The organism is Bifidobacterium psychraerophilum, from assembly GCF_000741705.1.
GTDB lineage: Bacteria > Actinomycetota > Actinomycetes > Actinomycetales > Bifidobacteriaceae > Bombiscardovia > Bombiscardovia psychraerophila.
Map to the genome: position 1 here is coordinate 1 of NZ_JGZI01000001.1, position 87,497 is coordinate 87,497.

Below are 87,497 nucleotides of genomic sequence, written 5' to 3' on the forward strand. Positions count from 1 at the left end.
TTTGTCCCACCGAGCCGAAACCACCGCGAACATCCTCAGTTGAACAAGAAGGGAAGGGCCAGCTCCTCCATACACTGTTGACCGGTGTGATCTGAGCAGTGTGATTTGGCCAGTGTGATTTGAGCAGTGTGATTTGAGCAGTGTGATTTGACCGGTGTGATTGGCTGGTGCTGGCTGCCCGGGTCTGTGTCGAGTTGGGTGGCGACAATGGATGGCATGAGTATTTCCTTGGACACTACGGTTTCGTCGTTGATGACCAACCGCCGTCGTGTGGGGGCACTCAAATCACTGGGTGTGCTGACCGTGTTGGATGCCATCACCTACTACCCTTTCCGAGTGACGGATCCGGTTCCGATGCTTCCGCTCAGGAGCATTTCAGTGGGCAGTGCCGCAGCCTTCGCCGGTGTTGTACGGGAACTCAGAGTCAGACCTCTGGCCGCCCGACGAGGCTACAGGCTTGAGGCCCTTATCGACGATACCGAATTCGCACTTGAGCATTCGGCCCGACCGTCGTCGGCGAATCTGGTCTTTTTCAGTTACAAGAAACATTATGTGGATTGGCTCAGTTCTCGGCTGGCGCAGGGGAGTCGTTTGGTCGTGCAGGGGGAGTCGAGCTTTTTCAATGACCGTTTGCAGTTCACGCATCCGGAGACCCTGGTCATCGGCAAGGATGTGGCTTCGCAGGAGGAAGGTCTCGCCAGAGTATCCAGGCCCAGACCTGTGTATCACGCGAATTCGCGTATCTCCTCCGAGCATATCCATGAGTCGATTGTGATGATGCTGCAGGCTCTGGCGGGCTCTGGTGAAGCGGAAACGGCTTCGTCATCACCTGTACCTGGTGCCTCTGCCTCAGGGGAGGAGGAGCGTGCGGACGTGAGCCGGGTCTCGGCGAATGATCTCAGCCGGGCGATACCCGATATAGTCCCCGAAGATATCAGAGTGTCGAATGGGGCCATGCACCGTGCGGAGGCGATTGTCGCGATGCATGAGCCTGCTGACACGAAGGAATTTGCGCATGCGATAACAAGTCTGAGATATGAAGAGGCATTCATCTCGCAGACCGCGCTGCTTCGTTCGCGGGAAGGGGTCCGTGCCACGCCGGGGTATCCGTGTCCCGTGGATGAGACGCATCGGCTTCCCGCTGATTTCATCGCCTCGCTGCCATTCGATCTGACCGGCGGGCAACGTGATGTGGTGGATGCCATACAGGAGGATATGGCGAAGCCCTATCCGATGCAGCGTTTGCTCCAGGGCGAGGTCGGTTCAGGGAAAACGGTCGTATGCGTCGCGGCGATGCTGCAGGCTGTGGATGCAGGCAATCAGGCCGTGCTGGTCGCGCCGACCCAGGTGCTTGCCGAGCAGCATTACCAGACGATATCCGAGATGGTCCGGAAATTGTCCGCGGCCAAGTCTGCCGAGTCCGGAGATGAGGCGAAGCACGATATTCCTGTGGTGCTGCTCACCGGTGGCATGCGACTCGCGCAGCGGCGGAAAGTTCTGGCCTTGGCGGCCAGTGGTGAACCATGCATGGTGATCGCCACGCATGCCGCATTCTCGACGACCTTCCAAGCCCCGAATCTCGCTTTGGTGGTCATAGACGAACAGCATCGCTTCGGTGTGGAACAACGTGAGGCTCTGCGACGGAAGAACGAGGTAGCGCCGCATCTCTTGATTATGACCGCGACGCCGATACCCCGCACCGCGGCACTGACATGGTTCGGCGATCTGGATATTTCGGAACTCCGCGAACTCCCAGGCGGGCGCAAACCGATTCGTACCATAGTCGTGCAGGAGGCCGACGGGGGCACGATGAGCCGGATGTTCATCCACATCCGTCAGCGCGTGGATGCCGGGGAGCGGGCCTATATCGTATGTCCGCGTATCGATGAGAGCAGTGATGCCGAGGAGGATCCGGAAGGCGGGAACCTGATGTCCCCCGATGAATCGGAAGAGGGGAGTGCCGTTCTTCCCCTCCATTCCGTTGAGGAGATCGAACGTCGTCTGCAGGCTCTGCCACAGTTGGAAGGCATACGGATCGCCACACTTAGTGGTCGGGACGATGATGAGACGAAACAGCGGGTGATGCACGATTTCGCCACAGGGGAGAGTCCCGTTCTGGTGGCGACCACGGTTATCGAAGTCGGTGTGGATGTGCCTCAGGCCAGCTGCATCGTGGTATTCGACGCAGATCGTTTCGGGCTTTCTCAGCTGCATCAGCTGCGAGGACGTGTGGGGCGTGGAGGCACCAGGAGCTGGGCGTTCTTCATATCCCGTGCGGAGGCGGACTCGATTGCGGCGCAACGCTTGGCGATCATCGAACATTCGAGTGACGGCACCGAAATCGCCCAGGCCGATCTGGAGTTGCGCGGTGCAGGCGATGTGCTTGGTGATGCGCAATCGGGAGGCCGCTCATCGTTGAAGCTGCTGCGTGTGGTGAAGGATGCGGATGTTGTGGTCCACGCCCGGGAACAGGCTTCCGAGCTGCTTTCCAAAGATCCTGAGCTCTCTGGTGAAACCGTTCTTGCCGGGGCGGTGTTGGATTTCATCCGAGGCAACGAATCCTTCCTGGCCACCACCTGAGTGTTCGGCCCGGCCGTTCGTCCGCCTGCGCAGGCATGCTGACGACGCAGCGGGTGCGCTTCGGCCCGATGCGTCGGATAATGGGAATATGCGTATTGTTTCGGGAAGATTCAAAGGATTTCAACTGACGACCCCAAGGACGGGAACCCGTCCGACAACGGATCGGGCCAAGGAGGGTATTTTCTCCCATCTCGAATCATATGGTGAGATCGAGGATGCGAGGGTCCTTGACCTGTACGCGGGGACCGGTGCCTTGGGCATCGAGGCCCTGTCCCGTGGTGCGCATGAATTGGTGGCGGTCGAATCATCCGCACGTGCCGCGGCGCTGATCGCCTCATCGTTGAAAACGCTGAAACGCCATCCTGCCTGGATGCTGAGCGATTCGGCGCGGGTGGTGCGCAACCCGGTCGAACGCTTTCTTCGCTCCGAAGCTCAGTCATCCGATGCCCAGACCGTGGAGGATGCTCGTCGACCGGGCTTTGACGTGGTCTTCATGGATCCGCCGTACGCCTTGGGTGACGACGATGTGCGGGAGGTGATCTCCTCACTCATTCAGGGTGGGCTCATCCGGGATGATGGTGTGCTTGTGGTCGAACGCTCCACCCGGTCGCCAGAACCGCTGGTTCCTGAGGGTTGGGGATTGCGTCAGGTCAAACAGTACGGCGAGACCGCCGTGTATTACGTCGAAGGTGACCTCGATGAGCAATCAGGCGCGCTTGGGGCATGAGTCGGAAGGCCGGAGGGATGCAGTACATGATAACGCTGAGACTGACAAAATGTTAGTGAAAACGGTAATCCGGACACTCCCTTCTTTGTCAGCTGAAAGGTCAGAAACAACCCTAATCTTAGACATGTAAATACGTATAAGACGTGGTGAACGTCTATCACAAGGAGATTCACATGGCAGTTGAAAGCAGCGTTGTCGAGGCACTGAGCACCAGACATTCCGAGTATGCCCTGACCGAGACATCGGATCTGAGCAATCAAGAGGTCGTTGACCTGATCAAGGACGTTACACTGCAGGTCCCCAGCTCGTTCAACGGGCAGTCGCAGCGCGTCGTGGTGCTGTTCGGCGATGCCAGCAAGAAGCTGTGGGACATCACGCTCAAGGCCCTCCGCGGTGTCGTTCCCGAGGATCAGCCCTTTGAGTCCACCGAGCAGAAGATGGCTGCCTTCGCGGCTGGCCAGGGAACCGTGCTCTTCTTCGACAACTCCGAAGTGACGAATGGTTTCGCGGAGAAGTTCGCCGCCTATGCAGAGAACTTCCCGACCTGGGCGCAGCAGGCCAACGGCATGTTGCAGCTTTCGGTGTGGACGGCGCTCAGCGAGGCCGGCCTCGGTGGCAGCCTGCAGCATTACAACCCTCTGATCGACCTCGCGGTTGCCGACGAGTTCGACATTCCGGATACCTGGAGACTGCTCGCCCAGATGCCATTCGGCGGTGTCTCCACGCGCGCGCAGGCCAAGGAGAAGCAGCCCATCGACGAGCGAGTCAAGGTTATCGGTCTCTGATCACCCGTATATGAACAGTGTGTGTGGTTGCTTCGATGTCGTTCGAACGCTACGCACACTGTTCCGTATTCTTCTGTGCCATCCGTCTCGGGTGACTGCCGCTGACTTCCCAGCCAAGGGATATGAGGGTTTTGCGGTCGGCTTTGTCCAGATCGGCACAGTCCAGCGCTTCGATGAGATCGGGTCGGATTTCGCTGGTGCGTGCCAGGGCGTCATCCCTGCGGAATCGGTCCACTTTGGCGTGATCGCCGCTTAAGAGGACGGGCGGGGCCTCGTGCCCACGCCACACCGCGGGTTTGGTGTATTGGCGGTGCTCCAGGAGTGACTGGGCACCGGTGTAGGATTCTTCGACGATGGAGTCGGGGTTGCCCATGAAACCGGGCAGGAGCCGGGTGATCGCCTCAAGCATGACGCATACGGCGACCTCGCCGCCATTGAGCACATAATCACCTATCGAATACTCACGGACATCGACCTGCCTGCCACGGTAATACTCGGGCAGTCGTGCATCGTAGCCCTCGTATCGCCCGCACCCGAAAATCAGATGTTCCTCATGTGAGAGCTCGGTCGCATCGCGCTGAGTGAAGAGCGGCGCAGAAGGATTCGGCAAGATCAGCACGGCGGGGGATGATTGCCCGTCCTCCACCGTGTCCGGCACCTCATCCATGCCCAGGAGCTCGTCGAGGCACTCAGCCCATACCTCAGGCTTCATCACCATGCCGGCGCCGCCCCCCACAGGAGTGTCATCGACGGAATGATGGATGTCATGCGTCCAATCCCGCAGATCGTGCGCCGTGACCTGCAGCAGGCCATGCTCCTGCGCTTTGCCGAGCAGGCTGAGATCAAGGGTACGAAAATATTCGGGGAATACGGAGACGATGTCGATACGCATAGGATTCACCATATCCGGTGCCGCACCGTTTCTCTGTCGAAACCGTGCGATGTCGCACACGAGGTAGTACTTCCACGGCGTGTCGTGTGCCGTGTGGGGCGATCAACAGCCAGGACGCACGGGAAGCTCGATTATTGGGTCAGCTGTGTGATGGGGGATCCGGAAGGAGCCCACCCGGAGGGTCCAAGGTGAGATAGCCCTCATCCAGGTAGATCTCCGGTACGATCTCGTCGACGAAGGGGACCAGGCTTTTCACCGCTTCACCCTCGTCGGATCGCGATGTGATCTCAAGGATCGATTGCGCAGCGCCTTCGAGCACGTCGCTGACGTTCCCCACGCTGCTTCCCTCGGGCAGGCCAAGGGCATTGTCTGCGACGAGTCGTGCCTCCAGTCCGATGAGATCGGCTGGATACCATGCGTCGTCCTCGGCCATCGTTTCCGCGCTATCGGCCTCGCAGAAGAGTTCGGTGCCGTTCAATGATTCGGCCGCAGTGCGGTCGGAGATACCGTCGAAGAGTACGATCCAGCGAAGCTTGAAGCTGCGCGAACGCAGCACGGTGAAGATTCGCCCATCCTTGGTGACCAGAGTGGAATCAGGTGCAAAGCGGCGTTCGGGTTCGTCGGTGAAGGACATCACGTTGACCTCGCCCTTGAGCCCCTGCGCCCTGCCGATACGACAGACCCTCAGCAGCTCGCGCTGCTGAGGGTCGTCACTACGATATTGCTCGCTCACGTCAGCCATTCACCTACGGACGTCCATGATGTCAACGCGCACCTTATGGTCGGCAAGAGCCTGAACCACGGTGCGAATCGCATTGGCGGTGCGTCCGCTTCGACCGATCACGCGACCGATGTCCTCCGGGTTCACGCGCACGCGAAGCAATTCGCCACGCGCGTTCTCATTGGACTTCACGGATACGTCATCGGGAAAATCAACGATGTTCTTGATGAGGTGTGCGACTGCCTGCGCCAGCATGTTACTCGGCCTTTTCTTCCGCAGGCGCTGCCTCGGTGGCTTCCTCTGCAGGAGCCTCGGCGGCGGCCTTGGCGGCTTCAGCTTCGGCCTTGGCCTTGGCCTTGGCATCGGCTTCGGACTTTGCGGCCTTCAGCTTCTGGGCCTCCTTCTCGGCAAGCTCGATGCGGGTTTCCGCATTCGCACCTGTCTCAGGGGTCTTCAGTGTGCCTTCTGCACCGGGAAGGCCCTTGAACTTCTGCCAGTCACCGGTGATCTTGAGCATGTTGAACACGGCATCGCTTGGCTGTGCGCCAACGCCGAGCCAGTACTGTGCCCGCTCGGAATCAATCTGGATAAGCGAGGGCTGCTTGTTGGGATCGTATGTGCCGATTTCCTCGATGACCTTGCCGTCACGCTTCTTGCGTGAATCAACGATCACGATGCGGTAATAGGCATAGAACTTCTTGCCCAGGCGCTTCAGACGAATCTTGGTTGCCAAAATGGCTCTCCTTGTTAACTTGGGTGCTTCGCGTGACGCATGTGTGGGGCACAGGCATCCGTTCGGCGTGTCCTCATGCGTGCGGGGTTAGAGGGCGCCGTCCGCATGAATAACAATGGTCAATTATAGGCACATGTCTCTACACGCGGCGACCTCTGTGTTATGGAATTTTCGGCGGCATCCCGTGAAGGGTGGCCGGAGGGCTTTTCGCGGTCAGCTTGGCCAGTCCTGTTACTGTGTGAAGCACGCCAGCGCAACATGCCAAAACACCCCGAAAGCCTCTGCGGTCTCGGCGTGTCACGGGTATGGACTCAGACGATGGATGGCCGTCAAGGATCTAGAGGAGTCGTATGGAGGCGATGACCGCACGGTGATCGCTGCCGGGAATCGCCGAAGTGCTGAGGGAGACAGGTCTCAGCCCCGGGGTGATGAGCACATGGTCTATTTCGATCAGCGGCGGTACATATCTCCATGAAGAGGGGAATGTGCGGTGGTAGCCGCTATGCAGTTGGTACGAAGCGTCCACGAAGGCCGAGGTACGCAGCAGTGTTCTGAACACCGGGTGGTAGAGACTTGAATTCAGATCGCCGAGTATCACCGTTTCCATCTTCGGGAGGCCGGCCGCCGAATCCAGCGCGCCCAAGGATTCGATGCCCCGGTGCCAGAACAGGCCGCCTCTACCCGGTGATTTGGGATGTGTGGAGGCGAAACGCAGTTGTCTGCCACCGATGGTCAGCGTCGCCGTGGGTGTCGCCGCGGCGGGGATGTCGATTGCGGATCCGCTGCTTGCGCTTGGTTTGGAACGGAGCATCAGCGCATTGCTGCCCCCGTTGTCGTCAGCCTGCGCCTCGCCGGTGACAGTGAAGGGCAGTTCGGCCCTGATCCCACATGATTCCAAGGAGTGCAGAAGATGGGGAGTCACCTCCTGCAAGGCGAGCACGTCGATGCCTTCATTTCGTACCAGCTGCACAATCGACTGCGCATCTGCCCGTCCGAAACGGCAGTTAAGCGTCATCAGCTTGAGCGTCGGGCGTTGTTCCTCGATTCCGGCCCCGTCATCGGGGACGGCAGCGGAAGACGACTGCGGCGGGACGGTGGCGATCCCAGGGCTTTCGAGATGGTCGGGCAGGCCATAGATCCTGAGCAGCGCTTTCGGCAGCTTGACATACATGGCGCTGTGCCACAGCAGTTGTGCACACAACAGCGCTGCGGCAACGATGCTTTGCGGCCATGCCGCAGTCGATACCGCTACGATCAGCACCACTGTCGTGGGAATCCACAGCAGGGGAATCAGGGCGATCAACTCAGGTAATGGACGCCGGGCATCGTAACGTCCGGGTATGTCGCGCAAAGTCATCCACAAGCCGATCAGGGCACAGCACATCCATAGCAGCATAAGCGGCAGCCTCAGTGACCGAGCAGCCCGCCCAGACCTCCACCGAGATTTGGCGGCAGATCGGGCATGCCCTCGGGTGCCTGCGGCTTCTTGCTGAACGCGGATCCCGACGAGGACTTCGTTCCCGTGCCGCTCAGACGCTCGCGCAATGCCCTCTCCTCGGCCTCACGTTTCATCGGATTGCCGGATTTGGAATTACGCTTCTTCGACTTCTTGCCGCCTTTGCCTTTGCCGCCAGGGGCGCCGCCCATGCCAGGCATCCCCGGCATTCCGGGCATGCTGCGGGAGCCGTTGCTCATACGGCGCATCATCTTGGAAGCCTGCTCGAAGCGCTGCAGCAGTCCGTTGACCGCGGAAACGGTCGTTCCGGCGCCATAGGCGATGCGCGCGCGGCGGGAACCGTTGATGATCTTGGGCTCATGACGTTCCTGAGGCGTCATCGAGTTGATGATGGCCTCGGTGCGGTCGATCTCCTTCTCATCGAATTGCTCCAGCTCCTTGCGGTGCTGTGCCATGCCGGGGATCATTCCCAGCAGACTCTTCATCGAGCCGAGCTTGCGCACCTGCTGGAGTTGCGCCATGAAGTCATCAAGACCGAAACTGCCTTCGGACAGCTTCTCGGCTGCCTGACGGGCCTCATCCTCATCGAACTGCTTCTGCGCCTGCTCGATCAGGGTGAGGATGTCACCCATATCAAGGATGCGGGAAGCCATGCGGTCGGGGTGGAAAACCTCGAAGTCCTTCAGACCTTCGCCGGTCGAGGCGAAGAGAATGGGTTTGCCCGTTACGCTGGCCACCGAAAGCGCTGCGCCGCCGCGTGCATCGCCATCGAGTTTGGAAAGCACCACGCCGGTGAAATCGACGCCCTCATCGAAGGCTTTGGCCGTCTGCACGGCATCCTGCCCGATCATCGCGTCGATTACGAACAGTATCTCGTTGGGCTGCACGGCATCACGGATGTTGCGTGCCTGGGTCATCAGCTCCTGGTCGACGCCCAGGCGTCCGGCGGTGTCGATGATGACCGTGTCATACAGCTTCTCCTGTGCCACGCGAAGCGACTCGCGGGCGACCTTCACAGGGTCGCCTGTGGATTGCCCGGGGGAGACCACATCGGAGGACCCTGACTGCACGCCGGGTTCAGGGGCGTATACCGGCACGCCCGCGCGTTCGCCAACCACCTGAAGCTGTGTGACCGCGTTCGGTCGTTGCAGGTCGGCTGCGACCAGCAGCGGCGTGTGGCCGGTGTCCTTGAGCCAATACCCGAGTTTGCCGGCAAGAGTGGTCTTGCCTGCGCCTTGAAGTCCGGCGAGCATGATGATCGTCGGTGGTTTCTTTGCAAAGTTCAGAGGACGATCGACCCCGGCGCCAAGGACCTTGGTCAACTCCTCGTTGACGATGCTGACAATCTGCTGCGCCGGGTTCAGCGCCTTGGAGACCTCCTCGCCAAGGGCGCGTTCACGAACCTCGCCCGTGAAGGATCGCACCACATCAAGCGCCACATCGGCATCCAGCAGCGCACGACGAATCTCGCGAATCGTGGCATCGATATCCGCTGGTGTGAGTTTGCCCTTCGAGCGCAGATGCTTGAAAGCTCCGGATAGTCTATCGGTCAAAGAAGTGAAAGCAGCCATAGTGGTACAAGTCTAACGTCTCAGGTGGGCAATTGCGCCGCACAAGCGTGAAGGTCTGGGAAGTGCCGCTCTTCCCGCCATCTCTGGTGACGCTTCCGCCACCTGGCGGTCGACGATGTGATGAAGCTCATATGCAAGCTCGGATTGTTGCCATCCTTGGGATGTTAGTGTGTCACTAACGGTGCGGTGATGCATTCGGAACGCGGTGGCAGACAGTGTGGTGATGCCAGAGGGATGTGGCATTGGAGGCTTTGCGGTCGAGCCGACGCGTGGTGGTGTCGAGGAATTGCTTCGGTGGAATTGCTCGCAGAGAATGAGCCGCATGACAACGGGGGTCCGCATACCAGGTGGGCGCAATCGACGCAAAGGAGCGATCATGGCCAAGAACGTCATTCAGTTTGGATTCGACAGCAAGACGGCGAATCAGCACAAGGAAGGAACCATCAAGGCGGGCGTGGCGACCGTCAAGGTTCTGGAATCATGGGGGGTCAAGCACCTCTATGGCATTCCCGGTGGGTCGATCAACTCGCTGATGGACGCCTTGTACGTTGAACGCGAGCATATCGACTACATCCAGGTAAGGCATGAAGAGGTCGGTGCGATGGCTGCCTCGATGCACGCGAAATACACCGGGCACATCGGCGTGTGCTTCGGATCGGCAGGTCCCGGAGGCACCCATACGCTCAATGGCCTGTATGACGCCCGCGAGGAGCACGTCCCCGTTCTGGCTTTGATCGGCCAGTTCGGAACCGCAGGGCTCAACATGGACACCTTCCAGGAGATGAACCAGAACCCCATCTACGCGGATGTCGCCGTATACAACCGACAGGTCTCCACCGCGGCTCAGATGCCGCACGTCATCGACGAGGCCATCCGTCAGGCATACTCGAAGAACGGCGTGGCCGTGGTGCAGATCCCGGTGAACCTCGGCTGGGAGGATATTCCCGCCGATGCGTGGTATTCCGCGGCGCACTCCTTCAGACGGTATCCGAAGCCGGTGCTCAACACCGTTGACATCGCAGCGGCCGTCGAAGTGCTCAACGCGGCGGAACGCCCACTCGTGTTCGCAGGCGTGGGCACGCGCGGCGAACACCAGATCGTGATGGATCTCTGCCGCAAGATCAAGGCCCCCCTGGCGAACACGGGCATCAGCTTCGACAACTTCCCGTCGGACTTCGAAGCATTGCTCGGCAGCCCGAACCGCGTATCGACGAAGCCATCGGTCGAGGTGTTCCCCGAGGCGGATACGGTGCTCTTCGTCGGCAGCAACTATCCTTTCGCGGAGGTCTCCAATCTCTTCAAGAATGTACGCAAATTCATTCAGATCGATATCGACCCGGCGAAACTCGGCAAGCGGCACAATGCCGACGTCGCGATTCTGGGAGATGCCGGGGATGCTCTTCGGGCCATCTACGAGGATGTGGATGAACGGGAGGAGTCCGGCTGGTGGAGGGCGAATCTCGCCAACGTGGCCAACTGGAACGCATACGTCCACAAGCTGGAGAAGAAGCGTGACGGTGAGCTGCAGCTGTACCAGATCTATGATGCGATCAACGAGCATGCCGAAGAGGATGCCATATTCTCCGTCGACGTCGGTGATGTGACGCAGACCTCGATCAGGCATCTGCATATGAACCCGAAGCAGATGTGGCGGACCTCATCGCTCTTCGCGACCATGGGCATCGGTATCCCCGGCGCCTTGACCGCCAAAGTCGATTTCCCGGATCGTCAGGTATGGAATCTGGCGGGCGATGGCGGTTTCAATATGGTGATGCAGGATCTTGCGACCGAAGTGCAATATCATCTGCCGATCATCAATGTCGTTTTCGCCAACAAGCAGTATGGCTTCATCAAGGATGAGCAGGAGGACACCAATCTCGGCTTCATCGGCGTGCAGTTCATGGACATCGACTATGCGAAGCTCGCCGAGTCGATGGGTGCCGTGGGGTACACGATTAGGACGATTGCGGAAGTGAAGGATGTCTTCGACCAGGCGATGAAGGATGTGGCACAGGGGAGGACCGTGCTGATCGATGCGAAGATCAGCGGAGACCGTCCCTTGCCGGCAGAGATGCTGGAACTCGACCCGCGCGTCAGCACTCCGGAACAGATCGCCGATTTCCGCAGGCGCTACGAGGCGGAGGATCTGGAGCCGCTGAGCCACTACCTGTGCGAGGAGGGTCTTGAATCCACCGTTGCACGCATCGAGCAGGGCGGCTTCTGAGCCGAGCGACACCGCTTCCGGCAGGATGGCGGGCACTGCGGTGATGTGAAGGCATGCGAAGAGCAACACCCTTTCAAATCACCGCAGGCACGGTGAGCTTGGTTTACGGCCGGACGGTCGCCCTTACTGTTTCAGGCTCCATGACGAGCCCTTCGGGGTGTCCTCGATAAGCACACCAGCCGAACTCAGGGCGTCGCGGATGGCATCCGCCTTGGCGAAATCGTGGTCAGCACGTGCCTTCGCCCGCGCGTCGAGCTGCTCGCGGATCAACGCATCCAAAACGTTCTGCTGGGAATCATTCTGCCCGGTGGAGGAGCCGTTGGCCCACTGCTCGGAGAGCGGATCAAGCCCGAATACGTCAAGCATGGCACGGATCTGCAGCAGCGACCGGCGAAGTGTCTCAAGCTGGGATTCATCATCGAGCTTGTCGTCAAGCTGTGACAACAGGGTGTTGCCGCTACGGATTGACGCGAAAATCGTCGCCAATGCTCCGGCGACATTGATGTCCTCGTTCATCGCGCTGACGAAATCCTCGGGCAGCGCCTCCGCGCTCATCGCCTCGACCTCGGCACGCTCCGGTTGGCTGCCGAGCGCGGCTCCGGCCCTCTCCACAAAATTACCGATACGTTCATAGGCGCTGGACGCCTCCTGAAGCGTCTGGTCCCCCCACTCAAGCATCGAACGGTATTGCACCGAGGCAAGCGCGTAGCGCACGACCCAGGCGGGCTGCTCGCTGAGCACCGTCGTGACCGCAAGGCCGTTGCCGAGCGATTTGCTCATCTTCTCGCCCTTCTGGGTGACCCAGGCTGAGTGCATCCAGTGCTTGGCAAAGCCCCATCCGGCCGCGTGAGATTGCGCCATCTCGTTCTCGTGATGAGGGAAACGCAGGTCGAGACCGCCGCCATGAATATCGAAGCTGTCGCCAAGATAGCGATGGCTCATGGCGGAGCATTCGATATGCCATCCGGGCCTGCCCACACCGAAAGGCGTCTGCCAACGTGCGGTTTCCGGGTCGTTGTTCTTCGGCGCCTTCCACAAGGCGAAATCACGGGGATCGTGTTTCTGGTCGGAACGGTCGGCGGCGTCGGTCGGATTGTATTTGTCATCACCGGCCTCATCGATGCTCGGCCCCATGCGGTCGGCGACTGCTGCGCTGTCGTCGGCGGCGATCGTGCCGGACTCCTGATGCGTCAAGGCTCCGTACTCGGGCCAGGAGGCCACATCAAAATAGACATTGCCCGAGGGATTGCCCTCTTTGTCAGGCAGCACATAGGCGTGGCCGTTATCGATGATGCGTTGGATCAGGTCGATCATGTCGAGGATATGACCTGTGGCACGGGGCTCATAGGTGGGTGGCAATACGCCGAGCGCATCATAGGCGCGGGTGAATTCGCGCTCGTACTTATACGCACGCTCCCACCATTGCTGCCCGGCGGCCGCGGCCTTGGCAATGATCTTGTCGTCGATGTCGGTCACATTCCTCACGAAGGTGACCTTGTATCCAAGTCTTGTCAGCCAGCGGCGCACCACATCAAAAGCCACGGCGGCACGGATATGGCCCACATGCGGCGAGCTCTGCACCGTCGCGCCGCACACATAGATGCTCACCTCGCCGTCCCTGATCGGGGCGAAAGGCCCGACCTTATGGCTGGCTGTGTCGTACAGGCGGAGTGTTGAAGCCGCTGAGGTGCTGGAATCATGCGATTTCTGGCTTGTGGTCATATGTTGAGAATATGCACGATGAGCGACAAGGGCAATGCCCAAAGTCGCCCGAAGGTCATCTCTATGCGTGATTTACAGTCGCCGCATCACAATGATGCAACAATAGAAGCATGGCAAAACCTCAGGTGCTTATCCTCCAGCATGCTGACTGGGAGAAACCCGGCCGGATTCTGGAGTGCTTGGATGACGTTGGTCTGCAGACGATGACTATGAATATCACCGGGCAGGCGAAGCCAGACCTTCCCGAATTCTCCGAGATCGCCGGGCTGGTCATCATGGGCGGGCCGATGGGGGCCACGGATTACGAGAACTATCCCGGTCTGAAGAAGGAAGCCAAGCTGGCACGTGCCGCGATCAGTGTGGGCAAGCCGGTGATCGGGGTGTGCCTGGGGCAGCAGATCATCGCGACCGCACTGGGGGCGAAGCTGACCAGCGGTGCGGTTGACGAAGTCGGGTTCGCGCCCATCAAGCGTCTGAGCCAGCATGACTACTTCTCCATGTGGAGCAAGCAGCTCAACGTCCTCCACTGGCACCATGATGTCGTCGGATTGCCGGAAGGCGCGGAACCCCTCGCCCGATCCGAGCAGACCAAGGTCCAGGCTTTCCGCATAGGCTCCGCGCTCGCCATGCAGTTCCATCTTGAGGTCAGCGCCCCGTTGCTGGAGGAATGGCTCGCGGAACCCACAATGGTCAAAGGCATGAAGAAATCACAGATCCAGAAGATCCGTGATGATTTCAATGAGTACAACACCCAATTGCAGCCTTTGGCGGATTCGGTGTTCAGTGGATTCGCCGCCCGCTGCGCCACCTATGCCGCATATCTTGAGGATGGCCGGCACTGAGCGTTCGTATGCTGTGGAGCGCGGCGAAGCAGCACCGATACTGACGGTGGATGCCCGTCCTCGGGGCAAAGCGTGCGGTCTGTGCAAGCATACGGCTACATTGGAGAATCATGCCGATATATGATTTGGGTCTTGAACATGTGGGCCTGGCCTTCGCCACCACGACCGTATTCACCGATGTGACACAGGGGGTCTTCGAAGGAGACCGCATTGGCATCGTCGGACGCAACGGCGGTGGCAAATCGACGCTGCTGCAATTGCTCGCGGATAACCAGCAGCCTGACACCGGAAGGGTGACCCGCCGCCACGGTCTGACCTTCGGGATGCTCGATCAACGTGATCCCCTCGATGACGCGATGACCGTGCGCGAGGCTGCCCTGGAGAACCGTGAGGATTATGAATGGGCGGCCGATGCGTCTTCGCGTGACATCGTCCAAGCTCTGCTCGGGGGCATCAGCCTGGATGCCAGAGTCTCGTCCCTTTCGGGCGGACAGCGCAGAAGGGCCGATCTCGCGCGTCTGCTGCTGCACGATTGGGACATCCTTGCGCTCGATGAGCCCACCAATCATCTGGATATCGTCACGATCCACTGGCTGGCCGAGCATCTGAAATCACGATGGTCAAAAGGCAGTGGCGCGCTTCTGCTGGTGACCCACGACCGCTGGTTCCTGGACGAGGTATGCCAAAGCATGTGGGAGGTCCACGATGGCGTGATAGACCCCTTCGAGGGCGGCTATAGCGCGTACATGCTGCAACGCGTCGAACGTGACCGGCAGAGCGACGTGCAGGAGACGAAACGCCGTAACCTGGTGCGCAAGGAGCTGGCATGGCTGACGCGTGGCGCCCGCGCCCGTTCGACCAAGCAGAAGTTCCACGTCAAGGCGGCCAATGAGCTCATCGCTGATGTGCCTCCTATGCGTAACGCACTGGAACTCAAACAGATGGCGACATCCCGCCTTGGGAAGCAGGTCGTGGATCTGATCGATGTGACGCAGATCTTCGCATTCAACGATATTCGTGCGAAGGAGGCCGAGAACCTGGTGCAGTCCCCGTATGCGCAGGCACCTTTGATGGGTTCGGTCGAGGTGCTCAGGGATGCCGATTCGAAGGGCGCGTCGGACAGTGGCGTTGGTGAGGGCGGGAATGGACTGCCCGACGACGCCGTTGGCGACACCGCCGGCATGGGAAACGGCGATGCTGCGGAGCCATCCGAGCATGACGCGACATCGGCGGCCCGGCGTGTGACGATCAGTGGCCGCAAGGTGCTTGACGATGTGACCTGGCTTATCGGCCCGGGAGACAGATTCGGCATCGTCGGCGCCAATGGCGCAGGTAAGTCGACATTGCTGAGCATCATCGACGGCACGCTCACGCCCACGGTCGGTAGGGTGAATATCGGCAAAACGGTGAAGTTCGCCGTGCTCTCCCAGCGTCTGGATGAGCTTGAGGAGCTTGGTCCCTACCGTATCCAGGAGGTGCTCGCCCGGTATAAAAGCAGTTACATGGTCGAAGGCAAGGAAGTGACCCCTGGTCAGCTGATGGAGAGGCTCGGCTTCGCATCGGCCCAGTTGATGACGCGTATCCAGGATCTTTCCGGTGGGCAGAAGCGGCGGATGCAGCTGCTCCTGATCCTGCTCAATGAGCCGAATGTGCTCATCATGGATGAGCCGGGCAATGATCTCGATACCGATATGCTCGCCGTGATGGAGGATCTGCTGGATACCTGGCCCGGCACACTGATCGTGGTGTCCCACGATCGTTATCTGCTTGAGCGCGTGACGGACCAGCAGTATGCCTTGCTTGACGGCAAGGTGCGGCATCTGCCCGGGGGAGTGGATGAGTATCTGCAACTCGTCGGTGTGGAGCAGGCCGATGAGGGTTCCCAGGGCGATACCGGGAATCAGGCCGCCACAGGCGCGGATGCTGCACCCAAGGGGCAGCAGGAGGCGAAGGCCGAGAGAAATGCCAAGCGCGAGGCCGGCAAGCGGGCGAGTGCCATCGAGCGCAAACTGGCCAAGCTCACACAGGCACGAGAGGATATCGAAGGGCGGATGGCCCAGCACGACCCCGCCGACTTCGAAGGGCTTAACGCGCTGAACGAGGAGCTTCAATCAGCGGCGCAGGAGTCCGATCGGCTTGAGGAGGAGTGGCTGGAGCTCTCCGAGTTGGCCGAGTCCTGACCGTATACATGCGATATGCGGAGGGGCACGTCAAAGGAGTCGGAAGACTCCCTTGACGTGCCCCTCCGCATATCGCCCTTGCGGGCCTGTCCGGGTTCAACGCCCTGTGACGGTTGAGCCGATCACCTTCTCACTCAGGGCCTTGGGCCCTCTGGTGACGGCGACGGCCCCGGACCTGACCAGTTCGATCACGCCGTATTGTTCCAGCAGTCCCAGCAGGGCGTCCAACTTGCCTTCGGCGCCGGTCGCCTCGATCGTCAGCGACTCGGTATGGACGTCGACCACACGGACGCGGAAGAGCTGGACGATCTCCAGCACATCGGAGCGTGTATGCTCGTTCGCCGCGACCTTGATCAGCACCAGTTCTCGTTCAACCGTGCTGTCCGGATCGAGCTCGACGATTTTGAGCACGTGCAGCAGTTTGTTGAGCTGCTTGATGATCTGTTCCAAGGGAACGGATTCCACATCGGCCGTTACCGTGACTCGGGAGATGTCGGGACGTTCGGTAGGAGAGACCGAAAGAGAATTGATGTTGAAGGCCCGTCGTGCGAACAGGCCTGAGATTCTGGCCAGTACGCCGGGGCGGTTCTCCACCAGCACCGAGAGGGTGTGACGTTCGGATCCTGGACGTGAAGCGGGATAGTTCACCATATGCTTTGCACCTCTCCTAGTTCTTCTCGTCGGCGCTGTTGCGTTCAGCGGCATCGGTCTGCGCGTCATCGGGCTTGTCCGCCTCGGCTTTGCCCGCGTCGCGCAGAGGCTCCACGCCGGGCTTGTACATCACCGAATCGTTCGAAGTCCCGGCAGGTACCATCGGCCAGACCATCGCGTCTTTCCATACCCGGAAGTCGATCAGCACTGGCCTGTCGTTGGTCGCGTTCGCGACATCGATCGCGGCCAGAGCCTCCTCCTTGGTGAAGGCCCGGATGCCGAGGCAGCCATATGCTTCTGCGAGCTTGACGAAATCCGGGATATCCACGATGTCATCCGAAGGCTGCGCACCCTGTTCGCCGTCTTTGAGGTTCGTCGCGGAATAATGCTTTCCATAGAACAGCGTCTGCCACTGGCGTACCATGCCGTACACGGAATTGTTCAGAATGGCGATTTTGATCGGGGTGTGGTCGAGGAAAGCGGTCGCCAGTTCCTCGGAGGTCATCTGGAAGCTGCCGTCGCCGTCAATCAGCCAGACGGGCTTGCGGTTGTCGAACTCGCGCGCCGATCCGACGCTTGCACCGATGGCCGCAGGAAGTCCGTAGCCCATCGTGCCCAGGCCTCCTGAGGAAATCCAGGACTGGGGGTTCTCGAACTGGACGAGCTGGCTTGCCCACATCTGGTGCTGGCCCACCCCTGCAACCCATATGGTGCTGGGATCCGCTTTTTCGGAAAGGCGCTGAACCACCCATTGGGGTGCCAAGGAACCATCCTTGGGCTCCTCGTATTCAACGGGGTAGTCCTTGCGCCAGTCGTTGATGACCTGCCACCAGGCCTTCAGCCGTGGTTTGCCCTGAATGGCCTGGACGCGCTCGATCTCCGGAATCAGATCGTCGAGCACTTCGGCCACATCGCCGACGATCGGCACATCGGCATGTCGGTTCTTCCCGATTTCGGCCGGGTCGATGTCAATGTGGATCACACGTGCCGAAGGCGCGAAGTCGTCCAGTTTGCCGGTCACACGGTCATCGAAGCGTGCGCCGATGGCGACCAGCAGGTCGGAACGCTGCACGGCTGCGGTTGCGGCGATGGTGCCATGCATACCCAGCATGCCCAGTGTCGCGGGATCGGAGTCGGGAACGATGCCCCGTGATTGGAGTGTGGTCACGATGGGAGCACCGGTGACATCCGCCAGCTGCTTCACCTGTTCTGATGCATGCGAACGCATCGCGCCTCCGCCGACGTACAGCACGGGGCGGTATGACTGCGCGAACATATGGGCCGCATCGGAGAGCACATGGCCGTGTGCCTTCGTCGTGGGGTTATAGCCGGGAAGAATCATGCGCTGGGGCCATGAGTAGAACATGTCCTCCACCTGCGCGGTTTTGGTCAGATCGACCACGACGGGTCCGGGTCGACCGGACTGCGCGATGTAATAGGCCTCGGAGAGCACACGAGGCACGTCCTGCGCGCGCGTGACCAGGAAGGAGTGCTTGGCCACGGGGTAGGTGATGCCGACTATGTCCGCCTCCTGGAAGGCATCGGTGCCGATCGCTCCCACGCCGACCTGCCCGGTGATGACCACCATCGGTACCGAATCCATCATCGCATCGGCGATCGGCGTGACCATATTCGTCGCACCCGGTCCGGATGTGACGATGCACACCCCCACACGGCCTGTGGAGATGGCATAGCCCTCGGCGGCGTGACCTGCGGCCTGCTCGTGACGGGTGAGGATGAAACGGAATCTCACGTCGTCATGGATGGCGTCATAGGTGGGGAGAATCTGGCCGCCCGGTATGCCGAAGACATCCTGAACGCCCAGGTCTTCCAGCGAGCGGACCAGCGCCTGCGCGCCCGTCATTTTTTCGCCGTCGGTTATCGGGCTCTCTGATGTGTCGCGGGTTCTTGGAACTCCGCTGAATGCCTGCAGTGGTGTGGGCAGTACCATGATTTCCTCTCACTTCGCAAAGTTGCGAGTATAGGTGTCATGCACGTGCTGTCCCGTTCCGACCACGATCGGCAGGTCACCAGGTGGTCGTTCGAGATGCGATGCCAATCCGCTTGTGACGGGAGGCATGCTGATGTGCGTACCTACATAGTCTAAGCATAAGAACGTCAGCCGAGAGCTGCGTTTCAAATGACGGGACGCGATTTAGCGTTACTGCGCGTCCTGATCGGCTTCCTATCTGGCCTCGCCATGCTCCTGGCCATGTTCGCTCAGAGAGTGCCAGGCCTGTTGGGCGGCCGCCAATTGGGCTTTGCGCTTGCTGGATCCCTGGGCCTCGGCGAGGCTGTTCTCCTCCTCGCCGAGGAACACGGTCGCGGTGAAGATCTGTTGGTATTCTGGACCGGAGACCTGCATGCGGTACCGTGGCTCTCCTCTGCCGAGCTCATGGGCCTTGACGGTGAGCGAGGTCTTCCAATCCAGGGCCGGACCTTCCGTGGCGACCTCCGCAAGGGTGGCGTCCACAAGACGGTGGACGGTTATGCGGGCCCCTTCGATGCCGTGTTCCAGGAACACGGCTCCTATCAAGGATTCGACGGTATCGCAGAGGATGGAGTCCTTGTCCGCGCCGCCGCTGTCCTTTTCGCCATTGCCAAGCAGGATGAAGGGACCCAATTGCAGGATGTCGCGTGCAATCGCGGACAGGGCCTCCTCGGAAACCGCCTTGGCCCGCATCTTCGCCAGCTCGCCTTCGGGAAGATCGGGGTGGACCGTGAACAGCGTTTCCGTCGAGACAAGTTCCAGCACCGCGTCGCCCAGGAATTCCAGGCGCTCGTTATTCGGCATCCCGGGATGCTCATGGGCGAAGGAACGGTGGGTGAGGGCGTGGATCAGCAGTTCGGGGCTTATCGTATTGCCGAGTTTGTCCAGCAGCTCCTGTGCGGCTTCGTTCTGCAAGGACTGCTGTTGTCCGTGATGTTCATGGGTTGCCATTGCCGTGTCTCCTTGCGCCTGATGTGGGTGCGATCCTAAGGTCTCTCAAACAAGCTGACGCGTCTGCGTCGATAGTGGTGGGAGAGCGTAATGAAAAACCCCGCCACCCGTCGATGGCAGGGTTTTCGGTTGCCGTTCAGGCAAGTCGATTCACTTGGTGAATACCGACTTGATGGCGTCCTTGTAGACGCGACCGCGGAATGATCCGCAGCTCGGGCATGCCACATGTGGCAGCGCGGGCGCTCCACAATTCGGGCACGTCACGGTCTTCGTGGCGGACGTTTTCCAGTTCGCGCGACGCGAATGCGTATTGGCGCGCGAGGTCTTGTACTTTGGCAGTGCCATAATATCCTCTGTTCGATCGAATGATTGAGCTTAAGCGTTCAGTATCCTAGCGCATGATCCGTACATTGTCATCTTTCGGCTGCGCATCGGCTGCTCAGGACGCCGACCCGTCACCTTGTCTGGCGTCGAGTTGCTCTTTGAAATCGGCGAGTGCCGCCCACCTGATGTCGGTGACCTCATGCCCATGTTCCGGATTGTCGTTGAGATTGATGCCGCATTGCGGGCATAATCCGAGGCAATCCTCTTTGCACAGGGGCTGCAGGGGGAGGGATTCCACCAGGTTGTCCCTGAGCATCGCCTCCACGTCTATGATCGATCCACCGGCGGCCACGGGGTAGACGTCCTCGGACTCATCCTCCCCGGCGATGATCTCCTCATCGCCTTTGGCGGACTTCCCATTGCCGTCATCCATATCGAATGAGAAGAACGCCAAGGCATCGACATGCCAATCATTGTTCAACGGTTTGAGGCAGCGGGTGCACTCGGCATGAACCGGGGCGGTGATGCGCGCATTGAGAATCAGCCCATCGACGATCGAGTCGATGTTGCCGCTCATATGGGTCGCGTCCCCCTCGGTCACCCCCACGATCTGGTCCCCGATGCCACTGGGCGCCGGAAAATCAGCATCAAGTTCAAGGCTCTGCCCCGGTCTGCCCGATATGCGCAGCACGTCGACCGCCCACTTGGAATCTTCTGCTCTACTCATAACACCTCCGAGTCAACGATTCTATACGTCGTCATGGTTGCGTTGTTCCGAGGACTGCTTCTGACGTTCCTGCAGGACGGTCATGCCCGCATGGACGTCATGCTGCAGCTTCTCCAACTGCTGGTCCAGACCCTCCATCATCGACATCGAGTAACGGTCGGCACCCTGGGAGAGCCGATCGGCCCTGTTCTGCGCATCCTCGAGAATGTCATGGGCCTTGCCCTGTGCGATGGCGACGACGTTTTCCTGTCCCGCAAGGAACTGGGCCTGCTCGTTGGCTTCCTTGACCATGTCGGCCGCCCTGCTCTGGGCCGCCGAGACGATGGCGTTGGCCTGCGTTCTCGCGGCATCAAGCCTGCGTTCGGCCTCCCTCATCAACGCCGAGGCGCGTTCGAGTTGCACCGGAAGCATCTTCTTGAGCTCTGTCATCTGCGAGAGGAGGGCTTCGCGGTTGACCTTCACCACGCCCGGTGTGAACAGTACGGTTTTGCCTTCGTCGAGGGTGGCGTCCATCGCGTCGATGATGTCGTAGACGGTGGTGAATTCCTCTTGGGACTGGCCGTCCTCATCCGCCTGCGCATCATCGGAGGAGGAACGCTCGCTCAGATCCGGCATGGAGGCCATCTGGAAGAGGGGAGGCGTCGTCTGCGTAGGGCTGTCGGCAGCTTCGGCCTGGTCGCGTTCGTATCGTGGAGCCTCGGCCGCGATGTGAACCTTGCCCGTATCGTCCGAAACCGGGCCATTCGATACCGCTTCACCTGAAGGAGTGTCGTTGAGATTGTCATCCGCCATCATCGTTGACTCTTTTCGTGGTTGAGTGCCTGCGCCAGCATCGGTACAACGCAGTTCGGGACCATCCCTGTGACATCCCCTCCGTGCCTGGCCACATCTTTGACTATAGAACTGGAGATGTGCTCCCGCACCGGGTCAGCCGGGAGAAAAACGGTTTCGATTTCGGCAAGCTGTCGGTTGACGAGCGCCATGCCGAGTTCGGCCTCGTAATCGCCGTTCTGCCGCAGTCCTTTGACGATGACCGTTGCGCCGATGCGTTTGCAATAGTCGGTGATCAGGCCATCGGTCGAAGAGACATGCACCTGCGGATACCCTGATTCATCGAGCGCCCGTCTGATCATCTGAACCCGTTCCAACTCAGTGAACAGCGGTGTTTTGGCTGAGTTGACGGCGACAAGGACATGGACCTCCCCGAAGAAGCGTGCGCAACGCTCGATCACATCGATATGTCCCGATGTGACCGGGTCGTAGGATCCCGGGCATACTGCGATAGTCATGTATTCAAGAGTAACGCGTTGACTGGAGCGTGCCCGCGGATGCCAGGAGCCGAGGATGAAAGTCGAATAGGCTCTCGGAGAACGGTTGCGGGTTTGTTTTGGGGTGTGCGATTCATATGATGGTAGCTATAGGTATTGAATGGGAGCAGTGAGGAGTTCATGATGATGAAGGTATTCGACGAGTCCGAGTCCCCGCTCTCAAATCCGGATGAGAGCACGGGCACAGCCGTTTTGGAGCGCCCGGAGGTCAAGGAGCAGACCGAGAAGAGCGACGAGGGCGATGCCGACCGCTTTGCCCACTACGTTTCCAAGGAGCGCATCGCACAGTCGCGTCTGACCGGTCGCCCGGTTGTCGCCTTGTGCGGCAAGGTCTGGGTGCCCAAACACGACCCTTCGCAGTACCCGGTCTGCCCGGACTGCAAGCGAATCTTCCAGGAAATGCAGAACGACAAGTAGGCTGTGGCGGTCGTTTCGCCGAATACCGAAGCCACTGAATGATCAGAGCTGCTGATTCAGGCTCAGATCATCGATGCGCTGCAGCTCCTCGCTCGAGAATTCGGTGTTGGCGAGCGCGCCAATGTTGTCAAGGATCTGCTGTGGTTTCGACGCCCCGGCCAGGACGCTGGTCACCGTCGAGTCCCGCAGAATCCAGGCAAGCGACATCTCAGCGAGCGTCTGCCCGCGCTCGGCGGCGATTGCGTTGAGGCCCTTGATCTGCTCAAGGCGTTCGTCGGTGATCGCCGACTGGGAGAGGAACCGTCCGTCCGTCTTGATCCGGCTGTCTTCGGGGATGCCGTTGAGATAGCGTCCTGTGAGCAGGCCCTGTGCCAGAGGGCTGAAGGTGATGATGCCTTTGCCCAGTTTTTCGGCGCTCGCTTTGAGTCCGTTGCGTTCTATGCTGCGGTCCAGTATCGAGTAACGGTTCTGGTTGATGATGAAGGGGCAATGAAGCTCATCCAGGATCGCGCTGGCCTTCTCCAAGGTCGGACCGTCATAATTCGACAGACCGACGTACAGGGCTTTGCCGCTGTTCACCGCCTGCGCCAAGGCGCCCATCGTCTCCTCCAGCGGTGTTTCGGGATCTGGGCGGTGATGGTAGAAGATGTCGACGTATTCCAGATCGAGGCGTTCAAGACTCTGGTCGAGACTTGAGAGCAGATATTTGCGGCTTCCCCAATCGCCGTACGGTCCGGGCCACATATCGTATCCCGCCTTGGTGCTGATGATCAGTTCGTCACGGTATCCCGCGAAGGACTCGCGGATGATCCGACCCGCATTCAGTTCGGCAGCCCCCGCTGAAGGTCCGTAGTTGTTCGCCAGGTCAAAATGGGTGATGCCGTTGTCGAATGCAGTGAAGCACAGTTGCTTCATGTGTTCGAAGACGGTATGGTCGCCGAAATTATGCCAGAATCCCAGACTGACGGCGGGAAGTTTGAGCCCGCTCCTCCCACTGCGTCGGTATTGCATGTTCTGGTAGCGTGCGGTCGATGGTGCGTATGGTGCGGTGATGTCTGTCATGGACGTATCCCCTTTGCTCGTCGTGTGCGGTGCAGGTGCGCATATGTGCATGACCGCGTAGGGCTATAGTGACACTTCAAGTACACTTGAACGCAAATATGCGTGGTGGGAGTCGTGATGTGATCGCTGTCAACGGGCACGATGTTGGCAGGCGAATGAGAGGGGATCGGGATGGACGTGATGACGAGGGCTCTGGTGGCGCGGGATGCACCTGGCGATGCGCCGCAGGCTGATGCGCAGCCGAATGATGCCGCCACGACCGATGCCGGGGCGGACAAAGGAGGGATGCGGGAATATTCGATTCAGGAGATGAAGAGGAAATTCCATATGAGGGCGTCGGCGCTGCGATACTACGAAGAGGCGGGACTGCTTGGTGATATCGGGCGTACGCCGAATGGTCAACGCCTCTACACGAAGGCGAATATCGACCGTATGGAGGCGATAGCCTGCTTCAAGGATGCAGGGATGACCATTGACGAGATCAAGCGCTTCTTCGACTATGAAGCGGATGAAGGCGAGCACATCATGGATATGCTCGCCTTGCTGAAACATCGCCAGCACGCCATCGAGAGGCAACGCGTCGCCCTGGAAAAGGCCTATCACCACGTGCTGCGCAAGGTCCGTTACTATTCCGCAGTCAACGAGAGCATAGTAGGCGGAGCGCCGCATCCCGATTGGAATGATTTCGAGGACGAGGCAAGGCCGTAGCTCGGAGCGTGGCAGACAGTGGCCGGGCTACAGGACGAGGATGTCCGTAGGAATGACCGGATCCCCTCGCATCAGGCTCTGGGCCGTGATGGGGAGTTCGGCCAAAGCCTTCGCATGGTGCTCATGGGCCGCTGCAATCGCATCATGGCCCTGGAGCGCGGCATCGCCTTCGCCATTGACCATATAATCGACGAGCAGATCCTTCCACCCCTCTTGCGGTGCGAATGCCGACAACTGCTCTTCCGACCCCGAGATGACATGCTCGCATTCGGCCAATCCGTATTCGTATGAACGAAATGCGAGCTTGCGACCTGGAACCGTTGCCTTGTCCGGGGATTTCTTGGCCACGGGCACCATGACGCCGTCGGAGCCTTCGCGCTCAGACAGTTTGTATACCATCGCGCAGGTCGGGGCACCCGAACCGGTGACCAGCATCGTACCGACCCCGTAGGAGTCGACCGGTGCGTTCTGCAGGCTGGCGAGGGCGTACTCGTCCAGATCGTTGGTGACGGTGATCTTCGTCTTCGTGGCACCAAGCGCGTCCAACTGCATGCGCACCCGTTGCGCCAAGGAAGCCAGGTCGCCGGAATCGATGCGCACCCCGCCCAGGTCGGGCCCTGCGACCTCAACCGCGGTTTTCACGGCCTGCTCGATGTCATAGGTATCTGTCAGCAGGGTGGTGTCCAAGCCGAGCGCATCCACCTGCGAGGCGAAGGCATCACGTTCGGAATCGTGCAGGAGGGTGAAGCAATGCGCCGCCGTGCCGATGGCCTTGAGTCCATACAGTTTGGCCGCAAGCAGATTCGCAGTCCCTTGGAAGCCGCCGACCACAGCCGCGCGTGAAGCGGCCACCGCAGCCCACTCATTCGTTCGCCGTCCGCCCATATCCATGCAGGGACGCCCGTTCGCGGCCGAGGACATACGAGACGCGGCGGAGGCGACGGCTGAATCGTAGTTGAGGATTGAGAGCACCAGGGTCTCCAACAGGGTGCACTCGCCGAACGTGCCCTCGACCTGCAGGATAGGCGAATTCGGGAAGAACATCTCACCTTCCCGGTAGCCCTTGATGCTTCCCGAGAAGTGAAAATCCTCAAGCCAGGAGATGGTTTCGGGGCTGACGATGCCACGATCCGAAAGGAAGCGCAGGTCGTCATCCCCAAGGTGGAAGGATTCGATGGCATCAAGGATGCGTCCCTGACCCGCCGCGACACCATATCGACGACCGGTGGGGAGATGACGGGTGAAGACCTCGAAAACGCAGCGGCGTTGGGCGGTGCCATCCTTCAATGCCGCATCGAGCATCGTGTACTCATACATATCGGTCATCAGAGCGGTGGGATACGCATAACTCCCGTTGCTGCGCCCCCGTGCCGATTGCCCGGTCAGCCCCTGTACCGCATCATCCTGGTGTGTGCCGCCCATCATGCCCCCTTCTCGTGAAGCCATTCTCATGTACCGGCCTTCTGCACGCTTGTCCTGCGTGCAGCCGTAAATCCCGTGCAGCTGGATCAACAGGATGGCTGTGTGCTGCACCCAAGAGTACTCAACGGTCGGTATCCGCGAAGGCCCTGCCGCAAGCGCCTGGTCATCGCCGAGGCCGCAAAGGCACCGGTCGGCGCATCTGTGGGCCGACTGGCATTAAGCTGTGCGTATGAGATTTATTGCCGCGCTGTATCGTTTCGTAATCGCATTCTTCTGTTTTGCAGGCACCTATGAAGCCTGGCTTTCCGGAATCGGCAACCGCTGGGTCTATTTCACCGTGCAGACGAACATCCTGCTCGGGGTGGTGATGCTGTGGGCCGGTGCCGCCAGTCTGCTCAAAGGCATCCAGCCGCCGGCATGGATCAAAGGTTGCCTGACCCTCTACATCGTGGTGACCGGTCTGGTCGCATGGCTGGTGCTGCCGCCGGCGAATCCTGCGACAACCGCCTTCGCATTCGGCATGATGACCACCACCATGGTCCATATCATCGTGCCGATCATGGCCTCCGTCGATTTCCTACTCTTCGACCCGCATCGACGCTTCCCTTGGCATTACACGCTCAGCTGGTTGATCTATTTCCCCTTCTACCTCGCCTTCGTGTTGATCCGCGCCCAGATCTGGCCGCACTCGGGGCCCGAGGCCGGCGGCAACCCATACCCTTACGGATTCATCGATCTTCAGGAACTCGGCTGGGCCAAAATCGGACTGAACGCCGTCGAATATCTGGGCATCTTCTTCGTGCTGGCGCTGATCATATTCCTCATCGACCGCATTCTGCCGAAGCGCACGCCGCTGACGGTGCAATGAGCATGAGAACAATGATGTGTCGCCCACGTGATGCGTACAGGCTGAGAGCCCTGCATGCAGTGTGAGAGGCTGCGATTCCGGGGCAGGAAGAGGTGGCGCTTGTCTTCTTTTACGGTTAGCGTCATGAGTGCTGATGAAAGGCTGTGATGGAATGGTTCAGATAAAAGACATGCTGGTAGACGGAACTGTGATGCGCCCGGACGGGAGGGCTGCGGACGAGTTGCGTCCGGTAAGGATCACCCGCCATTGGACCGATGCACCGGAGGGCTCGGTGCTGATCGAGTGCGGCAACACCAGGGTGATGTGCACCGCATCGTTCACCCCGACGCTCCCACGTTGGCGCAGGGATTCAGGCCAGGGTTGGGTCACGGCCGAATACGCGATGCTGCCTCGGGCCACATCGCAACGCACCGATCGCGAGTCCGTCAAAGGGAAGATCGGCGGGCGCACTCACGAGATCAGCCGTCTGATAGGACGCTGCCTGCGAGGTGTGGTGGATATGAAAGCGCTGGGGGAGAACCAGATCCAGATCGATTGCGATGTGTTGCAGGCCGACGGTGGCACGCGCACGGCTTCGATCACCGGAGCCTATGTGGCATTGTCCGATGCCTTGGATTGGGCACAGCAGCACCGTCACATCAAGGACAAAAGCAAAGTCCTCAAGGAGCCGGTCTCGGCCGTGTCCGTCGGCGTCATCGACGGCACCCCGATGCTTGACCTTCCATACGTGGAAGACAGCAAGGCCATGACGGATATGAATGTGGCCATGACGGGTTCCGGTGCTTTCATCGAAATCCAAGGCACCGCGGAGCACAGGCCATTCGACCGCGACGAGCTCAACATCCTCCTGGATCTGGCGAGCAAAGGCAACAAGGAGCTGCAGCAGGCGCAGCGTGCAGCATTGGAACAGGCATGAGTGGCGTGCAAGCACAGTCCGGTGAAGCCGTCACACTGATCGTCGCCACCCATAACGAGGGCAAGCTCGTGGAGATCAACCGCATCCTGTCCGAGGATCTGAAAGGGCAGGCGCAACGAATCACGCTGCGCTCCGCTGCCTCGCTCGGATTGCCTGATCCTGTGGAGACCGGGGTGAGCTTCGAGGAGAACGCCCTGCTGAAGGCGCGCGATGTCGCCAGACGCACCAATCTTCCAGCGCTCGCCGATGACTCAGGTCTGATCGTCGATGTGCTCGGGGCGGCACCCGGAATACTCTCTGCCCGGTGGGCTGGCGCACACGGACATGACAAGGCCAATAACGCACTGCTGCTGGCACAGATAGAGGATATTCCCGATGGCAAACGAGGCGCCCGATTCGTCTGCGCCACGGCATTGGTGATTCCCGGTGAGGAGGAGCGGTCCTTCGTGCGATTCGGCGAGATGAAAGGATCGATCATCCGTAAGGCGCGAGGTGAACAGGGTTTCGGATACGATCCCATCTTCGTGCCTGACGATCAGCCAGATCACACGGATGAGGACGGGCTCAGGCTCACCTCGGCACAGATGAGCGCTGATGAGAAGAACGCGATCTCGCATCGCGGCAAGGCGTTGAAGGCCATCACCTCGGTGATCGCCCAGCAACTGCTGTGAAGCGCACGGAAGCCGGCGAAGCCGTCTGACCGAAGGAGCGGTAGGGCAGGCGGTGTGCTCAGACCGGAATCAGCAGATTCACGGCGGTCATCAGAGCCAATGAGAGCAGGCCTGTGCTCGCCAGCGTAAAACCGGCAAGTTTGGCATTACCGAGCACACGGTCCGTGAACAGCGTGCTGAATACCGCGGTCGGTGCCAGGCACACCATGATGATGGCCTTGCTGACCTCGGCGCTGAAGGGCAGCAGATACCAGGCGGCCAGGCTGAAGAGCACCGCGAAGCCGAGCTTCCACGCGATAACCGTAAGCACCGACCTGATGTCCTTTCGCGATGAAGGCAGATCCATCAGCATGCCCACCATCAGCATCGAGCAGAAACCATTGGCGTTGGATATCGGCTCCATGAAGCGGGCGACCCAATCCGGCAGATTGAGCCCCAGAAACATCAAAGTGACCATGATCAGATAGGTGTCGAAGGGGACCGAGGTGACGAAGCTGCGGAGGATGCTGCGCAGATGCGACCTTCGACTCAGCCATCGGGCATGCCTATCGGTGATGCGTGTATACGGCATCACGGTCGCGGCGCCGACGATCTTGGGCTCGAGCGTCTGGCCTTGGGGGATGTGCAGCAGCGCCGTGGTGAGCACATACATGCCCGCACAGGCCATGACGGAATTGCCGATGTCGAACATGATCACCGGCATGCTCGCCGAGGCGCCCATCAGCGCCGTGACGACCGGAAGGCAGAAGTTTCCCACATTCATCCCGCAGCCATTGAGCATCGTGAAGACACGGCTGCGCACGGGGGTGTGGCGGGTGGAGAGAAAGATGACCAGCAGTGGGATGAGACTGGTGCTCATCCCGAACAACGAAAGCCACAGCATGCTGAGCTGGTGGTCGTTGGTGGCAAAGGAGTGGATGATGGCCGCTGGAAGCGTGAAATTGAAGACGACACCCTGCATGACCCGATAATCGCGTTGTTTGAAGATGCCGATCCGCTTCAATCCGTATCCCGCGATGATCACCGCCAGCAAGGTAAGCGGTTGGATGACTCCCTGCAATGCAGCCTCTTCTCTCGGTCTCCTCTGTGATGTCAATTGTGCCTCAAAGCAGGGAGAGCTTCAGCTTTGTCTTGTCTGTCGAATGTCCGCATGCCCCGGATACGGAAGGACCCCGCCGTCACAGAGCAATGAGATGTCTGTGACGGCGGGGTCCTGTATGAGCTGTCGACGCTTCAGAAGCGTGGAGTCAGATCATGAACGCTCCGTGTGGTGTCTGGAGCCGGTGTCTGGAGTTCAGGCGATCGGCTTTCCTGCACCTGCGCCGGGAGCCAGGTTATCGATGCCTGTGATTTCCATCACAGGTACGGAAACGGGATGCTTGATGTCGTGCTCATCGGCGTACGCGATGGCTGCCTTATGGACGTCGTCTCCCTCGTGCAGGGTCACGGTTCCGTGGAAACGATAGCCCTTCTTCTCCTTCGGGTTGACGACCATCACGATCAGGCGGCCGTTGTCCTGAAGGTTGCGGTAATGCTGTCCGGCGGTTCGTTCGTAATACCCGATATGGGAGTCGTCGATGACGTGCATGGACATCTTCGGGCCGATATCCGGGTTTCCATCATGATCCACGGTTGCGATATACGAAACCGAGTTGTCAATCATGTCTTTCATTTCATCGGTGAGCGTTACCATGCATATCCTCCTATTGAGTTGTTGACAATCAGGCGACATTCTAGTTGGCGACGGGTCGGATGGGGGCTCTTCATCTAGGAGACAAACAGCTTGTGGCGCCTTCCATGTGGTATCTCGGACCGGTATGTGCTCTAGAGTGGTTTGGTTGCATACGCGTATGTTCGGGTACGCGGCAGGCTGTATGGATGGTGCAAGGGGGAAGTTTTGGGACGATGGAAGAAACTGCGCAGGATCGCACTCGTGCTGTTGGCGGCTGTGTTGGCGCTTGCCATACTGATCGCGGTCGCGTTCAATGTGAGTCCCTGGCCGAGCGCATTGCTGTTCAGGAGGGCCTTCACGGCTTCGAATGTGACCGAGCCGAGGGGCCTGGCCGCCATGAAGAGCAAAGTGACCGTGCATCGGAATCTGAGTTATCCCTCATCCTATAAGCGCAACGATTTTGATTTGTACACGCCCAAACAGCTCTCAGGATCGGTGCCCATCATCGTGTGGGTGCACGGCGGGGGCTTCATCGCAGGGGACAAAAGCGGTGTGACGAGCTATGCGACCATGCTGGCTTCCGAAGGCTATGCGGTTGCCGCGATGAACTATGACTACGCGCCGGACGCCCAATACCCGACTCCTGTCATCCAGGTCGGGGAGATGATCACCCGGATATACCAGATAGCCCAAAGCTACGGTCTTGATGCCGATCGCATCATCATCGCAGGTGATTCGGCAGGGGCGCAGATCGCCGCCCAGTTCGCGGCGTTGCAGACCACGCCTGGCTATGCGCAGGAGGCCGGCATACCTAAGATCGCGCTGCGCAAACCGCTTGAGGCCGCGGTGCTGTTCTGCGGACCGTATGACGTATCCAAGCTGAGCAGCATCGGAAGCTCATGGATGGCGAAGGCATTCGTGCAAAGCGTCGGATGGTCGTATCTTGGCAGCAAGCATTGGGAAGGCACCAAAGCCGCCAGGATGGCGTCGGTGGTCGATCACCTTTCGGAGGAGTTCCCCCGCTCCTACGTCGTCGACGGCAATTACTTCTCATTCCCGGCCCATGCCCGCGCCCTGATCTCGGGATTGAAGGCGGATGGGGTGAGTGTGAGCTCTACGCTCTATCCGGATAAGCCCGAACTGCCCCACGAATTCCAGTTTGACTTCTCACACCCGGAATCCTATGAGGTATGGAAACAGACCCTGGAATTCCTGAAATCCTGATTCCAAGGCCTGTTGGTGTGCCGCTGCGGTCCTTCAGTCCTGAAGTTCGAAGCCCTGACCATCCTGGTGCCAGGGTGATCCGGGATGCGATGCGAGGATCATGATGCCTTCGATAAGCGCCCAGATACCTGAAACGACGGCCAGGAAGCCGAAGCTGAGCAGGGTGATGAGCAGCTGGGCGATCGCCTTGCCCGTTCTGCCGAGATAGAAGTTGTGCACGCCGAATGTGCCGAGGAAGATGCCGAGGAGTCCAGCCACGATCTTTGACTTCGATGAGACCATCTGCGGCGCGTACCCGTAGGCCGGCTGCTGCGCGTAGTTCCCGGGCTGAGCATACTGCTGCTCGTAGCCCTGGTTATACGGTTGCCCCTGTGCTTGCCCGTTGTAGGGAGCCTGACCGTACTGCGGTGCGGCCGAGGGCTGCGGCGTGTACTGGCCCGCGTTCTGCTGCTGCGCGTATTGGGGCTGGCCGTATGACTGCTGCCCATTCGATTGCGGCGCCTGGTTCGACTGCTCGGACGGCTGCTGGTTGGCAGGGTCCTGTGGGTTGTATGGCTGCTGTCCATATTGGTTATTGGCGTCTGACATGATGCCTCCTGAATTCTTGAGTGAATTGCCGAGTGTATTGCTGAGATCACCCTTTGGTTTCAAGATACCATGAGGCAGGTGCGCTGATGCCCGGAAAACGGGACGACATAAGGGATTGTTCATGCTGCGCTGAAGTGATGGGAAGAGTGCCGCCATGTCGCTTGCCGACTGCTACCGTGGTGGGGTTGCTGATAGAGGGTTGGGGGAGTGCATGCATATACGGGCGATCGAGGCGAAGGACGATGCCGTCATCCGGGACATCATCCGTGCGGGGTTGAAGGAACACGGATTGGATGTGCCGGGCACCGCCTACTTCGACCCGCAGCTGGACAGCCTGTCCTCCTTCTATGCCGAGGATGGACGAGCATATGTTGTCGTATGCGACGACGGCGGCCGGGTCATTGGGGGCGCCGGCTACGCGGAGGTCCCGGGAAGCGACGGAAGGATCGCCGAACTGCAGAAGTTGTATGTCAGTTCTGATGGGAGGGGCTCCGGTGCCTCATATCAACTCATCGCACAGGTCGAGACCGGGGCACGGGCCGACGGCTACAGCGTCCTGTATCTGGAGACCCACCATCGTTTGCAGGCTGCCATGCACGTCTATGAGCGTACCGGTTTCAGTCTGATTGACGGTCCTTTGGGCGATGCCCAGCATACGACGATGGATCGTTTCTATCGCAAGTCACTGGTCGCGGAAGCATGAGCCTTCCCGTCTCGGGGTGATCAGGGCTGGTGCACAGGCGGCTTCATAGCCGCATCCATGCCGTGACCCGTGGTGTGTGTGACCAGTGCCCTGCGGTTGTGCCGCATCGACGCCGCAGAGGCCTCATCTTGGGACGCATTGCCGATTTTGCTAGGTGCTTCCCACCTGATTTTCAGATTCTTTTCCGTGTTCTTTTCGTATCGCTTTCTACCTTGCAGATATAACGCCATACGAATGCCGCGTGCCCGATGCGATTGTGCCTTGGATGCCCGGTGAACAGCATACGGATACAGGAGATGCCGCGATATGCCAAAGAAGACAGACGAGAGCAAACAGGATCACGAGAAGGGTGCGTCTGCTCAGCAGAGCGGGACCCCAGGAGGGGATGGTCAGGCCGCTGCTCTCAGCCGCTTCGGACGTTTCGTGCGCAGTCGTATGGGCAAGGCCTCCCTGGCTGTTCTGGTCGTACTGATCATCACCGGCATCACCGTGGCCACCCAGGACCAGATCGCCTCGGCCATAGAATCCGCGCGCCTCGCGAAGCTGACGGAGAAGGTCGAGAACATATACACCGCCTCCTACCAGAGCAATGCGGATGCCACCTTGAAGGCGGACAGGTCCAAAAGCTCGCACGACGAGAACAACATCTACGTCAAAGACAATCCATATGGAACCAACACCACCGGACTGTACGTGTATTTCACCACCAGCGATGCCGTGAAGGTGAGCTACACCGTCTCCACCCCCGACACCGATTACGCGGATTTCAGCGCCACCCCAGACAAAGGTGACGAATACGTCACCACGCACGAATTCCAGGTCATCGGTCTGATACCAGGCAAGAACAACACCATCACCTTCACGTTGACGGCGAAGAACGGCAAGCAGACCACGCACACGATCGAGCACAAGGGAGCGAAGCTGCTCAGCGAGGTCGAAGTCCAGCTGAAGAGCACGAAGACGAACACGAGCACGGATCTCGGCAACGGTCTGTACGCGATTCTGGGCAATGACAGCGACGGCCAGGACTTCATGTACTACTACGATGTGCACGGCGTGATCCGTGGAGAGGTTCCGATCCTCTTCTACCGTAGTCACAGGCTGCTGTTCCGGGACAACATCATGTACTTCAGCGCATCCACACATGAGATCGTGGGCATGAACAGTCTGGGCAAGATCGTCAAACGGTACAACACCGGTACCAACTACATCCTTCATCACGATTACGGTATGGACTCCGATGGGAATCTGATCGTGCTGGCCACCGATCTGAGGAAATCGACGATCCAGGACGCGATCATCAAAATCGACGCCAAAAGCGGCAAGGTCAGCCGGCTGGTCGATATGAGCGCCCTCTACTCCTCATACGAAAAAACGACCGAGGATGCGACACTGGGAACGAAATCCTCAAGCACGACCGACAGCAACAATAAGAATTTTGATGCGGATGTTTCGGATATCAAGAAGGATTGGCTGCATCTGAACACCATCCAGGTCCTTGACGATGGCAGCGTGATACTCAGCTCCCGCGAAACCTCGACCATCATCAAGCTCAACGACATCGAATCGGATCCCACGATCGACTACATGATCGGTGAGGAAAGCTTCTGGAAAGGCACCGATTTCGCGAAGTACCTGCTGAAGCAGGACGGAAGCTTCTCCAATACCGGTGGGCAGCACACGGTGACCTATCAAAGCGACTCAAGCCTGCCATCCGGTCAGTATTACCTGTATATGTTCGACAACAACTACGGTGTGAGCAATACCAGACCCGACTACGATTGGGCGGCGAACACCCCGGGAATCAACACCTCATATACGGGTACCGGCAACTCGCGCTACTACAAGTACCTCGTCGATGAGAACGCGGGCACATACAAGCTCGTCTCCTCCTTCGACGTGCCGTACTCGCCGATCGTGAGCAGCGCGCAGGATCTCTTCAATGGCACGATCCTCGTTGATTCAGGCGTGCCTGGCGTGTTCGGCGTGTATGAATCCGATGGCACCTTGATCAGCCAGTGGAAGATGAATCTACGCAAGAACATCGTCTACCGCGTCTACGAGTACGACTTCCACAACTTCTACTTCGCGTAGGCGGACGACGCAGCGGCATCGCATCGCGGGTTGAAAGCGCACGATGTATGGATAGTGATGGGGCCTCCCGGGATTAATCCCGGGAGGCCCCATCACTATTGCCGAATCATGCATGCCGAATGGGATGCATCAGTCGAGCGTTCCTTCTCAACTGCGACGACGCTTGATGGCGACGCCGACCAGCAGGCTCACCGCCAGGGCAGCGGCTATTGCAGTCCCGATGACGACGGATGATATGTCGCTACCGGTTTTGGCCAGCTTCCCACCTGAGGCCACGACGGGCTTGGCTGTCTCGCCCGGCTTGGACGGAACGGGCGGAACGGTCTTCTTATTGGTGATGGACGGAAGCTGGATCACTGTGTGTGCGGAATCCACGGTGAATGATGTCTCATCTCCCGAGATCTGATACCCCTCAGGAGCCTTGGTCTCCTTGAGTGTGTACGTACCCCAGGCCAGATTGCCCACGCTGATCTTTCCAGCCGCAGGATCGGTGTCATGCGCGCCGTTGTCGATGACCTGAAGGACCTTGCCGTCCTTGCCGGTGAGGCTCCACTCGGATCCGGCCAGCAAAGTCGTAGGACTTGCCGCATCGACCTTGCTCCAGGACACCTGGCCTTCCACGCGGGCGTCATCAAGCGAGAGGGTGACGGAGGCGCCTTGCTCGAAGGTCGCATCGTCGATGGTGAAGTTCAAAGGTCCGGCCAGCTTGTAACCTTGCGGGGCGGTGGTCTCGACGAATGAGTAATTGCCTTTGAACAGGCCTTTGACTTCAATCGCGCCCGATGCATCGGTGGTGAGGCCTGATTCGATGACCGCGCCCTTGCCGTCCTTGCCCGCAACGAGGTTGAAGACCGCGCCTTTCAGCGTCTGTCCCGACTCCGCATCTTTCTTGACGAGTTTGGTGTTCGCTCCGATGCCCTCGCCATTGCCGCCAGCGGCATCCCACTTGTAGTTGGCGTCGGCGCTTGAACCGCCGGTGGCTTCGACGTGGTTGGTGTAGGTCTCGCCCTTCTTGGGCTGGTACGGACGGGTGTTGTAGAACAGCTCGGAAACGAAGTCTCCCGAATTGGCCATGCTCACGGCCTTCTTGACCAGGGCGGAATCCTCGTTGAACGTGATGCTGAAGGAGTGCGCGGCACTGTCGGTCGTCATGGTGAAATCCGTGCCCAGGGTCATGGTATCCCACGTGTCGTTGCTCCATCCCTTGTTATCGGTGAAGCGGATGTTCGGAATGAAGTGCTCGTAATCCGGGTACAGGGTCATCTTCTCGTCGATCACATCGGTGATCACGACGGGTTTGCCGTCAAACAGGAATTTCTGCGAGCCGATCATGATGGCCCAGGTGATGACGTCATCGCCATCCTGGCTGGCTCCCCAGCCGTCCTTGGTGAAATCGTCCGGTCCTGGCATCGGGCCCGGATCATATGGATCCACATCCGGTACGGGCTTGGTGTCATCGGTTTTTCCGTTGATCTCCCAGTGGCCTTTGTCGCCGTCGTTGGATTGGTCGGCTCTGATGATGAGCTTCATGTCGCCATGAACGTCGCCGTGGGTCGATACATAATCCGTGAAGGTGCAGGTGACGGTCTGGACCTCGACCTTGCACTGTGCGACGACTTCGCCATCAGGGCTGGTCAGGTTGAATCCGGTGGTGCTCAGATTCGAGAACTCCGCGGGAAGCCCGACCGTGAAGTAATCACCGGCCACCGTCCCGGCTGGCGCCACCCAAGACACGTGCGCGTCCACGGTGGTGTACTGTTCCATCTCCGTTTTATCCACGGTGATGTCGGTCACGGCATCCACCAGCTTGCCCTCGGCGGCCGACGCCATTGAGGTGCCCAGGGTTACTGCAAGCAATGATGCAAGGGTCGCTATGATGGCGACCAGTTTTTTCCATGTTGTATGTGTAGTTCGTTGTATACGATTTTCAGCCATAAGTTTCCTTCCCCTTCAGAAAGCCAAACAATACTAACAATTCAATTTCTGAAAGGAAAACCGCTTTTGTGGCTTTTCGCTGAGCCGCCTACTGCTAGGTGAACAACAGCTTAATAAAAAATAAACTCCATTAGCTTTTATTCGGGCGTGTCGGTTGTTTATATAGTGGAAACATACGGTCTCTGTCGGTGTATTTTGTCCTGATGTAGTGGCCTGTCAGCTGCGTCTCCGACGACGGATGCCGATCGCTCGCGGTACTGCCTGAAGGCCCCCACACCGGATCGGAGCGGAGCGTGATGAAGAAGCACCTCGGCAATCATCGGGTGCGCGGTCGGAATCCCACCCGTCAAATCCCGCATTCCTCCGTCCGATCGGCTGAAGGGAGGTCACGGCCTAGCGATGCGACATCAGATAGCTCCTGATCGAATGCATCAATGCGCCGTGCCTCTCCTCGGAGAAGCCCGTCATGGGATCCGACCAGCAGTGGCTGTCGTACAGCCACACGGGCAGTTTCAACCGCTCCTCCTGCTCCCATGCATACCTCGGGTAGACATGGGCGTGCAGATACTGGTCACTGTTGCCGAGGATGTCGTAATTGACCCGGACCGGCTTGCAGACACTGAGTATGGCATCGCCGAGAACGCTCATGTCGTACAAAAAGGACTTGCGTTCCTGTGTATCCAGTGCATTCAGCGAATCGACATTCCTCTTGGGCAATAAGATGCACCAGCCCGGCAAAAACTGCATATCAGCCATAACCGCATAATTGGAATCCATTTCGGCTATCAGTGTCGGATTCAGCCCATCACGTGCCGAAGCTATTCTGTCATCCTGCCAATCCACCGCATGCCTCCCCGTAAATCTGCTCCGTACCATACTAGGATGCCCTCGCAACGCCATCCTTATCCGGGCTGGCATCCCCCTCCCGGCATGGTGGTCGTGGAAGGTTTCGGATGGTGATGGATCGACAAAGCTGAAAAGTGTCCAAAAGATGTGTGCGCTTAGTCTTGACGACTCGACTCAACGCAGTATGCTGTATCGGTACCAGCGGAATAGGAAAAGATTGTCTGACAAATAATTAGTATTTTATCTTCGCTGGGTATAGTAAGCGCGAGTCATGGCTTGAAATGTGTAGACTGGTGTCACCAAAGGCCATGCGGGAGTATGTGTTTCGGGGAATGTGGATGCCCTATCATCCGATTAGGACATTTATCAGAATGCTTACCTAGTGCTACTTATGTTCCTATGATTTTTTAGACGGCAAAAACTATATACTGCCTTCCTACAATCGTTTTACCTGTGGGAGGCAAACCTTAACATGTCAATCGGAGACCGGGGTTCATACTCCAAGGGCATAGCCAGACGAAAGCAGATACTTCAGGCGGCGCTTACCATCGTCGCGGTTGATGGCTTCGACCAGACCACCCTCTCCAAGATCTCCAAGGCGGTGGGCATCACCGATGTGGGTGTGCTGCACTATTTCGATTCCATGGACGATCTGATGATCGAGGTGCTCAGACAGCGTGACATTGATGCGGTCATGGAATCATCGGCCTCCGTTTTGGATCTGGACTCACAGATGTCGCGCTTCGGCAAAGACCCTGCATGGTCACTGCGTTATCTGATTGAGGTCATGGATCGCAACTCACACACACCGGGCCTCATCGAGCTGTTCGCGCATATGGCGGTGAAGGCCTCGGATCCCAAGAGTCCCGCGTACAGGTATTTCAAACACCGTGGCACGGTGGAGAGGAAGTTGTTCGGGCACGTGCTGCGCAATCTCATCAAGGATGAGCATCTGCAGACGAAGATGTCTCCCGATGAATTGTCCCGCGTTATGCAGGCTCTGCTCGGTGGGTTGCAGGTCCAATGGCTTATCGACAGAAACCTGGATATGCCAGCCGTCGCGGAGAAATCGATCAATGCGCTGCTGGGGAGGAGCCCATCCAAGAAGATGACCCGTACTCATAGGAATGCGAATACGGTGTAAATCAGATACTGAACGTGTGGTATTGATCGTTTTAAACCCAGGATGCCACCCACTCCCTTAATTCTGGCGTTACCACTACTGATGAACATCAGTGTGATGATTTTTTGGTGATGGGTATACAGAAGAACTGGCCGATGCCTTTTCGAGTGTTTGGATAGGATGCGGTGTTTGTCTTCTCAGATAGAGGAAGCCTAGCAATAGCGGTGCTAACGGGGAAAGATATCTGGTTTGAAATCCGCTGATCAGTGTGAAATAGGTCATTTCTGTTAGATCGCTTGTCGTCATCATGATGGGGGCGAAAGTCGCGGCAAGGCAAAGCATCAATACCAAGAGAACTAATTGAGGGACTGATATCTGGACTCTTCTCGTGATCGTGATCATCAATGGCGTGGTTTTCACATCAGTCGGGCCAATGCGAATGAGATAGGCGATCACAGTCAGAGCTGCAATACACCAAACCAGCAGTAAGGGGAATCCCGCAATTAGACGTACGGGGTCAATCACCGTGTTCGATGCCAGTATCGTGAGGAATTTGATTGGATTGTGAATCGCTTCATATTTGTCAACTTGCATGTAGGTTCCTGGTGTCTTGGCCAGGAAACGAGTCCAGAGCAGTGATGCGACCAATGAGCAAAGCAGAGTGATTATCGTGGTGATGTTTCTCGGCTTTGGACGTATTGCGTGAGGGCTGGCAAGGAGGATAAGCAGAATCAGCGGGAAGTAGGATACTTTGACCGAACCTACCAGAAATCCAAGTATTCCTAGACCTAGAAGACTATATATGTTTAGTGGTGTTGCCCGATGAAGAAGTGCAAAGCATGAGCAGACGAAGAGTGCACATGTGCATATGACCATACCATCCGCCATGATACTGCTCGCACAGAACATTGACACTGGAAATAAAGATATTAGAACGATGAGCGGCTTGCCTCGTGGTGCAACGCAGATCGCCATACAGATGACAGCAAGATAGAACACCAGATTGGATAGCCTCGAGAGTTGCAGTGTCCTCCAGGCATTTGAATCTGTTGACAATCCTAACCGCATACCGATGGCTTGTGGGATGTATGGCAAGAAGCTGTATTGGTTTGCTCTATTGTCGGTGCTCGTTATCCGTGTATAAACGTGGGATGAGAATTCCTTTTGCTGGTCTTTTTGGTATTTCGTCATTTGTTGTGGCGATGTAAGGATATTCTCTATGGTGACATTATTGGCAGTCGTCGGGGTTAGGTATATCGAGTCACCCGTGATGCTGAGGATTGATGCGCCTTTTTCCCCTTCACTTCCTGTCTGTTGAGCGAAGTTGAATTGTTGCCCTGTGGCTGTTGCATATGTGGCAGGTAAATGCATCCCAGGATCAGGCATAGTGAGAGGCCCAATATTGAAAATAAACGTCAGCCCTTCGATTGCCCCGAAGATTAAGAAAAAGATTATGTATTTCTTGTTTTGGGATGCCCTCTGGCCTTGAGAGACACGGATATGATGACCCATCAAGACAGGACCTTTCGAAACTATGCTGGATATTTGCATCATAGCCTAGAACAGCGATTGCATGAACCGGCGAAATGGAATGCAGAAGGTGCTCCCGTGCCACCTTCTATGCGTTGATATCTGTACGGACCCCATATTCTTCATATCGTTTTCGAAGCTATATCATAATCCTGTAGGGGACTACAATTTCAAAAGTTCACGTTAATTTAGGGGAAGAGAGCAACAAAGATGTTCACACTTTCAAAGAAGGTGGGGAAACGATGCGCAATTGTGCTGGTGACGCTTGTCATGATGGTAGTAAGTGCAGGCATGCTCACCTCGCTTCCTGCACATGCCGCCAGCCCTGCAACTGTGCCAGTGTACCGTGTTTACAATCCGCATAGCGGGTTACATCATTACACTAAGGTTGCGCCAGAACGCGACCAGCTCGCTAAGCTCGGTTGGAAGTTGGAAGGGATCTCGTTTAACGCGGTCAGTGGAGGGCGTCCAGTGTACCGCGAGTACAACCCGAACAATGGGAATCATAATTGGACAATGAACGCCAACGAACATCGTGCGTTGATAAAACTTGGCTGGCGTAGTGAGGGGGTTGCATGGTATGCGCCCTCTTCAGGGTCGGCTGTATATCGTTTGTATAACCCGAATTCTGGTGAACATGTGTACACCACTTCATACAGTGAATATCTGTCTGTTGGCCGATCGGGTTGGCATAAAGAGGGGATTGCATGGTACAGCTACGGCTCCATACGGTATGCCAATTGCAAGGCGGTTTGGGCTGCTAATGGTCATGGAATACGCCGTGGACAACCGGGGTACTCCTTGGATCTGGACGCGGATAAGGACGGGTATGCGTGTGAAACTCGTCCGTGATTATCGGCGAAGCTGATTATCCATACAAATTTAGGTGTGCTTGTATATATGATTGGGGCCAGTGCTTTGCACTGGCCCCATTTTGTTGAACAGGAGCTTGTGCGAATGAGGATACTGGTATGTTGTTGTGTGGCGTTAACGTGTTGTGAGCAATGCTAAGTTTGCAGACAACTACTCATATTTCATTCAGTGTTTTTAACCTCGTGAAGACTGTCAATTCTAACGGTCTTCTTCGTATGGGAATGTCAAATATCTGATGAAGTAGGGCATCTGCACACGCCTCTTGTGCCCCAGGCCATGCGCACATCAATGTAGTGAAAACGTTCGCGCAGTGGAACGATGACGAGCTCCCAGCTGTGTGTGCATGCATTTGTGGAACGTGTATTCAATGGGGAAAGCATCCTGATCGAGAGATGACTAGGTGGTCGACGATATTGAGCTAACTGCTCCATCCCGTTGTCCGCTAAGCCTGTGTAGTTCGTCTTCCCGCAATCAATAATTGCCACAGATCGTTGTTGAGGCGCGACACATCAAACTCCTGGGTGTGACGTAGGAATGTGATGACCGCACAAAGCAGAGAAAATGAGCGTTCTCATGTTACTGGAGGATGCTTCTGCAGGCGAAGAATATCACTCGGTGGTTTGCAAGTGCGAATATACAGAGAGGGTAACAAGTATTTGGGCACAAGGGCGAGTCCAAGAAAATCTCGGGTGCGTGCGTAGACGTGTTTGATGGTGATTTCTGGGATACAGCGGACGGAGTCGAAATCGTCATCCGGAGATCAGTCTCTGCATTGTTGTGGGCGATTTGTGGGCAGAGGGATGTCAGGCTTTGCTCTCATGTGTTGCGATGCCAAGGCTGAAATATGTGCGCGAGATGGGACTCGAACCCACACTCCCGAAGGAACAGGAACCTAAATCCTGCGCGGCTACCATTACGCCACTCGCGCGATGAACATCGGTGGAGATGGGCCGCTCGGCCGCATCCTGATTGCCATGGCACCCAGTTGACGGCCGCGGGATGGATGCGTCACATCCGGAGCATCGGCCTTCCACAGTGTGCCAATAGTACTGGGTGATCGGGAAATCCGCCACAGGAGCGTTGGGTTCAACAACGGCATGCCCATCAGGGGAAATTCCTACATTTGAATTATTCAATTGTTTGTTCTATTCTAAAAACATGCTCGATGAGAATCAGACATCCGGTCCACGGAATAGAGGCGAGGGTATACGTCTCCCCGAAACCGCGGCTTCGTCGGTCCCGGGAGGTGCTCCGTCGCCTGCGCACGTGCCGGCGTTGTCCGTGATGTCGTCACCGAGGAGATCATGGCGCGAACGTCTGCGCGAGGCCCACGTGCGTGTCACTTCTCAGAGACTCGCCGTATTGCACACACTGGATGCCCATCCTCACAGCACTGCGGCCGAAATAGTCGGGTTTGTCGATGCGAAGGAGATGGACGCGCTGACCGTGCAGGGCGCCTATGTGATGCTTCAGCAACTGGAGGCGGCCTCCTTTGTGCGTCGTGTGAATCTGCCCGATTCGGCAAGTGTCCATTGGGAGACGCGTGTCGGAGACAACCATCATCATGTGCAGTGCGTGATGTGCGGACGCATCGAGGACGTTGATTGCGTCGTAGGGCAGGCGCCCTGCCTGACGCCTGCGGATACGCACGGCATGCGCATACTCGAAGCCCAGATCGTATTCCGTGGGATCTGCGAGAGCTGTGCCGGCCGGTTGAAGGATGACACCGGCGACGCAGGCGCCGACGGGGTTGCCGTTGCATCCTCACCATCAGAGTCAGGCACCGACAGGCCTGCACGCGCCGGCCTGCAGACCACGGTGGGAGCGCGTCCTTCATGACGATGCGCGGATTCCCGTGCACCGCGCCAACACAGGCGTCGGCGGGAATGATCCAGCCAGACATCCAGATCAGGTGGATATCCAACATATTGTTCACAGAATCAATCGTTGCAAGCAACATGAAAGGGACAGCAGCATGAGTGACCAGAAGAAAATCATCGTCGTTGGTTCGTCGCACGGGGGGTATGAGGCCGTCCAGCAGATACTGCTGGATGCGCCCGAGACCGACATTCAGTGGTATGAGAAGGGCGGGTTCCTATCCTTCCTGTCCTGCGGCATGCAGCTGTATCTGGAGGGCGCGGTCAAGGACGTGAACTCCGTCAGATATGCCACGGTGGAAGGTGAAAGCGCCAAAGGCGTCCATGTCTTCGTGCGTCAGGAGATCACCTCAATCGATGCGCAGCGGCATACCGTCCATGTGGTCGACCACGAGAACGGTGAAGAGCGCGAGGAATCATACGACAAACTGATTCTGAGCCCCGGCGCGGTTCCGGCGGAAATCCCCGTCGAAGGCAGGGAGCTTGAGAACATCTATGCGATGCGTGGACGTGACTGGGCGATCAAGCTCAAGGCCGCGACCGTGAATCCCGATATCAAGGATGTCGTGGTCATCGGAGCCGGCTACATCGGCATCGAGGCGGCCGAGGTCTTCGCCAAGGCAGGGAAGAAGGTCACGATCGTCGACATCGCCGACCGGATCCTGCCGCTGTATCTTGATGCCGAATTCACCGATGTACTGACCGCGACCCTGGAAGATCACGATGTCTCGGTGGCGGCCGGAGAGTCCGTGCAGCGTTTCGAAGGCAAGGACGGGAAGGTCTCGGCCGTGGTGACCGACAAGGGCACCTATGCGGCGGATCTGGTCGTTGAATCGGCGGGAATCCGTGCGAATACGGCCTGGCTCTCCGATGTGGTGAAGCTTGGCGACCACGGTCTGATCGAAATCGATGACTTCCAGGCCACCAGTGCGCCGGATATCTATGCGGTGGGAGACGCGACCCTGATCGGCTTCGCTCCGACGGGTGGCTACGCTCATATCGCGTTGGCCACGAATGCGCGTCGTCAGGGGAGGATCGCCGCGCGCAACGCGCTCGGAGAGCATATCGCCTTCCCCGGTGTTTCAGGTTCGTCAGCACTATCCATATACGATTACAAGTTCGCCTCCACCGGAATCAAGGAGAGCAACGCCGCGTCCTATGGTGTGGAGACGAAATCCGTGCTGGTCAAGGACACGTATCGTCCGCCTTTCGTTCCTGACGATGAGGGGAACGCCGAAGTACTGTTCAAGCTCACCTTTGCCGCGGACGACGGGCGTGTGCTGGGTGCGCAGATCATGTCCACACAGGACACCACCGCGAACATCAATGCGATTTCGCTCGCCATACAGCAGCATGTGACCGTGGATCAGCTGGAATATGCGGACTTCTTCTTCCAGCCCGGTTTCGACCGTCCATGGAACATCATCAATGTGGCCGCGCAACAGGCGTCACGCGAGTTGGCCGCTTCCAAGAAGTGAGTGCTTCCGATGATTTGAGCCCCATCTTCCGGGGCCTCCGGTAGAGGCTGTGCTTCCGCCTTTGGATGCAAGCGGGGCCGAGGACTTATGTCCTCGGCCCCGCTTTTCCGTGATTGCCGCAACACATACCCGCAGCGTCACCTTCCGAGCCACTTGACAGAATCGAACTGTCGACCTTCTCATTACGAGTGAGACGCTCTACCAACTGAGCTAAAGTGGCACTCCGCCCCCTGCTTCGAAGAAAGCAAGGCACAGTCTCAAGATTGTAGCGGAAAGCTGCGATTTGTCGAATTATTCAGTGATGTCGTTCACCAAATGCGTCATATCGCGCCCGATATGTATGCATGTGGGGCGATTATCAGCAAACCTTCATGCTGCTGTACCGCTGATGGGTGAGAATAGAAGGTATGAGCAGCGAAGACTTCTATGCAATCATTCCCGCTGGGGGCGTGGGTACCCGACTGTGGCCGTTGAGCCGTAAAAGCAGGCCGAAGTTCCTGTACGATCTGCTTGATTCGGGCAGGACGATGATCCAGTCCACATTCGATCGTCTGGCGGCGGTATGCGGCGCCGAACATGTGGTGGTGAGCACGGGTGAGGCCCACGTCGATGCCGTTCGAGAGCAGTTGCCGGAGTTGGGGGCTGAAAGCCTGTTCGCTGAGCCGGTGGCCCGCGATTCAACGGCTGCGATCGCCTTGGCCGCTGCGGTTCTCGCACGTAGACATGGTGACCGGATCGTCGTCGGATCCTTCGCCGCCGATCAGGTCATCAGAGACAAGGACGCATTCGCCGAATGCGTGAGGCAGGCCACGGCGGCGGCCCGGCAGGGCTATGTGACCACGATCGGGATCGCCGCATCCCGGCCTTCGACGGCTTTCGGATACATCCATCAGGGCAGATCATTGGCGGATGAGATACCGGATGCCCAAAGCGCCAGACTGGTCGAATCCTTTGTGGAGAAGCCCGATTCTGCAACCGCCCAGGCATATCTGCAAACGGGGGAGTACCGCTGGAACGCCGGTATGTTCGTGATGCGGGCCGACGTGCTGCTCAGCAATCTGAAACGCTACCAACCTGATTTGCATGCCTCCATCATGTCCATCGCCGAGGCCTGGGATGAAAGCTCCGAACGCCGCAAGGCCGCGATGACACGCTACTGGTACGGCCTGGAGAAGATCGCCTTCGACTACGCGATAGCGGAGCCGCTATCGGCCGCCGGGGGCGTCGCCGTGGTGCCTGGTGGTTTCGGTTGGGATGATATCGGTGATTTCAACTCGGTGGCCGCTCTGCTGCCGAGTTCGAACAGGCGCAACATCAAGGTTCTGGGCGATCAGGATGATGTGGTGTTCCTCGACAGCGCCGGTGATATCGTCGCTGCCCAGGCCGGTCGGACGGTGGCCCTGCTCGGAGTGGACGATATGGTGGTTATCGACACGCCGGATGCCCTGCTGGTGGCACCTCGTGCCCGCAGCCAGGAGGTCAAGAACATGGTCGCCAAACTTTCCGGGCTCGGTCGTGACGATATTCTCTGAGGCGACACGGTCCGCTTCCACCGGACACGATTATCCCCGGGGCGTTGCGCAACAGCCGGATCGCATCACAGCCGGAACCGAAGGCGTCGTGAACGACCAACAGGCGGCATCCGGAAGCGTGTATGCCAAACCCCCGAGGAATCAGCACATCGAACTGCTGAGGGTGTTCGCCATCATCAGCATCGCCGTATTCCATGTGTTCCTCAGTTGGTTCACGCAAGCCGCGGGCCTGGGCGCGCACCAGCAGCAGATCGTGGACTCGCATGCGGAGCTTCTCGCGGCCTCATTCCCATCGATGTGGGCTATGGGGGTCATCAACCTGCTCGGTTCATGGGGAAACCACGTATTCTTCATGATCTCCGGCTTTTTCCTGATCCCATCCTTGGCCGAGTACTCACACGAATTCGACTACTGGCGCTCGCAGGTCGTTCCGACGCTGAAGCGCTGCCTGACCGTGGTGCTTTCCGTCCTGTTCTATGGATTCATCGCGTTGGCCGTCAACGCCTGGATCATGCCTTTGCCGGGGGCGGGAAGTGTGTCCTGGTGGGGTATGGGATTGGAATTCATCTGGCTGTACCTGGTCTTCGTGGCGCTGGCCCCCATGATCGCCTGGGGCATCGAACGTATAGGCAGTGCAAAGGCCGAGATTCTGGCCTTTGCGGTGCTTGCTGTCGTTTACGCGCTGAACGCCTATATAGCCTTCGTGGCCCAGGGCGATTTGGACGGTCGTGGCCTGGGGGACTGGCGCAAGCAGATGAGCGCCGTGACCTATCTGGTCTCCTTCATATTCGCTGGGTTGATCGGCAAGCGGGTGCGCAACACCAGTATTGGTGGTAGCGAACCCAAGGCCCGGCAGTGGTGGCGCAAGCCCAGAATCATACTGTGGATGATGATCGCGGTCTGTCTGCTGACGCTGCTGCTCACCGGCGTTCTGGCCGCAAGCGGGCGGTATGCGCTGCTGTATGCCTTGTCCTTCAAATCGACATCCTTGATCGCCTGTGCGCTTGCGGTTCTGGCCTTATTGTTCTGTGCCTCCGTGCAACGTTCCATCCGGGTCGCGGCCGTATTCCGCGCACGGGTCGTATCGGCCCTGGCCCCGGGCATCCTCGGCTTCTACATCGCCCAGTCCTTGATGCACGCCCTGTGGTTCGCACCGTGCTATGCGGCGATGCGTACGATGCTTGCCCATGCCATGGGACAGGGAGCTGCCGTTCAGGCGATGTGGATGATCGCCTTCTTCGCTTTCGGCATAGTGTTCGCGCTGCTTTTCGCCGTGGTCGTGTGCCTGTTCGACCGTTTCCTCAGACAACCGGTGCTGCGCGCCTTGAGACTGTTGAGATGACATACGCGGGTGGAACGATTTGTTTAAATCTGTCCTCTTTTGTGAGTAACTTGAGAGGTGGTATTGGACGACGCGGGTCCTTGTGTAACTCAGAGGTTCGCACCGTTTCCCACATGTAGTGATGAAAGGACCGCAAATGGCCATCAATCCTCCAGTTGATGCAACGAAGACTCCAGCTTGGAGCGCGCTGCAGCAGCATTTCAACGATTTGCAGAACGAAGGCATCGATCTGCGCGCATGGTTCGCGCAGGATCCTGAGCGCACCAGCAAGCTCAGCTTCGAGGCGGGGGACCTGCATTTCGATCTGTCCAAGAATCTGATCAAGCCTGAGACGCTGGATCTGTTTGCCCAGCTCGCCAAGGATGTCAAGCTCGATGAGCGCATCAAGCAGATGTACGGCGGAGTGCATATCAACAACACCGAGGATCGCGCGGTGCTGCACACGGCCCTTCGTCGCCCTGTCGAGGATGAGGGCAAATACATCGTCGACGGCCAGGACGTCGTCAAGGATGTGCGTGAGACGCTGGACCGCATCTACGCCTTCGCGGAGAAGGTGCGTTCGGGCGAGTGGACCGGTGTGACCGGCAAGAAGATCGAGACCGTCGTCAACATCGGCATCGGTGGATCCGACCTGGGTCCGGTCATGGCCTATGAGGCGCTGAAGCCCTATGCGGATGCCGGCATCAGTGCCCGTTACATCTCCAACATCGATCCCAACGATCTCGCCGAGAAGACCAAGGGACTTGATCCCGAGACGACACTGTTCATCATCGTCTCGAAGACTTTCACCACCCTGGAGACCCTCACCAACGCTCGCGAGGCCAAGGCCTGGCTGCTTGAGGAGCTGCGCTCGCAGCACGCCATCGACGAATCCGACGAGAAGAGCGCCGAGGCCATCAAGAAGCACTTCATCGCGGTCTCCACCGCCCTCGACAAGGTCGAGGCATTCGGCATCGATCCACAGAACGCCTTCGGCTTCTGGAACTGGGTCGGCGGACGGTATTCCGTTGAATCCGCCGTGGGAACCTCCCTCGTCATCGTCTTCGGACCCGCACGCTTCGAAGAGTTCCTTCATGGCTTCCATGAAATCGACGAGTATTTCGCCACGACGCCATTCGAGAAGAACGTTGTCGCGCTCCTCGGTCTGATGAACGTCTGGTACGTCAACTTCTTCGGTGCCCATTCGCATGCCGTTCTGCCGTATGACCAGTATCTCCACCGTTTCGCGGCTTATCTGCAGCAGCTGACGATGGAGTCCAACGGCAAATCCGTGCGCTGGGACGGCACCCCCGTCACCACGCAGACCGGTGAGATCTTCTGGGGCGAGCCGGGAACCAACGGACAGCATGCCTTCTACCAGCTGATCCATCAGGGAACCCGCCTGATCCCGGCTGATTTCATCGCTTTCGCGAACACCCCGAATCCCGTCAAGGATGGCGACCAGGATGTGCACGAGCTCTTCCTGGCCAACTACTTCGCACAGACCAAGGCTCTGGCTTTCGGCAAGACCGCCGAGGAAGTACGTGCCGAAGGAACCGCGGAGGCCATTGTGCCGGCTCGCGTCTTCACGGGTAACCGCCCGACCACCTCGATCCTCGGAGAGGCGCTGACACCATTCGCCTTGGGTGAGTTGATCGCGCTTTACGAGCACATCACCTTCGTGGAGGGCACCGTCTGGGGCCTGGATTCCTACGACCAGTGGGGCGTCGAACTCGGCAAGGTGCTTGCCAAGCAGATCACCCCGGCCATCTCCCAGGACGACGAGGCTCTGGCCCAGCAGGACCAGTCCACACAGGGACTGATCAATTTCTACAGGTCTCATCGCCTGTAAAGCGCTCCGTCGTGGTGACCACGAGCATGACTCTGTGATACGGCCGCATGAGGCCCCGGTGCATCGCACCGGGGCCTCATGCGATATATACCCCGCCGGAAGCGGGGGCCGCACCTGCGCTGCCGGGGCATCGTCATCGGTGGGGGGGGGGGGGGCCTCATGCGACGTGAGCGCTGTGACGACGAAGACCACGCGCACTTTCCCATTTCACCGTTTATGGGGTAATATATTGCGTTGCTGTGCCGGAATGTGCGTCGCCGCATAGATTCGCATTCCTCGTGTCCAGTTCGCCCGGCTTCCCGGTGTGAACGGATCGGTAGGCTCCCGATGGCAAACCGGAGGGATACAGATGTTGGGTGCAACCGTCAATGCACGATTCGCCCGCTTACACGTACCGGTATGCGGCGGTTATGGAGGAACAGCATGAGTGCTATCCAGAATTTTGAAGCGAAGCAGATGAAGCCTGCGGAGTCCATTCCTGATTTCCGTCCTGGTGACACGGTTGAAGTCAACGTGAACATCAAGGAAGGCAACAACACGCGTATCCAGGCCTTCACGGGCGTGGTCATCGCCCGTTCCGGTTCAGGGCTGCGCGAAACCTTCGTGGTGCGCAAGGTCAGCTTCGGGGTCGGCATCGAGCGTCGCTTCCCGCTGCACTCCCCACAGATCGATTCCGTCAAGTTGGTACGCAAGGGCCGCGTTCGTCGCGCCAAGCTGTACTACTTGCGCGATCTGCGCGGCAAGGCAGCTCGTATCTCCGAGCGTCGTGACAACAAGGCCTGATTCAGGCATTGTCCTTCAATATGCAATGACCCGGGGCCTGACAAGGCTTTCCGGGTCATTGTGTTTGTACCCTGCGACCGCTGGCCCCCTGCATAAGGCCCTGGGACGGCCGGTGCGCCACCAAACACCGTTTCCTGACGAGGGCCGCGGGAATATCGCAGGAGACCCCGGCCTTGGGCCTGGTTTAGAGTTGGTGGGGAAGCGGACCGTGAACGAGGAGAGATGATGCGCGCTGACGATGTGAATGAATACGATGCCGATGCACCATCCTCACCTATCAATCGGGATGCCCGTATCCTCAGCGTGGCCGATCACGGCGTGAACCCCTTGCCGGCACCGGAGCCCGACGATGATGTCGATTGGGGATCCAGAAGAGGCGGCCGCAATCGCAGGCCGGAGGCATGGCTGAGTTGGAAGGAAGTGCTGATCTGGTGCGGCATTCCGATTCTGGTGGTCATCATCATCCGGACCTTCCTGTTCGGCTTCTACTCCATCCCTTCGGGCTCGATGCTTGACACGATTCATGAAGGCGATCGCGTGGTGACCACGCAGCTGATTCCCGGAGTGGCGGATCTTCAGCGTGGCGATGTGATCGTATTCAAAGATCCGGCGCATTGGCTGAGTGCCGAGACCAATTCCTCTTTGGGACAGAGCGAGTACCTCATCAAGCGTCTGATCGGTCTGCCAGGAGACACCATAGCTTGTGACGGTCCCGGTTCTCCGATCACCATCAACGGTGTGGCGATTGACGAGCATTCGTACATCAGGCCGGGGGTGGATCCCAGTGCGATGTCGTTCAAGGTGACCGTAACGGCGGGGCATCTCTTCGTGCTCGGTGACAACCGTTCGAACTCCGCCGATTCGCGATTCCACCGCGATGACGGTGACCAAGGTCTGGTCCCTGTCAGCGACGTGGTCGGGGTGGGTCTGGCGATTTACTGGCCGGTGCAGAACCTCAGCTCCCTGAATGGGCATCACGATGTGTTCGCATCCGTTCCGGACAGATCCGCCTCGGCGAAATAGCAGTACGTGATGACGACATCGCATGAGATACCGACACTGCTTACCGAGCGTGGCTTGGCCGAGCGGAACTATGACGTGGTGATAGGGCTTGACGAGGTAGGACGCGGCGCGCTTGCCGGGCCTGTGATGGTGGGCGCCGTTGCCGTGCGCTCAGCACGCCTGTCTGATCTGGACATCATTGCCGGTGTCGCCGATTCGAAACTGCTCAGTGCCAACCGGCGCGAAGCGATGCTCGGCGATCTGGAGGAGTGGAGCGACGCCTGGGCCGTCGGCGCAGCCAGCAATACCGAAATAGATGAGTTCGGCATCATGCATGCCCTGGGAATGGCTGCACTGCGGGCCCTGACGGATGTGCAGGCGCATATGGCCTTCGACGCCCGGGCGTCCCGACCTTCAATCTGCGCCATCCTTGATGGCCCCTACGACTACATCACCAGGGTCGTTGATTCCTTCGATGCACCGGAGCTGCAGTATCCGGTGGATGTCATCACCCAGATCAAGGCCGACCAGCATTGCGCCACGGTCTCCTCCGCGTCGGTGATCGCGAAAGTCACCAGGGACCACATGATGACATCCCTCGCGCGGAGTGAGGAAGCCTATGCCGCGTATGGATGGGATCGCAACAAAGGCTATGGATCCGCGGCGCATCGTGAGGCGATCGCCCGGCTCGGGCCGAGCCCGCTGCATAGGGTCAGCTGGCATCTTTCCTGAAGCGGATAGTGGGCTGTCAGGTTTTTCGGCAACGTGCGGGTATTCTCATATCAGATGAGCAGGCGGCAGGGGGTAGGGTCATATGAGCGGCACCACGGGCAAAGGTGGCAAACGCCCCTCCATATTCGAAGTGGCCAAACTTGCCGGTGTCTCGCATCAGACGGTGTCCCGAGTCATCAATCATTCTCCTGATGTATCGGTTTCCACACGGGCCAAAGTGCAGGCAGCCATCGACAGTCTCGGATACCGACCGAGCAATTCCGCCAGGGCCCTGGCCTCCCGCCGTTCACGCACGATTGGTCTGATCGCCGGGGGAGTCAGCTTTTTCGGCCCTATATCAACGATCGCCGCCATTGAGGCCACCGCCCGGGCGCACGGTCTGTTCCTATCCATCGCCATGGTGGATGAGGCGAGATGCACCCGCAAGGATTTCGAGGATGTCTGCGGGACGCTGATTGCCCAGAACGTCGAAGCCTTCATCTTCATCACGCCGACCGACACGATGTTCGAGGCCGCCTGCAACGCCAAGGTGGCCCAACCGAGGGTTCTGGTCACGTCAACGCATGGCACCGGAGCGCGTGGCAACAGCGCATTGCGTAAACTGACGGGGAAGAACGCGGCCATCGTCGGGGTCGACCAATGGTACGCGATGCATGAGGTCGTTGGCTTGCTGCATCGGCTCGGTCATCGTTCGGCATGGTATCTGGCAGGACCGGGGGAATGGCGTGACGCCGCGACCAGATTGGCGGCGTGGGAGCAGAGTTGTGCGGAATTCTCCGTGGACTCCGTATCGATCGCCACCCAAAGCTGGGACGCCTCTGAGGCGTATGCGCGCATCAACCACCATCTCGAAGACTGTGGCGAACGGGGCGCGAGCCTGCCGACGGTTATCGTGACCGCGAACGACAATCAGGCGATTGGCGTCACCCGTGCCCTGCATGAGCACGGCATCCGCATACCCAAGGATATGAGTCTGGTCGGATTCGATGACATCCCTGCCGTTGACAGCCTGTATCCGCCATTGACCACCGTCCAGCCCCACTTCGAACAGCTAGGTCGGGCCGCGATGCAGGAGGTGCTGGCGCTGCTGGGGGAGATCTCCCGGCCCGCTGCTCCGCGTATGAGGCACGGGATCGATCTGATTCCCGCGACGGTCGTGCAACGCAGTTCTCTGGCTCCCGCCCCCAGGCGTTAACAACACGGCGGCGTTTGCCGTAGCGTGACGATAGCAGTATCATCGTAGTTATGTGAGCGCTCACATTTTGTGGATGGGCGCCAGGTGCAGCTCGCCCGCAGTGTTGCCGGGGAAGCTGATATTCTGCAAAGGAGCTGGAACAATGGCAGGTATCCAGGACGCGTCCGAACACGTCGCTGCAATCGCAGAGAAGATCAGGGCGGGGAAAACCTCCCTGGGCATCGAACTGGGCTCGACACGGATCAAAGCGGTGCTGATCGATGACAGGTACACCACGATCGCGGCGGGCGATTACGGCTGGGAGAACCGGCTGGAGGATGGTCTGTGGACCTACCCACTGGAGGAGGTCTGGGAGGGTGTGCAGCATGCATACGCTGCACTGGCGAATGATGTTGAGACGGCCTACGGCGAGAAACTGACCAGAATCGGATCCCTCGGATTTTCCGCGATGATGCACGGGTATCTGGCATTCGACAAGGATGGCCGTCTGCTGGTGCCCTTCAGGACGTGGCGCAATACCAACACCCACGAGGCGCACGAAAAACTGTCCGAGCTCTTCCAATACAACATACCCGAGCGCTGGTCCATCGCGCATCTCTACCAGGCGATCATCGACCATGAGGAGCATGTGCCTCGAATCGCCTACATCACCACCCTGGCCGGATATGTGCATTGGAAATTGACCGGACGCAAGGTCCTGGGGGTGGGTGACGCATCGGGGATGTTCCCGATAGACCCGGTCAGCAAAACCTTCGAGAGCGATATGCTCCGGCAATTCGCCGAGCTGCCGGAAGTGGCTGAACAAGCGTGGAGCATCGAGGATATTCTGCCGACGCCGCTGGTGGCGGGACAACATGCGGGTGAGCTGAGCGAGGAAGGCGCCGCACTGATCGACCCCTCGGGCTCATTGATGGCGGGTACCTTGTTGGCACCCCCTGAAGGTGATGCGGGGACCGGTATGGTGGCGACCAATTCGGTCCGTGTCCGGACCGGAAACGTATCGGCGGGGACTTCGATCTTCGCCACGGTCGTGCTGGAGCACAAGCTGGCCGCCCTGCATCCCGAGATAGACCTGGTGACCACACCGGCCGGAGACCTGGCGGGTATGAGTCACGCGAACAACTTCACTTCGGATCTGAACGCATGGGTACGCGTATTCAAGGACTTCGCCCAGGCCGCAGGGATTCAGCTCGACACGGGAGCCTTGTATACGACCTTGTTCAAGTCCGCGCTCGAAGGCGATGCGGATGCGGGCGGGCTGCTCAACTACTGCTTCTACTCGGGGGAGTTCCTGGCAGGACTTCCCGAAGGCAGGCCGGTGTTCGCCCGCGGACCCGAGGGCAGGATGACCTTGGCCAATTTCATGAGGGCGCAGCTGTTCTCGGCATTCTCCCCGGTGAAAATCGGCATGGATGTGATGGTCAAGGACGAGGGCGTGCAGGTTGATTCCCTGGTCGGGCACGGCGGTATCTTCACCACCCCTCAGGTCGCGCAGAAGATTCTTGCGGCCGCCTTCAACGCCCCGATCAAGGTGATGTCCACCGCCGCCGAGGGCGGGGCCTGGGGCATGGCCGTCCTGGCGGATTACCTGTGGCATCCTGAAACACCACTTGCCGATTACCTTGATGAACGCGTGTTCGCCGATGCGCAGTCGACAACCGAGCAGCCCGATCCTGTGGATGTCGCCGGCTTCGAAAGCTTCTTCACACGCTTCATCGCGGGTCTGCCGATCGAAAAGGCTGCCATAGAGGCGATTCCTTTGGAAGAGGACTGAAGGGGGACCGAGTCGTTGGGTGAGCCGGCCCCGGGTTGTCTGCCGGGGCCATGAATCGGCACACAGCGGTTTTGAGAACACAGGCAATTGTTGGTACACACGTAGAAAGGCTATCGATTATGGTTTCGTTGGATGATTATTCAAGTGAGGTACGCGCCGAGGTCAAGCAGGTGCGTGAAGTGGTGGCAAGCTTGCACGAGCAGCTGCTGAAATGGAATCTGGTGGTGTGGACCGCCGGGAATGTCTCTCAGCGTCTGCGTTCGGCCGATTTGATGGTCATCAAGCCTTCCGGAGTGCGGTATGAATATCTCACCCCGGCCTCAATGGTGGTCACCGATCTCGAAGGCAATCTCGTTGATGGTGCCGAGGCGCCGTCATCGGACACCGCATCACATGCGTACATATACCGACATATGCCTGAAGTGTATGGCGTGGTGCACACGCATTCCACCTATGCGACGGCATGGGCCGCCACCGGCAAGAACATACCATGCGCACTGACGATGATGGGTGACGAATTCGGCGGACCGGTCCCTGTGGGGCCATTCCGTCTGATCGGTTCCGAGGCCATAGGCGAGGGCGTGGTGGAGACCTTGAAACGGTATCCCAAGTCGCCAGCGGTGCTGATGCAGAATCACGGGCCGTTCACCATCGGCAAGGATGCGGAGTCGGCGGTCAAGGCCGCAGCGATGACGGAGGAAGTGGCGCACACCGTCTGGGCGGCGCAGCAGCTGGGTGGTGTGATCGAAATCGATCAGAAGGATATCGACAGCCTCAATGACCGCTACCAGAACGTCTACGGGCAGCACTGAGGAACAGTCGGGCAGGCTTGCAGAACGCCCGTGCCGGATCGGATCACCGAGGATCGGACGCCTGCCTGCACCGGGCGAATCAGCTGTCACAGCAATATCACAGGACATAACACAACGAGGAGTGTGGTGAGCACAATGACTATGGAAAACCCCTTCGAAGGCAAGGAACTCTGGTTCGCCGTCGGTTCGCAGGATCTCTACGGCGAGGAAACACTGCGACAGGTGGCCCAGCAATCCGCCGATATCGCGGATACGCTGAACGCCTCCGGCAGCATTCCGGTGAAGCTGGTATTGAAACCGACATTGAAGGACTCGGAATCAATCAAGAACTTCATGATCGACGCGAATGCCGATCCCAAGGTGATCGGCATCGTGGCATGGATGCATACCTTCAGCCCCGCGAAGATGTGGATCCGGGGTCTTGAGCAGTTGAAGAAGCCGTTGCTTCAGCTCAATACGCAGCACCATCTTGAGATCCCCTGGGACACGATGGACATGGACTTCATGAATCTGAACCAGGCGGCGCATGGTGACCGTGAGTTCGGATACATCGTGAGCCGACTGGGCATCGCGCGCAAAATCGTGGTCGGGCATTACACCGATCCCGATGTGGCCGAGCGCATCGGGGTGTGGGCACGCGCGGCCGCCGGCTGGGACGCGGCCAATAATCTCAAGGTCGTTCGCTGGGGCGACAACATGCGTAACGTCGCCGTCACCGAGGGTGACAAAACCGAGGCTGAGCGCGTGTTCGGCGTATCGGTCAACACATGGCCGGTGAATGAGCTGGTCGCCGCCGTGGACGCGGTCAGCGAGGAACAGGTCGATGACGTCATCGAAAGCTACAAGGAGCTGTATGACATCGCTCCCGAACTGCTCGGCGAACGCAAGGAATCATTGCGTGTCGCCGCCCGTGAGGATGCCGGAATGCGCAACTTCCTGGATGGGGTGGGCGCCAAAGCCTGCGTCGATTCCTTCGAGGATCTCGGTGCCCTGCGTCAGCTCCCGGGAGTGGGTGCGCAGCGCCTGATGGCCGACGGCTATGGTTTCTCCGCAGAAGGTGATTGGAAGACCTCCGTCCTGGTGCGTATCGGGGCCGTGATGGGTTATGGATTGCCCGGTGGGGCCTCCCTGATGGAGGATTACTCCTATAATCTGGTTCCCGGCAAGGAGAAGATCCTTGGCGCCCACATGCTGGAGGTATCCCCATCACTGGTCTACGGTGATGCCTCGAAGCCCCGGCTTGAAGTCCACCCACTCGGTATCGGAGGCAAGGAGGATCCTGTACGCCTGGTCTTTACTGCCACACCGAAGAAGGATGCTGTCGTGGTGGCGATGAGCGATTTCCGTGAGCGTTTCCGTCTGGTGATGAATGTGGTCGATGTGGTCGAGCCGGACCATGATCTGCCCAAACTCCCCACGGCCCGCGCCCTGTGGGAGCCACGTCCGAATCTCAAGGTCTCGGCCCAGTCATGGCTGCTGGCGGGTGCCGCGCACCACACCTGCATGACCACCTCGGTGGGTCGTGAGGCATGGGAGGACTTCGCGCGCATCGCCGGGGTCGAGTTGGCCACGATTGACGAGAACACCACGGCGGCCGCTTTCGAAAAGGACCTTGAACTCTCGGAGATGTACCACCGCCTCAATAACCAGCACTGAGCACCGGGAGCACGGCGGGCTCCGATCGTGCGGCAATCGGACCTCGGGCAGCCGGAACAGGAACAGGAACAGATGGTAAGCGCTATGCCGTCTGTTCCTGTTTCGCGTATCACGGCCTATTCGGGTCGTGGCGGCACGGTGAACGCCGCATCGATCGATCGCCATGATCGCCACGATCGGCAAGACGGAATCGCACATTCCCATGCCACGCTGTGATGCCCCGAACCATTAGAGTGTTAAGGGAAGCAGTTGGTGAGAGGGGTAGGTATGGATTCGGTGGCGAGTATCGCTCTGTCGGATGGGATGAACATCCCGCAGATCGGTTTGGGTGTGCTCCGCGTGCCCGACGGTGAAACAGCGTCCGTGGTCGAATCGGCGCTGCGCATCGGGTATCGGCATATCGACACCGCAGCCGGGTACGGCAACGAGGGCGGTGTGGGCGAAGGCCTTGAACACAGCGGATTCAGCGGGGGAGAGCGACGCGGATCCCTGTGGCTGACGACCAAACTCCGTGATTCCGAACAAGGCTTCGACAAGGCACTTCGGGCCTTCGACAGACAACTCTCCCTGCTGCGCACCGATTACGTGGATATGTATATGATCCACTGGCCAACACCTTTTGATTGGCGCTCGGATGAGGTCTGGCGCGCATTCGTGCGTCTGCGTGGCGAAGGCCGCGTGCGAAGCCTTGGAGTGTGCAACTTCCTTCCTGAGCATCTGGAACGCCTGCACCGGCAGACCGGTGAATACCCCAGCGTCAACCAGATAGAGCTGCATCCGACCTGGCAGCAGCGTGAGGTCACTTCGTACTGCGCGGCACACCACATCGCGGTGGAAGCGTATTCCCCCATGGCGAGAGGCGCCGATCTGCAGGCCGGCGATGGCACCATTGAGCGCATCGCGCGGCGGCACGGCGTGAGCCCGGCTCAGGTGATACTGCGTTGGCATATAGAGAACGGCACCATCATCATTCCCAAATCCGTGCATCCCGATCGTCAGCGCGAGAATCTCGACCTTTTCGGGTTCAGCCTTGAAGCCGGTGAGCATGCCGAAATCGACGCACTAGATGGGCCTGACCGTGCGGGGCACGATCCGATGACCTTCTCCTACGCCTAGGGCGGCTGGTTATGGCGCGTCGCAGGAACAGCAGATACTCGCCCGCCGCTTTCCGGTCGAGTTCACCGACGGAGCGATTCCTCACACTGGTGGTGATCGCACTCATCGTCGGGGTCACGGTCGGTCTTTTCCTACCCGACTTCAACAAGGACACAGGAAGCGTCACCGGCGCATACACCGCCACCGGCGATGCCGCGCAGACTCTGCAGACGCTTCGTGTGCATAATGATGACTACAAGACCACCGGCTATGACAGGGCCCTTTTCGGATATCGCAGCACGGATGACGACGGTGACGGCTGCGACGTTCGCGATGAGATCCTTGCCCGTGATCTCAAGGAGATCCGGTATTCGAGCAGCAAGAGCTGCCAGGTGCGTTCCGGTGTGCTGAACGACCCCTATACGGGCAAGACCATCTATTTCCTGCGTGGTATGAAGACAAGCCGTGATGTGCAGATCGACCATGTGGTGGCTCTGGAGAACGCCTGGCGTTCGGGTGCGAACACCTGGGCGAGCAAGCAGCGTTACAGTTTCGGCAATGACCCATACAACCTGCTTGCGGTGGACGGTGACGCCAACTCGGATAAAGGCAGTTCATCTGCGGCATACTGGCTGCCGGAACAGCAGAGCTACCGCTGTTCATATGTGGCGAGGCAAATCGGTGTGAAAGCGAAATACTCCCTCAGTGTGACCACGGTGGAGAAGAAGGCGATGATCGCGGTGCTTCATTCCTGCCCGGGGCAGGTGCTTCCCGCGGACCGATAGAGGATGCCTTCAGCGGGCCTGAATCGCCGGAGCATGGACGATATGCATACGTCTGAGCGCCCGACGTGTCATCTCACGTCCGGAACCGGCCCCATCACCCTTGACCCCGAAATAGATGAGCAGAGCCATGGCCAGGCAGATGAACGAGGAGACGCGAAGAGCCCACTGCACGCCGAACACACTGGCAAGGACCTGCGCATGCGGCTCATTTCCCAGAGTGCCGGCGTGCATGGTGGTGAAGGTCTCCAAGAGGATCACCAGCACCGGCGCACCAACGGCACCGGCTATCTGCCGCACGGTGTTGGTCACCGCGGATCCAGCGGACAGATCCTTGGGTTCCAGGCAGTTCAACGACCATGTGGTGATCGGCATCAGGACGAAGCCCATGCCGACCTGGCGCACGAACTGGCAGATGGAGACCCACCAGATCCAGGTGTCCATACTGACCAGACTCATGCCGGCCGTGCCGAGCAAAAGCATCCAGCTTCCGGTGATGGCAACAGGGCGGGCACCGAAGCGGTCCAAGGCCCTTCCTCCGAAGAACTGTGCGATGGCCATCCCGAAGGCTCCCGGCAGCATGATCAATCCGCTCATCGTCGCGGAGAAGCCACGGTCGGTCTGGATGTACAAGGGCATGATGACCATAATCGAGCTGAAGGCGAAGAAGGAGAGCGCCGCGCAGATCGTGCCGATGGTGAAGCGCCTGTTCTTGAGCACCGAGAGGTCCAGCAGCGGATTCTCCTTATGGAACTGCCTGAATATGAACCATATGATTCCGAGCAGCCCCACCAGCATCGGCAACAGGGTCATCGGGCTGGTTATCGGGTAATTCTCGATGTTGGTGAATCCGAACATCAGTCCGCCGAAGCCGAATACCGAAAGACCGACCGAGAAGAAGTCCGTATTCGTCTGTTTGTCGGTTTCACTGAAGTTGCGCAGACCGAATACCGAAGCAAGCAGGCACAGGATACCCAGAACCGTGAGCAGCAGGAATATCGAGCGCCAGCCCGCGAAATCCGTCTGCCATCCACCCAAGGTCGGTCCGATGGCGGGCGCCACGCTCATGGCGATGCCTACTGTGCCCATCGCCACACCGCGTTTGGAAAGCGGGTAGATCGAGAAGACGGTGATCTGGAGCACCGGCCACATCACGCCTGTGCCGACCGCCTCCAGGGTTCGTCCGGCCAGGACCAGAACGAAGGATTGGGACAGCCAGCTGATTATCGAGCCTATGGTGAAAACGGCCATTGAAGTGATGACGATCTGCCTGGTGGAGAAGCGTTTGGTGAAGAACGCCGTCAGCGGCACCATCACACCCATGACCAGTTGGAATACCGAGGTAAGCCATTGGCCGTTGGTGACCGAGATGTGGAAGTCGGAGATGATGGTGGGCAGTGCACTGGTCAGCTGCAGTTGCGTGAAATTCCCCACGAAGGTAATGATCGTGAGTATCGCTATGGAAAGCAGCGCGGCGTGCGACAGCTTGCCATTGACCATTGCCTCATCGCGACTCAGTGCTTGTGATCTTCCCAACAAAGCGATGCCACCCATCTTCATAATCGTTTCCCTCGCCCACAGTACCGTGCGCGCGGACGCCTCATCGAAGAGGTGCCGTGACGGTGCACCGTATTTGGACAACCGAAATATTCTACTCCCTCCCGTCTTCGCTCACAGGCGATACCGTCATCCACGCCTATTCACGAGTGCCCGGCGCATCCCGGTATGTGCATACATGACAACAGGTGCCGCTTTGCACGGTCGCGTCCCTGAGCGCCGGAGGGCGGCACCGCGGGAAGCGGGGCTTTGTATGATTGTTGCGGACAGTCCCGCGCAACGGTATTCGGGGCGTAGCCGATCATTGAATGGAAGAGACGTCATGCTGGTGAATCTGACGTGGTCGCAGATGGCGCTTCTCGGCGCCTTCGTGCTGGTGGTATTCGTGGTGGCCGGAAGGGCCTGGTACCTTGCGGGCATGCGGACAGAGCACAATCGCGTGGAGGCTTTGCATCTGAATCAGCATTCGATTTTCGATGATTCGGCTTCTGTCAGCGAAGTCGAACAAGGGCTGATCGAAGTGATGCCTGATGCGGTGATGATCGTCGATTCACATGCACAGGTCAAATACTGCAGCCCCGGAGCGGTGGCGTTGGGCATAGCCGATGGTGCCTCCGTCAGTTCTCCTGAGATCGTCGACATCCTCGCCCGAACCGTTTCCGATCACACCCTCCGAGAGAGGGAATTCGAAGTCCCGCTGCCCATGCACGCACGCGCTGCCGGAGCAGACTCCCCGTCATCGTCCGTCGCATCGGGAAAGGGCCTGCAAGCCGGGAAAGCCGCACCGGCGGACAAACTCTTCCTGCGTGTGCGCACAGGGAAAATAGCCGAGGACCTGTATGCCGTGCTCATTCGTGATGTGAGCGAACAGCGTGCTTTTGAACAGATGCGCAGGGATTTCGTCACCAATGTGTCCCATGAGTTGAAAACGCCCGCGGGGGCCATATCCCTGCTCGCCGAGACCGTGAATGACGCGGCGGACGATTCCGATGCGGTGAGGTATTTCAGTTCACGGATATCCAAGGAGTCCGCACGTCTGACCGAGCTGGTCGGCAGACTCATCGACCTGCAGAAAGCACAGGATGAGGAGCAGCACCCGGACGACGTGACCACGGTCAATGTACCCGATCTGGTGCGAGAGGCCGCGGGCGAGAACCAGGTGCAGGCCGAGGCGAAGCATATCGAGCTCTACCTTTCGATTGATGGCAGGCAGATAGAACTCGGCAACACATGGCCGGAAGGTCTGACCTCCGAAAAGGCCATGGTGCTGCTCAACCGGGATGCTCTGAAAACCGCGGTGAAGAATCTGATCGAGAACGCCATCCGCTACTCCTCGGAACGTACCCGCGTGGTGATCGGCGTCGCCGTGGTGGATCAATCGGTCATCATCCGGGTGGTCGATCAGGGCATCGGCATCCCGCAGGCGTCACTGGGGCGCATCTTCGAGCGTTTCTATAGGGTCGATCCGGCGCGCTCGCGGGCGACGGGAGGGACAGGTCTGGGCCTGAGCATCGTCAAGCATTGCGTCGAGGAATGCGGCGGCACCATATCGGTATGGTCCCGTGAGTCGGAGGGCTCGACCTTCACGATAACGCTTCCCCTGCTGTCACAGGAGGATGGGGCCAGCCGCTGATTGCCGGAGCCGCGTTCCTTCGGATGGGCGACGCGGAATCGACTTACTCCGCTGTGGGCTCGTCGATTTTGTACCCGAGTCCGCGAACGGTGGTCAGATACTGGGGGTGTGCGGTATCCTGCTCGATTTTCGAACGGACCCGTTTCACATGCACATCAAGGGTTTTGGTGTCGCCGACGTAGTCGGATCCCCAAATGCGGTCGATGAGCTGGTGACGGGTAAGCACCCGTCCTTTGTTCTGCATCAGATATTCCAGAAGCTCGAACTCCTTGAGCGGGAAGAAGACGGTCTCCCCGTCGACCATCACCGAGTGTTCGCCGACCATCATCGAGATCTTGCCGCAGACCAGCGGCATATCGTCGCCGGTGGTGGCAGCGCCATCCGCGTCCACGACCTTGTTCCTGCGCAGCACGGCCCGGACGCGCGCCAGAAGCTCCCTGAAGGAGTACGGCTTCGTCACATAGTCATCGGCGCCTATCTCCAGACCGACGACCTTGTCGATTTCGGTCCCTTTGGCGGTAAGCATGATGATGGGAACGCGCGACTGCTCCCTGATCCGTCTGCATAGCGCGGTTCCGTCGATGCCGGGCAGCATCAGATCGAGCAGCACCAGATCCACACCACCTTTGGTGAAGATGTCAAGGCCCTCCTCGCCCGTTGCCGCGGCGGAGACCTCGTAGCCTTCGCGATTGAGCTGATACACCAAAGGTTCCCTATATGATTCCTCATCTTCGACAATAAGAATGCGAGTCATGTAGATTCATTCCTTCTGTTTGCATAGTCTTCTGTTTGCAGTGTTGTGGCTTATCAGTCCCGAAGCTTCGAATTCGAGGATTCTCGGCCTTCCCAAGCTTTTATCATAGCCAGCGCCCGTGCGCACGGCGCACTTCTGCTTACAGGCTCATCCCCACTCCTCATCCCATCCTAGCGGCAGGCCTTCCTATGCCGAGCGGCACCCGGCAGAAGACGGATACGGCGCATGGGCACACGCAGCCATCGGTGCCGGATATGCCTGATCCTTGCGTTCCCTTGCAATGACGGGCTTTCGGGAGGCTGAACGATGCGGGCGGGTGGGCAGGCGTGTGGTGGAGGGAGCGAAACACCGGCTTTCTGGGGGTGGATGCCCGACCTGAATCCGCAGGCAAAGAAATCAGTCCCTGTTCACCTTCTGTTCATCATATGAGGCCCACAGGGGGCAAAGTAGACCATACAGTTGGAGTTGTCATGAATAACAGTGTGCCGTGTTGATGACATGCGATGTCTTGGGACAGCGCGAACACCAAAGAGAAAGACACACAGGCGGGGTATCCGCCTATGGATGATAGAGGAAAGAACTTATGCGCAAGAATGTGTTGATCCGTTCCGTTGCTGCGATTTCCGGCCTGGTCATGATGGCCTCGCTCGCAGCTTGCGGCGACAATACCAGCTCCACCGCAGAGGGCACCAGTTCAAGCAGTGCCGCGGTCCAGATCTCGGGCGAATTCGCCGGAGCAGGCGCTTCGTCACAGCAGAGTGCTGTTGAAGCATGGCAGGCCGGCTTTGAAGCCAAGCAGCCTGATGCAAAAATCTCCTACGATCCCTCCGGCTCAGGGGCCGGCGTGACCACCTTCCTTACCGGATCCACGGTCTGGGCCGGCTCAGATGCCGCTCTCACCTCAGATCAGGTGACGCAATCCAAGTCGGTCTGCGCCTCGGGCACTGCCTTCGACGTGCCTGTGTACATCTCCCCGATCGCGATCGTATACAACCTGAAGTCCGCCGGACTCAACGGCAGCAGCAAGCACGTGAACCTTGACGGCGAGACCATCGCCAAGATCTTCGACGGCAAGATCACCAAGTGGAACGATGATGCGATCAAGACGCAGAACCCGGATATCGATCTGCCTGATCTCGCCATCACCGTGGTCCACCGTTCCGACAAGTCCGGAACCACCAAGAACTTCCTGAGCTACGTTAAGGACACCGCCGGCAGCGCATGGCCTTATGACGTCGAGGAGACCTGGCCGAACCAGGTCGGACAGGGTGCCAAGGGCACCTCGGGCGTCATCTCCACGGTCACGCAGGCTGAGGGCACCATCGGCTACGCCGATGCCTCACAGGTCGGTACCCTCGGCAGCGCAGCGGTGAAGGTCGGCACGAAGTATGTCGCCTACTCAGCCGATGCAGCGGCTAAGGTTGTGGATGCATCCCCGAAGGATGACACCGCGACCCAGGCGAACCGTGTGGTCATCAAGCTCGATCACAACACCACCGAAGACGGCGCCTACCCAGTCGTTCTGGTGTCCTACGACATCGCGTGCCCCGCATACAAGGACACGAAGAACGCCGAGTTCGCCAAGCAGTGGCTGACCTACGTGGTGAGCGAAGAAGGACAGAAGACCGCTGCGGAGACCGCAGGAAGCGCCCCGATGTCCGCCTCACTCCGCACCGAAGTGATGAAGTCCATCAACGCCATCTCCACCAAGTGAGACCGTTGAAGAACATCTGAGGCAGTTAGGATGATGTTTGGCCAAGCCCGCGTCGCAGACGACAGCATGTTATCGTCCGCGACGCGGGTATTTGCCGAATGAGGGCGATTCAGCCCGTATTATTCCGTTTGCATATTAAGGTAGATGGCATGAGACGAATGCGCTCGGCATTACCCAAGCGAAGGAGAACGTGTGAGTTCGCAAACATCAGTTGCCGAACACAGCAGTTCAGGCAAGACATCCGATAAGGTTTTCAAGGGTATCGCCTACGGCGCGGGGATTTTGATTCTTGTGGCGCTTGCGGCAGTCACGCTGTTTCTGCTGATGAGGGCCCTGCCGATGGTTACGGGGAACCAGAAGCAGAACGAAGAGACGATAGTGTCCTTCACCGGCGGGCAGGCGACGAACTTCCTGCAGTATGTGGGACCGTTGGTCTTCGGCACGGTTCTGGTATCCGCACTTGCATTGTTGTTGGCTTTCCCAGTGGCGGTGGGCATCGCATTGTTCATATCCCACTACGCGCCGAAGAAGATATCCACACCCTTGAGCTATGTGGTCGATCTGCTGGCGGCCATTCCCTCGGTCGTCTATGGACTTTGGGGTGGACTCGTTCTGGTACCCCACATCACAGGGTTCTGGACTTGGGTGGCGAAGTACCTCGGATGGATCCCATTGTTCAAGGGGCCTGTCGCGAATCCGTCAAGGACGGTAGCGACGGTTGCCGTGGTGCTGGCGGTCATGATTCTGCCGATCATCACATCCGTATCGAGAGACATCTTCGTGCAGGCTCCCCGTTTGCAGCAGGAGGCGGCTCTGGCCATGGGCGCGACGAAATGGGAGATGATCAAACTGGCGGTCATCCCATTCGGACGCTCCGGTGTGGTCTCAGCCTCCATGCTCGGTTTGGGCCGAGCGCTCGGCGAGACGATGGCCGTGCTGATGATCCTGTCGCCCGGACTGGGGTATTCCTTCAATATCCTTCAGGCATCGAAGAACCAGACCATAGCGGCCAACATCGCGGCGCAGTTCCCGGAAGCGAATGAGTTGGGGGTTTCCACACTGATCGCAACAGGACTGGTGCTGTTCCTCATCACCTTCCTGGTGAACTTCTTTGCCCGTAAAATCACCGAGAAAGCGACAGTCTGATGTCAGATACAGTGTCTTCAAACCATGCCGCGCCCTCGCACGATACCGCGCCAAGCATAGATTTCGATAAATTCAAGCCGACCAGGTCCTTCATCGCGGCGCGCAAGCGCAAGGATATGGCGATGCGCCTGCTGATCATCCTGGCTTTCTTCATCGCGCTGATTCCTCTGGTCTCCTTGTTGTGGACGACGATCTCAGCGGGTGTGGCGAGGCTGAACCTCAACTTCCTCACCTACAACATGTCCGGTGTGGTCGGAGGGAATCCGACACCGAGCGGTGGTTACGGCGGCATTCTGCACGCCATCATCGGCACCTTGCTCATAACCCTGGGCGCCATGGTGATTTCGATTCCCATCGGTCTGATGTGTGCCGTCTATCTTGTCGAATACTCCAATAACGGCAGGCTGGCCAAGGCGATCGCGTTGCTGGTTGACGTGATGAGCGGCATCCCGTCCATCGTTGCGGGTCTGTTCGCGTTCTCACTATTCGCTCTGCTGGGGGGGCCGGGCACGGTGAACGGCTTTGTGGGATCTGTGGCTTTGTCGCTGCTGATGATCCCCACCGTGGTGAAGACCTCGGAGGAGATGCTGAAGATCGTGCCGAGCGATCTGCGCGAGGCATCGTATGCGTTGGGCGTCACCAAGCAACGGACCATCACTAAAATCGTGTTGCGCACGGCGTTGCCCGGCATCGTGTCCGGTGTGATTCTCGCGATCGCACGTGTGATAGGGGAGACGGCCCCCCTGCTCATAGCATCGGGCTTCATTCCGTCAACCAATCTCAATCTCTTCAGCGGTCGTATGACGACTTTGCCGGTATATGTCTATAACGAGTATTCGCAAGGGCTTGCCACCTGTTCCGCGACGGCCCTTCAATCCAATCCGCCATGCCTGCCCGGCATCCGCATGGAGCGTGCCTGGGCCGCGGCCCTGGTGCTGATTCTGATCGTGCTGGTACTGAATCTGGTGGGGCGTTTGGTAGCGAAGGTATTTGCGGTCAAGACTCAAGACTGATGACCCAAGACGTAAGGCTTGGAAAGGAAACAAACAATGGGACAACGCATTGATGTCAACCACCTGAACGTGTACTACGGCGATTTTCTGGCCGTGGAGGACGTCAATATGGCGGTTGAGCCGAATAAGGTGACTGCGTTCATCGGTCCGTCCGGCTGTGGCAAATCCACGGTGCTGCGCACGCTCGACCGCATGCACGAAATCATCCCGGGGGCATATGTGAAGGGTGAGGTGCTGCTGGAGGGGCAGAACCTGTATGCCCCGGATGTCGATCCGGTTTCGGTGCGCCGCGACGTGGGCATGGTGTTCCAGAGGGCGAACCCGTTCCCGACGATGTCCATCAGGGACAACGTACTCGCGGGTGTAAGGCTCAACAACAAGAAGATCAAACAATCCGACGCGGATGATCTGGTCGAGTGGGCGCTTCGCGGCGCCAACCTGTGGGTTGAGGTCAAGGATCGTCTGGACAAGCCGGGCATCGGCCTCTCCGGTGGACAGCAGCAGCGACTCTGCATCGCTCGCGCGGTCGCCGTGCACCCCCAGGTGCTGTTGATGGATGAGCCCTGTTCGGCACTGGATCCAATCTCGACGCTTGCCGTGGAGGACCTGATCAACGAACTCAAGAAGGACTACACCATCGTCATCGTCACGCACAATATGCAGCAGGCGGCGCGTGTCTCCGATTACACGGCCTTCTTCAATCTGCGTGCGGTCGGAGAACCAGGGCATCTCGTAGAGATGAACGACACCAACACCATCTTCTCCAACCCCGAGCAAGAGGATACCGAGCGTTACATCTCCGGTCGTTTCGGATGATCCGCTGATACTGCTCAGCGCAGGGCGCGGTGCACCATCATGGTGCCCGCGCCTTTTGCGTGCTCCGGGAGGACCAGCCGGTTGTTCGGGGGATGACGGATCGGATCGAGCAGCCTTTCCGTGGGATCGTGAGGCATCGCCGGTCTGCGGAGACGGTCTGGTGAAAGGGTCGGCACCATGCGCGCTTCCCCGGAACATACAGGTATGAGATAGCTCACGTCCCATCAGGAACACGAAACATACACAAGACCTATACGGGTGCTATGCTCTCCCTTGTTCAATCCATATCTAATCTGTGTCAAATTCTGTAAGGGGAAAGAAGAATATGGAGAAGTTCTTCAAATTGAAGGAGAACGGCACAACTGTCTCTACCGAAGTTGTGGCTGGTATTACGACGTTCTTCGCGATGGCTTACATCATCGTGGTGAACCCTGATGTGCTTTCCAGTACCGGGATGCCTTGGGGGGCAGTATTCCTGGCAACGATCATCGCCGCGATCATCGGCACCCTCATCATGGGTCTGTTCGCCAACGTGCCGTATGCTCTGGCTCCAGGCATGGGGCTGAACGCCTTCTTCACCTTCACCGTGGTGAAGGGTCTCGGCTTCAGCTGGCAAGAGACCCTGAGCATGGTGTTCATCTGCGGTCTCATCAACATCATCATCACCGCGACCAAGTTGCGAAAGATGATCATCCGCTCCATTCCTCCGATGCTGCAGCATGCCATCGGTGGCGGTATCGGTATCTTCATCGCCTATGTCGGTCTGCTTAACGTCGGCATCGTGCAGTTCAGCCCCGACAAGACCGCGGCCGCAGGTGCCAACCCGGGCTTGGCCACATTCGATCAGCCCACGAGAATCCTGTTCCTCATCGGTCTGCTCATCTCCATCTTCTTCCTGGTCTTCAAGTTCAAGGGCAAGATGTCCTTCCTGAACAAGGGCGGATTCGTTATCGCCATCGCCCTGACCACGATCATCGGCATCCCGATGGGTGTTACCTCGTTGGCCCATACCACCGGACTCGGCGAATCATTCAGCCAGTTGCCACAGACGGTCTTCGCGATCTTCAGCAGTGACGGTTTCCCGGCGCTGTTCTCTGATCCTGCCAAGCTGCCGTTGGTACTGGTCACGATTTTCGCTTTCTCCCTCTCCGATACCTTCGACACCATCGGCACCTTCGTGGGCACCGGTCGTCGTTCCGGGATCTTCTCGGCTGAGGACGAGAAGGAACTCGAAACCGGTAAGGGCTTCAGCTCCAAGATGGACAAGGCCCTGTTCGCCGATGCCACCGCGACCTCGATCGGTTCCCTGCTCGGCACATCGAACACCACCACCTACGTGGAGTCCGCCGCCGGTATCGCCGCCGGTGGCCGTACCGGTCTGACCTCCGTCGTGGTGTCCATCTGCTTCGCCATCAGTGCCGTGCTCGCACCAGTGGTATCCGCCATTCCTTCGGCGGCGACCGCTCCTGTGCTGGTGCTCGTGGGCTGCATGATGCTCAGCTCCTTCAAGGAGATCGCTTGGGACGACATCACCTCCGCCATCCCGGCCTTCTTCGCAGCGGTCTTCATGGCCTTCTCCTACTCCATCTCCTACGGCATCGCAGCTGGCTTCATCACCTACTGCCTGACCATGACCTTCAAGCGCAAGGCGAAGGAAGTGCATCCGATCATCTGGGGTGTCGCGGTGCTCTTCGTTCTCGACTTCGTGCTTCAGGCAGTGCTCTGATAGGAGCATAGGTCGGGGTTTCCTACACGTCCCGTCACTGCAGGTCTGCTGCGGTGGCGGGATTATTATATTCCGGGTCGTCCGGCGCACGATGGAAAGGGCCAGAGCATATGCGGCGGCTGGGGATGCGAGGTGAATGATCGATCAGAGAGGTCTATGCCTCCGATGTGTGAATGATCGAAGCGGAGAAGAACCGCAATGCCGTAGGGGGCATCGTCGCAGCATACGAAGACGGGCTACCGGATGAAGCAGATGCAGGAAGGAACACTGCTGTGGCCTTCGTGCACAGTATGCCCCCACATCTGTGTTTCCACATCTGTGTTTCCGCACATGCTATGGGGATACTACCGGAATTATGAATCTGCCGCGTGTGCAAGCCGCCATCTGACATCTGATGCCAGGAATGACGGATAGCACACGCGGCAGCGCGGCGTCTGAGGAACGGTGCGGTTTAGTACCAGCCCGAGCTCTGTGAATGCGACCATGCACCGCATGGGGTGCTGTAACGGCCAGCGATGTAGCCAAGTCCCCAGGTGATCTGGGTGGCCGGGTTCGTTGCCCAATCGGCACCTGCGGAAGCCATCTTGCTGCCAGGAAGAGCCTGGGGAATGCCATAGGCACCGGATGAAGGATTGGCGGCATTGGAACGCCATCCCGATTCCTTGTTCCACAGCTGCACCAGGCAGGTGAAGTCGCTTTCGCTCCATCCACGGGCGATGACCATCTGGTGGGCGATGCTTTGGGATTCGCCGACCGGAGCGGTGCTGGATGAAACCGTGGCTGTGCTGGATGACGATGAGGATGATGACGACGATGAGCTGGATGAGGTGGAGGACGATACCGAGCCGGTGCCGATCAGCACCACCTTGTTCACAGGAGCCGTTTTGACATACGATGCGAAGACATTGCTCGAGGTGTTCTTGCCGCCGGCCACAGTCACCAGGCTTGTGGTGACCATAACCCCCACCTGGCCTTCGGTCTTCACCTTGGTGGTGCCGCTGGGCAGGCTGCTGGTCTTCTCTTCGATCGTATTGAATGCGATGTCAGACTCGGATGTCTGGATTTTCGAATCGGAACTGGAGATGGTGATCACAGTCGATTCGTCCACTTTGGTATTCAACGCCGGTGTGACGGTATCATCCGGGTTCAGGGTGATGTCGCCGGCTTCAAGAACCGATTTCACAGTGGTGAAGTTATCTCCCAGGATGATCTTCGACTTCCCGTTCACCTGCACCTTAACGTAGGAGGTGCTTGACGTGCCGTCTCCCTGACCCTGATTGAGCGCTTTGCGCACGGTATCGCGAGACACCGTGAGACCTTCGGTTTGCGTGGCGGAATATTCGGTTACCTCGCCTGCCGTCGCCTTATGGGATTCGCCGTAGAAGTCACGTGAGAACAGTCCCACGCAAACCATCATCACGATGGCTACGATCCCTGCCACCAGTCTCGTCCATTGACGCTTCGTCAGAGCCGCGAACAGTGAAACATGTTCTTTGCGGTGACTCGCCATCATTCTCCTCAGTGTTGTCCTACAGATCCTCAGCGTGACGGGTGCGCATCATTGCCTCGCGCAGCACTTACCATTCCCTCGGGTACCGCATACCCGTCGCTGGAAAAACACACAGTTCCACCATAATAACGCAAATAGCGTGGAACGCCAGTTGGGGCCCATGCCGAAAAGAGAGGAGGGACCCCAACTGGCGTTCGATATGTCGATATGCCGCGTGCGGCTATTACTTCTCGACAGGCGGTACATCCGCCTGCTTCGCCTGTTCGATCAGGTTATCCAGATCGGAGGCGCGCAAGGCACCCGCCTGCTTGAAGATGATCTGCCCGTTCTTGGTGATGAGCAGCGTGGGAACGGCCTGAATGTCCGCAGCCGTCGCCAGTTCCTGATTCTGGTCGATATCGACCTTGCCGAACACGATGTCCGGATTCTTCTCCGAGGCTTTGTCATAGATGGGGCCGAAGGCCTTGCACGGACCGCACCAGGTCGCCCAGAAATCGACGAGTACCAGCTCATTGTCTGAAACCGTGCTGTTGAAAGTCTGCGAAGTAAGCGTCTGTGTCGCCATCTGAACTCCTTGTATTGCTGTGGTGCCTCTGTCCGGCACCGCGTCTCGATATGGATTGACGGCTGTGAGTACCGTATTGCCACATAATAAAACCGTTGTCACAGAAGACTACAACTCTTGCTCCTCCCGCATTCCTATTTCCGCCTAGGCTCAGCTCTCGGCGCATATGCTTGGCGATCAGGGCCTCGCTCTTCCGCACGCACCTGCACACACGACTGCAAGGCATAAGCGATGTGATGTACGTCATGCGCGTCCCGTTACGGTCTTGTTCGATGTGTTGGGCAATAATAGGGGGTATGCCAGTGCTTAATGATGAAGTGCCAGACGACGGAGATTATGATGCCGGTCGCAGCCGCGGCGAGTTCGACAACATCACGCCTGAGGATTTTGTGCGCGGATCGGGGAGCAACCCTCCAGGCTGGCTGGGACCTGCGGATATTGACAGGGCCCGCCACCAGCTTCCCATCGCCTATGTGGAGATCGTGCCGGTGCGCACCGACGATCTGGGACGAGTGGTCCAAGTCGGCTCACTGCTCAGGATGTGCGAAGACGGTGCCATAGAGCGCACCTTGATAACGGGACGTGTACTGTTCCATGAATCCCTCCGTGAGGCCATCGCGAGGAATGTCGCCAAGGATCTTGGTGAGCTCGCCCTTCCGATGATTCCATCGAGCCTCCAGCCTTTCACGGTCGCCGAATTCTTCCCCACACCAGGGGTGTCCGAGTTCCATGACCCCCGACAGCACGCGATATCCCTGTGCTATGTGATTCCGGTTGCAGGGGACTGCAAACCGGAGGATGAGACCTTGGACGTGGAATGGGTCAGTCCGAACAGCGGAATCCTCGCCGATTTCATCAAACAGATGCCCAACGGGCACGGGAAACTGCTCCAACAGGCGTTGGCCTGGGCGGGCCTGAACTGAAATCCAGGGATACCAGCACCGGCATGCGCGCAGGCGCATGAGCCGGGTCACAGAGATGAAAAGAGCCGTGAAAGCATGAACATTCTCAATACGGTATATGCACAAGGTGAGGGAATCCCCCTGATACTGCTGCACGCATTTCCCGTCGATCATCGGATGTGGGATGAATGCGCGAGGCTTATCACCGCCAAAGCGGAGGAAAGCGGTCTTGCCCCGGTGAGCGTCTACGCGCCCGACATGCCAGGTGCGGGTGAATGCCCCGTGCCGGATGAGGCTTCAACAGGTGCGCGCGCCGATGATGGCGCATACACCGAAGCGCTTGACAATATGGCGCATGCCTTCGTCGATCTGCTCCACCAACTTGGTCACCGGCAGGCGATCTGGGTGGGGCTGTCAATGGGAGGCTACCTTGCACTCGCCATACAACGGCTGCACCCCGAAGCGGTCGCAGGCATGGCCTTGTGTGACACGAAGGCGGATGCCGACAGTCCCGAGAGCATGCGGCACCGTCTGCAGATCGCAGAGGAGTGCGAAGCGAGTGACGGTGTTGAAGCGGTCATGGGTTTCGCACAGCCCCACGAGCAGGACTCCGATATCAAGAAATCCCAACGGATCGTCGACCTGTTCACCCAGTGGATCCGCTCCCAGTCCCCACAGGGTGTGGCATGGAGGGAGCGTATGGCGGCAGGGCGCTGCGACCAGAACGATCAGCTTGCCACCATCACCACACCGGCGCTGGTGCTGAGCGGGGATCTGGATCCCTCCAGTCCTCCGGCAAGCATGCGACCGATGGCTGATGCGATGACGAAGGCGGATGTGAGGTTCGTTGAAGTCGGCAACAGCGGTCATTTCAGCGCCGTGGAACATCCTGAATCCGTGGCGAACGCCCTTGTGAACCTGGTCGAACGAGTGAGGACGGCGCAATGAGTTCCTCGGATACCTCATCGACGCTATTCTCGCCTCTGGCACTTACACAGGCACTTCCATTTCTGCCCTTGTCCCAGGCGAAAGTCGATTACCGTGTGGATCTGCGGTCTGAAGAGGGGCTCATCGACACCCTGCTGCGCAAGGCTTCAACGAGGGTGATGCTGGTCAACAAAGGGAAGGTGGCCGTGCCTCATGGGCAAGGCGACCTTGTCGACTACGAGTCGGTGCATATGCGCCTGGCCTTCCTGCCCGGAGAATATCTGAGCGGCGCCCTTGCGGAGAACCCCGGCATACTTGCCTTCTTCCTCGGACAGGAGTCCGCAGGTCCGGGACAGGTGCATGACTATATCGCAATCGACATCAGCAACGCCCATCAGGACACCCCGCTGCCGGATGCCGCACATGTGGGCGCTGACGATGCCTTCGGCCCGGAGCGTGATACGCCCGTCGCCACAGGCCTCACCATGCTGGAACGGGCCGAGCGCCAGCTGGACTGGGTGAGCCTCCGGGGATTCGCACCCCACTGCTCCGCCCTCGAAGCAGGCCTGGCGACAAGTGCGTCCACATTGAGTATGTGGCATATCTCACAAAGGCACTGCCCCAGATGCGGTGCCAGGACGCAGACGGCGCTCGCTGGCTGGGGCCAACGATGCAGCAACGCGGAGGACGGCAAGCGGGTGCTGTTCCCCAGGATCGAGCCGGCGGTGATCACCGCGACCGTCGATTCCCGCGACCGTTTGCTGCTCCAGCACAACACTGCGTGGGCGGAACACTTCTACTCGGTATCCGCGGGTTTCGTCGAGGCGGGGGAGAATCTGGAGCACGCGGCCAGGCGTGAATCCGCCGAGGAAACCGGCATTATCATTGGTGATCTGAAGTATCTGGGCTCCCAGCCATGGCCCTTCCCCTCCTCATTGATGGTGGCTTTCAAAGGGCAGGCCCTGGGCACCCGGATCGAGGTGGACGGCGAGGAGACGGAGGATGCCGTATGGGTCACCCGCGAGGAATATATGCATGCCCTGGCAAGCGAAAGCATGCTTGCACCGGGGAAGGCGACCATAGCGAGATACATGATCGAGGAGTGGCTCGGTCATGAGATCTGATTGACCACGCGTGAACGAATCGTGAACGATGCGTGTATGTACTGGTCGGGAATCGCGTGGCAGACGCTTGCAGCGCAGTCGATATGGCATGGTAATCGCGTATAGTATGGACGGTCAACTGAGGAAAGGTTGCTTATGTCCGACGGCAAGCATTCGGATGATGAAACGTCATCATTGTTCCCCAACGGGGAAAACCGAGATTTCACTGTGAGCCACACCGATGCCGGTGAGCCCACCGTGCAATTCGTACCGTTGCGCGCCTCGGACTGGCAGGATTCCGCAGATGAGAACGAGCTTGGACAGGATGCCGGATTCGCGGCCCTGTCACCGAATCGCAAGCGTGGGCACAAGGGGCTGATCGTCACAGTGGCCTTGCTGCTGCTGTTGGCAGCGGCCGCAGTCGGCGCTTTCTTCGCGGCGCAGTCGTATTTCAGCGACAAGGCGGCTCCTGGCGTGGACTTCGCAGGTCAGAGCGTCACCGGGCAGGACGAGGCCGCGTTGACGAAGACCGTCAACGCCGCATACGACTCCTCAACGGTCTCCATCAAGGATTCAAGCGGCAAGACGCTCACCGCGACATTGAAGGATCTGGGCGTGAGCGTGGATACGAAAACCACCGTCCAACAGCTGCTGAGCGCGAAATCCTCGGATGCCATCGGCCATCTCAACCCTCTCAGCACGACTTCGGTCCCCCTCACCTTGAAGACGGATGAGGCGAAGATGACCGACTTCCTCACCGACAAACTTGTGGACAGCGATCAGCAGGCCCATGCGGCAACGGTCAGCTATGACGCCGCCAGCAAGAGCTTCGTCGCCAAGGCGGGTTCTGATGGCCAGACTCCGCAGATCTCGACGGTCAAAGCGGCCGTCAGCAAGCTCAGCGATGATCCGGGCACAACGGTGCAGGCAAGTGTGACCTACAGCGATGTCGCTGCTCCGATCACCGAGCAGACCGCCCAGGAGGCCGCAGCAAGCGGCAACCAGCGGCTATCCCAGGCAATCACCATCGAAAGCGGTGAAGGCAAGACACTGAGCATTCCGGCAACGGAAGTGGCGAAATGGATCAGCTACTCGAGCGATCTGGACAAGGGCACGATGACGCTGGTCTACGATCAGGACGCCATCAAAAGCTATCTGAGTGACAACCTGGCCAAAGCCCTCAATCAGGATGTGGTCAATGAGGAGAACGTCAAGAACACCCAGGGGACCGTGCTCACGGTGACGACGAAAGGCGTTGTGGGAGTCGCCGTCAAGGACACCGACACCACCGCCGCGGAGGTTGTGAAGAGCCTCGTTGCAGGGCAGGGCGGCACCATCAAGGCACAGTCGGACGTGACCAAATACAGCACAAGCTCGAAAGTGGCACGCTATGACGTCGCCAATGGCGATCTGTGGATCCAGGTCGACCGTTCGAAGCAGGTGGTCACCGTCTACAAAGGCACGACCGTCGTCAAGACCTTCAATGTGGTGACCGGCAAGAACGGGGATCGCGAATCTGATCCGGGCACCTTCTTCATCAACATCAAGTACGAGACACAGGATATGCGCGGGGCCGACTACCTCAGCAAAGGCGTGAAGTGGATCAGCTACTACAACGGAGGCGAAGGCTTCCACGCGGCTCCCTGGAATCTGACGGGCATCGCGAAAGGCGATCCCGTGAACTACGGTTCGCACGGCTGCATCAACATGATCCCATCCGATGCCGAGTGGATATACAAGAACGCTCCTGTCGGGACGATGGTCAAGGTCATAGGTGCGCAGCCGACCGCCGCTGTTCGCTGAGGGGCCAGCGCTGTAAGCACATGAAGGTATTCTGGGGTCATGAGCGATAACGAGAGCAAGCAGAGCCCGAGTCTGGACGTTCCTGAGCACCTGGAATACTCGCAGGACCATGTGTGGGTGGATACCTCCTCCTCGCCGGCGGTCATCGGCATAACCGAATACGCGGCTTCAGAACTCGGCGACCTGGTCTTTCTGGATCTGCCGGAGACGGGCGGTCGTGTCGAGGCCGGTGACGAAATCGTCGAACTGGAATCCTCGAAGGCCGTTGAACCCCTGGTCTCCCCGGTTTCGGGAACCATCTCCTATGTGAACCGCGACGCTGCCGATGATCCAAGTGTCATCAACAACGACCCCTATGGGGAGGGCTGGATCCTGAAGGTGGAACTTGACGACGATGAACCCGAGTTGCTGAGCGCTGAGGATTACGGCAAAATCATCCACTGATCGCAGGTGGATGGGAGCAGCATGGACCAACGCAACAAGACCACGATTCGGGCCCGCAGGGCGACGACCTCATTCGACACGGCATCTCCGCGTGAACGGATCGAAGGCAAGCCCTTGCTGATCCGGACCGCGCGGCGTGGCGTGACGGGCGCCTTCAATTTCTGGATATTCGTCTCCAAACTGATCACGCATCGTCTGCGCTGGTATCCCATCGTCGAGCCTTATGTGGGGTATGGCACGCCTGATTACTCCAGATTGATATGCAGGACCACACTCTCACCTGAACGCGGACGTTCGGGCCTTGCGGTCAGGGGAATACGCAGCGCATTCAAAGTGCCGGCATCCAGGACGCAGGTCAAAATCAGTATCGACGGCACCCGTTTGCGCACCGTGCAGGTCGGCAGCTCGGAGGTCTACGACCAGCCTGACCGTGGACGCGAGCAAAGCGATGAATTCGCGCTTTCCGATTCGAGCGGCTACCTGGATCTGGTGGCCGAGCACCATCTGAGTCCAGGCCAGCACGAGGTGTCCTACCAGGTCAGCCGGCGGGCCCCCGTCACCGCGCCGTTGTACATCTATCCATCCTCCACTCCCTTGGGAGTGATTTCGGATATCGACGACACCATCCTGGTGACCCAGGTGCCTTCGTTGTGGCGTGCCGCCTACAACATGCTGCTCCTCAACCCCAAGAAGCGCGTTTCCGTCCCCGGGATGAGCGTGCTGTACAACAAGATCCGTGACCTGTATCCCCATGCACCCTTCTTCTACCTGTCGACCTCGCCTTGGAATGTGGAGAGCTCGATACGGCATTTCATCAACTATCACGGTTTCCCCGAGGGGCCGCTGCTGCTGCGCGACCTTGATCCGAGACCCAAGGATTTCATTCCCACAGGAGTGGAGCACAAGTTGGAGTTCGTCGATCAGTTGATGGCGGACTTCCCCAATATGAAGTTCCTGCTGCTCGGCGATGACGGGCAGAAGGATCCGACGACCTACGCCACGGTCGCTCGTCGGTATCCGGGGCGGATCATGGCGATAGGCATCCGACAACTGAGCCCACGTGAGTCAATCGGAGCCGTGGCCGGAATCACCGCGACCCAACCCATGCCGGTCACCGATGTACCGGTCTTCTACGGCACCACGGGATCGAATCTGATGAATACGATGCTGCCTTTCCTGGCGGCCTCGCAGGGCTCCCGCCATCGCTGAGCGGGGTCGCCCCTGGGCGTGCACTCGCCGGGGATGCCGCTGCAGCTTTCTCGACGGCGGCACTTGCGTCGCCAGCGCAATCGTTCCGTCGCTCCACAGCAATTCCTATAATCGCTGACATGACAACAACAAGCAGCGGCGAAGGGGCGGCCGCATCGATCGGCACTCCTTCTGATGCGCATCCTCCCGTGGCAGCCCGCATTTCGACCAAACGTGAAGTCGCGGGGGTGGAGTTCGACGATCCGTACGAGTGGATCAGGGATAAGGACTCCGAACGCACCCAACGGTATGTGGCCGGGCAGAACGAATACTTCGAGGCTCGCACCAAACATCTGGAAGGCCTGAAGCACACGCTCTTCGAAGAGCTGAAATCGCATATCAAGGAGACGGATATGTCGGTGCCGGTCCGTCTTCACGGATTCTGGTATTACACCCGCATATACGAAGGGCAGCAATACGCCATCCAGTGCAGGCTGCCGGTCGTCGACGAGGGGAATTGGGAGCCGCCGAGCGTGCAGACCGCGGATAATGCGCCGCTCGCAGGCGAGGAAGTGGTCTTCGACGCCAACAAGGAGTCACAAGGGCATGACTTCTTCCGCGTCGGGGGCATGGATCTCAGTGATGATGGGCGATGGCTCCTCTACGGTACGGATACCAGCGGGAATGAACGCTACGATATGCGCATCCGTGATCTCAGGGCAGAGGGTGAGGGTGGAGCCGCCGACCTGCCCGAGGTGATCGAACAGGTTTCCGCCGGAGGGATGATCACACCCGACGGCAGATGGGTCTTCTACACCAAGCTTGATGATTCGTGGCGTCCATACAGTGTGTGGAGGCATAAGGTCGGTAGCGATTCCTCCACCGACGTCGAAGTCTGGACCGAATCCGATGAACGTTTCTGGGTCGGCGTGGGCATGAGCTTCGATGAATGCCGCATCGTCATCACCACAGGATCGAAAACCACGACGGAGGTGCTGACACTCCCTGCCGATGATCCAACCGGATCCTTCGAGGTCTTCGTCCCCAGACGCGAGGGTGTGGAGTATGACGTGAGCTTCTCACGCTTCGAGGGCGCCGGCCCCGACGGCGAGGATATACCGCTGGCGCTGACGTACCACAATGTCAGCAACCCCAACTTCCAGGTCAATGTGATTGATATGCGCACCCATCAGGCGCCTTACGAGCTCACGGAAGGTGTGTGCGTGGTGGCGGGCAGCCCCGCCGGCTGCGAGCCGGTGCCGGGCGCTCAGAGCACATCCGATGCGGGTCTGCCGATTGATGAGCCATATGATGATCCCGCGAATCCTGCCGTGCTTCAGGGTGCGCGAGGGCTTGGTATCGAGGGGCTGTCGATACACCGGCACTTCATCACGCTGAGCTATCGCGCGGACAGTCTGCCGCGTCTGGCCGTGATGACGACGGATGAGGCGGCGAGGAATTTCATTGCGGGGGAGCCCTGGAATTTCCGTGAATTGAGCGCTGCGGCCCTGGGCGAGCGGGCGTCAACGGCGATGTTCTCCATCGGTGCGGGGGGCAATCCCTCATACGAGACGCCACGGATGCGCTACAGCCTCAGCAGCTATACGAATCCGGCACAGCTGCGCGAATTCGATCCGCGCAGTGGCGGTGATGTTCTGCTCAAGGAGGCGGAGGTCCCCGGGGATTTCGACCCACGTCACTATGCGGAGCGCAGGGTGTGGGCGCGTGGGCGTGACGGGCAACGTGTGCCTGTTTCACTGGTCTGGCGCGAAGGTATGGTGCCAAGCCTGGACGCCGACGAGGCGCGTGGCCTGACGGATCAGGATATAGTGCCTCGTGCCGGACTCGGGGAGGATGATCGAGGGGATTCACCTCGATCCAGTGGCGCGGGGGCCTTCGAGCCCTCACCCATGTTCATCACCGGCTATGGCGCATATGAATGCAGTTCCGATCCCTTCTTCTCTCCTGCGAGGCTCAGCATGCTCGACCGCGGAGTCATCTATGCCGTTGCCCACGTACGAGGTGGGGGCGAGATGGGGCGCGCCTGGTATGAGCAGGGTCGCAGGCTGAACAAGAAGCACACCTTCGAGGATTTCGTGGATGCCACGGCGGCCTTGCAGCAGGCCGGGATCGCCGACCCCGGGCGTACCGTCGCCAACGGGGGATCCGCAGGAGGCCTCTTGATGGGTGCGATCGCGAATATGGCGCCGGAACTCTACGCGGGTATCGAGGCGGATGTGCCCTTTGTAGATGCGCTCACTTCGATTCTCGACCCGAGCCTTCCCCTGACGGTAACCGAGTGGGATGAATGGGGGGATCCTCTGCACAACAGAGAGGTCTATGAGTACATGAAGTCCTATACCCCGTATGAGAATGTGCCCGATGCCCAGAGCCGCATACGTGCGAGCGGTGACGCGCATTTCCCCAAGATCATGGCGACGACTTCGATGAATGACACCAGGGTGCTGTATGTCGAACCACTCAAATGGATCGCCCGTTTGCAGGAGGCCGAGGTCGGGGCGGATGCCATCGTCAAAATCGAGGTGGAGGCCGGTCACGGCGGTGCCAGCGGGAGATACAAGCAGTGGGAGGAGCTGGCTCTGGAAAATGCGTGGTGCCTGAGTGTGATGGGGATAGCGGGCTAATGGCGTGATCCTTTCGGGAACGTGGGGCGACGGTCCATGACTCGGGTCCGTCCGGGCGATGATGCTGTCCAGTTTTGTGTCCAACTGACGGAATACCGGACATTGGGTGCGGAAGCTCTGCATATCCTCATGAACTATGAGTGAGAACACAGCACAACGCACATATCGCATCGCGGTCATCCCCGGCGATGGCATCGGCAAGGAAATCGTCCCCCACGCACAGGCGGCTTTGGAGAAGGCGACGGAGGGTCTGGCGGAGTTCGTATACGAGGACTTCGACCTGGGCGCCGAGCGTTATCTGCGTGACGGTTCGATCCTGCCCGACGAGGATCTGGAGCGCATCAAACAACAGGACGCCATACTGCTCGGAGCGGTTGGCGACCCCCGTGTGAAGCCCGGGGTGCTTGAGCGCGGGCTGCTGCTCAAATTGCGCTTCACCCTCGACCAGTATGTCAATCTGCGTCCTTCCAAGCTGTACAAGGGCGTGACCTCCCCTCTGGCGAATCCGGGAAGCATCGATTTCGTGGTGGTGCGGGAAGGCACCGAAGGTCTGTATGTGGGTGCAGGCGGCGCCATACGTCGCGGGACCCCCCAGGAGGTGGCCACCGAGGTTTCACTGAATACCGCCTTCGGGGCCGAACGCGTCATCCGTTACGCCTTCGAGCTGGCGATGAAGCGCCGCAAGCACATCACCTTGGTGCATAAGAAGAACGTGCTCACCAATGCCGGTGATATGTGGCAGCGTTTGGTCGATGCCGTGGGTGAGGAATACCCCGAAGTCACGCATGACTACCAGCACATCGATGCGGCGACGATCTTCATCGTCACCGATCCGGGACGCTTCGACGTGATCCTCACGGACAATCTCTTCGGCGACATCCTCACCGATGAGGCGGGAGCCGTGGTGGGTGGCGTCGGATATTCGGCATCAGGCAATATCAACGCTTCGCATGAATACCCCTCCATGTTTGAACCGATCCATGGATCGGCCCCGGACATCGCAGGCCAGGGCATCGCGAATCCCACAGCGGCGATACTGTCCTCCGCGATGCTGCTGCGGCATCTCGGCCTGGATGAGGCCGCGGACCGCATCGAGCGTGCCGTGGAAGCCGATATCGCCGAACAGGGGTCGAGCAGACGCAATACCGAGCAGGTGAGCGCGGATATCCTGGCCCGCTTGTAGCGCATCACCGATTCGGACATCACTTCGCTCGGGCCATGGCTTCACCGCTGCGCACCGTCGGATGAGACGCCTCTCTCCTCGGGTCTTCGTAGAGTATGCCCTAGAGGCAGGCATGCCTTGTATGCCTGGTTCACAGAGAGGATTGACCACATATGAGCGATGGTGATATGGCGATCAGGCGGGGTCGTGGGGAATGCAAGATGCAGGGGGGCAAACTCGTTGCTGCCAGCGTTCAGCTGCATGGATCACAGGTGATCCGATGCGTGCTCGACGGTGATTTTTTCGCCGAAGGCAATCTGGATAGCCCACAGGTGGTCGATGCCGTCCAAGGCTTCCTTGGTGAATGCGAACTGCCTGTTAGCGAGGCGGATGCCCTTGCAGGGGTGAGCCGCATTCTTGGCGAGTATCCAGCATCGTCGCTTATCGGCGCCACGCCCGAGACCATCGTTACCGCCTTCCACAGAGCGGTCACTGCGGCGACATCGCAGGGATCGGTACAGGATCCGAAGGTCATCGGGGATGGCGGCACGGAGACACCACGCCATGAGGCATCCCAACGTCATACCGATGTAGTGCCACACCTTCCTGACGGTCCGCAGGTCTCGGAGGAACTGTTGACGGATTTCCGCGGCCGCTGGCAGAAGCTGCCGGTGACCGTCGTGCATGATGAGCCGCTGATGCCATCCATGCAGATGGCATGCGACCATGCGATCGCCCAGGCCGTCGCGCAGGGCGATTGCGGTGCCATGATCCGCGTCTGGGAGTGGGCCGCCTCGACGGTGGTGATCGGACGCTTCCAGTCCATCGGACATCAGGTGGATGTGGAGGAGGCGCGGCGCGAAGGGGTAAGCGTGGTGCGCAGGGTCACCGGCGGGGGAGCGATGTTCGTCGAACCGTCGAACACCATCACCTACTCCCTGTATGCCCCACTGAGCCTGGTGGAGGGGATGACCATAGAGGAATCCTACCGCTGCTGTGACGACTGGATACTTGCGGCCCTGCAGGAGATCGGCATCGATGCCCGATATGAGCCCATCAACGACATCTCCTCATCGGCAGGGAAGATCGGCGGCGCGGCGCAACGCCGTTACGCGCCGAAACAGGGTGGTCCGGGGGCGGTCCTGCACCATGTGACGATGTCATACGACATCGATGCCCAGAAAATGACCCGAATTCTGAAAGTATCCAGGGAAAAAATGAAATACAAGGCCGTCCAGTCGGCGGTCAAGCGTGTGGATCCGCTGCGCTCCCAATCAGGACTAGGGCGGGAGGCGATTATCGGCAGCTTGATCGACCACCTGCTGCGCACCATGAGAGGGGCGCGCATGGGTGGAATCCCTGCGGAAATACGGCAGGAGGCGGCGAAAATGGACGAGGGACGCTTCTCGACAACCCAGTGGACATACGGGATCGCCTGAAAACGAGTTACAATCGAGCAGACGTTATCAGGTCGAGGACGACCAGAGGCCCGGCAGGAAGGTGGAGTGATCATTCGCAAGCCCAATGAGATTCCCGAACCCGGAAACGCTTTGCTTCAAACCGCATTGTTCAATCAGGTCTCCCCTCAGGAAGCGGACCTGTTGCTGCCGCACCTCAAATATGCCGTTGCAGGCAAGGGCGACAGCATATTCCGAGAAGGCGATACCGACCATCGTATGTATCTTCTGCAGGATGGCCGGGTCAAGCTGATTCGTCAGGCTTCGGATCACAGGGTGCAGCTGCTGAGCATCCACGGTCGCGGCGAGGTGCTTGGGGAGATCCCGGTTTTCGACCCCAACGGCGGCCCGCGCACGGCCACCGCTGTGGCGATGACGAACCACACCACGGTGGCGGTGCTTGAGCATGAGGATCTTTTCACATGGTTGAATGATCATCCGCGCGTGGCCGTGGACATGCTCCAGGTCCTTGCGAATCGCATGCGCAGCAATAATGAGCGCATTTCCGACCTGGTGTTCATGGATGTGCCCGCACGTTTGGCGAAAACCCTGCTGAGTCTGGCGATGAGGTTCGGCGAGCCGATCGAGGCCGGTCTGATGGTACCGCACGATCTGACGCAGGAGGAGCTTGCGCAACTGGTCGGATCATCGCGGGAGACCGTGAACAAGGCGCTGATGGACTTCTCGAATCGTGGTTGGATCTCACGAAAAGGGCGTTCAATCATCATCTACCAGCCCGGAATGCTGATACGTCGTTCGCGCAGGTAGTGTGCATATTGCCACAGAAACGGATTCTTTCAGCTTCTTAGTAGGCAGCCGGTTTTAGAATAAGCATCATGCCGAAGAACCAGCCTATGACCGTTAGACGCTTTTTCACCTTTGTACTTGCATACATCATCTTTTGTACGGCGGGAGGGGTCGTCGCGTCAGGCTTCCTGCTGCCCGCCGTATTCGGCCTCAACGCGGCGGCGAAGTCGCTGATGCCGTCGCTTGAAGCGCAGGGCATCGATTTCGACGTCACCGACCTTCCACAGCAGTCACGCATCTATGCCTCGGATGGCAAAACGGTCATCGCGACCTTCTACGCGCAGAACCGCATCGTCGTGCCCCTCAGTGAAGTGTCGGACTACATGCAGAAAGCGGTGGTCGCACGTGAGGATCGACGGTTCTTCGAACACGCCGGTGTCGATATCCAGGGTGTGTTCAGGGCCTTCGTGGAAACCTATGTGAAGAAGGGCGATACGCAGGGTGGTTCTTCCCTGACGCAGCAGTATGTCAAGAACGTCCTGATGAGCGAGGCCGAAGAGGATGACGATCCCATCGCGGTCTACCATGCGCAGGAGGAGACCGTCGCCCGCAAGATGCGCGAGATGCTGATCGCGGTGCAGATGGAGAAGAAGTACACGAAGGCCGAGATTCTGCAGGGGTATCTGAATATCGCGCAGTTCGGCAACGGCATCTACGGTGTGGAGACCGCGGCGCAGCGCTTCTTCAACAAAAGCGCAAAGGATCTGAATGTCGTCGAGTCCGCGACGATCGCGGCGATTACCAAGAACCCCACGGGCTATGATCCGACCTCGAATCCCAAAGAGTCCCAGGAGCAGCGCAATATCGTGCTGGATCTGATGTACCAGCAGGGTTACATCACCAAGAAGCAGCGCGACGAGGCCAAGGCGACGCCGATCGCCTCCACGTTGCATGTGCAGAGTGTCGCCGCAGGCTGCCAGGCATCCGGTGACGCCGCCTACTTCTGCGATTACGTGACCAAGCAGATCCTCAACTCCTCGGAGTTCGGCAAGACCCAGGCCGCACGCGACAAGTTGCTGAAGGAGGGCGGTCTGGAGATCTATTCGACGATGGATGTCAAGGCCAACAGCGACGCGATGAAAGCGGCCCGCGCCACGATACCCGTTGATGATCCGACCGGCTTCGAGGTGACGATAGCGGCCATCAAACCCGGTACCGGTGAGGTACTGGGCTTCGGCATCAACAGAACCTATGATGCCACCCAGGATTCTGGTGGCGGCACCAAGACGGCGATCAACTATGCGGTGGATGAAGCGGATGGCGGCGGTTGGGGATTCCAGGTCGGTTCGACGTGGAAACCCATCAACCTCGCGGCGTGGATGGCCGCAGGCAAATCCATCAACCAGTCGCTCACCACCTCGACTTCCTACAGTCTGAGCTCCTTCCCCGACTACACGGGAACGGGGACGTGGAATGTCCAGAATTCGGGTGGCGGTACGACATCGCCGGAATCTCCGTTGTTGGGCCTGATCCGCTCGCATAACACGACCCAGGCCTCGATGGCGCAGATCATCGGCTTGAAGCAGATCGCCAATACGGCCAAGGCGATGGGCTACCATAACTCGCCTGAAGGGCAGGAGGACATCTTCTCCTCGAACTCCTTCAACCCCCCGATGGTTATCGGAACGGTTCAGGCATCACCGTTGACGATGGCGAATGTGTATGCGACGATCGCCGCAAACGGTGTGGAATGCACCCCGATCGCGCTCAAGAAGGTGGTGGACAAGGACGGCAAGCAGCTCAAGGTGCCATCGGCGAACTGCCACCAGGCCATTGATTCGGGCATCGCGCAGACCGTGGCGTATGCGATGAACCAGGGCGTTGTGCAGAGCGACGGCGAGGCGAAGACGACCCAGTTGGATGGAGGGCGCAAAACCTTCGCCAAGACGGGTACCAATGAGGATACGTACATGCTTACCGGAGGCTTCGTGCCTTCCGTGGCCGCTTATGTGGCGGTGGGCAACGCCGAATCCCAGGTGTCCTTCAACAACAAGACCATCAACGGGGTCTACCACAGCACTTGGTATGGTGCGTATATCGCAACACCGGCGTGGAAGACCTTCATGAACAGTTATCTTGCGGATACCAATACGCCCATAGACAATAACTACGGCAACGCCGATGCGAAGTACACGGGTGCGGCGACCACATCGTCAAGCAGCTCGTCCAGCTCGTCATCGAGCACGACAGGGCAGTAATCCACGGTATTCGCGTAGCGAACACGATCCCGCTCTGATACCCCACGACCCAGGCCGCCAACACGGCCTGGGTCGTGGGCATATTCAGCGACCCGCCCGAAAGGGCTCTGGTCGGTATGGGCATATGAATAACGGGATCCCAGCGATCGTCAACGAGATCGACAGCTGCTCGATGTGTATCCTCGACCGTCGAACCCCAGCCGAAACGCGGTAAGACGAATCGCTGTAAACCCGCCGACAAGGGTGTTGTGCCGGAAGCAGGCGGAGGATTCACAAAGCAAAAACATACCTATAGTATGATATTGCACATCATGTTCATTGTGTGTCCCCTTCGTTATTGCTGATCCCGGTGGGGGTGCCGTTTCTCAGAGATGGTGGTGCTCTCATGGCGTGGTTGCGTGGATATTTGTCTTCTTGTCAGACCGTCCCGGGTGCGGGTGCCAGTGCAAGGGTGGTGGGGGAGTCTGGCCGGCGTATGTCGAAGAGGGGATTACCGGCCCTCGTCGCATTCGGTCTGGTCCTGTTCATGCTTGTGGCCCAGATGGTGGTGCCGGTGGAACGGGCCTCTGCCGCTCCTGTTGATCTGGGGCCTGATGGGTATTTCAGCACGCTGGGCGCGGGTGCGCTTCCGGTGGTGGATAAGGATAACGAGACACCCGGGATACCTCAAGACGGTTGGGCCAATACGCGTCGGATCGTGTTCGGCAAGCAGGGGAGCACGGGCACCTATGGTGGTGCGTCGGTGTCCGGCGGGTACAGGACTTTGGCTAAGGGTGCGGTGGCGAGTGTGCCGGATGCGAATGCCTTCAGCCAGTACGGTAATCAGGCGTATTTGAAGTCCGCGACGACATCGGTTGCGGCGAATGAAGCCTTGCTCTGGGCCGATAACACGGTGACCGCCGATTTTCGTTTTGACACGAATGCTACGTATAGTAATTCCTTTGACAGTGCGACGGGTTCGTACCAATCGAATCTGGCGACGGTGTCGGATGCGGTGGGTTCTGCGAATTACTCCACGTTTGAGCAGTCCTTGATGCGTGCTGCTCCGGTGGAGGGTGTGTGCACTGCCGCCCAGGCTGTGGGGTGCGGTTCCGGGAGTTATACGCAGCAGTCTGATTCGGTGAACGATTACAGAGTGTTTCCCTTGTCTGGTGGTGATTTGAACCGGTTTGCTGGCACTACGAGTGGGGGAGTGTCGTCGGATGGGAATCTTGCCTGTTCCGCGAATACTTGCGCCAATGGTGCTTCTGGCTCTTGGCTGCGTTCTGCTTATTGGCTCTACGCGAACCGCGCGTTCTACGCGTCTCGCAACGGTCTCCCGAGCAATAACAGTACGATCGGCACCGGTCTCGGGTTGCGTCCTGCTGTTCGTCTGAGTCTTGAACATCTGCTGCTGTCGGCGGATAGTGGCGATCAGAGTCAGAATATGTCGGGTGATTTGCGGTTGACATTTGCGGAGCTTGGCAAGCAGTTGAGCTCG

At 58.9% G+C, this 87,497-nt stretch carries 74 protein-coding genes and 2 tRNA genes; 48 read left to right on the forward strand and 28 right to left on the reverse strand.

The genetic code is table 11. The features are described 5' to 3' along the window. The first annotated feature begins 216 nt into the window (after positions 1 to 216). The 3 genes from BPSY_RS00010 (at position 217) to BPSY_RS00020 (ending at position 4,092) form a co-directional block, all read left to right on the forward strand. The gene (locus tag BPSY_RS00010; protein WP_033498096.1) at positions 217 to 2,580 is read left to right on the forward strand and encodes an ATP-dependent DNA helicase RecG; all 2,364 of its coding nucleotides are present in this window, start codon (positions 217 to 219) and stop codon (positions 2,578 to 2,580) included. Positions 2,581 to 2,668: 88 nt separating this feature from the next. After that, on the forward strand, positions 2,669 to 3,307 hold the full coding sequence (gene rsmD / locus BPSY_RS00015) for a 16S rRNA (guanine(966)-N(2))-methyltransferase RsmD (protein WP_033498093.1): 639 nt from the start codon (positions 2,669 to 2,671) through the stop codon (positions 3,305 to 3,307). A 173-nt stretch (positions 3,308 to 3,480) separates the two neighbouring features. Further along, positions 3,481 to 4,092 carry a nitroreductase family protein gene (locus tag BPSY_RS00020; protein ID WP_033498116.1) on the forward strand — a complete coding sequence of 204 codons (612 nt, stop codon included), beginning with the start codon at positions 3,481 to 3,483 and terminating at the stop codon, positions 4,090 to 4,092. A 49-nt stretch (positions 4,093 to 4,141) separates the two neighbouring features. Here BPSY_RS00020 and trmD read toward each other — a convergent pair whose 3' ends face one another. The 6 genes from trmD to ffh form a co-directional block, all read right to left on the reverse strand. Continuing rightward, positions 4,142 to 4,984 carry a tRNA (guanosine(37)-N1)-methyltransferase TrmD gene (gene trmD, locus BPSY_RS00025; protein ID WP_033498114.1) on the reverse strand — a complete coding sequence of 281 codons (843 nt, stop codon included), beginning with the start codon at positions 4,982 to 4,984 and terminating at the stop codon, positions 4,142 to 4,144. 139 nt (positions 4,985 to 5,123) lie between these two features. Continuing rightward, positions 5,124 to 5,717, reverse strand: a complete 594-nt coding sequence (gene rimM / locus BPSY_RS00030; protein WP_193346410.1) for a ribosome maturation factor RimM — start codon at positions 5,715 to 5,717, stop codon at positions 5,124 to 5,126. Positions 5,718 to 5,726: 9 nt separating this feature from the next. Then, positions 5,727 to 5,960: an RNA-binding protein gene (locus BPSY_RS00035; RefSeq protein WP_033498089.1), complete on the reverse strand. Its 234-nt coding sequence runs from the start codon at positions 5,958 to 5,960 to the stop codon at positions 5,727 to 5,729. A 1-nt stretch (position 5,961) separates the two neighbouring features. Continuing rightward, complete coding sequence (rpsP, locus tag BPSY_RS00040) at positions 5,962 to 6,438, reverse strand: 30S ribosomal protein S16 (protein WP_033498087.1); 477 nt, start codon at positions 6,436 to 6,438, stop codon at positions 5,962 to 5,964. 337 nt (positions 6,439 to 6,775) lie between these two features. Beyond that, entirely contained in the window at positions 6,776 to 7,795 is a 1,020-nt protein-coding gene (locus BPSY_RS00045; RefSeq protein WP_034886487.1) for an endonuclease/exonuclease/phosphatase family protein, read from the reverse strand. A gap of 50 nt (positions 7,796 to 7,845) precedes the next feature. Beyond that, the gene (ffh, locus tag BPSY_RS00050) at positions 7,846 to 9,465 is read right to left on the reverse strand and encodes a signal recognition particle protein (protein WP_033498083.1); all 1,620 of its coding nucleotides are present in this window, start codon (positions 9,463 to 9,465) and stop codon (positions 7,846 to 7,848) included. Between the two features lie 376 nt (positions 9,466 to 9,841). On the opposite strand from ffh, the gene spxB reads away from it, so the two are divergent. Further along, on the forward strand, positions 9,842 to 11,689 hold the full coding sequence (gene spxB, locus BPSY_RS00055) for a pyruvate oxidase (protein WP_051921305.1): 1,848 nt from the start codon (positions 9,842 to 9,844) through the stop codon (positions 11,687 to 11,689). Positions 11,690 to 11,812: 123 nt separating this feature from the next. Here spxB and cysS read toward each other — a convergent pair whose 3' ends face one another. Further along, positions 11,813 to 13,411 (reverse strand): cysteine--tRNA ligase, encoded by a 1,599-nt coding sequence (gene cysS, locus BPSY_RS00060; protein ID WP_033498081.1) that lies wholly within the window; start codon positions 13,409 to 13,411, stop codon positions 11,813 to 11,815. A 110-nt stretch (positions 13,412 to 13,521) separates the two neighbouring features. On the opposite strand from cysS, the gene BPSY_RS00065 reads away from it, so the two are divergent. Both BPSY_RS00065 and BPSY_RS00070 read left to right on the forward strand, forming a co-directional pair. Next, positions 13,522 to 14,253 (forward strand): type 1 glutamine amidotransferase, encoded by a 732-nt coding sequence (locus BPSY_RS00065; protein ID WP_033498078.1) that lies wholly within the window; start codon positions 13,522 to 13,524, stop codon positions 14,251 to 14,253. Positions 14,254 to 14,363: 110 nt separating this feature from the next. Then, positions 14,364 to 16,433: an ABC-F family ATP-binding cassette domain-containing protein gene (locus tag BPSY_RS00070; protein ID WP_033498076.1), complete on the forward strand. Its 2,070-nt coding sequence runs from the start codon at positions 14,364 to 14,366 to the stop codon at positions 16,431 to 16,433. Between the two features lie 96 nt (positions 16,434 to 16,529). On the opposite strand, the gene ilvN is transcribed toward BPSY_RS00070, so the two are convergent. The 7 genes from ilvN to coaD all read right to left on the reverse strand — a co-directional run bounded on the left by ilvN (position 16,530) and on the right by coaD (position 22,365). After that, entirely contained in the window at positions 16,530 to 17,084 is a 555-nt protein-coding gene (ilvN, locus tag BPSY_RS00075; RefSeq protein ID WP_033498074.1) for an acetolactate synthase small subunit, read from the reverse strand. A gap of 16 nt (positions 17,085 to 17,100) precedes the next feature. Then, positions 17,101 to 19,035, reverse strand: coding sequence for an acetolactate synthase large subunit (locus BPSY_RS00080; protein ID WP_051921307.1), 1,935 nt, complete (start codon positions 19,033 to 19,035; stop codon positions 17,101 to 17,103). A gap of 234 nt (positions 19,036 to 19,269) precedes the next feature. Next, on the reverse strand, positions 19,270 to 20,025 hold the full coding sequence (gene rnc / locus BPSY_RS00085) for a ribonuclease III (RefSeq protein WP_051921309.1): 756 nt from the start codon (positions 20,023 to 20,025) through the stop codon (positions 19,270 to 19,272). A gap of 150 nt (positions 20,026 to 20,175) precedes the next feature. Then, positions 20,176 to 20,370: a 50S ribosomal protein L32 gene (gene rpmF, locus BPSY_RS00090; protein WP_034886490.1), complete on the reverse strand. Its 195-nt coding sequence runs from the start codon at positions 20,368 to 20,370 to the stop codon at positions 20,176 to 20,178. A gap of 94 nt (positions 20,371 to 20,464) precedes the next feature. Beyond that, on the reverse strand, positions 20,465 to 21,076 hold the full coding sequence (locus BPSY_RS00095) for a YceD family protein (RefSeq protein WP_033498072.1): 612 nt from the start codon (positions 21,074 to 21,076) through the stop codon (positions 20,465 to 20,467). A 21-nt stretch (positions 21,077 to 21,097) separates the two neighbouring features. Next, the gene (locus BPSY_RS00100) at positions 21,098 to 21,871 is read right to left on the reverse strand and encodes an ATP synthase subunit B family protein (protein WP_100841059.1); all 774 of its coding nucleotides are present in this window, start codon (positions 21,869 to 21,871) and stop codon (positions 21,098 to 21,100) included. Beyond that, positions 21,868 to 22,365, reverse strand: coding sequence for a pantetheine-phosphate adenylyltransferase (coaD, locus tag BPSY_RS00105; RefSeq protein ID WP_033498070.1), 498 nt, complete (start codon positions 22,363 to 22,365; stop codon positions 21,868 to 21,870). The genes BPSY_RS00100 and coaD overlap by 4 nt, the downstream gene beginning before the upstream one ends. A 159-nt stretch (positions 22,366 to 22,524) precedes the next feature. Here coaD and BPSY_RS00110 point away from each other — a divergent pair, with 159 nt between their 5' ends. Beyond that, positions 22,525 to 22,821, forward strand: a complete 297-nt coding sequence (locus tag BPSY_RS00110; RefSeq protein ID WP_100841058.1) for a DUF3039 domain-containing protein — start codon at positions 22,525 to 22,527, stop codon at positions 22,819 to 22,821. Positions 22,822 to 22,863: 42 nt separating this feature from the next. Here the strand turns inward: BPSY_RS00110 and BPSY_RS00115 are convergent, their stop codons facing one another. Then, on the reverse strand, positions 22,864 to 23,883 hold the full coding sequence (locus BPSY_RS00115) for an aldo/keto reductase (protein ID WP_033498068.1): 1,020 nt from the start codon (positions 23,881 to 23,883) through the stop codon (positions 22,864 to 22,866). Positions 23,884 to 24,054: 171 nt separating this feature from the next. Between BPSY_RS00115 and BPSY_RS00120 the strand changes: the two genes are divergently transcribed. Further along, the gene (locus BPSY_RS00120; RefSeq protein ID WP_238556754.1) at positions 24,055 to 24,591 is read left to right on the forward strand and encodes a MerR family transcriptional regulator; all 537 of its coding nucleotides are present in this window, start codon (positions 24,055 to 24,057) and stop codon (positions 24,589 to 24,591) included. Positions 24,592 to 24,618: 27 nt separating this feature from the next. Here BPSY_RS00120 and BPSY_RS00125 read toward each other — a convergent pair whose 3' ends face one another. After that, a complete protein-coding gene (locus BPSY_RS00125; protein ID WP_081884016.1) occupies positions 24,619 to 26,016 on the reverse strand; it encodes a nicotinate phosphoribosyltransferase in 1,398 nt (465 codons plus the stop codon). A gap of 226 nt (positions 26,017 to 26,242) precedes the next feature. Between BPSY_RS00125 and BPSY_RS00130 the strand changes: the two genes are divergently transcribed. From BPSY_RS00130 to rdgB, 3 genes are all read left to right on the forward strand, one after another. Next, on the forward strand, positions 26,243 to 26,881 hold the full coding sequence (locus BPSY_RS00130) for a Pr6Pr family membrane protein (RefSeq protein WP_033498066.1): 639 nt from the start codon (positions 26,243 to 26,245) through the stop codon (positions 26,879 to 26,881). Positions 26,882 to 27,032: 151 nt separating this feature from the next. Next, entirely contained in the window at positions 27,033 to 27,797 is a 765-nt protein-coding gene (gene rph, locus BPSY_RS00135; RefSeq protein WP_033498064.1) for a ribonuclease PH, read from the forward strand. Beyond that, positions 27,794 to 28,468 carry an RdgB/HAM1 family non-canonical purine NTP pyrophosphatase gene (gene rdgB, locus BPSY_RS00140; protein ID WP_033498062.1) on the forward strand — a complete coding sequence of 225 codons (675 nt, stop codon included), beginning with the start codon at positions 27,794 to 27,796 and terminating at the stop codon, positions 28,466 to 28,468. The genes rph and rdgB overlap by 4 nt, the downstream gene beginning before the upstream one ends. Positions 28,469 to 28,526: 58 nt before the next feature. On the opposite strand, the gene BPSY_RS00145 is transcribed toward rdgB, so the two are convergent. Then, positions 28,527 to 29,528 (reverse strand): AEC family transporter, encoded by a 1,002-nt coding sequence (locus BPSY_RS00145; protein WP_033498060.1) that lies wholly within the window; start codon positions 29,526 to 29,528, stop codon positions 28,527 to 28,529. 234 nt (positions 29,529 to 29,762) lie between these two features. Beyond that, a complete protein-coding gene (locus BPSY_RS00150; RefSeq protein ID WP_033498058.1) occupies positions 29,763 to 30,161 on the reverse strand; it encodes a pyridoxamine 5'-phosphate oxidase family protein in 399 nt (132 codons plus the stop codon). 204 nt (positions 30,162 to 30,365) lie between these two features. On the opposite strand from BPSY_RS00150, the gene BPSY_RS00155 reads away from it, so the two are divergent. Continuing rightward, positions 30,366 to 31,364: an alpha/beta hydrolase gene (locus BPSY_RS00155; protein ID WP_033498056.1), complete on the forward strand. Its 999-nt coding sequence runs from the start codon at positions 30,366 to 30,368 to the stop codon at positions 31,362 to 31,364. A 33-nt stretch (positions 31,365 to 31,397) separates the two neighbouring features. Here the strand turns inward: BPSY_RS00155 and BPSY_RS00160 are convergent, their stop codons facing one another. Then, positions 31,398 to 31,952: a TM2 domain-containing protein gene (locus BPSY_RS00160; protein WP_051921321.1), complete on the reverse strand. Its 555-nt coding sequence runs from the start codon at positions 31,950 to 31,952 to the stop codon at positions 31,398 to 31,400. 211 nt (positions 31,953 to 32,163) lie between these two features. Between BPSY_RS00160 and BPSY_RS00165 the strand changes: the two genes are divergently transcribed. Both BPSY_RS00165 and BPSY_RS00175 read left to right on the forward strand, forming a co-directional pair. Further along, the gene (locus BPSY_RS00165) at positions 32,164 to 32,655 is read left to right on the forward strand and encodes a GNAT family N-acetyltransferase (protein ID WP_033498052.1); all 492 of its coding nucleotides are present in this window, start codon (positions 32,164 to 32,166) and stop codon (positions 32,653 to 32,655) included. A 306-nt stretch (positions 32,656 to 32,961) separates the two neighbouring features. Next, positions 32,962 to 34,749 (forward strand): aryl-sulfate sulfotransferase, encoded by a 1,788-nt coding sequence (locus BPSY_RS00175; RefSeq protein WP_238556755.1) that lies wholly within the window; start codon positions 32,962 to 32,964, stop codon positions 34,747 to 34,749. A gap of 147 nt (positions 34,750 to 34,896) precedes the next feature. Here BPSY_RS00175 and BPSY_RS00180 read toward each other — a convergent pair whose 3' ends face one another. Beyond that, positions 34,897 to 36,684: a SpaA isopeptide-forming pilin-related protein gene (locus tag BPSY_RS00180; RefSeq protein ID WP_034886493.1), complete on the reverse strand. Its 1,788-nt coding sequence runs from the start codon at positions 36,682 to 36,684 to the stop codon at positions 34,897 to 34,899. A 393-nt stretch (positions 36,685 to 37,077) separates the two neighbouring features. Then, complete coding sequence (locus BPSY_RS00185; RefSeq protein ID WP_033498338.1) at positions 37,078 to 37,527, reverse strand: HIT family protein; 450 nt, start codon at positions 37,525 to 37,527, stop codon at positions 37,078 to 37,080. A gap of 475 nt (positions 37,528 to 38,002) precedes the next feature. Here BPSY_RS00185 and BPSY_RS00190 point away from each other — a divergent pair, with 475 nt between their 5' ends. After that, complete coding sequence (locus BPSY_RS00190) at positions 38,003 to 38,674, forward strand: TetR/AcrR family transcriptional regulator (RefSeq protein ID WP_034886497.1); 672 nt, start codon at positions 38,003 to 38,005, stop codon at positions 38,672 to 38,674. 75 nt (positions 38,675 to 38,749) lie between these two features. Here the strand turns inward: BPSY_RS00190 and BPSY_RS00195 are convergent, their stop codons facing one another. After that, on the reverse strand, positions 38,750 to 40,207 hold the full coding sequence (locus BPSY_RS00195; RefSeq protein WP_034886500.1) for a DUF2142 domain-containing protein: 1,458 nt from the start codon (positions 40,205 to 40,207) through the stop codon (positions 38,750 to 38,752). Between the two features lie 186 nt (positions 40,208 to 40,393). Here BPSY_RS00195 and BPSY_RS11850 point away from each other — a divergent pair, with 186 nt between their 5' ends. Continuing rightward, positions 40,394 to 41,035, forward strand: coding sequence for an excalibur calcium-binding domain-containing protein (locus BPSY_RS11850; RefSeq protein WP_081884018.1), 642 nt, complete (start codon positions 40,394 to 40,396; stop codon positions 41,033 to 41,035). 868 nt (positions 41,036 to 41,903) lie between these two features. Here BPSY_RS11850 and BPSY_RS00200 read toward each other — a convergent pair. Then, positions 41,904 to 41,984: transfer RNA gene (locus BPSY_RS00200), tRNA-Leu, on the reverse strand. A 356-nt stretch (positions 41,985 to 42,340) separates the two neighbouring features. Between BPSY_RS00200 and BPSY_RS10815 the strand changes: the two genes are divergently transcribed. Continuing rightward, complete coding sequence (locus BPSY_RS10815) at positions 42,341 to 42,895, forward strand: Fur family transcriptional regulator (protein WP_162178423.1); 555 nt, start codon at positions 42,341 to 42,343, stop codon at positions 42,893 to 42,895. Between the two features lie 136 nt (positions 42,896 to 43,031). Beyond that, entirely contained in the window at positions 43,032 to 44,411 is a 1,380-nt protein-coding gene (locus BPSY_RS00210; protein WP_033498348.1) for an FAD-dependent oxidoreductase, read from the forward strand. 147 nt (positions 44,412 to 44,558) lie between these two features. Here the strand turns inward: BPSY_RS00210 and BPSY_RS00215 are convergent. Beyond that, positions 44,559 to 44,631 (reverse strand) — tRNA-Thr (locus tag BPSY_RS00215). Positions 44,632 to 44,818: 187 nt separating this feature from the next. Here BPSY_RS00215 and BPSY_RS00220 point away from each other — a divergent pair. The 12 genes from BPSY_RS00220 to BPSY_RS00275 all read left to right on the forward strand — a co-directional run bounded on the left by BPSY_RS00220 (position 44,819) and on the right by BPSY_RS00275 (position 58,950). Then, positions 44,819 to 45,943 (forward strand): mannose-1-phosphate guanylyltransferase, encoded by a 1,125-nt coding sequence (locus BPSY_RS00220; RefSeq protein ID WP_033497977.1) that lies wholly within the window; start codon positions 44,819 to 44,821, stop codon positions 45,941 to 45,943. A gap of 88 nt (positions 45,944 to 46,031) precedes the next feature. Further along, on the forward strand, positions 46,032 to 47,285 hold the full coding sequence (locus BPSY_RS00225) for an acyltransferase family protein (RefSeq protein ID WP_157809754.1): 1,254 nt from the start codon (positions 46,032 to 46,034) through the stop codon (positions 47,283 to 47,285). A 136-nt stretch (positions 47,286 to 47,421) separates the two neighbouring features. Continuing rightward, positions 47,422 to 49,116, forward strand: a complete 1,695-nt coding sequence (gene pgi, locus BPSY_RS00230) for a glucose-6-phosphate isomerase (RefSeq protein WP_033497981.1) — start codon at positions 47,422 to 47,424, stop codon at positions 49,114 to 49,116. A gap of 423 nt (positions 49,117 to 49,539) precedes the next feature. Continuing rightward, positions 49,540 to 49,899 (forward strand): 50S ribosomal protein L19, encoded by a 360-nt coding sequence (gene rplS, locus BPSY_RS00235; protein ID WP_033497984.1) that lies wholly within the window; start codon positions 49,540 to 49,542, stop codon positions 49,897 to 49,899. A gap of 225 nt (positions 49,900 to 50,124) precedes the next feature. Beyond that, positions 50,125 to 50,922 (forward strand): signal peptidase I, encoded by a 798-nt coding sequence (gene lepB / locus BPSY_RS00240; RefSeq protein WP_033498037.1) that lies wholly within the window; start codon positions 50,125 to 50,127, stop codon positions 50,920 to 50,922. Positions 50,923 to 50,931: 9 nt separating this feature from the next. Further along, positions 50,932 to 51,633 carry a ribonuclease HII gene (locus BPSY_RS00245; protein WP_033497986.1) on the forward strand — a complete coding sequence of 234 codons (702 nt, stop codon included), beginning with the start codon at positions 50,932 to 50,934 and terminating at the stop codon, positions 51,631 to 51,633. Between the two features lie 82 nt (positions 51,634 to 51,715). After that, positions 51,716 to 52,828, forward strand: coding sequence for a LacI family DNA-binding transcriptional regulator (locus BPSY_RS00250; protein ID WP_033497988.1), 1,113 nt, complete (start codon positions 51,716 to 51,718; stop codon positions 52,826 to 52,828). A 142-nt stretch (positions 52,829 to 52,970) separates the two neighbouring features. Next, positions 52,971 to 54,602 carry a xylulokinase gene (locus tag BPSY_RS00255; protein ID WP_033497993.1) on the forward strand — a complete coding sequence of 544 codons (1,632 nt, stop codon included), beginning with the start codon at positions 52,971 to 52,973 and terminating at the stop codon, positions 54,600 to 54,602. A 119-nt stretch (positions 54,603 to 54,721) separates the two neighbouring features. Further along, on the forward strand, positions 54,722 to 55,414 hold the full coding sequence (locus BPSY_RS00260) for an L-ribulose-5-phosphate 4-epimerase (protein ID WP_033497995.1): 693 nt from the start codon (positions 54,722 to 54,724) through the stop codon (positions 55,412 to 55,414). A gap of 135 nt (positions 55,415 to 55,549) precedes the next feature. Then, a complete protein-coding gene (araA, locus tag BPSY_RS00265) occupies positions 55,550 to 57,070 on the forward strand; it encodes an L-arabinose isomerase (protein WP_033497997.1) in 1,521 nt (506 codons plus the stop codon). 267 nt (positions 57,071 to 57,337) lie between these two features. Continuing rightward, positions 57,338 to 58,186: an aldo/keto reductase gene (locus BPSY_RS00270; protein WP_033497999.1), complete on the forward strand. Its 849-nt coding sequence runs from the start codon at positions 57,338 to 57,340 to the stop codon at positions 58,184 to 58,186. Between the two features lie 11 nt (positions 58,187 to 58,197). Next, complete coding sequence (locus BPSY_RS00275) at positions 58,198 to 58,950, forward strand: HNH endonuclease family protein (RefSeq protein WP_033498002.1); 753 nt, start codon at positions 58,198 to 58,200, stop codon at positions 58,948 to 58,950. Between the two features lie 9 nt (positions 58,951 to 58,959). Here BPSY_RS00275 and BPSY_RS00280 read toward each other — a convergent pair whose 3' ends face one another. After that, entirely contained in the window at positions 58,960 to 60,507 is a 1,548-nt protein-coding gene (locus tag BPSY_RS00280; protein WP_033498004.1) for an MDR family MFS transporter, read from the reverse strand. A gap of 319 nt (positions 60,508 to 60,826) precedes the next feature. Here BPSY_RS00280 and BPSY_RS00285 point away from each other — a divergent pair, with 319 nt between their 5' ends. Further along, on the forward strand, positions 60,827 to 62,137 hold the full coding sequence (locus BPSY_RS00285; protein ID WP_033498006.1) for a sensor histidine kinase: 1,311 nt from the start codon (positions 60,827 to 60,829) through the stop codon (positions 62,135 to 62,137). Between the two features lie 43 nt (positions 62,138 to 62,180). Here the strand turns inward: BPSY_RS00285 and BPSY_RS00290 are convergent, their stop codons facing one another. Then, positions 62,181 to 62,891, reverse strand: a complete 711-nt coding sequence (locus BPSY_RS00290; RefSeq protein WP_033498008.1) for a response regulator transcription factor — start codon at positions 62,889 to 62,891, stop codon at positions 62,181 to 62,183. A gap of 583 nt (positions 62,892 to 63,474) precedes the next feature. Between BPSY_RS00290 and BPSY_RS00295 the strand changes: the two genes are divergently transcribed. From BPSY_RS00295 to BPSY_RS00315, 5 genes are all read left to right on the forward strand, one after another. Continuing rightward, positions 63,475 to 64,605 carry a phosphate ABC transporter substrate-binding protein PstS gene (locus BPSY_RS00295; protein WP_033498010.1) on the forward strand — a complete coding sequence of 377 codons (1,131 nt, stop codon included), beginning with the start codon at positions 63,475 to 63,477 and terminating at the stop codon, positions 64,603 to 64,605. A 192-nt stretch (positions 64,606 to 64,797) separates the two neighbouring features. After that, positions 64,798 to 65,751 carry a phosphate ABC transporter permease subunit PstC gene (pstC, locus tag BPSY_RS00300; RefSeq protein WP_033498011.1) on the forward strand — a complete coding sequence of 318 codons (954 nt, stop codon included), beginning with the start codon at positions 64,798 to 64,800 and terminating at the stop codon, positions 65,749 to 65,751. Then, on the forward strand, positions 65,751 to 66,764 hold the full coding sequence (pstA, locus tag BPSY_RS00305; protein WP_156099226.1) for a phosphate ABC transporter permease PstA: 1,014 nt from the start codon (positions 65,751 to 65,753) through the stop codon (positions 66,762 to 66,764). Before pstC ends, pstA begins: the two co-directional genes overlap by 1 nt. A gap of 36 nt (positions 66,765 to 66,800) precedes the next feature. Then, on the forward strand, positions 66,801 to 67,580 hold the full coding sequence (pstB, locus tag BPSY_RS00310) for a phosphate ABC transporter ATP-binding protein PstB (RefSeq protein WP_033498013.1): 780 nt from the start codon (positions 66,801 to 66,803) through the stop codon (positions 67,578 to 67,580). Between the two features lie 325 nt (positions 67,581 to 67,905). Then, positions 67,906 to 69,306 carry an NCS2 family permease gene (locus BPSY_RS00315; protein WP_033498015.1) on the forward strand — a complete coding sequence of 467 codons (1,401 nt, stop codon included), beginning with the start codon at positions 67,906 to 67,908 and terminating at the stop codon, positions 69,304 to 69,306. Positions 69,307 to 69,757: 451 nt separating this feature from the next. Here the strand turns inward: BPSY_RS00315 and BPSY_RS00325 are convergent, their stop codons facing one another. Both BPSY_RS00325 and trxA read right to left on the reverse strand, forming a co-directional pair. Further along, positions 69,758 to 70,816, reverse strand: a complete 1,059-nt coding sequence (locus BPSY_RS00325; protein ID WP_081884021.1) for an aggregation-promoting factor C-terminal-like domain-containing protein — start codon at positions 70,814 to 70,816, stop codon at positions 69,758 to 69,760. 223 nt (positions 70,817 to 71,039) lie between these two features. Next, positions 71,040 to 71,381, reverse strand: a complete 342-nt coding sequence (gene trxA, locus BPSY_RS00330) for a thioredoxin (RefSeq protein ID WP_033498021.1) — start codon at positions 71,379 to 71,381, stop codon at positions 71,040 to 71,042. A 296-nt stretch (positions 71,382 to 71,677) separates the two neighbouring features. Between trxA and BPSY_RS00335 the strand changes: the two genes are divergently transcribed. From BPSY_RS00335 to BPSY_RS00390, 12 genes are all read left to right on the forward strand, one after another. Then, a complete protein-coding gene (locus tag BPSY_RS00335; protein WP_033498023.1) occupies positions 71,678 to 72,304 on the forward strand; it encodes an NUDIX hydrolase family protein in 627 nt (208 codons plus the stop codon). Positions 72,305 to 72,379: 75 nt separating this feature from the next. Continuing rightward, positions 72,380 to 73,231 carry an alpha/beta fold hydrolase gene (locus BPSY_RS00340; RefSeq protein WP_033498025.1) on the forward strand — a complete coding sequence of 284 codons (852 nt, stop codon included), beginning with the start codon at positions 72,380 to 72,382 and terminating at the stop codon, positions 73,229 to 73,231. Next, positions 73,228 to 74,334, forward strand: a complete 1,107-nt coding sequence (nudC, locus tag BPSY_RS00345) for an NAD(+) diphosphatase (RefSeq protein ID WP_033498027.1) — start codon at positions 73,228 to 73,230, stop codon at positions 74,332 to 74,334. The genes BPSY_RS00340 and nudC overlap by 4 nt, the downstream gene beginning before the upstream one ends. Positions 74,335 to 74,469: 135 nt before the next feature. Beyond that, positions 74,470 to 76,116: a L,D-transpeptidase gene (locus BPSY_RS00350; protein ID WP_051921313.1), complete on the forward strand. Its 1,647-nt coding sequence runs from the start codon at positions 74,470 to 74,472 to the stop codon at positions 76,114 to 76,116. 39 nt (positions 76,117 to 76,155) lie between these two features. Next, on the forward strand, positions 76,156 to 76,560 hold the full coding sequence (gene gcvH, locus BPSY_RS00355; protein ID WP_033498029.1) for a glycine cleavage system protein GcvH: 405 nt from the start codon (positions 76,156 to 76,158) through the stop codon (positions 76,558 to 76,560). Between the two features lie 21 nt (positions 76,561 to 76,581). Continuing rightward, a complete protein-coding gene (locus BPSY_RS00360; RefSeq protein ID WP_033498031.1) occupies positions 76,582 to 77,769 on the forward strand; it encodes an App1 family protein in 1,188 nt (395 codons plus the stop codon). A 119-nt stretch (positions 77,770 to 77,888) separates the two neighbouring features. Continuing rightward, positions 77,889 to 80,393 carry a S9 family peptidase gene (locus BPSY_RS00365; RefSeq protein WP_033498033.1) on the forward strand — a complete coding sequence of 835 codons (2,505 nt, stop codon included), beginning with the start codon at positions 77,889 to 77,891 and terminating at the stop codon, positions 80,391 to 80,393. Positions 80,394 to 80,529: 136 nt separating this feature from the next. Next, positions 80,530 to 81,576 (forward strand): 3-isopropylmalate dehydrogenase, encoded by a 1,047-nt coding sequence (locus tag BPSY_RS00370; protein ID WP_033498035.1) that lies wholly within the window; start codon positions 80,530 to 80,532, stop codon positions 81,574 to 81,576. Between the two features lie 152 nt (positions 81,577 to 81,728). Then, positions 81,729 to 82,994, forward strand: coding sequence for a lipoate--protein ligase family protein (locus tag BPSY_RS00375; RefSeq protein WP_051921315.1), 1,266 nt, complete (start codon positions 81,729 to 81,731; stop codon positions 82,992 to 82,994). A 66-nt stretch (positions 82,995 to 83,060) separates the two neighbouring features. Further along, positions 83,061 to 83,780, forward strand: coding sequence for a Crp/Fnr family transcriptional regulator (locus tag BPSY_RS00380; protein ID WP_100841056.1), 720 nt, complete (start codon positions 83,061 to 83,063; stop codon positions 83,778 to 83,780). Between the two features lie 68 nt (positions 83,781 to 83,848). Further along, entirely contained in the window at positions 83,849 to 86,017 is a 2,169-nt protein-coding gene (locus tag BPSY_RS00385) for a transglycosylase domain-containing protein (protein ID WP_051921317.1), read from the forward strand. Positions 86,018 to 86,492: 475 nt separating this feature from the next. Continuing rightward, positions 86,493 to 87,497: hypothetical protein (locus BPSY_RS00390; RefSeq protein WP_034886505.1), on the forward strand; the 1,005-nt coding region annotated here is incomplete at its 3' end.

What these genes read in the sequence shown, in the direction of transcription:
- BPSY_RS00010 (WP_033498096.1), top strand. Translation starts at nt 217, where the DNA reads ATGAGTATTTCCTTGGACACTACGGTTTCGTCGTTGATGACCAACCGC.
- rsmD (WP_033498093.1), top strand. Translation starts at nt 2,669, where the DNA reads ATGCGTATTGTTTCGGGAAGATTCAAAGGATTTCAACTGACGACCCCA.
- BPSY_RS00020 (WP_033498116.1), top strand. Translation starts at nt 3,481, where the DNA reads ATGGCAGTTGAAAGCAGCGTTGTCGAGGCACTGAGCACCAGACATTCC.
- trmD (WP_033498114.1), bottom strand. Translation starts at nt 4,984, where the DNA reads ATGCGTATCGACATCGTCTCCGTATTCCCCGAATATTTTCGTACCCTT.
- BPSY_RS00035 (WP_033498089.1), bottom strand. Translation starts at nt 5,960, where the DNA reads ATGCTGGCGCAGGCAGTCGCACACCTCATCAAGAACATCGTTGATTTT.
- BPSY_RS00045 (WP_034886487.1), bottom strand. Translation starts at nt 7,795, where the DNA reads ATGACTTTGCGCGACATACCCGGACGTTACGATGCCCGGCGTCCATTA.
- ffh (WP_033498083.1), bottom strand. Translation starts at nt 9,465, where the DNA reads ATGGCTGCTTTCACTTCTTTGACCGATAGACTATCCGGAGCTTTCAAG.
- spxB (WP_051921305.1), top strand. Translation starts at nt 9,842, where the DNA reads ATGGCCAAGAACGTCATTCAGTTTGGATTCGACAGCAAGACGGCGAAT.
- cysS (WP_033498081.1), bottom strand. Translation starts at nt 13,411, where the DNA reads ATGACCACAAGCCAGAAATCGCATGATTCCAGCACCTCAGCGGCTTCA.
- BPSY_RS00065 (WP_033498078.1), top strand. Translation starts at nt 13,522, where the DNA reads ATGGCAAAACCTCAGGTGCTTATCCTCCAGCATGCTGACTGGGAGAAA.
- BPSY_RS00070 (WP_033498076.1), top strand. Translation starts at nt 14,364, where the DNA reads ATGCCGATATATGATTTGGGTCTTGAACATGTGGGCCTGGCCTTCGCC.
- ilvN (WP_033498074.1), bottom strand. Translation starts at nt 17,084, where the DNA reads ATGGTGAACTATCCCGCTTCACGTCCAGGATCCGAACGTCACACCCTC.
- BPSY_RS00080 (WP_051921307.1), bottom strand. Translation starts at nt 19,035, where the DNA reads ATGGTACTGCCCACACCACTGCAGGCATTCAGCGGAGTTCCAAGAACC.
- rnc (WP_051921309.1), bottom strand. Translation starts at nt 20,025, where the DNA reads ATGGCAACCCATGAACATCACGGACAACAGCAGTCCTTGCAGAACGAA.
- rpmF (WP_034886490.1), bottom strand. Translation starts at nt 20,370, where the DNA reads ATGGCACTGCCAAAGTACAAGACCTCGCGCGCCAATACGCATTCGCGT.
- BPSY_RS00095 (WP_033498072.1), bottom strand. Translation starts at nt 21,076, where the DNA reads ATGAGTAGAGCAGAAGATTCCAAGTGGGCGGTCGACGTGCTGCGCATA.
- BPSY_RS00100 (WP_100841059.1), bottom strand. Translation starts at nt 21,871, where the DNA reads ATGATGGCGGATGACAATCTCAACGACACTCCTTCAGGTGAAGCGGTA.
- coaD (WP_033498070.1), bottom strand. Translation starts at nt 22,365, where the DNA reads ATGACTATCGCAGTATGCCCGGGATCCTACGACCCGGTCACATCGGGA.
- BPSY_RS00110 (WP_100841058.1), top strand. Translation starts at nt 22,525, where the DNA reads ATGATGATGAAGGTATTCGACGAGTCCGAGTCCCCGCTCTCAAATCCG.
- BPSY_RS00115 (WP_033498068.1), bottom strand. Translation starts at nt 23,883, where the DNA reads ATGACAGACATCACCGCACCATACGCACCATCGACCGCACGCTACCAG.
- BPSY_RS00120 (WP_238556754.1), top strand. Translation starts at nt 24,055, where the DNA reads ATGGACGTGATGACGAGGGCTCTGGTGGCGCGGGATGCACCTGGCGAT.
- BPSY_RS00125 (WP_081884016.1), bottom strand. Translation starts at nt 26,016, where the DNA reads ATGATGGGCGGCACACACCAGGATGATGCGGTACAGGGGCTGACCGGG.
- BPSY_RS00130 (WP_033498066.1), top strand. Translation starts at nt 26,243, where the DNA reads ATGAGATTTATTGCCGCGCTGTATCGTTTCGTAATCGCATTCTTCTGT.
- rph (WP_033498064.1), top strand. Translation starts at nt 27,033, where the DNA reads ATGGTTCAGATAAAAGACATGCTGGTAGACGGAACTGTGATGCGCCCG.
- rdgB (WP_033498062.1), top strand. Translation starts at nt 27,794, where the DNA reads ATGAGTGGCGTGCAAGCACAGTCCGGTGAAGCCGTCACACTGATCGTC.
- BPSY_RS00150 (WP_033498058.1), bottom strand. Translation starts at nt 30,161, where the DNA reads ATGGTAACGCTCACCGATGAAATGAAAGACATGATTGACAACTCGGTT.
- BPSY_RS00160 (WP_051921321.1), bottom strand. Translation starts at nt 31,952, where the DNA reads ATGTCAGACGCCAATAACCAATATGGACAGCAGCCATACAACCCACAG.
- BPSY_RS00165 (WP_033498052.1), top strand. Translation starts at nt 32,164, where the DNA reads ATGCATATACGGGCGATCGAGGCGAAGGACGATGCCGTCATCCGGGAC.
- BPSY_RS00175 (WP_238556755.1), top strand. Translation starts at nt 32,962, where the DNA reads ATGCCAAAGAAGACAGACGAGAGCAAACAGGATCACGAGAAGGGTGCG.
- BPSY_RS00180 (WP_034886493.1), bottom strand. Translation starts at nt 36,684, where the DNA reads ATGGCTGAAAATCGTATACAACGAACTACACATACAACATGGAAAAAA.
- BPSY_RS00190 (WP_034886497.1), top strand. Translation starts at nt 38,003, where the DNA reads ATGTCAATCGGAGACCGGGGTTCATACTCCAAGGGCATAGCCAGACGA.
- BPSY_RS00195 (WP_034886500.1), bottom strand. Translation starts at nt 40,207, where the DNA reads ATGATGCAAATATCCAGCATAGTTTCGAAAGGTCCTGTCTTGATGGGT.
- BPSY_RS11850 (WP_081884018.1), top strand. Translation starts at nt 40,394, where the DNA reads ATGTTCACACTTTCAAAGAAGGTGGGGAAACGATGCGCAATTGTGCTG.
- BPSY_RS10815 (WP_162178423.1), top strand. Translation starts at nt 42,341, where the DNA reads ATGTCGTCACCGAGGAGATCATGGCGCGAACGTCTGCGCGAGGCCCAC.
- BPSY_RS00210 (WP_033498348.1), top strand. Translation starts at nt 43,032, where the DNA reads ATGAGTGACCAGAAGAAAATCATCGTCGTTGGTTCGTCGCACGGGGGG.
- BPSY_RS00220 (WP_033497977.1), top strand. Translation starts at nt 44,819, where the DNA reads ATGAGCAGCGAAGACTTCTATGCAATCATTCCCGCTGGGGGCGTGGGT.
- pgi (WP_033497981.1), top strand. Translation starts at nt 47,422, where the DNA reads ATGGCCATCAATCCTCCAGTTGATGCAACGAAGACTCCAGCTTGGAGC.
- rplS (WP_033497984.1), top strand. Translation starts at nt 49,540, where the DNA reads ATGAGTGCTATCCAGAATTTTGAAGCGAAGCAGATGAAGCCTGCGGAG.
- lepB (WP_033498037.1), top strand. Translation starts at nt 50,125, where the DNA reads ATGCGCGCTGACGATGTGAATGAATACGATGCCGATGCACCATCCTCA.
- BPSY_RS00245 (WP_033497986.1), top strand. Translation starts at nt 50,932, where the DNA reads ATGACGACATCGCATGAGATACCGACACTGCTTACCGAGCGTGGCTTG.
- BPSY_RS00250 (WP_033497988.1), top strand. Translation starts at nt 51,716, where the DNA reads ATGAGCGGCACCACGGGCAAAGGTGGCAAACGCCCCTCCATATTCGAA.
- BPSY_RS00255 (WP_033497993.1), top strand. Translation starts at nt 52,971, where the DNA reads ATGGCAGGTATCCAGGACGCGTCCGAACACGTCGCTGCAATCGCAGAG.
- BPSY_RS00260 (WP_033497995.1), top strand. Translation starts at nt 54,722, where the DNA reads ATGGTTTCGTTGGATGATTATTCAAGTGAGGTACGCGCCGAGGTCAAG.
- araA (WP_033497997.1), top strand. Translation starts at nt 55,550, where the DNA reads ATGACTATGGAAAACCCCTTCGAAGGCAAGGAACTCTGGTTCGCCGTC.
- BPSY_RS00270 (WP_033497999.1), top strand. Translation starts at nt 57,338, where the DNA reads ATGGATTCGGTGGCGAGTATCGCTCTGTCGGATGGGATGAACATCCCG.
- BPSY_RS00275 (WP_033498002.1), top strand. Translation starts at nt 58,198, where the DNA reads ATGGCGCGTCGCAGGAACAGCAGATACTCGCCCGCCGCTTTCCGGTCG.
- BPSY_RS00280 (WP_033498004.1), bottom strand. Translation starts at nt 60,507, where the DNA reads ATGAAGATGGGTGGCATCGCTTTGTTGGGAAGATCACAAGCACTGAGT.
- BPSY_RS00285 (WP_033498006.1), top strand. Translation starts at nt 60,827, where the DNA reads ATGCTGGTGAATCTGACGTGGTCGCAGATGGCGCTTCTCGGCGCCTTC.
- BPSY_RS00290 (WP_033498008.1), bottom strand. Translation starts at nt 62,891, where the DNA reads ATGACTCGCATTCTTATTGTCGAAGATGAGGAATCATATAGGGAACCT.
- BPSY_RS00295 (WP_033498010.1), top strand. Translation starts at nt 63,475, where the DNA reads ATGCGCAAGAATGTGTTGATCCGTTCCGTTGCTGCGATTTCCGGCCTG.
- pstA (WP_156099226.1), top strand. Translation starts at nt 65,751, where the DNA reads ATGTCAGATACAGTGTCTTCAAACCATGCCGCGCCCTCGCACGATACC.
- pstB (WP_033498013.1), top strand. Translation starts at nt 66,801, where the DNA reads ATGGGACAACGCATTGATGTCAACCACCTGAACGTGTACTACGGCGAT.
- BPSY_RS00315 (WP_033498015.1), top strand. Translation starts at nt 67,906, where the DNA reads ATGGAGAAGTTCTTCAAATTGAAGGAGAACGGCACAACTGTCTCTACC.
- BPSY_RS00325 (WP_081884021.1), bottom strand. Translation starts at nt 70,816, where the DNA reads ATGGCGAGTCACCGCAAAGAACATGTTTCACTGTTCGCGGCTCTGACG.
- trxA (WP_033498021.1), bottom strand. Translation starts at nt 71,381, where the DNA reads ATGGCGACACAGACGCTTACTTCGCAGACTTTCAACAGCACGGTTTCA.
- BPSY_RS00335 (WP_033498023.1), top strand. Translation starts at nt 71,678, where the DNA reads ATGCCAGTGCTTAATGATGAAGTGCCAGACGACGGAGATTATGATGCC.
- BPSY_RS00340 (WP_033498025.1), top strand. Translation starts at nt 72,380, where the DNA reads ATGAACATTCTCAATACGGTATATGCACAAGGTGAGGGAATCCCCCTG.
- nudC (WP_033498027.1), top strand. Translation starts at nt 73,228, where the DNA reads ATGAGTTCCTCGGATACCTCATCGACGCTATTCTCGCCTCTGGCACTT.
- BPSY_RS00350 (WP_051921313.1), top strand. Translation starts at nt 74,470, where the DNA reads ATGTCCGACGGCAAGCATTCGGATGATGAAACGTCATCATTGTTCCCC.
- gcvH (WP_033498029.1), top strand. Translation starts at nt 76,156, where the DNA reads ATGAGCGATAACGAGAGCAAGCAGAGCCCGAGTCTGGACGTTCCTGAG.
- BPSY_RS00360 (WP_033498031.1), top strand. Translation starts at nt 76,582, where the DNA reads ATGGACCAACGCAACAAGACCACGATTCGGGCCCGCAGGGCGACGACC.
- BPSY_RS00365 (WP_033498033.1), top strand. Translation starts at nt 77,889, where the DNA reads ATGACAACAACAAGCAGCGGCGAAGGGGCGGCCGCATCGATCGGCACT.
- BPSY_RS00370 (WP_033498035.1), top strand. Translation starts at nt 80,530, where the DNA reads ATGAGTGAGAACACAGCACAACGCACATATCGCATCGCGGTCATCCCC.
- BPSY_RS00375 (WP_051921315.1), top strand. Translation starts at nt 81,729, where the DNA reads ATGAGCGATGGTGATATGGCGATCAGGCGGGGTCGTGGGGAATGCAAG.
- BPSY_RS00385 (WP_051921317.1), top strand. Translation starts at nt 83,849, where the DNA reads ATGCCGAAGAACCAGCCTATGACCGTTAGACGCTTTTTCACCTTTGTA.